This window comes from Aquimarina litoralis (genome assembly GCF_039523995.1).
In the GTDB taxonomy this organism is placed as follows: domain Bacteria; phylum Bacteroidota; class Bacteroidia; order Flavobacteriales; family Flavobacteriaceae; genus Aquimarina; species Aquimarina litoralis.
This window is the reverse complement of the sequence record NZ_BAAAGE010000007.1, coordinates 1-115343: the sequence shown is the minus strand read 5'-3', so window position 1 is coordinate 115343 and position 115343 is coordinate 1. Positions and strand designations below refer to the sequence as shown.

Annotated in this window: 126 protein-coding genes (1 of these 126 running past the window's edge); 22 read left to right on the top strand and 104 right to left on the bottom strand. The window is 31.7% G+C overall.

Annotated elements, in window-relative coordinates:
* Nucleotides 1-169, bottom strand: partial view of a thioredoxin family protein gene (locus ABD077_RS23710; protein ID WP_343914690.1) — the 5' end (the start) only. Its footprint begins 389 nt before the window's first position; 169 of the gene's 558 nt are visible here — the first part of the coding sequence; its start codon is at nt 167-169; the stop codon falls past the left edge of the window.
* 91 nt (nt 170-260) lie between these two features.
* On the opposite strand from ABD077_RS23710, the gene ABD077_RS23705 reads away from it, so the two are divergent.
* Together ABD077_RS23705 and ABD077_RS23700 are read left to right on the top strand one after the other, a co-directional pair.
* Nucleotides 261-725, top strand: coding sequence for an Mpo1 family 2-hydroxy fatty acid dioxygenase (locus tag ABD077_RS23705; protein WP_343914689.1), 465 nt, complete (start codon nt 261-263; stop codon nt 723-725).
* A gap of 1 nt (nt 726) precedes the next feature.
* Complete coding sequence (locus tag ABD077_RS23700; RefSeq protein ID WP_343914688.1) at nt 727-1590, top strand: alpha/beta fold hydrolase; 864 nt, start codon at nt 727-729, stop codon at nt 1588-1590.
* On the opposite strand, the gene ABD077_RS23695 is transcribed toward ABD077_RS23700, so the two are convergent.
* The 4 genes from ABD077_RS23695 to ABD077_RS23680 all read right to left on the bottom strand — a co-directional run bounded on the left by ABD077_RS23695 (nt 1591) and on the right by ABD077_RS23680 (nt 6846).
* Nucleotides 1591-1965, bottom strand: coding sequence for a hypothetical protein (locus tag ABD077_RS23695; protein WP_343914687.1), 375 nt, complete (start codon nt 1963-1965; stop codon nt 1591-1593). It lies immediately after the preceding gene.
* A gap of 36 nt (nt 1966-2001) precedes the next feature.
* A complete protein-coding gene (locus ABD077_RS23690) occupies nt 2002-4515 on the bottom strand; it encodes a M14 family metallopeptidase (RefSeq protein ID WP_343914686.1) in 2514 nt (837 codons plus the stop codon).
* A 102-nt stretch (nt 4516-4617) separates the two neighbouring features.
* Nucleotides 4618-5010 carry a PUR family DNA/RNA-binding protein gene (locus ABD077_RS23685; RefSeq protein ID WP_343914685.1) on the bottom strand — a complete coding sequence of 131 codons (393 nt, stop codon included), beginning with the start codon at nt 5008-5010 and terminating at the stop codon, nt 4618-4620.
* 78 nt (nt 5011-5088) lie between these two features.
* Nucleotides 5089-6846, bottom strand: coding sequence for an ABC transporter ATP-binding protein (locus tag ABD077_RS23680; RefSeq protein ID WP_343914684.1), 1758 nt, complete (start codon nt 6844-6846; stop codon nt 5089-5091).
* Nucleotides 6847-6986: 140 nt separating this feature from the next.
* Between ABD077_RS23680 and ABD077_RS23675 the strand changes: the two genes are divergently transcribed.
* The 4 genes from ABD077_RS23675 to yajC all read left to right on the top strand — a co-directional run bounded on the left by ABD077_RS23675 (nt 6987) and on the right by yajC (nt 9993).
* A complete protein-coding gene (locus tag ABD077_RS23675) occupies nt 6987-8084 on the top strand; it encodes a Glu/Leu/Phe/Val family dehydrogenase (RefSeq protein WP_343914683.1) in 1098 nt (365 codons plus the stop codon).
* A 163-nt stretch (nt 8085-8247) separates the two neighbouring features.
* Complete coding sequence (gene nusB, locus ABD077_RS23670; RefSeq protein ID WP_343914682.1) at nt 8248-9159, top strand: transcription antitermination factor NusB; 912 nt, start codon at nt 8248-8250, stop codon at nt 9157-9159.
* A gap of 49 nt (nt 9160-9208) precedes the next feature.
* On the top strand, nt 9209-9688 hold the full coding sequence (locus ABD077_RS23665) for a DUF1573 domain-containing protein (RefSeq protein ID WP_219009918.1): 480 nt from the start codon (nt 9209-9211) through the stop codon (nt 9686-9688).
* Between the two features lie 5 nt (nt 9689-9693).
* Entirely contained in the window at nt 9694-9993 is a 300-nt protein-coding gene (yajC, locus tag ABD077_RS23660; RefSeq protein ID WP_299609368.1) for a preprotein translocase subunit YajC, read from the top strand.
* A 76-nt stretch (nt 9994-10069) separates the two neighbouring features.
* Here the strand turns inward: yajC and ABD077_RS23655 are convergent, their stop codons facing one another.
* A complete protein-coding gene (locus ABD077_RS23655; RefSeq protein WP_343914681.1) occupies nt 10070-10948 on the bottom strand; it encodes a mechanosensitive ion channel family protein in 879 nt (292 codons plus the stop codon).
* 126 nt (nt 10949-11074) lie between these two features.
* Nucleotides 11075-12313, bottom strand: coding sequence for a peptidase T (gene pepT, locus ABD077_RS23650; RefSeq protein WP_343914680.1), 1239 nt, complete (start codon nt 12311-12313; stop codon nt 11075-11077).
* Between the two features lie 99 nt (nt 12314-12412).
* On the opposite strand from pepT, the gene ABD077_RS23645 reads away from it, so the two are divergent.
* A complete protein-coding gene (locus tag ABD077_RS23645) occupies nt 12413-13450 on the top strand; it encodes a quinone-dependent dihydroorotate dehydrogenase (protein WP_343914679.1) in 1038 nt (345 codons plus the stop codon).
* 9 nt (nt 13451-13459) lie between these two features.
* Here ABD077_RS23645 and ABD077_RS23640 read toward each other — a convergent pair whose 3' ends face one another.
* On the bottom strand, nt 13460-14371 hold the full coding sequence (locus tag ABD077_RS23640; RefSeq protein ID WP_343914678.1) for a T9SS type A sorting domain-containing protein: 912 nt from the start codon (nt 14369-14371) through the stop codon (nt 13460-13462).
* Between the two features lie 131 nt (nt 14372-14502).
* Between ABD077_RS23640 and ABD077_RS23635 the strand changes: the two genes are divergently transcribed.
* Nucleotides 14503-15129, top strand: a complete 627-nt coding sequence (locus ABD077_RS23635) for a LysE family translocator (RefSeq protein ID WP_343914677.1) — start codon at nt 14503-14505, stop codon at nt 15127-15129.
* Between the two features lie 40 nt (nt 15130-15169).
* Here the strand turns inward: ABD077_RS23635 and ABD077_RS23630 are convergent, their stop codons facing one another.
* On the bottom strand, nt 15170-15355 hold the full coding sequence (locus tag ABD077_RS23630) for a hypothetical protein (protein ID WP_343914676.1): 186 nt from the start codon (nt 15353-15355) through the stop codon (nt 15170-15172).
* A gap of 208 nt (nt 15356-15563) precedes the next feature.
* On the opposite strand from ABD077_RS23630, the gene ABD077_RS23625 reads away from it, so the two are divergent.
* From ABD077_RS23625 to ABD077_RS23595, 7 genes are all read left to right on the top strand, one after another.
* Complete coding sequence (locus ABD077_RS23625) at nt 15564-16430, top strand: hydroxymethylglutaryl-CoA lyase (protein ID WP_343914675.1); 867 nt, start codon at nt 15564-15566, stop codon at nt 16428-16430.
* Between the two features lie 13 nt (nt 16431-16443).
* Entirely contained in the window at nt 16444-16902 is a 459-nt protein-coding gene (locus ABD077_RS23620; RefSeq protein WP_343914674.1) for a heme-binding domain-containing protein, read from the top strand.
* Nucleotides 16903-17062: 160 nt separating this feature from the next.
* On the top strand, nt 17063-18295 hold the full coding sequence (locus tag ABD077_RS23615) for a DUF4856 domain-containing protein (RefSeq protein WP_343914673.1): 1233 nt from the start codon (nt 17063-17065) through the stop codon (nt 18293-18295).
* Between the two features lie 99 nt (nt 18296-18394).
* Nucleotides 18395-19510, top strand: a complete 1116-nt coding sequence (locus ABD077_RS23610; RefSeq protein WP_343914672.1) for an imelysin family protein — start codon at nt 18395-18397, stop codon at nt 19508-19510.
* 18 nt (nt 19511-19528) lie between these two features.
* On the top strand, nt 19529-20890 hold the full coding sequence (locus ABD077_RS23605) for an HTTM domain-containing protein (protein ID WP_343914671.1): 1362 nt from the start codon (nt 19529-19531) through the stop codon (nt 20888-20890).
* Nucleotides 20871-23342, top strand: coding sequence for a TonB-dependent receptor domain-containing protein (locus tag ABD077_RS23600; RefSeq protein ID WP_343914670.1), 2472 nt, complete (start codon nt 20871-20873; stop codon nt 23340-23342). The genes ABD077_RS23605 and ABD077_RS23600 overlap by 20 nt, the downstream gene beginning before the upstream one ends.
* A 96-nt stretch (nt 23343-23438) precedes the next feature.
* A complete protein-coding gene (locus ABD077_RS23595) occupies nt 23439-23951 on the top strand; it encodes a PAS domain-containing protein (protein ID WP_343914669.1) in 513 nt (170 codons plus the stop codon).
* 149 nt (nt 23952-24100) lie between these two features.
* On the opposite strand, the gene ABD077_RS23590 is transcribed toward ABD077_RS23595, so the two are convergent.
* A complete protein-coding gene (locus tag ABD077_RS23590) occupies nt 24101-27349 on the bottom strand; it encodes a S41 family peptidase (protein ID WP_343914668.1) in 3249 nt (1082 codons plus the stop codon).
* Nucleotides 27350-27669: 320 nt separating this feature from the next.
* Between ABD077_RS23590 and ABD077_RS23585 the strand changes: the two genes are divergently transcribed.
* Nucleotides 27670-28002 carry a hypothetical protein gene (locus tag ABD077_RS23585; RefSeq protein WP_343914667.1) on the top strand — a complete coding sequence of 111 codons (333 nt, stop codon included), beginning with the start codon at nt 27670-27672 and terminating at the stop codon, nt 28000-28002.
* A gap of 49 nt (nt 28003-28051) precedes the next feature.
* Here the strand turns inward: ABD077_RS23585 and ABD077_RS23580 are convergent, their stop codons facing one another.
* Together ABD077_RS23580 and ABD077_RS23575 are read right to left on the bottom strand one after the other, a co-directional pair.
* Nucleotides 28052-29659 (bottom strand): class I SAM-dependent methyltransferase, encoded by a 1608-nt coding sequence (locus ABD077_RS23580; RefSeq protein WP_343914666.1) that lies wholly within the window; start codon nt 29657-29659, stop codon nt 28052-28054.
* Nucleotides 29660-29748: 89 nt separating this feature from the next.
* Nucleotides 29749-30006, bottom strand: a complete 258-nt coding sequence (locus ABD077_RS23575; RefSeq protein WP_299609428.1) for a DUF1456 family protein — start codon at nt 30004-30006, stop codon at nt 29749-29751.
* 104 nt (nt 30007-30110) lie between these two features.
* Here ABD077_RS23575 and ABD077_RS23570 point away from each other — a divergent pair, with 104 nt between their 5' ends.
* Both ABD077_RS23570 and ABD077_RS23565 read left to right on the top strand, forming a co-directional pair.
* Nucleotides 30111-30512 carry a TerB family tellurite resistance protein gene (locus ABD077_RS23570; RefSeq protein WP_299899878.1) on the top strand — a complete coding sequence of 134 codons (402 nt, stop codon included), beginning with the start codon at nt 30111-30113 and terminating at the stop codon, nt 30510-30512.
* A 208-nt stretch (nt 30513-30720) separates the two neighbouring features.
* Nucleotides 30721-31152 carry an Hsp20/alpha crystallin family protein gene (locus ABD077_RS23565; protein WP_343914665.1) on the top strand — a complete coding sequence of 144 codons (432 nt, stop codon included), beginning with the start codon at nt 30721-30723 and terminating at the stop codon, nt 31150-31152.
* 70 nt (nt 31153-31222) lie between these two features.
* Here ABD077_RS23565 and ABD077_RS23560 read toward each other — a convergent pair whose 3' ends face one another.
* From ABD077_RS23560 to ABD077_RS23540, 5 genes are all read right to left on the bottom strand, one after another.
* The gene (locus ABD077_RS23560; RefSeq protein WP_343914664.1) at nt 31223-31693 is read right to left on the bottom strand and encodes a hypothetical protein; all 471 of its coding nucleotides are present in this window, start codon (nt 31691-31693) and stop codon (nt 31223-31225) included.
* A 235-nt stretch (nt 31694-31928) separates the two neighbouring features.
* Nucleotides 31929-32561, bottom strand: a complete 633-nt coding sequence (locus ABD077_RS23555; RefSeq protein WP_343914663.1) for a DUF2306 domain-containing protein — start codon at nt 32559-32561, stop codon at nt 31929-31931.
* A gap of 1 nt (nt 32562) precedes the next feature.
* Nucleotides 32563-33588 (bottom strand): SDR family oxidoreductase, encoded by a 1026-nt coding sequence (locus ABD077_RS23550; protein ID WP_343914662.1) that lies wholly within the window; start codon nt 33586-33588, stop codon nt 32563-32565.
* A gap of 22 nt (nt 33589-33610) precedes the next feature.
* On the bottom strand, nt 33611-34369 hold the full coding sequence (locus ABD077_RS23545; RefSeq protein ID WP_343914661.1) for a LytR/AlgR family response regulator transcription factor: 759 nt from the start codon (nt 34367-34369) through the stop codon (nt 33611-33613).
* Between the two features lies 1 nt (nt 34370).
* Nucleotides 34371-35447 carry a sensor histidine kinase gene (locus ABD077_RS23540; RefSeq protein WP_343914660.1) on the bottom strand — a complete coding sequence of 359 codons (1077 nt, stop codon included), beginning with the start codon at nt 35445-35447 and terminating at the stop codon, nt 34371-34373.
* A gap of 326 nt (nt 35448-35773) precedes the next feature.
* On the opposite strand from ABD077_RS23540, the gene ABD077_RS23535 reads away from it, so the two are divergent.
* Together ABD077_RS23535 and ABD077_RS23530 are read left to right on the top strand one after the other, a co-directional pair.
* On the top strand, nt 35774-38158 hold the full coding sequence (locus ABD077_RS23535; protein ID WP_343914659.1) for a TonB-dependent receptor: 2385 nt from the start codon (nt 35774-35776) through the stop codon (nt 38156-38158).
* A 115-nt stretch (nt 38159-38273) separates the two neighbouring features.
* Nucleotides 38274-38729 (top strand): DUF1569 domain-containing protein, encoded by a 456-nt coding sequence (locus ABD077_RS23530; protein ID WP_343914658.1) that lies wholly within the window; start codon nt 38274-38276, stop codon nt 38727-38729.
* Nucleotides 38730-38817: 88 nt separating this feature from the next.
* Here ABD077_RS23530 and ABD077_RS23525 read toward each other — a convergent pair whose 3' ends face one another.
* Genes ABD077_RS23525 through ABD077_RS23515 form a run of 3 tightly spaced genes read right to left on the bottom strand, consistent with a single transcriptional unit; the run spans nt 38818 to nt 42161 of the window.
* Nucleotides 38818-39417, bottom strand: a complete 600-nt coding sequence (locus ABD077_RS23525; RefSeq protein WP_343914657.1) for a hypothetical protein — start codon at nt 39415-39417, stop codon at nt 38818-38820.
* Nucleotides 39418-39426: 9 nt separating this feature from the next.
* Nucleotides 39427-40869: an alginate export family protein gene (locus ABD077_RS23520; RefSeq protein WP_343914656.1), complete on the bottom strand. Its 1443-nt coding sequence runs from the start codon at nt 40867-40869 to the stop codon at nt 39427-39429.
* Nucleotides 40866-42161, bottom strand: coding sequence for a serine hydrolase domain-containing protein (locus ABD077_RS23515; RefSeq protein WP_343914654.1), 1296 nt, complete (start codon nt 42159-42161; stop codon nt 40866-40868). The genes ABD077_RS23520 and ABD077_RS23515 overlap by 4 nt, the downstream gene beginning before the upstream one ends.
* Nucleotides 42162-42389: 228 nt before the next feature.
* Between ABD077_RS23515 and ABD077_RS23510 the strand changes: the two genes are divergently transcribed.
* Nucleotides 42390-44357: a hypothetical protein gene (locus tag ABD077_RS23510; protein WP_343914653.1), complete on the top strand. Its 1968-nt coding sequence runs from the start codon at nt 42390-42392 to the stop codon at nt 44355-44357.
* Nucleotides 44358-44426: 69 nt separating this feature from the next.
* Here ABD077_RS23510 and ABD077_RS23505 read toward each other — a convergent pair whose 3' ends face one another.
* The 52 genes from ABD077_RS23505 to ABD077_RS23250 all read right to left on the bottom strand — a co-directional run bounded on the left by ABD077_RS23505 (nt 44427) and on the right by ABD077_RS23250 (nt 89231).
* Nucleotides 44427-45269: an NmrA family NAD(P)-binding protein gene (locus ABD077_RS23505; protein WP_343914652.1), complete on the bottom strand. Its 843-nt coding sequence runs from the start codon at nt 45267-45269 to the stop codon at nt 44427-44429.
* A 37-nt stretch (nt 45270-45306) separates the two neighbouring features.
* A complete protein-coding gene (locus ABD077_RS23500; RefSeq protein WP_343914651.1) occupies nt 45307-45807 on the bottom strand; it encodes an anthrone oxygenase family protein in 501 nt (166 codons plus the stop codon).
* Between the two features lie 5 nt (nt 45808-45812).
* Nucleotides 45813-46214: a DUF5367 family protein gene (locus ABD077_RS23495; protein WP_343914650.1), complete on the bottom strand. Its 402-nt coding sequence runs from the start codon at nt 46212-46214 to the stop codon at nt 45813-45815.
* Between the two features lie 91 nt (nt 46215-46305).
* The gene (locus ABD077_RS23490; protein ID WP_343914649.1) at nt 46306-47160 is read right to left on the bottom strand and encodes an AraC family transcriptional regulator; all 855 of its coding nucleotides are present in this window, start codon (nt 47158-47160) and stop codon (nt 46306-46308) included.
* A 78-nt stretch (nt 47161-47238) separates the two neighbouring features.
* Entirely contained in the window at nt 47239-47751 is a 513-nt protein-coding gene (locus ABD077_RS23485; protein WP_343914648.1) for a GNAT family N-acetyltransferase, read from the bottom strand.
* Between the two features lie 51 nt (nt 47752-47802).
* Nucleotides 47803-48189, bottom strand: coding sequence for a VOC family protein (locus ABD077_RS23480; RefSeq protein ID WP_343914647.1), 387 nt, complete (start codon nt 48187-48189; stop codon nt 47803-47805).
* Nucleotides 48190-48246: 57 nt separating this feature from the next.
* Entirely contained in the window at nt 48247-48642 is a 396-nt protein-coding gene (locus ABD077_RS23475; protein WP_343914646.1) for a VOC family protein, read from the bottom strand.
* Nucleotides 48643-48673: 31 nt separating this feature from the next.
* Complete coding sequence (locus tag ABD077_RS23470) at nt 48674-49078, bottom strand: helix-turn-helix domain-containing protein (protein WP_343914645.1); 405 nt, start codon at nt 49076-49078, stop codon at nt 48674-48676.
* 194 nt (nt 49079-49272) lie between these two features.
* On the bottom strand, nt 49273-49830 hold the full coding sequence (locus ABD077_RS23465; protein WP_343914644.1) for a hypothetical protein: 558 nt from the start codon (nt 49828-49830) through the stop codon (nt 49273-49275).
* A 181-nt stretch (nt 49831-50011) separates the two neighbouring features.
* Nucleotides 50012-50575 carry an isochorismatase family protein gene (locus ABD077_RS23460; protein ID WP_343914643.1) on the bottom strand — a complete coding sequence of 188 codons (564 nt, stop codon included), beginning with the start codon at nt 50573-50575 and terminating at the stop codon, nt 50012-50014.
* 59 nt (nt 50576-50634) lie between these two features.
* Nucleotides 50635-51351, bottom strand: a complete 717-nt coding sequence (locus ABD077_RS23455; protein WP_343914642.1) for a YqjF family protein — start codon at nt 51349-51351, stop codon at nt 50635-50637.
* An 11-nt stretch (nt 51352-51362) separates the two neighbouring features.
* Complete coding sequence (locus ABD077_RS23450) at nt 51363-54554, bottom strand: AsmA family protein (RefSeq protein ID WP_343914641.1); 3192 nt, start codon at nt 54552-54554, stop codon at nt 51363-51365.
* A 150-nt stretch (nt 54555-54704) separates the two neighbouring features.
* Nucleotides 54705-55091: a hypothetical protein gene (locus ABD077_RS23445; protein WP_343914640.1), complete on the bottom strand. Its 387-nt coding sequence runs from the start codon at nt 55089-55091 to the stop codon at nt 54705-54707.
* Between the two features lie 62 nt (nt 55092-55153).
* Nucleotides 55154-55717, bottom strand: coding sequence for a Crp/Fnr family transcriptional regulator (locus tag ABD077_RS23440; protein ID WP_343914638.1), 564 nt, complete (start codon nt 55715-55717; stop codon nt 55154-55156).
* 139 nt (nt 55718-55856) lie between these two features.
* Nucleotides 55857-56747 (bottom strand): TolB family protein, encoded by an 891-nt coding sequence (locus ABD077_RS23435; protein WP_343914637.1) that lies wholly within the window; start codon nt 56745-56747, stop codon nt 55857-55859.
* A gap of 105 nt (nt 56748-56852) precedes the next feature.
* A complete protein-coding gene (locus ABD077_RS23430; protein WP_343914636.1) occupies nt 56853-57563 on the bottom strand; it encodes a M23 family metallopeptidase in 711 nt (236 codons plus the stop codon).
* A gap of 7 nt (nt 57564-57570) precedes the next feature.
* Entirely contained in the window at nt 57571-58284 is a 714-nt protein-coding gene (locus ABD077_RS23425; RefSeq protein ID WP_343914635.1) for a hypothetical protein, read from the bottom strand.
* A 108-nt stretch (nt 58285-58392) separates the two neighbouring features.
* Nucleotides 58393-58728, bottom strand: a complete 336-nt coding sequence (locus ABD077_RS23420; protein WP_343914633.1) for an avidin-fold protein — start codon at nt 58726-58728, stop codon at nt 58393-58395.
* 11 nt (nt 58729-58739) lie between these two features.
* Complete coding sequence (locus ABD077_RS23415) at nt 58740-59453, bottom strand: DUF6090 family protein (protein WP_343914632.1); 714 nt, start codon at nt 59451-59453, stop codon at nt 58740-58742.
* Between the two features lie 159 nt (nt 59454-59612).
* A complete protein-coding gene (locus ABD077_RS23410; RefSeq protein WP_343914631.1) occupies nt 59613-60128 on the bottom strand; it encodes a hypothetical protein in 516 nt (171 codons plus the stop codon).
* 210 nt (nt 60129-60338) lie between these two features.
* On the bottom strand, nt 60339-61415 hold the full coding sequence (locus ABD077_RS23405) for a 3-keto-alpha-glucoside-1,2-lyase-like domain-containing protein (protein WP_343914630.1): 1077 nt from the start codon (nt 61413-61415) through the stop codon (nt 60339-60341).
* A 50-nt stretch (nt 61416-61465) separates the two neighbouring features.
* Nucleotides 61466-62341 (bottom strand): AraC family transcriptional regulator, encoded by an 876-nt coding sequence (locus tag ABD077_RS23400; protein WP_343914629.1) that lies wholly within the window; start codon nt 62339-62341, stop codon nt 61466-61468.
* Nucleotides 62342-62471: 130 nt separating this feature from the next.
* A complete protein-coding gene (locus ABD077_RS23395) occupies nt 62472-64127 on the bottom strand; it encodes a DUF4874 domain-containing protein (RefSeq protein ID WP_343914628.1) in 1656 nt (551 codons plus the stop codon).
* Between the two features lie 153 nt (nt 64128-64280).
* The gene (locus ABD077_RS23390; RefSeq protein ID WP_343914627.1) at nt 64281-64754 is read right to left on the bottom strand and encodes a YdeI/OmpD-associated family protein; all 474 of its coding nucleotides are present in this window, start codon (nt 64752-64754) and stop codon (nt 64281-64283) included.
* 63 nt (nt 64755-64817) lie between these two features.
* Complete coding sequence (locus ABD077_RS23385) at nt 64818-65279, bottom strand: DUF1801 domain-containing protein (protein WP_343914626.1); 462 nt, start codon at nt 65277-65279, stop codon at nt 64818-64820.
* Nucleotides 65280-65451: 172 nt separating this feature from the next.
* Nucleotides 65452-65790 carry a hypothetical protein gene (locus ABD077_RS23380; RefSeq protein WP_343914625.1) on the bottom strand — a complete coding sequence of 113 codons (339 nt, stop codon included), beginning with the start codon at nt 65788-65790 and terminating at the stop codon, nt 65452-65454.
* A gap of 197 nt (nt 65791-65987) precedes the next feature.
* Entirely contained in the window at nt 65988-67655 is a 1668-nt protein-coding gene (locus tag ABD077_RS23375) for a DUF7151 family protein (protein WP_343914623.1), read from the bottom strand.
* A 310-nt stretch (nt 67656-67965) separates the two neighbouring features.
* Nucleotides 67966-68418, bottom strand: a complete 453-nt coding sequence (locus ABD077_RS23370; protein ID WP_343914622.1) for a carboxymuconolactone decarboxylase family protein — start codon at nt 68416-68418, stop codon at nt 67966-67968.
* A gap of 64 nt (nt 68419-68482) precedes the next feature.
* Entirely contained in the window at nt 68483-69076 is a 594-nt protein-coding gene (locus ABD077_RS23365; protein ID WP_343914621.1) for a Crp/Fnr family transcriptional regulator, read from the bottom strand.
* The gene (locus ABD077_RS23360; RefSeq protein ID WP_343914620.1) at nt 69063-69659 is read right to left on the bottom strand and encodes a Crp/Fnr family transcriptional regulator; all 597 of its coding nucleotides are present in this window, start codon (nt 69657-69659) and stop codon (nt 69063-69065) included. The genes ABD077_RS23365 and ABD077_RS23360 overlap by 14 nt, the downstream gene beginning before the upstream one ends.
* On the bottom strand, nt 69660-70322 hold the full coding sequence (gene ribB, locus ABD077_RS23355; RefSeq protein ID WP_343914619.1) for a 3,4-dihydroxy-2-butanone-4-phosphate synthase: 663 nt from the start codon (nt 70320-70322) through the stop codon (nt 69660-69662).
* A gap of 298 nt (nt 70323-70620) precedes the next feature.
* On the bottom strand, nt 70621-71652 hold the full coding sequence (locus ABD077_RS23350; RefSeq protein WP_343914618.1) for a carboxylesterase family protein: 1032 nt from the start codon (nt 71650-71652) through the stop codon (nt 70621-70623).
* 264 nt (nt 71653-71916) lie between these two features.
* Nucleotides 71917-72459 carry a hypothetical protein gene (locus ABD077_RS23345; RefSeq protein ID WP_343914617.1) on the bottom strand — a complete coding sequence of 181 codons (543 nt, stop codon included), beginning with the start codon at nt 72457-72459 and terminating at the stop codon, nt 71917-71919.
* A 171-nt stretch (nt 72460-72630) separates the two neighbouring features.
* Nucleotides 72631-73164: a DUF4442 domain-containing protein gene (locus ABD077_RS23340; protein WP_343914616.1), complete on the bottom strand. Its 534-nt coding sequence runs from the start codon at nt 73162-73164 to the stop codon at nt 72631-72633.
* Between the two features lie 74 nt (nt 73165-73238).
* Nucleotides 73239-74297, bottom strand: a complete 1059-nt coding sequence (locus tag ABD077_RS23335) for a bifunctional transcriptional activator/DNA repair enzyme AdaA (protein ID WP_343914615.1) — start codon at nt 74295-74297, stop codon at nt 73239-73241.
* A complete protein-coding gene (locus tag ABD077_RS23330; protein ID WP_343914614.1) occupies nt 74297-75052 on the bottom strand; it encodes an isocitrate lyase/PEP mutase family protein in 756 nt (251 codons plus the stop codon). The genes ABD077_RS23335 and ABD077_RS23330 overlap by 1 nt, the downstream gene beginning before the upstream one ends.
* 153 nt (nt 75053-75205) lie before the next feature.
* Nucleotides 75206-76096, bottom strand: a complete 891-nt coding sequence (locus ABD077_RS23325) for a sugar phosphate isomerase/epimerase family protein (protein ID WP_343914613.1) — start codon at nt 76094-76096, stop codon at nt 75206-75208.
* A gap of 273 nt (nt 76097-76369) precedes the next feature.
* Complete coding sequence (locus ABD077_RS23320) at nt 76370-77095, bottom strand: hypothetical protein (RefSeq protein ID WP_343914612.1); 726 nt, start codon at nt 77093-77095, stop codon at nt 76370-76372.
* A gap of 86 nt (nt 77096-77181) precedes the next feature.
* Nucleotides 77182-77562: a DUF2750 domain-containing protein gene (locus ABD077_RS23315; RefSeq protein WP_343914611.1), complete on the bottom strand. Its 381-nt coding sequence runs from the start codon at nt 77560-77562 to the stop codon at nt 77182-77184.
* 42 nt (nt 77563-77604) lie between these two features.
* A complete protein-coding gene (locus ABD077_RS23310; RefSeq protein WP_343914610.1) occupies nt 77605-78075 on the bottom strand; it encodes a hypothetical protein in 471 nt (156 codons plus the stop codon).
* A gap of 71 nt (nt 78076-78146) precedes the next feature.
* Nucleotides 78147-78914, bottom strand: a complete 768-nt coding sequence (locus ABD077_RS23305) for a YwqG family protein (RefSeq protein ID WP_343914609.1) — start codon at nt 78912-78914, stop codon at nt 78147-78149.
* Nucleotides 78915-79140: 226 nt separating this feature from the next.
* A complete protein-coding gene (locus ABD077_RS23300) occupies nt 79141-80652 on the bottom strand; it encodes a serine hydrolase domain-containing protein (protein ID WP_343914608.1) in 1512 nt (503 codons plus the stop codon).
* A 106-nt stretch (nt 80653-80758) separates the two neighbouring features.
* The gene (locus ABD077_RS23295) at nt 80759-81295 is read right to left on the bottom strand and encodes a helix-turn-helix domain-containing protein (protein WP_343914607.1); all 537 of its coding nucleotides are present in this window, start codon (nt 81293-81295) and stop codon (nt 80759-80761) included.
* Nucleotides 81296-81465: 170 nt separating this feature from the next.
* A complete protein-coding gene (locus ABD077_RS23290) occupies nt 81466-81909 on the bottom strand; it encodes a serine hydrolase (protein ID WP_343914606.1) in 444 nt (147 codons plus the stop codon).
* Between the two features lie 36 nt (nt 81910-81945).
* The gene (locus ABD077_RS23285) at nt 81946-82620 is read right to left on the bottom strand and encodes a ZIP family metal transporter (protein WP_343914605.1); all 675 of its coding nucleotides are present in this window, start codon (nt 82618-82620) and stop codon (nt 81946-81948) included.
* A gap of 36 nt (nt 82621-82656) precedes the next feature.
* Entirely contained in the window at nt 82657-83040 is a 384-nt protein-coding gene (locus ABD077_RS23280; RefSeq protein WP_343914604.1) for a nuclear transport factor 2 family protein, read from the bottom strand.
* Nucleotides 83041-83115: 75 nt separating this feature from the next.
* Nucleotides 83116-84195 carry a zinc-dependent alcohol dehydrogenase gene (locus ABD077_RS23275; RefSeq protein WP_343914603.1) on the bottom strand — a complete coding sequence of 360 codons (1080 nt, stop codon included), beginning with the start codon at nt 84193-84195 and terminating at the stop codon, nt 83116-83118.
* Between the two features lie 199 nt (nt 84196-84394).
* Nucleotides 84395-84970, bottom strand: coding sequence for a Crp/Fnr family transcriptional regulator (locus tag ABD077_RS23270; RefSeq protein ID WP_343914602.1), 576 nt, complete (start codon nt 84968-84970; stop codon nt 84395-84397).
* 241 nt (nt 84971-85211) lie between these two features.
* Nucleotides 85212-86339, bottom strand: coding sequence for a serine hydrolase domain-containing protein (locus tag ABD077_RS23265; RefSeq protein ID WP_343914600.1), 1128 nt, complete (start codon nt 86337-86339; stop codon nt 85212-85214).
* Between the two features lie 313 nt (nt 86340-86652).
* On the bottom strand, nt 86653-87447 hold the full coding sequence (locus tag ABD077_RS23260) for an RNA polymerase sigma factor (protein ID WP_343914599.1): 795 nt from the start codon (nt 87445-87447) through the stop codon (nt 86653-86655).
* Between the two features lie 64 nt (nt 87448-87511).
* The gene (locus ABD077_RS23255; protein WP_343914597.1) at nt 87512-87916 is read right to left on the bottom strand and encodes a YybH family protein; all 405 of its coding nucleotides are present in this window, start codon (nt 87914-87916) and stop codon (nt 87512-87514) included.
* 412 nt (nt 87917-88328) lie between these two features.
* Entirely contained in the window at nt 88329-89231 is a 903-nt protein-coding gene (locus ABD077_RS23250; RefSeq protein ID WP_343914596.1) for a LysR family transcriptional regulator, read from the bottom strand.
* An 84-nt stretch (nt 89232-89315) separates the two neighbouring features.
* Between ABD077_RS23250 and ABD077_RS23245 the strand changes: the two genes are divergently transcribed.
* Nucleotides 89316-89933: an NAD(P)H-dependent oxidoreductase gene (locus ABD077_RS23245; protein WP_343914595.1), complete on the top strand. Its 618-nt coding sequence runs from the start codon at nt 89316-89318 to the stop codon at nt 89931-89933.
* 313 nt (nt 89934-90246) lie between these two features.
* On the opposite strand, the gene ABD077_RS23240 is transcribed toward ABD077_RS23245, so the two are convergent.
* The 32 genes from ABD077_RS23240 to ABD077_RS23085 all read right to left on the bottom strand — a co-directional run bounded on the left by ABD077_RS23240 (nt 90247) and on the right by ABD077_RS23085 (nt 115171).
* Complete coding sequence (locus ABD077_RS23240) at nt 90247-90948, bottom strand: cyclase family protein (protein ID WP_343914594.1); 702 nt, start codon at nt 90946-90948, stop codon at nt 90247-90249.
* A 138-nt stretch (nt 90949-91086) separates the two neighbouring features.
* Entirely contained in the window at nt 91087-91560 is a 474-nt protein-coding gene (locus ABD077_RS23235) for a GNAT family N-acetyltransferase (RefSeq protein WP_343914593.1), read from the bottom strand.
* Nucleotides 91561-91723: 163 nt separating this feature from the next.
* Entirely contained in the window at nt 91724-93250 is a 1527-nt protein-coding gene (locus ABD077_RS23230; RefSeq protein ID WP_343914592.1) for an amidohydrolase family protein, read from the bottom strand.
* Nucleotides 93251-93358: 108 nt separating this feature from the next.
* On the bottom strand, nt 93359-94255 hold the full coding sequence (locus tag ABD077_RS23225; protein ID WP_343914591.1) for a helix-turn-helix domain-containing protein: 897 nt from the start codon (nt 94253-94255) through the stop codon (nt 93359-93361).
* Between the two features lie 323 nt (nt 94256-94578).
* Complete coding sequence (locus tag ABD077_RS23220; protein ID WP_343914590.1) at nt 94579-95685, bottom strand: hypothetical protein; 1107 nt, start codon at nt 95683-95685, stop codon at nt 94579-94581.
* On the bottom strand, nt 95682-96191 hold the full coding sequence (locus ABD077_RS23215; protein ID WP_343914589.1) for an endonuclease V: 510 nt from the start codon (nt 96189-96191) through the stop codon (nt 95682-95684). The genes ABD077_RS23220 and ABD077_RS23215 overlap by 4 nt, the downstream gene beginning before the upstream one ends.
* A gap of 404 nt (nt 96192-96595) precedes the next feature.
* Nucleotides 96596-97177: an NAD(P)H-dependent oxidoreductase gene (locus tag ABD077_RS23210; RefSeq protein WP_343914587.1), complete on the bottom strand. Its 582-nt coding sequence runs from the start codon at nt 97175-97177 to the stop codon at nt 96596-96598.
* Between the two features lie 413 nt (nt 97178-97590).
* Complete coding sequence (locus tag ABD077_RS23205; protein ID WP_343914586.1) at nt 97591-97986, bottom strand: hypothetical protein; 396 nt, start codon at nt 97984-97986, stop codon at nt 97591-97593.
* Nucleotides 97987-98001: 15 nt separating this feature from the next.
* Complete coding sequence (locus ABD077_RS23200) at nt 98002-98325, bottom strand: hypothetical protein (protein ID WP_343914584.1); 324 nt, start codon at nt 98323-98325, stop codon at nt 98002-98004.
* Between the two features lie 55 nt (nt 98326-98380).
* Nucleotides 98381-98962 (bottom strand): Crp/Fnr family transcriptional regulator, encoded by a 582-nt coding sequence (locus ABD077_RS23195; protein ID WP_343914583.1) that lies wholly within the window; start codon nt 98960-98962, stop codon nt 98381-98383.
* A gap of 129 nt (nt 98963-99091) precedes the next feature.
* Nucleotides 99092-99601, bottom strand: a complete 510-nt coding sequence (locus ABD077_RS23190) for a DUF4274 domain-containing protein (RefSeq protein WP_343914582.1) — start codon at nt 99599-99601, stop codon at nt 99092-99094.
* A 165-nt stretch (nt 99602-99766) separates the two neighbouring features.
* Complete coding sequence (locus ABD077_RS23185) at nt 99767-100345, bottom strand: hypothetical protein (protein ID WP_343914581.1); 579 nt, start codon at nt 100343-100345, stop codon at nt 99767-99769.
* A gap of 241 nt (nt 100346-100586) precedes the next feature.
* Nucleotides 100587-101093, bottom strand: coding sequence for an SRPBCC family protein (locus ABD077_RS23180; protein ID WP_343914580.1), 507 nt, complete (start codon nt 101091-101093; stop codon nt 100587-100589).
* Between the two features lie 57 nt (nt 101094-101150).
* Complete coding sequence (locus ABD077_RS23175) at nt 101151-101654, bottom strand: SRPBCC family protein (protein WP_343914579.1); 504 nt, start codon at nt 101652-101654, stop codon at nt 101151-101153.
* A gap of 117 nt (nt 101655-101771) precedes the next feature.
* A complete protein-coding gene (locus ABD077_RS23170; RefSeq protein ID WP_343914578.1) occupies nt 101772-102644 on the bottom strand; it encodes an RNA polymerase sigma factor in 873 nt (290 codons plus the stop codon).
* 203 nt (nt 102645-102847) lie between these two features.
* Nucleotides 102848-103222 (bottom strand): hypothetical protein, encoded by a 375-nt coding sequence (locus tag ABD077_RS23165; RefSeq protein WP_343914577.1) that lies wholly within the window; start codon nt 103220-103222, stop codon nt 102848-102850.
* Between the two features lie 105 nt (nt 103223-103327).
* Nucleotides 103328-104068 (bottom strand): lipocalin family protein, encoded by a 741-nt coding sequence (locus ABD077_RS23160; RefSeq protein ID WP_343914575.1) that lies wholly within the window; start codon nt 104066-104068, stop codon nt 103328-103330.
* Nucleotides 104069-104122: 54 nt separating this feature from the next.
* On the bottom strand, nt 104123-104644 hold the full coding sequence (locus tag ABD077_RS23155; RefSeq protein WP_343914573.1) for a hypothetical protein: 522 nt from the start codon (nt 104642-104644) through the stop codon (nt 104123-104125).
* A 75-nt stretch (nt 104645-104719) separates the two neighbouring features.
* Nucleotides 104720-105460: a hypothetical protein gene (locus ABD077_RS23150; protein ID WP_343914572.1), complete on the bottom strand. Its 741-nt coding sequence runs from the start codon at nt 105458-105460 to the stop codon at nt 104720-104722.
* 70 nt (nt 105461-105530) lie between these two features.
* Nucleotides 105531-106091, bottom strand: a complete 561-nt coding sequence (locus ABD077_RS23145; protein WP_343914571.1) for a hypothetical protein — start codon at nt 106089-106091, stop codon at nt 105531-105533.
* A 94-nt stretch (nt 106092-106185) separates the two neighbouring features.
* Nucleotides 106186-106635 (bottom strand): hypothetical protein, encoded by a 450-nt coding sequence (locus ABD077_RS23140; protein WP_343914570.1) that lies wholly within the window; start codon nt 106633-106635, stop codon nt 106186-106188.
* Between the two features lie 184 nt (nt 106636-106819).
* Nucleotides 106820-107296, bottom strand: a complete 477-nt coding sequence (locus ABD077_RS23135) for a hypothetical protein (RefSeq protein WP_343914569.1) — start codon at nt 107294-107296, stop codon at nt 106820-106822.
* Nucleotides 107297-107343: 47 nt separating this feature from the next.
* Nucleotides 107344-107700: a hypothetical protein gene (locus ABD077_RS23130; protein ID WP_343914568.1), complete on the bottom strand. Its 357-nt coding sequence runs from the start codon at nt 107698-107700 to the stop codon at nt 107344-107346.
* A gap of 275 nt (nt 107701-107975) precedes the next feature.
* Nucleotides 107976-108323 (bottom strand): hypothetical protein, encoded by a 348-nt coding sequence (locus tag ABD077_RS23125; RefSeq protein WP_343914567.1) that lies wholly within the window; start codon nt 108321-108323, stop codon nt 107976-107978.
* Between the two features lie 84 nt (nt 108324-108407).
* Nucleotides 108408-109358 (bottom strand): hypothetical protein, encoded by a 951-nt coding sequence (locus ABD077_RS23120; protein WP_343914566.1) that lies wholly within the window; start codon nt 109356-109358, stop codon nt 108408-108410.
* A 185-nt stretch (nt 109359-109543) separates the two neighbouring features.
* On the bottom strand, nt 109544-110035 hold the full coding sequence (locus ABD077_RS23115; RefSeq protein ID WP_343914565.1) for a GNAT family N-acetyltransferase: 492 nt from the start codon (nt 110033-110035) through the stop codon (nt 109544-109546).
* Nucleotides 110036-110231: 196 nt separating this feature from the next.
* Nucleotides 110232-110837: a hypothetical protein gene (locus tag ABD077_RS23110; RefSeq protein ID WP_343914564.1), complete on the bottom strand. Its 606-nt coding sequence runs from the start codon at nt 110835-110837 to the stop codon at nt 110232-110234.
* A 215-nt stretch (nt 110838-111052) separates the two neighbouring features.
* The gene (locus tag ABD077_RS23105; protein ID WP_343914563.1) at nt 111053-111823 is read right to left on the bottom strand and encodes a hypothetical protein; all 771 of its coding nucleotides are present in this window, start codon (nt 111821-111823) and stop codon (nt 111053-111055) included.
* A 102-nt stretch (nt 111824-111925) separates the two neighbouring features.
* On the bottom strand, nt 111926-112672 hold the full coding sequence (locus ABD077_RS23100; protein ID WP_343914562.1) for a DUF4919 domain-containing protein: 747 nt from the start codon (nt 112670-112672) through the stop codon (nt 111926-111928).
* 55 nt (nt 112673-112727) lie between these two features.
* Nucleotides 112728-113630 carry an ATP-grasp domain-containing protein gene (locus tag ABD077_RS23095; RefSeq protein ID WP_343914561.1) on the bottom strand — a complete coding sequence of 301 codons (903 nt, stop codon included), beginning with the start codon at nt 113628-113630 and terminating at the stop codon, nt 112728-112730.
* An 87-nt stretch (nt 113631-113717) separates the two neighbouring features.
* Entirely contained in the window at nt 113718-114479 is a 762-nt protein-coding gene (locus tag ABD077_RS23090; protein WP_343914560.1) for a hypothetical protein, read from the bottom strand.
* A gap of 197 nt (nt 114480-114676) precedes the next feature.
* Nucleotides 114677-115171, bottom strand: coding sequence for a hypothetical protein (locus tag ABD077_RS23085; protein ID WP_343914754.1), 495 nt, complete (start codon nt 115169-115171; stop codon nt 114677-114679).
* Between the last annotated feature and the right edge of the window lie 172 nt (nt 115172-115343).

Here is a 115343-nt window from a genome sequence, read left to right as displayed (position 1 = left end):
CGTTTACGTGTATCACAAAAGGACAATGATTGCAAATAAACATGATTACAGTACCTTTTTCACCTTTAATATCATCAAGTGAGGTTGCATTATTTGTAACAGCATCGACAAGCGTAAAATCGGGAGCTATAGTGCCTAATGGAAGCATATTAGAAGGTGTACGTGCCATAATCTTTGTTTTTATGAGGTTTCGAAATTACAATATTATACTTTATAAGTCTAAAAATTGTTATCTTAGTTACATTTCAAAATATAAAATTATGAGAACTTTAGAAACTTGGTTTGCGGAGTATGCAGTAAGCCATCAAAATAAAACAAATATCCTTATACATTTTATCTGTGTTCCTGCTATTTACTTTTCGATTGTAGGACTTCTCATGAGTATTCCTAACGGATTTTTAGCTTCTATAATTCCGGGGAACAACCAGTTTATAGAAAACTGGGCATTTGTGGTACTGCTATTTGTATTGTTCTTTTATGTAAGGCTATCTGTAAAAATGGCATTACAGATTTTGATTTTTTCTGCACTCTGTATTATCGCTAATTATTACATAGGTCAATATGCTCCCTTATGGATGGTTTCTTTAGGGATATTTATGGCTGCATGGTTAGGTCAGTTTTACGGACATAAATTAGAAGGAAAAAAGCCTTCTTTTCTTAAGGATCTTCAATTTTTATTGATCGGGCCAGGATGGGTTATCCAAAAAATGTTCGGAAAAAAATAATATGAATTTACAGGATTGGAAGAATTCAGGATTATATTTCAATTATAAGAATCATGAAATTTTCTATAAAAAAGAAGGTAAAGGAGATCCTTTAATCCTAGTACATGGTTTTCCAACTTCTTCTTGGGATTGGCATAAAATCTGGCATCGTTTAGTTGATCACTATCAGGTTTATACAATAGATATGTTAGGCTTTGGTTTTTCATCTAAACCCGAAGATTTTGTTTACACGATAGGTGTTCAGGTAGATATTTGGGAAGCATTTTTGCTTTCTCAAGGGATTTCTTCAATCCATATTTTAGCTCATGACTATGGAGATACGGTGGTTCAGGAAATGTTGGCCAGAACAAAAGAGAAGGATATGTATCCTTTGCATATCAACTCTGTTTGTTTTTTAAACGGGGGTATGTTTCCCGAAACTAATTTCCCTACACTTACGCAAAAATTATTACTAACACCACTAGGAGGTTTGTTAAAGCATTTTATGGGACGCCATACTTTGGCTAAAAATTTTAAAAAAATATTTGGAAAGGATACCCAGGCTAGTAAACAAGAAATTGATGACTTTTGGGAAACGATAGCCTATAATTCTGGTAAAAATGTAATTCCAAAACTTATTAAGTATTTAAAAGAACGAAAGGTTTATAAAATCCGTTGGCGAGAAGCTTTACAATATACAGATATTCCGAAAAGATTAATAAATGGGGGTGTGGATCCAATTTCCGGGAAGCATATGGCAACTTTCTACAAGGAAAACATTCCTGATGCTGATGTGGTAATTTTAGAGACTATTGGTCACTATCCTCAAACAGAAGCTCCAAATGAAGTTTTACATCATTATTTCAAGTTTAGAAATAATGAATAGTTACTTTTTTAGTTCGTTAAATATAACTTCACTATTCGTTTCCACTTTGGAGATGTGTTTAGAACTATTGTCCCAATCAAGAGGAGTCCAGTGTTTTGGGTATTTAAAGATTACTTCTTTGCCAATTAACTTTTTCTTTAATAATGAAATTTTGAGTCCTCTTTCTAATCCACGATTGATATAAAAGACATCGCTATTATTCTCTAGTTTAAAAACAATATCTTTTGTGCCTCCTTCGTAAACATTGGATACGATACCCTTTTGAATCAGTGCTTCATCTTCAGATACTATAGGAACAGGTCCAATAATTATCACAACTATAACGCATAAAGCAATAAAGGAAAATGAAAATCCAATGAAAAATCTACTCTTCATGTGTTTTATTTTAATCCATTGAAGATAAGTAAATTATTACATTTCGTCGCTAAAGAATATAGCATTCATTAGTAATTTATTGGTGCCATACCAAAATGCTCTGAAATTGGTATTGTCAGTAAATAAAATAGTATTTCCTCTGCCTAAACTTTGATGTCTAAAGGGAATTGTACTTGCTAATGAGTCTAAATTCTTTTTACTAATATATCCGCTTAATAAAGGAGATTTGGTGTACTGAATAGGATTATTGTAGCTTTGTTTATCAGATTTGATGAATAAAGTAGTATTTCTAAATAGGGAAATTTTATCATTTTTATAGCCAAAATTGATAGGATGAGACCTGTCTGTTTTTGCTTCAAAAATGGCACCACCAATTACTTGAGCTCCGAAGAAATCTCTTCGTTGTTCGAAAGATATGTTGTTAGCATTATTTTCTGGTTTAGAAAACTCAATTTTCATAAGCTCATTGTTCTTAAAAAACTGTGCAGCATTTCTATATCCAATTAGAGTTCCTCCATTTCTGATCCAAGTTTTTATTTTGTCGATCACATTCTTACTCATGCTTTGATTCCAGCTATTTGGTAGAATGATATGCGTGTATCTAGATAAACTTCTTCTTTCTAAAGATTCTGTATTTAGTTTTGTTATTGGGATGTTATAACGTTGATCCATTACATGCCATATTTCTCCTGCGTCATATGGTGTAATTCCGTTTCCTGTTAACAATGCAATTTTTGGTAAACTTAATGCTCTAAACTGGCTACTTCCTAGGTCTATTCCTGAAGTTAAACCGGTTGAAACTCCAGTGATATCTACATGATTTTCTACAGCTAGCTGTTGCAAAAATGTATGGAGTTCGTCTGCATTTAGTCTTTGATTCTGAATCGGAATCATAATAGTTCCATAGTCGTAGCTTTTGTTTTCAACAGAAAAAGGTGTCATTCCTACTTTAGCTCTTAATCCCTTCCTAAGAATCTTATATAAAACCGCTGGAGTATAATACTCATGCCACTCCATAAGATATGCATAGTTACTTTTTGTAATTGTAATAGGTTTTCTGAACTCTAAATTAGTGACTTCATTACCTAATTCTGAATTAGAGGATCTTTCGCTATAATCCAAATTAAAAGCTAGTGGGAATGTCCAAGCTGATACATCATAAAATAAACTATCTTTAAACGTAGTCCTTTTCTCGAACATAGCTTTAATCAAGCGACTTTGCTTTTGATTTTTTGGGACGATATAACTGTATCCTTTTTTGAATCTTTTGCCGTTTGAAGAAATATCATTTTTTAATTCATAAAACGAAACCTGATGTCTTTTTAGGATTTCTGCGAGGTGATATGCCGAGGCAGCATCTTTTTCGTTTCCAAAAAGATAAGCGCCGTTTTCAGCTTCTCTGCGCGCGTCGGAATAGAAATTCTTTTGATATTGTAATAACTCAGTACGCATAGATTTGGCAGCATCTAGGGTAGATAGTATTGCGGTAAACTGATTTCTAATCGTAAATGGAAAAGTTAGTATTCCGTTGTCACTTTCCTGAGCATGACCGCGAGAACTTCCTTGTTCGAATAAAATACCAATTCCCCCATTAATGTCTGGAAATGTAGAGCCTTTTCCATAGTAGAAATCATCAAAATTTTCTTCTGTATAATACAAAGATCCGATTTTATTAAAGGCGTCGGCATGATAGTTACCAATTTTTTTTGTGAGTTCCTGATTTAACTTTGGTGTTAATGGATGGGTTCTTGATTGTATTCCTGGTTGAAAGAAAAACGTGCTATTAGTTCCCATCTCATGATGATCGGTTAAAACGTTAGGATACCATTTATGAAAAGTAGCTATTCTAGCTCTTGATTCTGGTAATTGTACAGGTAACCAATCACGATTCATGTCAAACCAGTAGTGATTTGTTCTTCCTCCTGGCCAAACCTCGCTATATTCTCTATCCTGAGGATCAGGGTTGATGTTTTTACTTTTATTAGTATTTGCCCAGTAAGAAAATCGCTGCAAGCCATCAGGGTTAAGAGATGGATCGAATAAAATAACAACGTTTTCTAATAGCTCGTCAATTTTGGGTCCTTGTGCAGCAGCGAGATAATACGCTGCTACTAAACCTGCATTAGATCCACTGGGTTCGTTACCATGAATAGAAAGTCCTTGATATACGATAGCAGGCATCGATGAGATATCTTTTGTATTAGAAGTACTTGTTGTGAGTTCTAGATGTTCCTTTCTAATTTTTTCAAGATTCTGATGGTTTTTCTCTGAAGTAATGGTTAGAAGAATCAGAGGTCTATCTTCAAAAGTTTTTCCGCGATCTTCAATAGTAATTCTAGATGAAGCTTTTGCTAAACTTTTCATGTACTCCACCAACTTATCATGTGTAACATGCCATTTACCGGGAACGAAACCTAAAACACTCTGTGGAGTAGGAATGTTAGGATTGTAAGATACATCTTTTGGTAAATAATAATCTAAAGAAAGATTTTTTTGAGCAAAAGAAGAAAGGGATAAAATTGAAAAAATAATAGATAAGAAGTACTTCATAGGAATAGAATCTGCGATTGTTGAGTTTAATGCTGTCGAAAATAAAAAAAACCGCTTCAGAGATTGAAGCGGTTTGCATAAGTTTAACATAACTTATTATTCTTATATATCGTCAAAGCTTACATCTGTAAAACTTTCAGTAGAAGCAGTTACTTCTTCATTAACTGAAGCCGATACCGTACTGTGGTCATAAGACTTCTGATAATCTCTTTGATGTCTCTCACTGATTACCTCTTCACCTTTTTCATTAACGATAAAATCGGTCATTTCATTTAATATCTCAGTGAATCCAGCAAAATCTTCTTTGTATAAATAGATCTTGTGCTTTTTGTAATGAAAAGATCCGTCATCGTTAGTGAATTTTTTACTTTCTGTAATAGTTAGATAATAATCCCCTGCTTTTGTCGATCTTACATCAAAGAAATAGGTTCTTCTACCTGCTCTTAAAACTTTTGAGAAAATTTCCTCTTTGTCCAACATTTCATTATCGCTCATAATCCTTATTTCTTAATTAATTAGTCTGTTACGATGGAATCAAAAATCCAAAAAAATTGTTAATCGTACAACAAAATATCAAATTTCTTTTTCGCTAAGCTGTTTTAGATACAGTTCTTTGTAGTATCCATCGACCTCTAATAGTTGATTATGAGTGCCTTTTTGGATAATTTTTCCTTCGTCTAATACGATTATTTTATCTGCATTTCTCGCTGTAGAAACACGATGACTTACGATAAAAGTAGTCTTGTTTTCAGAAATTTTATGAAGATTATTCAGAATTTCTTCTTCTGTTTCCGTGTCCACGGCAGACAAACAATCATCAAAAAGTAATATCGATGGATCTTTAATAATGGCTCTGGCAATGGATACACGTTGTTTTTGTCCACCGGATAAAGTAATTCCGCGTTCACCTAAAACTGTATCATATCCTTTACTGAATTCTACAATGTTTTTATGAACCGCAGAGTTTTTTGCGGCTTGGATTACATCATCATCTGAGGCGTCTGTTTTTCCAAACTTAATATTGTTTCTAATAGAGTCGCTGAATAAAAATGCATCTTGCGGCACATATCCAATTGAGGATCTTAAGTCGATGAGGTTTAATTTTTGAATAGAAGTATTGTCTACTTTTATTTCTCCATGACTTACATCATATAATCTTCCTAATAAATCCAAAATAGTGGATTTTCCAGATCCTGTTTTTCCGATTATGGCGATAGTCTGGCCAGAATTGATGGAAAAGCTAATATTTTTTAAAGCTGTAATATTTGTATCATCATAAGTAAATGAAACGTCATCAAATACGATATTACCCGTAATTGGTGTCTGTGTAGTTACCGTATTTGTAATTTCCGGTTCTTGGCGTAAGAACTCATTAATTCTTACCTGAGATGCTTCTGCTTGTTGAATAATTGAGGTAACCCAACCAACAGTGGCAACCGGCCAAGTGAGCATGTTTACAAAAATGATAAACTCCACAATGATTCCAAGATCTTTTATGGTGCCATTAATATACTGTTGCCCTCCTATATAGATGACCAAAAGATTACTTACTCCAATAAGAAGGACCATTAATGGGAAAAATAGCGCCTGAACTTTAACCAGATCGATATTTTTTTCTTTACTGGTGTTAGATAGCTCAGTAAAGTTGGTGAGTGTTTGATTTTCTATTCCATACGCTTTAATGACCGAAATACCGCTAAAAGATTCTTGTGTAAATGTGGTGAGTTTTGATAAATACTGCTGTACGATTGTACTTCTTTTATGAATAGCAACACTAAGTTTATAGATTGAAATAGATAAAATAGGTAATGGTGCGACGGTGTAAAGGGTTAATTGTGGAGCAATTGTAATCATATAACCAATAACAACTACAAACAATGTTATTGTGTTTACGCTATACATAATCGCGGGGCCTACATACATTCGTACTTTGGAAACATCTTCGCTAATACGATTCATTAAATCCCCAGTTCTATTTTTTTTATAAAAATTAAGAGATAATATTTGATAATGTTCGAATACCTCATTTTTTAAATCGAATTCTATAAATCGAGAGACAACGATAAAAGTCTGCCTCATTAAAAAGGTAAAGAAAGCTGCAATAAGAACCGAACCAAGAATTAATAAAATGTTAGTAATTAATCCTGATTTTACCTCGTTGATATCCGTAATACTATGATTGATATATTGCTCTACGATCTCTACAGAGTCTCCTACAAATTTAGGAACAGCAACAGCAAAGATTCTAGCAATAATGGTAATGAATAAACCAATTAAGAGGCGATATTTGTATTTTAGAAAGTACTTGTTTAAATGCCGTAATGCACGCATAAAGTATTGATTTTTAGAAACCCGATTATTAACAAATTCTTAAAATTTAATAACAAAAAATTTTAAATTCGTAAAAATACATTATTTTAGCACTCCAATTTTGACTATTATTTAATAATAACATTTTAAAATTTCTGAAAATGATAACTGAAGTGCTTACTGCAAATCAATTAAAAAAAGAAGCTCCGGTATTTGGACAATTGTCTTTTAATGATCACGAACAAGTTGTTTTTTGTCAAGACAAAGATACAGGATTAAAGGCAATAATTGGTGTGCATAACACAATTTTAGGACCTGCTTTGGGAGGTACTAGAATGTATAATTATCATACAGAATGGGATGCATTAAATGATGTTTTACGTTTGTCTAGAGGTATGACGTACAAAGCTGCGATCACTGGTTTAAATCTTGGTGGAGGTAAAGCGGTAATCATTGGAGATCCAAAGACGATCAAAACACCAGCATTGATGAGACGTTTTGGAGAGTTTGTGCATACCTTGGGAGGAAAATACTACACTGCAGAAGATGTTGGAATGGAGACTTCTGATATGGATACTGTTAGAGAGGTTACTCCTTATGTAACAGGTATCTCTGAAGAAAAAGGAGGAGCGGGTAATCCATCACCAGTAACTGCTTATGGAGTGTATATGGGAATGAAAGCATCTGCTAAGTTCGCTTATGGAACAGATAATCTAGAAGGCAAAAAGATATTGGTGCAAGGAATAGGTCATGTAGGAGAGGAGTTAGTTCGTTTGACTGCAGAAGAAGGTGCCAATGTAGTTATAGCAGATATCAATCAAGAGCGTTTAGAGCAAGTAAGTGCCGCATACGGAGTTGATATATACAGAGGACAAGATTTATATGCAGAAGAAGCAGATATCTATGCGCCTTGTGCTTTAGGAGCTACTATAAATAACGATACTATAGATAAATTGAAAGTAAAAGTGATCGCTGGAGCGGCAAATAATCAATTGGCTACCGAGAATATCCATGGACCTTTATTACAAGAAAGAGGTATTGTTTATGCTCCTGATTTCTTAATTAATGCAGGAGGTATTATTAATGTATATGCAGAAATTGAAGGGTACGGAAGAGAACAGATTAAATCTAAAACCGAAAATATTTACAATACAACATTAGATATTTTGAATAAAGCAAAAGCTACAGGGATGACTACTAATGCTGCGGCAATGAGCATTGCTGAAGAAAGAATTGCTTCTAAAAAAAATAGCAAATAATAGGAATCTAAAATTTACAATATAATAATGTAGGTTTTAGAACTTGTAGAATAAAAATAATAGTATTTTTGCAGGGCGAAAGTGAGAACCACTTTCGCCCCCTTTTTATTAATGTTCTTTGTAATTTCTTATGTTAACCAGAAGACATATTCGAGTTAAAGTAATGCAGTCACTCTACGCAATGGAGCAGACGCAAAGTGATAATTTAGATAAAGAAGAAAAGTTTTTACTCTTTAGTATCGATCAGATGTATGATTTATTTCTTATTAACCTGCAGCTTTTGGTAGAAATAAGAAAACATGCGGCTGATTTTGTAGAAAAAAGTCAGAAAAAATATTTAGCTACTTCAGAAGAGAAAAATCCAAATTTAAAGTTTATCAATAATGAAGTTCTTTTATTGCTAGAAAAGAATCTAGAATTAAAAGAAGCTATGGATCGCAAGAAATTAAATTGTTGGGATCTAGATGACGAGTATGTAAAAATACTTTGGAAAGAAATTAAAAAGAGTGAACTATACTCAGATTACATGAGTACAAAGATGAGCTCTTTTAAAGAGGATAAAGATTTTATTCTTGATGTATTTAAAGAGATTATAGCTCCTAATGAAAAGCTCTATGAATATATAGAGGATCAAAAACTTACCTGGATTGATGATCTACCGCTTGTAAACACTGGAATTATCAAAATGCTCAGAAAAATCAAAAAAACACATGATGAGCATATGTCATTACCCAGTCTTTATAAAGATATCGACGACAAAAAGTTTGCAAAAGATATTTTTAGAAAAACTGCCTTAAAAGGAGTAGAGTTTGCAAAAGAGATAGAAGGTAAGACACCAAATTGGGATAAAGACCGAATTGCAGAATTGGATAAAGCAGTGATTAAAATGGCAATTTGTGAGTTCCAAAAGTTTCCGTCAATACCTGTAAAAGTAACAATTAACGAATATTTAGAGATTGCAAAGGAATATAGTACTCCAAAGAGTAGTATATTTATCAATGGAATTCTTGATAAAATATCAAAAGAGTATCAAGAAAACGGTAAATTAAATAAAGTTGGCCGTGGACTTATGTAGTTCAAAAAAAATAGTATTTTTAACCCTCAATTAATTAAAAACCCAAGTAATGAAAAAAGGAATCTTAATTTTGGCTGGTGTTTTTGCTTTGACATTTATGTCTTGTAAAGATAATGCAGCAGAAAAAGTTAAAGAAGAAAATGTAGCAGATGCTGCAGATCGTGATGCAAAAAACACAGATTTTCCTGTAATGACTTTCTCTGAAACAGAGCACGATTTTGGAACTATCAACGAAGGTGATGTTGTAGAGCATACATTTACATTTACAAACACAGGTAAAGCTCCTTTAGTAATTGTAAACGCAAAAGGTAGTTGTGGTTGTACAGTTCCTGAGTGGACTAAAGAACCAGTAGCACCAGGAGCAACAGGATCTATGTTAGTAAAGTTTAACTCTAACGGAAAGCCTAATGCTCAGAACAAACAAGTTACTATTACTGCAAACACTGAAGCAGGAAAAGAAATCCTTAAGATTAAGGCAATGGTAACTCCTAAAGCTAAGCCAGTTAGCGGAACTCCTGTAAGTGAGTAATATTTATGGAAGGATTTGGAGGACAGTTACCTTTTATACTTCTGATATTTGTAGTGATGTATTTTTTTATGATACGTCCACAAATGCAAAAGGCTAAAAAGGAGAAGAAATTTGCTGAAGAACTTAAGAAAGGAGATCGTGTCGTAACAAAAAGCGGTCTTCATGGAAAAGTTTTTGACTTCAGTGAAAAAAATAATGCCGTTATTATCGAAACTGGATCAGGAAAGCTAACATTTGATAAATCTGCCATTTCACTAGAAATGAGTCAGAAATTAAATGCTCCACCTGCAGAAAAGAAAAAGTAATAAAGGCTATAGCTAAAAAAAAGCGTCGTATTTTATATACGACGCTTTTTTTATGAATAATATTTTAGTTGTGTACTTATGATTTCATAGTCACAATACGTTGTGGTAATGGTGCTGCATAGTTAGCATTGCCTAATGCCTCAACAATTTTTTGACGTGTATCCCAATATACATCCCAATAATCATCGCAAGTAGAATAAGGTAGTGCTAATAGCTCAACTCCATTCGCTCCCAAATTATTAACGGCCACTCTTGGTGCAGGGTCATTCATTACTTTTGAGTCATTTTTCATTACCTCTAGTACGATTTGTTTTGCCTTTTCGATATCGGTTCCATACTGGATGCCAAAAGGCATATCTACTCTTAAATTACCAATGGTGGTAAGGTTGGTGATTGTTCCTGAAGTAATAGAACCATTAGGAATGATTTCTGTTTTGTTTTGGAACGTTTCTAAGATGGTAACGAAAACCGAAATTTCCTTAACAAAACCTAATTTTCCTCCAGTTTCGATAAGATCTCCTACCTTAAAGGGTCGGAAAACTAATAACATTACTCCTGCAGCCATATGTCCTAATGAACCATTAAAAGCGCCACCAATAGCTAAACCAACAGCTGCTAGTAGGGCTGCAAAAGTCGCTGTTGGAATCCCAACGATTCCTGCAATAGAAATAAATAAAAGTACCTTTAGTAAGAAATTAACTAAAGTGACAAGGAAAGGTTTTAGTGTGTGATCTACATTACTTTTGTCAAACGCTTTTTTGATGGCCTTCATGATCATCTTTACAATCCAGAGACCAATAATTAGGGCTACAATTCCTCCAACAATTTTTAATCCATATTGACCTACACCTTCTTGTATAGAGTTAAAAAAACCTCCTAAAGAATCCATTATGGCACCTCCGGTCTCAGTTGTAGCAGATACTGCTGTATCCACTACTTTTTCTGTAGTTTGCATGATTTATGTTTTAAAGTGATTAAATAGTTATCACATAAATCTACTACTATACGAGGTATTTGCTTTTTATTTCGAAATTAGAAAAAAGAGTAAAATCGTCCAAATAATTAAAATATCGACGAAGTACTATTTACGTTCTGCAGTAAGTTGTGCAATCTTTACGATTACTTCTACAGCTTTGATCATACTTTCTACGGGAACATATTCATATCTTCCATGGAAATTATGACCACCAGCAAATATGTTAGGACAAGGTAATCCCATATAACTCAATTGCGATCCATCGGTTCCACCGCGGATTGGTTTTATAAGTGGTTTAATTCCCAATGCTTTCATAGCTTCTTCGGCAATATCTACAATATGCATTACAGGTTCCACCTTTTCCTTCATATTATAGTATTGATCTTTAATTTCCACATTGATAACATCTTTTCCATATTGCTTATTAAGCTCATCACCTAGTTTGGACATCATTTCTTTACGAGCTTCAAAATGCTCCTTATCATGATCTCTAATAATGTAATGTAATTTGGTTTCTTCTACTTCACCATTCATGGTATGAAGATGAAAGAATCCCTCACGACCACTGGTATGTTCTGGAGTTTCCAATCGAGGTAAAGAGTTAATAAAATCCTGAGCGATATACATACTATTAATCATTTTACCTTTAGCATACCCAGGATGTACTATTTTTCCTTTTATCGTAACTACGGCACCAGCTGCATTAAAATTCTCGTATTCTAATTCTCCAATTTGGCTACCATCCATTGTATATGCCCATTCTGCTCCAAATTTTTGTACATCAAATTTATGAGCTCCTCTTCCTATTTCTTCATCTGGCGTAAATCCAACACGAATCTTACCATGCTTGATTTCAGGATGTTGAATTAGGTATTCCATCGCAGATACTATTTCTGCAATACCAGCTTTATCATCAGCACCTAAAAGCGTAGTACCATCAGTGGTAATTAACGTTTGTCCTTTGTATAGTTTTAAATCTTCAAAATAATCTGGCGATAAAATAATTTCTTCATCCTTATTCAGTATAATATCTTTACCATCATAACTTTCAATAATCTGTGGATTTACATTCGCTCCAGTAAAATCAGGAGTAGTATCAAAATGTGAAATAAAACCAATAGTAGGTACTTCATGGTCTATATTAGAAGGTACTGTAGCCATGATATATGCATTTTCATCGATAGTTACATCCTCCAAACCAATAGATTTTAATTCTTCTACTAACTTATTGGCAAGATCCCATTGTTTCTCAGAGCTTGGAGTAGTATCACTGTTAGGATCACTTTCCGTATCTATAGTAACGTAACTTATAAATCTATCGATAATATGTTTTTTTGGAATCATAGCGAGGTGTGTTTTTACTTGAAGATTTCAAAAATACATATTCATATACTTTTATAAGAAGCTTTATAAAGTTATTTTTGCAGCCAAAACCATATTGGAATGTATAAAACACTAATTCGTCCAATTCTATTTCAATTCGATCCAGAAAAAGTACACTACTTTACTTTTAGTTTGATAAAATTCATTTCTCGACTTCCTTTCGTTTCTTCCTTAATTCGTTTTAGATATTTTGTAAAGGGCATTGGGTTACATAGAGAGGTTTTTGGATTAACATTTAAGAATCCAGTAGGATTAGCGGCTGGGTTCGATAAAAATGCTGTGTTGTATAATGAATTGGCTAATTTTGGTTTTGGTTTTATCGAGATAGGCACAGTTACTCCAAGAGGACAAGTTGGAAATCCTAAAAAGAGATTGTTTAGATTAAAGGAAGATAAAGGTATCATCAATCGAATGGGATTTAATAATGAAGGACTTGAAGCTGCTATCACTCAATTAAAGAAAAATCAAGGGAAGCTTATCATTGGAGGAAATATTGGTAAGAATACTGATACCGCTCCAGAAGATTATACGAAAGACTATTTGCAATGTTTTGAAGCTTTACATCCTTACGTAGATTATTTTGTTCTCAATGTAAGTTGCCCTAATGTAAGCAGTCATGCAAAATTAAACGATAAAGACTATTTAGTAGAATTGATTGAAGCGGTACAGGATAAAAATAAAACTTTTGATATTGAAAAGCCTATTGTATTAAAGATTGCTCCGGATTTAAACACAAATCAGTTAGATGAAATTGTAGAACTGGTCCAAGAAACAAAACTAGATGGTGTTATTGCAAGCAATACTTCTGTTTCTAGAGAAGGACTAAAAGCTTCTCAAACAAGACTAGAGGAAATAGGAAACGGAGGCCTTAGTGGACTTCCTATTAAAGATAAAAGTACTGCTGTAATCAAATATTTATCTGATAAAAGCAATAGATCATTTCCAATTATTGGAGTAGGAGGAATCCACACCGCTAACGATGCTATAGAAAAATTGGAGGCAGGCGCAAGCTTGGTGCAGATCTATACCGGTTTTATTTATGAAGGACCTAAATTGATAAGCGATATCAATAAAGCAGTAATAGCAAAAGGTTTATAGGTTAATTAATTATTTAAGAATAATTTTCTGAGTTTCTACTCTTCCAGCTTCAGTAAACAGGCGTACCAGATATATTCCGGAGTTTAGATTTGTTAAATCAAGGTTGATAGTATTGTTGCTATTTTTGAATTTGTAACTTCTAACTTGTCTACCGAGTACATTGAAGACTTCTATTTCTTTAATGTTTGATACTTTTCCAGCTAGTATAGAAATATTACCGTTACTTGGATTAGGAGAGATCTTTATTTCTTCTTTTTGGCTATTAAATTCCTCAACATTCAGTTGTTTTTGAGTGAAAACAATGGTTCCAATCCTTTCATTAATTAAAGGAGTACTAGAATGATCAACCAAAGAAATAGGTTCATGCGGATTAGTAGGACTATTATTTAAACTGTAACCATTTCCTTCTTCCGTGCCAGCATCATAAGTGAATAAGTCCATAGTAATTTCAGGAATCCATTGCCCACCGTTGTCTATTAATGATACACTATTTACAGCAATCATCCAATCAGGACTTGGAGCTAACATAGAAGCTAAACTTACTAATGGGTAATCGGAACTTACTGTAAGATCACTAATTGCAATTGTTCTCCCTGGTCCATTGAAAAACAAATCCGGACCTTCTATAAACTGATCAGCATTATTTGCATTGATAGCAGCATTTACTTCAGATTCGAAAATACTGAAACCTCCTGTTTCCGCGACTTGTTCAATTCCCGGAGTAGCCAAACCTCCCATTTCTAGAAAAGTAATGTTGGTGTTATGGGTTGCTACTACCAATTCTGTAAAGTGAGCACTACCAGGAAGTGTTCCGTGTGCTTCCCAGTTGCTAGTGAAAATAATATCGTAGGTAGCTGTAGTTTGTCCGAAAGTATGTAAACAAAATAATAGAAAAATAGTTTTGAGTATAAGCTTTTTCATTTGTGTGGTTATTGATTAGAGTAATTTGTGTTATATATTTTAAACAGTCGAATAGATAATTACCCTAATTGTTTGGAAGAATATATATTTTTGAACGGTCGTTTATTTTGTAAAAACCTTACACAGAGTTTATGAATTTTGAAATTCTTTACGCTTTTATCATCGCAACAGCAGCGTTATCTATATCTCCTGGGCCGGATAATATCTATGTTTTAATGCAAAGTATTGTGAATGGAAAAAAGTATGGACTTGCAACTGTAATAGGCTTAATGACAGGATGTTTGGTGCATACTACCTTAGTTGCTTTCGGAGTTTCTGTAATTATTAAACAAAGCGAAGTCTTATTTTTTACGATTAAACTGGCTGGAGCGATATACTTGTTTTTTTTAGCATATAAAGTTTGGAGAAGTAATGCAGCTATACAGTTTTCTGAAAAGAATGTAGAAAAGAAAAGTATAGGTCAATTGTTTAGACAAGGGTTTATCATGAATGTACTAAATCCTAAAGTTTCTATTTTCTTTTTGGCTTTTTTTCCTGGATTCTTGTTCAGTAATGAATTAAGTAATGTAATACAGTTTTATGTATTAGGGTTTCTGTTTATTCTGGTATCTTTTATTGTTTTCGGCGGAATTGCAGTTATGGCAGGTTATATTTCTACTTATATAAAAAAGAGTTCTAAAATTGGAGTGTTTTTAAAATGGATGCAGATTGTAGTTTTTATTGGAATTGGAATTTTTATATTGTTTTCAAAAAAGTAAAAAAAGGCTACTTTGATTTAAGTAACCTCTTAAAAAAAGCTTATTGAAGATCTTGATCAGAATCATCAACTTCAAGACAAACAAAGCTTCCTTGGTGGTAAGCCCATCTACCTGCATGCCCATTAGCTGTAATACATTCTGGTTGAATTATACCTCCTTTTAGTGTTGTTAATTTTTCTTTACTTAATTTTTGTACTCCCTCTACGTTTAAAATGTTTTTTAACATAATGTCTAATTTTTAAATTATTGATGGATCCCGATTTGGATCTTTACTAGTACATTCCAAAAAAACTAAAATGTTACTATCGCTTTTGCAATTTTTTTTAAAATTGAAATAATTCAGTTTGACGGAGAAGAGAATTTTATGCTGTTTTCTGAAAAATAATCATATTTTTATACTCTTAATTGAATTTCTTTTAGATAGAAGCTCTTAAATGACTGAAAAAGTAAAAATTATTGAATGTCCGCGAGACGCCATGCAAGGTATTAAGGACTTTATTCCCACAGATAAAAAAGTACAATACATACAATCTTTATTGCGATGTGGATTTGATACCATAGATTTTGGAAGTTTTGTTTCTCCAAAGGCAATTCCTCAAATGGTTGATACTGCAGAAGTGCTTTCTAAATTAGATCTTTCAACAACTGAAAGTAAATTGCTGGCTATTATAGCTAATGTACGAGGCGCAAAAGATGCGGTGCAGCATAAAGAAATTAATTATCTAGGATATCCTTTTTCTATATCAGAAAATTTTCAAATGCGTAACACGCATAAAACAATAGCGCAGTCAGTAGAAACATTACAAGAAATTCTTAATCTTGCGGATCAGGCTAACAAAAAAGTAGTAGCGTATTTGTCTATGGGTTTTGGAAATCCTTATGGAGATCCTTGGAGTGTCGAAATAGTAGGAGAGTGGACAGAGAAGTTAAATCATATGGGTGTAAAAATTTTATCGCTTTCTGATACTGTAGGAACCTCTAATCCAGAGACTATTGAGTATCTATATGCTAACTTAATTCCTAAGTATCCCGATATCGAGTTTGGAGCACATCTGCATACAACTCCTACAACTTGGTTCGAAAAAGTGGATGCTGCTTATAAATCTGGTTGTCGAAGATTTGACGGAGCAATTCAAGGATTTGGAGGATGTCCAATGGCAAAAGATGAGTTAACAGGAAATATGCCAACCGAAAGAATGTTGTCTTATTTTACAACAGCCAAAGCCGATACGAATATAAAAACAATGAGTTTTGAAGCTTCTCATAATGAAGCAACCAAGATATTTACTAAATACCATTAACTAACACACAGAAATGAAAAACATCTTAAAAAAACTAGGGCTAGCTTTAATTGTTATATTAGTAATTATTCAATTTATTCGTCCTGATAGAAATGAGTCTGGCTATGAATCTGTTGCTTATTTTGAAATTGAAACGAAACCCAGTTCAGAGATACAAGAGATTTTAAAGAGTAATTGCTACGATTGTCATAGTAACCAAACTATTTATCCTTGGTATGCTAACATTGCTCCTGTATCATATTGGTTAGCGAATCATGTAGATGAAGGAAAGGAACATTTCAATGTTTCAGAGTGGGAAACGTATTCAGCTAAAAAGAAGGATCATAAATTAGAAGAGTTGATAGAAGAAGTAGAGGAAGGTGAAATGCCTTTACCATCTTATACTTGGACTCATGGAAATTTAGAAGATCAAGAAAAAGAGTTGCTAATCAGTTGGGTTACAGCACTGCGAAAAAAATATAGTATAGATTAGTATTAGCTTTCAAAATACTATTAAAATTCCTGCCTAGTTTTACGAAATTGTTAAAACTTTAAATTTATTTAGATTTATTACAAATAAAGTTTGTAGAATATTTCTGTATGGATATATTTGCACCTCATTAACTATTTAAATTAAGTCTAAATAAAAAGCAATGAAAATAAAAAATATAGCTAAAGTAATAGGTATAACAGGAGCAGTCTTTTTAGTCTCTTGTTCTTCAGATGATGATAATACTCCGGTTGTTCAGGTAGAAGCACCAGCAACCTATGTTTTTGAACGTGATGGAGAGAGCACGGTAAGCTTTAGCGGACAAACTACTAGAATAGCAATGGCAGAAGCTATTATTGGTCAGTTTAAAAATACAGCTACTACTGAAGCAATCGTGGATGCAATGTTTGATCATCAAGAAAATGCGGATGATTTTGAAGATGCTACGCTAAATGCTTCTGATAAAAGTGTAAGAAATAAAACTGCGGCTTCTAGAGACTATTTTTCTTCCAATGCCACGGATGCAGCAGAAATAAAAGCTGATTTTGATTCATGGATTAAAGGACAAATTGATGAAGTTTTTCCGAATTGGGCAGTTATGGCAACTGAAGGAAATGCAGGTTTTTTACAAGAAGCTGGTGGAGGATCTGAGCGTTATGTAAATGCTAAAGGTTTAGAATATGATCAAGCTTTTACAAAAAGTTTGATAGGAGCATTAATGACAGATCAGGCATTAAATAATTATTTAGGTACTGCAGTTTTGGATGAGGCAGATAATATTGCTAATAATGATAATGGAGTAGTAGCTGATGGTCAAGTATATACTACTATGGAACATAAATGGGATGAAGCATATGGATATTTATACGGTGCTTCGGCAGATCCTGCAAATCCAAACCCAACTATTGGGGATGCGGATAGTTTTCTTAATAAGTATATAGGTAGAGTAGAAGGTGACCCTGATTTTGCAGGAATCGCAGCAGAGATTTATGATGCATTTAAATTAGGTAGAGCAGCTATTGTAGCTAAGAATTATACAGTTAGAGATGCGCAAGCAGCTATCGTAAAAGAAAAAGTTTCTGAGATTATAGGAATTAGAGCAGTATACTATTTACAGCAAGGTAAAAATGGTCTAGAAGCTGGAACAGTTGATTATGCAAGTGTTTTTCACGATTTATCTGAAGGGTTTGGTTTTATCTATAGCCTTCAGTTTACCCAAAATCCTGCTACTAATCAACCTTATTTTAGTAAAACAGAGGTTGAAGTATTGTTGAACCAATTAATGGGAGCAACTAATGGTTTATGGGATGTAACTCCAGCTACATTGGATACATTATCAGATACTATCGCTGCTAAATTTAGTTTTACAGTTGCTCAAGCAGGTAGTACGAACTAAACAATTCATAAATTATGAAAAAAAGAGGCGAAAGGTGAATAACATTTCGACCTCTTTTTTTACATTTGCACAGATTTATTAAGAATAAATAAAAATAAGATGAGGAAGTATTTGTTTTTGTCAGCGTTCGTGTTAACTCTTTTTGTAGTTGCCTGTTCGTCTAGTGATGATGAAGGAGGAACTGTTGATAATTTTGATAGAGAAGCGATGTTAGAAAATATAGCAGATAATATTATAGTTCCTGCATATCAAAATTTTTCCTCTGATATGACAGCACTAAAAACCGCTACATCAGATTTTGTAACTACTACAAACGAAGCTAATCTGGTATCTTTAAGAGAAGCTTGGTTAACAGCATACACTTCATGGCAATCGGTAAGCATGTATGAAATTGGAATGGCTGAAGCTATATCTTTCAGAAATTTTATGAATGTGTACCCAGTAAATACAGCTAATATCGAAAGTAATATCTCCTCTGGTTCTTATGATCTTTCTTCTATTAGTCAGCAGGATGAACAAGGATTTGGTGCTCTAGATTATTTAATAAATGGTGTTTCTGATTCGGATACTAATATCGTTGGAGTTTTTACCGATGCTACTGCAGGTGCTGATTATAAAGAATACCTTACCAATTTGGTAAATAGAATGGATGCATTAACATCTCAGGTGGTTACTGATTGGACTGCAAATTATAGAGATACTTTTGTGAATAATAGCGGATCTTCTGCTACTAGTTCGGTTGATAGAATTGTAAACGATTTTATTTTTCATTATGAAAAGCATTTAAGGGCTGGGAAAGTAGGTATTCCTGCAGGAGTATTTTCTGGATCTCCGCTAGAAGATCGAGTAGAAGGGTTTTATAAAGGAGATATTTCGAAAATGTTATTCAATGCTAATCTGGATGCGCTTCAGGACTTTTTTAATGGAGAGCATTTTACAAGTAGTACAACAGGACAAAGTCTTAAGACGTATTTAGATTTTCTTAATACCATTAAAGATGGAGAAGATTTAAGTACTTTGATCAATAATCAGTTTAACGTAGCAAGAACGACTGCTGCTAATTTAAATGATGATTTCTCTGAACAAGTAAGAACAAATAATAGTTTGATGCTTAATACCTACGATGAATTACAAAAGAATGTTGTACTGATCAAAGTAGATATGCTTCAGGCAATATCAGTGAATGTTGATTTTGTAGATGCCGATGGAGATTAAATATATCTTCAGTATTGTATGATACATCAACGAAACGAATATTTAAAAAAATATACGGAGGCTGCACCACTTGCAGTCTTTCGTATTTTTTTTGGGTTGATGATGTTGATCAGTATTATTCGTTTTTGGAGTTATGGATGGATAGATAAATTGTATATTAAGCCTAGTTTTTTCTTTTCATACTATGGATTGGATTTTATAAAGCCAATCGGTAATTATACATATCTTATTTTTGGTGTTTGTGCTATGGCTAGTATTTGTGTAATGCTAGGATATCAATATAGAGTAGCAATTATCACCTTTTTTCTAAGTTTTACTTATATAGAGTTGATGGATAAGACCACTTATCTAAATCACTATTATTTTATAAGCATTCTTAGTTTCTTACTTATTTTTTTGCCGGCAAATGCATACTATTCACTTGATGCTAAAATAAAAGGGAAGTCTTTTCAGAAAGTACCCGTTTGGACTATAGATGCCTTAAAATTACTGATAGGAATTGTGTATTTCTATGCAGGTTTGGCAAAACTCAATTCGGATTGGTTAGTACGTGCGATGCCTCTTAAAATTTGGCTTCCTTCTAAGTATGACATTCCTTTAATTGGAGATTTAATGCAGCAAGAATGGATGCATTATGTATTTAGTTATTCTGGTGCGATCTATGATCTTACTATTCCATTTCTTTTATTATTTAGAAAAACAAGGGTTGTAGCATTTGGTCTGGTTGTTATTTTTCATGTTTTAACCAGAGTACTTTTTCCGATAGGTATGTTCCCCTATATTATGATTGTTGGAGCTACCATTTTTTTTGGAGCACAAGTACACCATAGAATATTAGGTTGGATATCTAAAATAATAAGGATAAATAAAGACTATTTTGATAGTAATAGATCTCTAGTTTTTACTCAAAATAAGACCAAAATAATTACTAACGTACTAGGGTTGTTTTTTGTGATTCAATTACTTTTGCCGTTTCGATTTTTACTATATCCTGGAGAACTGTTTTGGACTGAAGAGGGGTATCGTTTTTCTTGGAGAGTAATGCTTATGGAAAAGGCAGGGTATGCTAATTTTAAAATTGTGAATGCTGAAACAGGCAAACGATTTTATGTGGATAATGATGATTTTTTAACCGCATTTCAGCAAAAACAAATGGCAACGCAGCCAGATTTTATTTTAGAGTATGCGCATTATCTAAAAACACATTTCGAAAAACAAGGGCACCAAAATGTGCAAATATTTGTAGAAAGTTACGTAGCGCTTAACGGTCGGTTAAGTACTCAATATATTGATCCTAATGTGGATCTGGGAAAACAAAAAGAGTCATTTAAACATAAAACATGGATTATTCCATTTAAGGATGAAATTAAAGGATTGTAAAGTAGTTGTCTTTTTTTTACTTATAACAACTATTGTGTCGGGGCAGTATAGTATTAAAGGGGTTGTAAAAAATCAAAATAACCAACCTGTTCAAGGTGCTGAGGTTTATAATAGATCCAATGGTGATCAAACAGTTACTAGAATAGATGGTAGTTTTGAACTTAATGATGTAGAACAAGGGGTTTGCTATCTATCTGTTTTTAGTTTTGATTATGAAATTTTAGAAAGACAGATTACCGTTTCTGATAATGTAGAAATTAGTCTCGTTTTACAGCCGTTAGGAGAAGAATTATCGGAAGTGGTAATTACACAACGTAGAGAAAAAGTTTTTGGACTTAAACAATTAAAACCAGTAGAAGGTACGGCTATTTATGCAGGTAAAAAAAGTGAGGTGGTTTTATTAAGTAATGTACAAGGTAATTTAGCCTCCAATAATACCAGACAGATTTATGCACAAGTAGCAGGGTTGAATATCTATGAAAATAGTGTTGGTGGATTACAGCTAAATATTGGTGGTAGAGGATTGGATCCTAATCGGACCTCTAATTTTAATACACGACAAAATGGATATGATATTAGTGCAGATGTATTAGGGTATCCAGAAAGTTACTACACACCTCCTGCTGAAGCTATTGAGGAAATACAGGTAGTGCGTGGAGCTGCTTCGCTTCAATATGGTACGCAGTTTGGCGGATTGTTAAATTTTAAAATGAAGAGACCAAATCCCAATAAAAAGATCGAATTGGTTTCTAGACAAACATTAGGTTCTTATAATTTATTTACTAGTTTCAATAGTTTAGGTGGTACCGTTGGAAAGTTTAGTTACTACACTTATTTTAATTACAAAAGAGGAGATGGTTTTAGACCTAATTCCGAATTTGATTCTAAAAATATTTATGCGCATTTGGGTTATCAATTTTCTGATAGAACCAAATTAATTGGTGAGTTTACATATTTAGATTATTTAGCGCAGCAACCTGGTGGTTTAACAGACACACAATTCAATATAGATCCTACGTTTAGTAATAGAACTAGAAATTGGTTTGATGTTAATTGGAAGTTATTTTCCTTAAAGTTAGAGCATCAATTTTCGGATAAGACGGATTTTAGTATTAATCTATTTGGATTAGATGCGTCTAGATCTGCTGTTGGTTTTAGAGGAATCCCAGGTAGTTTAAATACAAATCCTATAACAGACGTAGATGAAGTAGATGGAGCGGGTAATTTTGTAAACTCCAGAGATCTTATCGTAGATAATTTTCAGAATTGGGGAGCAGAAGCTAGATTGCTAACCAGATATATTTTATTGGATACAGAGTCCGTATTCTTGATAGGATCAAAGTATTATCAAGCTTTAAATGATTCTAGACAGGGATCGGGAGGACTTGGGTCAGGATCAGATTTTAATTTCCAAGATGAAACTTTTCCAGATTATCCAAATCAATCTTCTTTTGACTTTCCAAATTTAAATGCATCGGTTTTTGGAGAGAATATATTCAAATTGTCTGATAAATTTTCTGTTACGCCTGGATTTAGATTTGAATATATTAAAACAGAAAGTGAGGGAAGTTTTAACAATGTAATATTTGATAATGCTGGAAATCCAATTTCTAATACAGAAGAAACCGATAATAGAGATTTAGAAAGATCTTTTTTTCTTTTTGGAATAGGATCAAGTTATAAATTAAATAACTCTTTAGAAATATACGCCAATGTATCACAGAATTATAGGTCTATTACATTTAGTGATATTAGAGTGGTGAGTCCTACTTTTAGAGTAGACCCTAATATTGGAGATGAAGAAGGATTTACTGCTGATATTGGGTTTAGAGGTAGATTAAATAATATGTTATCCTATGATATAAGTGCTTTTGGGTTAGTGTATGATGATAGAATTGGTATTGTGTTTAATGATAGAGCAGAGCGTGTAAGAGGAAATATTGGAGATGCTTTTATTTATGGACTGGAGAGTTTTGTAGATTGGAATATTTGGAATACGTTCTCCGCAGATAATGAAAATTACAGATTGAGTTTGTTTGCTAATACTTCATTAACCACATCCAAGTATACAGCATCGGATCTTGCTGGAGTAGAAGGTAATAAAGTTGAGTTTATACCAGAAGTGAATCTTAAAACCGGATTGAAATTTGGTTACAAGAATTTTCTTTCTAGCCTTCAGTATACATACGTCTCCGAACAGTTTACAGATGTTTCTAACGCTTCTGCTGCCTTAGATGGAGATAGTAGAAATGGTATTATAGGAACAATACCAGCATATTCAATTTTAGACCTTTCGTTGTCATATACCTATAAAATGTTTAAACTAGAAACAGGTATTAATAATCTATTAGATGAAAGTTATTTTACACAAAGAGCTACTGGATATCCAGGACCAGGAATTATTCCTTCAGAGCCTTTAACTTGGTACACTACTTTGCAGTTTAAGTGGTAATTTATATAGTATTTAACTTTTGTTTACTTGTATAATTAACTTTTGTTCAATTAATTAATCCTAATTAAATCAATACATTTGCCCAAAACCAACAATATGAAGGAGTTCGAAGGATATGACAACATGATGGCAGAATATTACACTTCTGTGCCATCTCTTATTTTGCCACTTACGAGTTGGGAGTTTTATAGTGAGCACAATTGGTTTTTACAAAATTTTAAAAATGATCTTGACAATCTAAGCAAGATTACCAAGAAATGGGATTTCGAAAATGTATATCATAATGAATTAGTTCACAAAAAATCTGTGATTGTCATTACAAACCCAGAACTTAAAATAGTGTATGCTACTCGTAATATTGAGAAAATGAGTGGTTATACTCCGGAAGAAGTGATTGGAAATTCGCCTAAAATGTTTCAAGGGGAGCAAACTGATCATACCATTTCTAGAACTATTCGACAAGCAATAGACAACGAAGAATCCTTTGAGGTGTCTATTGTAAATTACAAAAAAGATAAATCTACTTATTTATGTCATATCAAAGGATATCCAGTACGAGATAAGAAAGGTAGGTTGATTAATTATATTGCTTTTGAGCAGGCTGCTTAATATTTCATTTTATTCGGCTTATGCAACCCTCACATTCTTACGGAAATTAAGTTTTATAGAAAAAATGCGAGTTTAAAACAGTCTTTATTTGTTTTAAACTCACATCAGTAAATTATTATGTTGTCTCTAATTATTGAATTTTATTAATTTTAATTGCTAGCTCTTTTAGGATAAGGAGGTCTTTTATATTCTTTTGGTGGATTGTTTTTCAACTCTTTTAAAACCACCTCTATCGCTTTCTCTAATTGAGGATCTTTTCCTTTAATTACTTCAGAAGGTAATTGATCCACTTCGATATCTGGAGCTACTCCTACGTTTTCTACAATAAACCCATCTTCTGTCCAGATGGCAACATTTGGAGCGGTGACACTAGCGCCATCGATGAATTCTGGAAATCCTAAAACACCAACTAAACCTCCCCAAGTTCGCTTACCAACCATTTGCCCAACTTTAAACTTTCTGAACATCCATGGTAACATATCTCCACCAGATCCAGCAGTTTCATCGATGATCATTACTTTTGGTCCTTGAATAGAAGCACTAGGAGTTTTTAGATCCTTACCATATCTAAAATTCCAATGCGATTGGTAAGGGTTTAGTAATAGATTTATATAATAATCTGCTATTTGTCCACCACCATTAAAACGTTCGTCAATGATAATAGCTTTTTTATTTGCCTGCGGAAAGAAATATCTCTTAAAGTATTCATGACCAGCTCCTGCTGTATTAGGAACATAAACATAAGCTACTTGTCCATTAGTAGCCTCATGAACCTTTTTGAGGTTGCCTTCCACCCAATCTCTGTTTCGTAATCTGTATTCATTTTCTATAGGAGTTACTTTTACTACTCTAGAGTCTTTATAACTAGAATTTGGCCCAACAGTAATTTCAGTGATTTTATTGGCTGTATTTTCAAAGGCGCTAAATAGATTTGTAGTACTTTCTACATTTTTTCCGTTTACAGCTAATAAATAATCGCCTTCATTAACTAATACGCCAGGTTCTGTTAGTGGAGATCTTAAATTAGGATTCCAATTTAAACCACCATAAATTTTCTTGAACCGATATCTGTTGTTTTTTATTTCATAATCTGCTCCCAGAAGACCACCAGGAATTCTTTTTGGGGTGTTTAACCTTTCTCCACCTCCTTGCAGTCTGTGATGTCCTACAGATAGTTCGCTACACATCCATTGTATGACTCTATTAAGGTCATTTCTGCATGATAAATGTGGTAAAAATTGTTCATACTTTTTCTTCATACCTTTCCAATCAGAACCATGCATTCCAGGATCATAAAAATAATCTCTATTTATCCTCCAGGCTTCTTCAAATATATTTCTCCATTCCTTTGTTGGATTCATTTTTACTTCGATACCATCAACTTTTAGGATTCCTTTTCCCGCTTTTGGTTTTTTTCCTATGTCTGTAATTCCCCAAGTATTTCTTTTTTGATAAAGCATTTTTTTGCCGTTTGCAGAAATAACATAATCATCCAGATCCATAACTTTAGCATCTTTACGTTCTTTTAAGTCATACTGATGAAGGGAAGAAGGTGCTGAACGATCTAATGGGTTCCAAGAAACATATAAAATTTTGTGAGCTTCACCAGAATCTAATCCGTAATAATTACCAGCCCGTATCGGAAGATCGATTATTCTATTTTGAATACCATCTAGATCAATTTTTAATAATTTTTCTGCCTCTTCGTTTTCTGATGATTTTTCTTCTTCTTTGGATTCTTCTTCATCACTTTCTTTGGCAAAGGGAGAGATAATATCTTTTCTAAGTGTAGTTAGATAAATGGAGTTTGTAGAATTCATATCCTGATTAGACTGATCAAACCAGTTTACAACTGGTCCAGCATCTGTAGAAGCAAAGAAATAAATATAATCTCCACTAGGATCAAAAACAGGATTAGAAGCATTGCTCAATCCATCACTTATAGGATAGGATTTTGAATCTTGTAGATGATATAAAAATACTTGCTCAAAATTAGAATCTATGATTTTTGTATACAAAATCCAGTTAGAATCATTCGACCAATCTCCAAATAGGTTTCTAAAAGGACCAGGAACATAATATTCATCGTTGGCAATTTTAGAAACTTTTTTGGAAGCAATATCTAGTATGTATAAATTTCTACCATTATCTGAAAAGCTTATTTTCTTGCTATCTGGAGACCAATTGGTGAAAGCATAAAATCCAGTACCAGGTATTGTGAACTTTTTTAAATCACCTTTACCATCTTGTGATTTAATGTGTAATTCATATTCTCCAGAACTATCCGAGAAATAGGCGATGTGTTTTCCATTTGGAGACCACGCAGGATATTTCTCATGACTTCCAGGGCTTTGAGTTAAATTTCTTGGATCACCCTTACTTTCGGGAACTGTTATGATTTCTCCTCTATAATCAAAAACAGCTCGCTTTCCAGAAGGAGATATTTCTGCAGAACGAACATATCTGGAACCATTTACATATCGTTCTCGTAATTCTAAAAGATCTGTTGAGATTCCTATTCTTAATCTTGAAACTGCTTTACTATTGATGTCATAGGTATGTAGATAGCCAGCCTGTTCAAAAATTATTTTGTTATCCCCTAAATCTGCATTAATGATAGGGAATTGGTTAAATTGAGTTAATTGTTCTATGTTTTTGGAATCTGTAGCATATGAGAATAAATTGAATTCACCATTTCGGTCACTTAAGAAGTATACAGTATTATTAACCCACATAGGTTGTACATCGTTACTTCCTCCCTTTGGTTGAGGAATTTTAACAATAGATTTGTCTTTAAACGAAAACAACCAAATATTAGCAGTTGTACCTCCTCTGTAGTTTTTCCATTGCTGAAAACGTTCTCTTATCGGAGTGTATGCCATATACTGACCATCTGGGGAATACGTAGCATGCCACGCATTTGGTATTTCTAATTCGGTAGGAAAACCTCCGTTAATTGGAATAGTGTAAAGTTTTGAATATCTATTTGTATGAATAGCTCTTTGAGAATTGAATAATATCGAGGAGCCATCAGGAGTAAAACCTAAAACCATATCCCTTGTTGGATGCCAAGTGATTCTTTTCGGAATTCCTCCTTCTACAGGAATGGTAAATACATCAGTATTACCATCATATTCTGCATTAAAAGCAATGACCTTACCATCAGGTGAAAAGACAGGATTGGATTCAATTCCTTTGTCTATCGTTAATCTTCGAGGCTGAGAACCGTCAGATTTAGCAATCCAAAGATCTTCTGCATATATAAATGCAATGTGGGATTGACTAATTGCTGGTGTATGCAGCATCCTGGTGTCATTAGGATCCGTGGCATAAGATTTAAAAGAACATAAGATTGCTACAAAGAGTACTTTGTGAAAAGCTGAATTTAATTTTTTCATGAGTGGTGATTGATGATAATTTATGTGATTTGTGAATAACGGTTGATGAAATTAAGTTTTTATCAATTGGTTTTTGTTAATCAAAATTTAAAATAATCAGGTTTTTAAATATTTTATGATGTAATTACTACAAAATAATAGTTTCATAAGGTTATAGTGCAGGCCCTTTAAGATCGATAAAAGATGCATTTTTGTTAGGTTGAAAATTCCGCAAACTGTTATTTGTTAGTTTGTTAATCTGCTGTTAAAGATGTTTTTAGGGTGTAACATTCTTTGATTTCTGGTCGTCTTATAGGCATAAATCAATAAAAACGAATAGAATGAAAAAATTAAATGTTATGCTGTTAGCAGTGGCTTTCGCAATCAGTAGTGTTGCAAGCGCGAGTACAAAACCAACAAAATCAGAGACTAATTTTACAAGTGAGATTAAAGAATTGCTAGAGAATCCATCTTTCAAGGTGGAGGATGAAATCGAAGCGAGTGTTACTTTTACTTTAAATGATAAAGGTGAAATTGTAGTACTCTCTGTGGATTCGGACAGTAATATGGTTGAAGGTTTTATTAAGAGCAGATTAAACTATCAGAAGTTAGAAGCTAAACCCACTACAGGTGTTAAGTTTTATACAATGCCAGTAAGAGTGGTCGCTTCTTAAATAGTAAACAGTACAAAGTTAAAATCCCGGATTCATCACCCGGGATTTTTTATTTTCCAGTGATATAGTTAATACTAACTGTGGCAAGGTCTGAATCAGGGAATTTAGAAAAATAATCCTGATGACTATGTAAACCAACCTCATCTATGATTTTTAGAAAAGAATTTATTTCTAAAATATATTGATCAGAAAAACCATGAGTTGCATCATAAGCTGTAGCTGCAGTTCTTCCTATGTTTTTTGATGTAATTTCTGGCGGAATTGTATGAAGCTCTATAACAATAAGCCCAAATTTTGCGATATGAGGTTCCCATTTTTTGAAATGATCCTTTAAATTTCTTTCTACATCATTGTTAGATAATAATTTCCCTCTATAAGCAAATGCTCCAGTGGAAAGGCTTGGGTTATCTAAATGAGTATTTGGTTCACTCCAAATTCGATTATGATCTAAAAAGGTTCTTACAGATAATAAGTCTTTGAGAGCAATCTTATAATTTTCATTTAGATTTTTTTCTAATAGATCAGGATCACTAATATCACCCCAGATTACCTTAGCCCATATATCTGCCTGGATAAGGTTAGCTCTTGTCACTTTCAACGCAGCTTTGTTATAGTCTGCGCCTACTAAAAATAAAGGATGATCATCCAGATGTTTTCCTCTTAAGGTTTTGGTAGCAATAATGTCGAAAAGATGAATTAAAAAAGCTCCATTACCACATCCCATATCTAGAATTCCTTTTGGTTGTTCATCTAATGGTTTGTTAAATAAACGGATGATGATTTCGTCGATTTTTTTAAAATAAGTGGAATGTGCTCCTCCGCTTCCCCAAACGTTCATTTCTCGATCTACATGAGTTTCATCGGTATCTTTTTCGGTATTCCATAAAATAGTTGGATCTCCCAATAGCAGCTGATCCATTTGTCGAAACATTGGAATATAAGAAACAGTTACTCCATAAGCTGTTGCTCTTTTAGCAAAAAATAAACCTTTATTAGTAAAAGTGTAATGGTCGTTATTTTTACTAAACCATCCCAGATTTGCTAGAAACGTAAGGATTGTATCAAAGCTTTCAGGAAATTTATGATACTCATCTGCACTAAAGGAAGCTTCCATAAAGTACTTATGAAACATACCTCCCATACCTAAATGAACAATAGTAGGGCCAACTAGAATTCCTTCGATGTGTTTTAGAATTTGTTTTTGTATAGTTTTGGTGGTCTCATTTTCGGAAAGTTGAATGTTAAAGGAGTTCTCAAATTCAAGAAATAGATTCTCGAGTTTGCGGAAAGGTTCTAATTCGAATTTTCGATGATGAAACTTTCCTGAATATGCTAAAAGATCAACAACACCTTCATACAATTTAAAATATTCAAAAGCTATTTTGGTGTTTTCGTTTACAGAAATATAAGGGATAGTATCTACGATAGTATAGTCTAACCATCCTTGTGAAGATAACATCCTAAGGGCTACATTAATATATCCCGAATTGCCTTTAAAACGTTCTGAGATTTCTACTACTGATAATTTCGAATGATCAATAATATGGTTCGTAATCCCATTTTTTAGAAGAGAATAAGCTACCGGAGCGATAGTTATTCCGTCTAAATGTCTAAATAACTCTTCTCGGAATGTCTGCTTTTCTTCTTTTGTTAGCATAGATACTTAATTGGTGTATGTTTGAGTTTATTGATAGCACTGAGATACCCAAATTAAGCATTTATTTCATAAGTTGCTACAACCTTGGCTTATTTAGAAGAAGGTGGCTTTGGTTTTTTTTCGGGCATAGGACCTCGTAAATGAATAATAAGTCCATTGAGAAAATTACGCAAAATTTGATCACCACATTCCATATATTTAGGGTGATTCTCATTTCTAAAAATGGCACCCAATTCGCTTTTGGAAACTTTAAAATCAACCAAAGCACAAATTTTTACGATTTCGTCATCACGTAGTTTGTGAGCTACTCGTAATTTCTTAAAAATATCATTGTTTGTTAAACCCATGGGACAAAGGTACTTTTTTAATTGACTTCAAAAAAGATATCCTTCTATGTTTCATAACAAATATGTTTATAAGATATTTGTACTCTTAAAATTTTAGAAGACATATGTATACCAAGGAGGAGAAATTGAGTTTATTGTCAGAAATGATTGAGTTTGCAAAAGCAGATAAAGAGATTAAAGATGAAGAGTATAATTTTATATTGGCCGTAGCTTCGCAGTTGGATGTTACTGAAGAGGAAATTGGATATTTGGTAAGAAACAATGCAGAGAAAAAGAACTTACAGCCAGAATCCCAAAGAATACTTCAGTTTCATAGATTGGTGTTGCTGATGAATGTTGATCAGGAAACCAATCCGGCGGAAATAGATAAGATAAGGGAAATGGGATTGCATATGGGATTAAGGGCAGAAGCTATTGATACTGTTTTAAAGGAAATGCACAAATATCCAAATAAGGTGATTCCTCCGAATGAACTGATTGCTATTTTTTCTAGATTCTATAACTAGGGAAGAAAAATAAACTTCTTTGAACTAACCTTCAGGATCATCTGAAGGTTTTTTTATGCGGTTTTGTCACGGAAAATAGTATGTTTTTGACAAAAAGTCAGTTTTATGTATAGGCAAAATGACAAAATGACACAAAAAATGTAATGGAATCCATTTTGCTATATACATATCGAATTTAAATCTAGAATAACTTAAAAAATAAAATACAATGAGTTTAATAAAAAGAACAGACAGATTACCATTTATTTTCGATGATATTTTTAATACTGATTGGTTTGGAGGGAGTGTTAACGAACACAAAATAGGATTCAATACACCAGCTGTTAATGTAAAGGAAAATGATAATGAATTTGTTATCGAGTTGGCAGCGCCAGGATTAGTAAAAGGAGATTTTAATATCGAATTAGACAACGAAGTGTTAACGATTTCTTCTGAAAAGAAAAATGAAGTAAAAGAAGAAAAAGACTCTTACACGAGAAAAGAATTTAATTACAGCACATTTAAGAGATCATTTAATTTGCCTGATACTGTTAATGTTACAGAGATTATAGCTTCTTATGATAGTGGAGTATTATTGGTAAAACTTCCTAAAAAAGAAGAAGCAAAGGTACAGCCAAAGCGCTTTATAGAAATTTCATAAGTTGTGAGACTTAAGTTAGTTAGTTAATGTTACGTAAAACGCCCTCTAAACTAGAGGGCGTTTTTGGTATTTATAAGCTGTTTCCGTAGTAACAGTCCTGGGATAATGCTTTCGAGTAACTTATCTTATCTTGTAAATCCATGATAAGATAAATTTCTTTTTTCAACTTGATTTCAACTCTATTTTGCTTCCAATAGATTTTGATATCCTTTGATTTTAAATTTTTAATATAACTATATTTATTAGCGTAGTCTGTAGTTAATGGTGGAGCATTTCCATTTTTGGTAGCCTCTTGCGGACTTATAGTTATAGATTCGGGATCTACTACAGAACAAAGAAAACCATCAAAATCAATTCCTTGCTTGTCTTTGTTTAATAAATATACCCAAACAGAATATTCATCTTCTTCTATCATTAGGGTTCTTCCAGAAATGGGATCCGTAGAGGTAATAAATATTCCTTCTACATTGGCAACTAATTTGGTTTTAGGTTCACCAATGGCAAAAACACTGGTAAATAGGGATAGTAAAATTAGTTTCATAGGGGATGTTTTATATTAATACTAATTTATATTCAGCAATTTATTATGCTAAGCCCTAAAAAAATGTTCTATAAATGTTTGAGTGAGAGATGAATGAACAAGAATTGCTCATTCGAATTTGTGAAATACTAAATTACTAAATTAATTATAAAGTTGTATGCTTTGTCTGTGTATAATTTTGTGAGATTTTCCCGTAATAATTTGAAGGAAAAATCTTATAAATATTTAAAAATCATTAGGATATAGACTTAGGAATTTTACTATTTCTAAGATTATTATTACGTATTATCAAGTGGGAAATTACTAAGTTAGGAACCCAACATAACCAGGCAACAATTTTATACGCAATTATAAAATCACCAAATGATAGCGTAAGTAGAGGTAACCATATTCTTAAAGTAACTGCAGCAAAACAACATGCAAAGCTATAAAACATATACTTTTTATGGGTATTAATTAACCCTTTTCGAATATGGTTAAATCCAATAAAAGTGAATAAGATCCATAGTACTCCAAGACTAATAAAACCTAACGAAGCTACTATCCCACCAGTTGCAAAAAAGCCGATATAGATTCCTGCTAAACCACTAAACAATGCGGATATGATATAGATTCTTCCAAAAAAGCGATGTAATTTGATTTTACTCCTACGAATTTTTTCACTGAACTGTATCCAACCCGTTAATAGAGCAATTCCGCCAAGTACAATATGAAAATAAAAAGAAATATTCCAAGCGAGATCTAAAAGCACTTTTGGTTTTTTAGTGCTAAGTAGACCAAACTCTCGATGTATTATAAAATAAGAAAAAGGATATAAACCAATGAGAATACAGCATAGTATAATTAGAATTCTTATACTTTTTTTCATATTACGCTAAACTGAGTTTTATAGCACTTTCTGCACATGCCAAAATAGCTTCTCTTACAGGGATTGGTTTCCAATCTAACAGTTTAATAGCTTTGTTGTTGCTCACCTTTCGTTCAGTACCCAAGTCTATTAGAATAGGTTTGATGGTTTTATCGATATTAGAAAATAGACGAACAGCAAAATCCGGTAAAGTAAATTTAGGGACTTTTTTGTTAGGGTAGTTTTCTCTTAGAATATTAGCCACTTCTTTAAAAGTCATATATCCTGCTGAGCATACAAATCGTTCTCCCGCAGCTTCTGGAGCTTCCAAAGCTTTGATGTGTAAATCTGCTACAGATCGAACATCTACCATATCAAAACCAATTCTTGGAATCGCTGGAGAGCTGCCATCTAAAGCTTTAATCACAATATTCGCAGAAGTCCCAAAATCTTTCTCTAATATCGGTCCCAAAATTGCGCCTGGACATACAGTGGTTAATTCTAATCCACTAGTATCTTGTTTAATAAAATCCCAAGCAGCTTTTTCTGCAATTGTTTTACTTCTAAAATATGGTGTGGAATCTAACCGGTTATGAATATCTGTCCAGTTGTTTTCATCGAATGTACTTTTTCTATTGTTTTTATCTTTCCCATAGATAATAGCTCCAGACGATGAGGTAAGAACAACTCTTCTTAATCCATGTTTTGAAGCTGCTTTTAAAATATGTATTGTTCCATTTTTTGCAGGTATAATAAGATCATCCTCGTTTTTGGGTAGTTCTCTAGGAAAAGGAGAAGCGATATGAATAATATCCTGAACTTCGCTAACGAGATCATACCATACTTCTTCATCTAATAAATCCGCCTCAGCGAATTCTAAATTATCAACATATTCGGTGTTTTGGGCTATTACCTTTTTAATTTCTGAAACGCGATCTAAATTCCTGAGTGTACCAATTACTTTATAGCCTTTATTTAATAATTGGATTGCAGTGTGTGATCCTAAAAAACCAGTTACTCCTGTTAATAATACTTTTTTGGTGTCCATGTTTTGATAATTGTTAATGATATCAGAGATCTAACCACTTTTTAAAATTTGAGGTTCTTTCTCTAGAAACGATAATTTGTTCGTCTTCCTGAGGTTTTAATCTTAGTAATAATCTGCTATTGAAGTAACTATGGATTTCAATAACAGATTTTACAGAAATCATAAATTTTCTGTTGATTCTAAAAAAATGAACAGGATCGAGAATTTCTTCTAGTTGATCAATAGAATACTCGATAGGGTATTGCTGTCCTGTGTGAGAGTGCAGGAAAATTAATCCTTCGTTTGATTTAAAATAGGCAATATCATCCACACTAAACGTATTGAACTGATTACCAACCTTTATCATAAATCGTTTTTTATATTCTTTATTGAATAGTTTTTTGATGTTAGCTAATTTTTGTTCATCAAAAATCCCATTGTTGTTAGATTTCGATTTTCGATATTTATTTAAGGCGTTGTTTAGGTCATTTTTGTCAATAGGTTTAAGTAAATAATCGAGTCCATTATACTTAAAACCTCTTATAGCATATTCGTTATACGCAGTTGTGAAGATAACAGGAGGATGATCTTCTAGCATATCTAAAATGTCAAAACCATATCCATCATTTAACTGAATGTCCAGAAATATCAAATCAGGTTTTGGGTTATCTTCAAACCATTGCCTCCCATTTTCTACAGAGGTGATTTGTCCTATGATGTTAATTTCAGGAGCCAATTCTTCTATTAAAGAAGCTAATCTTTTAGAGGCAAAGTTTTCGTCTTCTACAATTACTGCTTTCATCTTAGGATACTTTTACAATAGAAACATCTTTCATATTTTTTGGTAGCAAAGGAATGGTTACTTTAAAATATCCATTCTCCGTTTCTATTTTTATGTTTTCGTTTGTATAAAAAGAATATCTCTTTTCAATGTTTTTTAATCCTAACTTAGTGGATTCTTCTTTTCTTTTTCTAACATGCAAATTGTTTTGTACTACTAAGCTGGTGTTTTCAACAGAAATAATAGTGATCTCAAGAGGTTTTTCTTTAGAATAATAATTATGTTTTAGAGCATTTTCTACGAGCATTTGAAGAGAAAGCGTCGGAATAACAAAATCTTTGGGATTTACTGATATATGCGTAGTAATGCTAAGAGCGCCTTCGTGTCTTACATTCATCATGAAGATGAAAGAATCTAAAAAATTAAGTTCTTTTTCTAAACTTACAAGATCTTCCTCCCGATTGTCCAAAATATATCTGTAACAGGTCGCGAGTCTGGAAACAAAATCAGAAGCTAGATCTCTATCTTCATACATTAAGGATGTTAAGGTATTGAGGCTATTGAATAAAAAATGAGGACTGATCTGATTTTTTAAGGATTTATATTTAGAGGTCATTATTTCCTTTTGCATATCATTCATCTTATTCTCCATTTCCTTTTTCTGTTGTAAAGAATGATAAAACAAATTGAAAATAATAAGAGCAAACCCTAGAATAGCAGCTCTGAAAAAATCAATTCTAAATCGTAACCACGGATCATCAGCATCTATTTGACAGATCTGATCAAATTGAAAAATAGCCAAATAATATACCAATGCGGAAATTGGAAGACATATGGCTAGATTAATTAGTAATATTTGTATTCCTTGTTTAATATCAAGACCACCACCATTTTTGGATTTTTGTCTTCTTACCAGCCAATCATTGCTTTCCCAAGCGAGCATAAATAGGAAAAAAGCACTACTATAATAAAATACACCAGGTGCATCAAAAATGGAATCTTTCTCATCATGCACTATGGTAAGCTTTATTAAAAAGTATACCACATTAATGATGATAAATCGTATCCCTAATTTTTTTAAAGTAGTCTTTTTGAACATATAGTATGTAATAGTACAGTTAAAGATACGTAAGAATGGATCAAATTGAATATTCGTTTTCAGCGAATTGTCAAAAAACGATCTGAACTGTAGTAAAAGTCATTTTATCTGAAAATTGGCTGAGGTTAAACCGTTAAAACAGCTTCAAAGAAGGTTTTATACACTTCAAAAGTAAAAACGACGACTCTACTAATTTAATTTTGTTCATCCTGAAGTAGTTAGCAGATTTGAGTAAAATCAAAAAGATAAGAAATAAACAATAATCATTTTATAAGTATTTATAAAGATGATTAATGAGAAACTCTATCTGACTAAAAATAAAAGAGATGAAAAAATTAATGCTATTATGTACATTACTATGTATTTCCTTCCTGAATGCGCAAACTGGTACTATAAAAGGATTGGTTATTGATAAACAATCAGAAACCCCTTTAGTAGGTGCTACCGTAGAATTGTTAAATACAGATGAAACCAATGGCGTGATTACAGATTTGGATGGATACTTTACCCTGGAAAACGTGCCACTAGGTAGACAAATAATTAGAGTAAGTTATATTGGTTTTGAATCGATAACCTTACCAAATATAGTGGTAACTTCTGGGAAAGATGCTGTGGTGAATGTTTCGCTAATAGAGGCTTTTGATCGATTAGATGAGGTGATTATTACCTCAGATACTAATAAATCCAGAGCAATCAATAAGCTTACTTCTGTATCCGCTCGGCAATTTAGTTTGGAAGAGGTAACACGTTTTTCTGGTGGTAGGAGTGATGTAGGTAGACTAGCAGCCAATTTTGCAGGTGTATCTGCTCCTGATGATAGTAGAAATGATGTAGTTATCAGAGGAAATTCACCTACAGGATTGCTTTGGAGATTAGAAGGAGTACCCATTCCTAGTCCTAATCACTATAGTACATTAGGCACTACTGGTGGCCCTGTTTCAGCATTAAACCCTAATATGCTAAAGAATTCTGATTTTATAACCTCTGCTTTTCCTTCTGAATACGGAAATGCTATTGGAGGTGTATTTGATCTTGGTTTTAGAAAAGGAAATAAAGATGATTATGAATACACCGCTCAAGTTGGAATTTTTACAGGAATCGAGGCAATGGCAGAAGGACCATTAGGTAAAAATAACGGTTCGTTTTTGGTAGCAGGAAGATATTCCTTAGTAGGATTATTAGGAGTAGGAGCAGGAGGAACCTCTGCAGCACCTAATTATAGTGATGTGTCTTTTAATCTTGATTTTGGAAAAAGTAAGTTGGGTAATTTCTCTCTATTTGGAATAATAGGTTTTTCTAATATTGACTTTTTGGGTGATGACATTGATGAAGATGATTTGTTTGCAGCAGAAGATGAAAATACCTTTGTAGAATCTGGTTTCGGAGTTTTAGGAGTAAAACATCAAATTAATATTACTGATAAATCGTACCTAAAAACAATTCTTTCCGGATCTTTTACAGGAAATGATTTCGTAGCTGATCGTTTTATTGATAAAAATACTCCACAAGAAAGAACAATTCTTTTTACAGAAGCGGATAATACCGAAAATAGATTTACATTTTCTACATTGTTTAATTCAAAGCTTAGTAGTAGAAGCACGATACGAACAGGAGTTTTGGTAGAGAATATAGGAGTAACATCCTTACTTAGAGATAGAACAGAGCAACCAGATCTCAATAATGATGGTGATCCTGATATATTCACATTTCGTGATATCGATGAAAACCTAACCATATTTCAACCTTTTATCCAAGGACAGTTTCGACTTACCGAAAAGCTTACGTTAAATACCGGATTGCATGGGCAATATAGTTCTCTTAATGAGCAATTTGTCTTAGAACCAAGAGCAGGACTTAATTATAAAGTATCACAAAACCATCGTTTGAGTTTTGGTTATGGATTACATCATCAACCCGTATCATTACCGCTATTATTCTTAAACGAAGAAATAAACGGAACCATAGTGCAGTCTAATAAAGATTTGGATTTTGTGAGAAGTAATCACTATGTACTAGGATATGACGTGAAATTAGGAAGCAGTTGGCGTGCTAAATTAGAAGTGTATTATCAAGATATTAATAATGCAGCAGTAGAACCATTTTCGTCTAGTTATTCTTCATTAACCGAAGGAGCAGATTTTGGATTTGATAATGATAGAGTTTCTCTTGTAAATGAGGGAACCGGATTTAATCAGGGAATTGAACTGACGGTAGAACGATTTTTTAAGAATGGATACTACGGCTTATTAACTACCTCCTTATTTGAAAGTAAATATAAAGGAAGTGATGGTATCGAACGTAATACGCCATTCAATAATGGATATGTAGTGAATTTACTGGCAGGAAAAGAATTTACAATGGGTAATACAAAAAAAGATGTATTGTTTTTTGATACAAGAGTAACTTTTTCTGGCGGGCGTTATTTTACACCTGTCGATTTAACTGCTTCTCAAGCTGCAGGTTTTGAAGTGCTACAAGAAGATCTGGCATTTAGCGAACAGAATGATGGATATTTTCGTTGGGATGTAAAGTTTGGCTACAAAATAAACAGTAAGAAAAAGAAAACTTCACATCAGTTTTATGTAGATCTTCAGAATGTAACTGCCAATGAGAATTTGTTTGCCAGACGATATAATCGATTAACCAATAATGTAGATGAGGTAAATCAGATAGGATTTTTCCCTGATTTTGGATATCGATTTGAATTTTAACATAAATAATTGATATGAAACACAATGAGATAACCATTATTTACGTTTGGGGATATCTGTAACTTGGTTTTTTGGGGATATGACGAGTTAGCAGTTTGGACGTTAAATAGGTTATATGGAAAACCAGTTACAAGATATTGCTTATTTGATTCAATTTAGAGATCGATGTAATAGTCAGGTTTCTAATGTCACTGTGGCTTGGCATTTGGATCATATCCTCAAAGTAATAAATAAGATTCATACGATTCTTCAAAATTCGGATCCCACGGTATATGAGAAGCGTTTTAATGTATGGCGCAGTATTTCTTTTTTATTTAGGTTTATACCTAGAGGAAAAGGAAAATCTCCGGCATCAGTTTTGCCTCCAAGTGATATTAAGACAGAGAACATTTTATCACAACTAGAAGAGGCAAGAATACACTTTTCTAAATTCGAAGAATTAGATGAAAATGCGAATTTTATCCATCCTGTTTTTGGTCAATTAAATAAAGATCAGGCGAAATATTTTTTAAAAATCCATACCAAACATCATCTAAAGATCATTCGAGATATTTTGGGTAAGAGTAGATAATGAGTTTATTTTGCAGGTATATGCAATGAAAATTAATGTAAATTGGGACTCAGAAGATTAAGAATTTATATTATTAAAAGAGAAATAATCATAATGTATTATTTCTCTTTTCTATTTCAAGAGCTTTTTTATAAAATTCTCTAAACTTTTCTTTAGTATATAAAGCGTTCATAGCAGATAGAACATCTGGCAATGATAGGCTACACCATTCCCATAACATGGTACTGAAGTTATACCGATACATCTGTTTTCCGACTTCTTTTCTGATCATTTGTACTTCATTGAGACTAAAACCATTTTCTAAAAGTAAGACTTGTACTTGTTGTTGATACTCTTCGGTTAGTTCGGTATCTAAATAAGGTTCTAGAATCCAATCCCAGTTCCAACTATATGCTGATAAAGGGATGTTGTTTTTGTGAGCAAATGTTTTTAAATCATCTTTCTTTTCTGCAGCAATAAAAATGATATCTTCTTTTAGAATAACTCTAGCGGTACCAAAAGCAATACAGATAGAGACAATATCTTTAGCGCTAATTCTTTTTTCGGGGTATGCAAAGGAAGGTTCAAAAGGATAATTGTAAACCCAAATATCTTTCTCATTAATTTCAGACACTCCAATTCCAGAAAACAGAAGAGTAGGAATGATTTTTTTAGTTCGCTTTTTAAATATGTTTCTAAAAAAAATCACTTAGTCGAATTAATAGTTTATTACAAAATTAAGAAATCCTCCTGTCCAATTAGAGGTTGAATTCGTTATATTTCGAATTCCTTTACCAGGAAAAGAAATGCTAAATCCTGCATTGAAGAATAAATGTTTGCCAATAATTTTATTATACTCTATAAATACATCATCTGCTAAATGAGAATTGGTTACTCCAGCAATCACGGTAGGGATTTCATTAGAAAACTCCACTCGCGCAGCTTGTCCAAACTGTATAGGACTTCGTAATTGTTGAGCGGCAATATGAGCATATCTTAATGTAATAATATCACTAGACGAAGGTCTTACCTGAAATGTTATGCCTTGTGACTGTACATTAGAATTAATGAATACCATTGAGGATTTGGATCCTGTGGACCATGAACTTGGAGAGCCTTCAAAGTATAGTGGATCAAATCGTTCTTGATTATTGGTGTCTGGATTATCCCCAGAAAAGAATTGATAAGAATACATTAATGTTGGTTTCCAGGATACCTTTGGAAATAGATAGGCCAGTTGCAATCGCCCTCCTAATGAAGAAAGATCTATCGTAGGATTGAATTGATACGCAACATCCATTCCTAAGGATAATTTGTGTAAACTTTTACCTAAGAGATTTATTTTAGAATATAGATTTAGAGCATTTAGATTTTTTCTATCTCCTGCAGTAATAGTTGGAGGTCCTTCTCCATTTGGTGCAGCCTGAGGATAAGGAGCTTTAGAATTTATTACTCGTATGTATGATAAACCTATATCTCTCTCTTTGGAGACAAAATAATTGACGTCTAAACCAGCTAATTCATTATCAGTATCATTAGAAGGTAACTCATTTGGTGCTAAATAAAAGAATGTACTATTGAATTTATTTTCACTTACTTTTCCTAATATGGTTTTTTGCCAGGCTTTTCTAGGTCCAAATTTCAATGCACCGCGCTCAAACCCACTAGAAGCTCCGTTAGAGATTAACATTCCTGTGCCTAATTTGAGCGGTTGAGATCCTATAGATACATCTACTAAAACACTATCCGTTATCCTAAAACGATATCCCATATAAGCATCTTCTAAGGTTATCCGCCCAGTATTTTTTGCATCAAAAGCATCTACACCCCAAGTGTAAGATCCGACACCCGATATTTTAGCATAGATATGGGAATTGGATTTAAAATTATGATAAAAAGTTAGTCCTGGTTTTGCATAAAGTTCTAACCATTCGGTATCCGAATCAAAGTCTAATTCAGGGACATCTGCTAAATTCCAAAATAAATTGGTTTCTCCTACTGCATTTACTCCAGCTTGTAACTGACCTTCAATTGTAATGCTATTTTTACGGTAGAATAGGAGATCGGATTTTTCTTGTGATGTTATCGATGTTGTTATAAATAGAATAAAGCTATAGACTAAATTAGAAATATGTTTATATCTACCTATGGAGTTTTTCATTTCCCTAATAAATATTTAGCTACAGCATGATAAGCAGGTAGTGAAGTAGGGTCTATTTTTGCATTTTTGGCTTCAGGATGAGATGCGAATCTAACCAATACCATTTCTGCTTTAGGATCTATATATATTGTTTGTCCATGAACGCCTCTTGCTGCAAAAGCGTTATGCTCATTATGAGTAATCCACCACATATCTCGATAACTCCAATTGGTTAACGTTTTGTAAGGAGATTTTTTGAAAGCTTCTTGATTTCCTCCCTTCATAATATTTTCAACAGTTTTAGAAGGTATTATTTGGGTATTGTTGAAATACCCTTTGTTACGTATCATTTCTCCAAACATGGCCATGTCTCTAAGATTTGCGCTAAACCCACCACCAGCAAAAGCAATTCCGGCACCATCGATCTGAAAATATCCATCGAAATGAGTACCCAGAGGTTTCCATATTTTTTCAGATAGTAGATGGGGAATACTTTTATTCGTTACTCTAGAAATAATCCAGCCCAGAGCATCGGTATTGATTGTTTTATAACCAAACTCGTCTCCATGTACTCCATTTTTTTGAACAGTTTGAAGATATTCATAATAGTTGTTAGGACCATTATAAGATTTTGGTTTAGGCAAAGGGTTTCCAGCAGCAGAAAAGGACCAGATTTCAGCATTAGGATCCGAATAATCTTCACTATACTTTAGGGTTGTGGTCATGTCTAATATTTGCCGTATGGTAGCATCTCCAAATGCAGAATTTTCCAGTTCTGGAATATATTGAACGGCTTTCGCCTCTTGATCCAAGATTCCATCAGTTACTAGTATAGCACCCAATGTGCCCGTAAATGTTTTACTAACAGACATAGCTGCATGTACACCATCTTTCGTTAATTCACCGAAATACCTTTCATATACAATAACTCCTTTGTGCAAGATGATAATTCCATCGGTATAATTCTTATCTAGAGATGTCTTCCAACTTATTTTTTCATTACTATCTAATGGAATAAATTCAATTTCATCTATTGCAGGGTCTATTTTGGTGGTAAATTGATATCGATCCGAAGAAGCAGATTTCACCTCGGTAGTAGGTAAAAATTCTCTCATATGACATACACTATATCTCAATGCAGGAAATCTGAAAAAACTACCGTCAGATGCCGATATTGTCTTTTCTTTAGTAGGAGGGTATCCTTGCATCCATTTTAATATTTTAGGATCCGAGTCTTTTGCATTAAGGAATTTTTGAGCGTTAACTGTATAGTTTATGAGTATAAACAGCGTTAGAAGAAAAGCCTTTTTCATAAGATGATAGTTGATTAATCTTGAAAATATATTCCAAGGAGTGAACGAGAACTTTTTTACTCTTAAAGATACTTAATTTACAGTGCTTTACGAAGTTGAATTAAATAAAACCTTTCTGGGAAATAAAGTTTAGAGTACTATTGGGAATAAACTGGGAAAAATGCAACACTGAGGTAAAATCGTAGTTACTATAGTTGATTTTTAAATTCATCACATCAATCAAAAAACATGAAAAAACTCATTACACTATCTACACTGCTTTTTATTTGTTTATTTACTCATGGTCAGGAAATAAAAGAAGTTTCTCGTAATTGGAGTGCTTTTAGTCAATCAGTGGAAGTCTCCACTAATTCCGAGCGAAAATTTAAAGTAGTTGCACACGTTAAAGTAGAAACAGAAGATCCTAAAGCTAAAGCGGGAATCTGGGCTAGAGTGGATAATAAACCAGATCAAGGAAGAGGATTCTTTGATAATATGGGAAATAGACCTATAAAATCAAATAGCTGGAATTCATATACTGTTCAAGGGATTTTAAATGATAAATCCGAAAAACTTGTTTTTGGTGGATTGTTTTATAATAACGGAACATTTTTCTATGATAAATTCGAGCTTTATATAGAAGATGACCAAGGAGAATTTCAGCAAGTAGATATTAAAAATGCTGGATTTGAAACTGAAATAACAGATCGTATCATTCCTATGTGGATTCGCAGTAATGATAAAGGAGTGATAACTTTGGCTAAAGAGTTCACTTTTACATCCAGTACAGATAGTGTGGATGGCTCATACTCTTTAGCTATTAAAGGAGAAGGTATTTCCAAAAGTACGGGAAGTATGGAAAGTTTTTTTCCAAACATCGGGATTATCATAACTATTGTTCTGATACTACTTTTCATCTTACCTTTGATTACGTATGTATCCTCTACAGATAATGAAAAATGGTCGATATGGTCACGTATTGGTTTTAGGTTTTCATTTATCTATTTTTTATTATTTATTTTTTTCCAAAATAATGGTGCATATCCTTTCTTTTATTATTTGGAACAAAAGCCAATTGAACTCATGCAAAAATTTGTTCCTTGGATAGGAGAGCACATCCTTGGAATACCATTTAAGCTTAGCACTGGTCCAAATGGGAGTGGAGATACAAGTTATGACTATTTGTTAGTATTTCTTTTCTTTTTAGCAGCTTTTGTAGGGACGTTAGTTTGGTCAGCTATAGATAAAAAACGTTCTAACTATAAATTCTTGTACTATTGGTTAACGACGGCACTGCGCTATTATGTGGGACTAATGCTAATTAGTTATGGATTGATAAAGGTTATTCAATTACAATTTTCAGCGCCGAGTTTTTATAGATTATTACAACCATATGGGGAATCATCCCCAATGGGATTAGCCTGGACATTTTTAGGTTTTTCTGAAGGTTATAACTTGTTCATGGGAATTGCAGAAGTTCTTGCTGGACTATTACTTTTTAGACGCACAACTACTTTTGGTGCTTTGATCACATTGATGACTGCCATGAATGTAATGGCAGTGAATTACTTCTATGATATCCCTGTAAAAATAATTTCTACGCATTTAGTGATTATAACGTTATTTCTACTTTTTAGGGATTTGAGAAAAGTAATGGAGTTTTTGGTAACTAACAAACAAGTAGAAAAATTAACTATTATAACGCAACCAAAACTAAAAAAAAGCATTCGTATAAGCTTACAAGTTTTTAAAGGTTTGGTAATTGCATATGCTTTTGGGTATGGTTTTTATGATGCATTAGAGTCTAGAGAATTATATGGTAGAGATCTTCCTAAACCACCGTTACATGGAGTGTATGAGGTGACAAACTTTGTAGTGAATGGCGATACGTTAACCGATTATAGAAGTGATAAACGTTGGAAAAATATTAGAATAGAAAGAGAAGGAAGCGTTCAGATAGAAAAAATGAGTAAGAAAAGGGAAAATTTTTCAATCAAAATTGATTCCTTAGTTGATGGAAAGATTAAATTCATTCCTTCTTCTGGAGATGTAGATTCTTTTGATTTTTATTATACAAAAACAAAGAACACTTTAGATTTTAATTTTATCCATAAAAATGATACCATTCATGGACAGACCACAAAAATGGGAGAGGATAAATTTTTGTTGGTCAATAGAGGTTTTAATTGGATAAATGAGCGACCTTATAATCGCTAATCTAATTTTGTTTAAAATTAATATAAAACAAAAGGGACTGCCTACATAAATTTAGACAGCCCCTTTTGATTAAATAGATGGTTCTATAACTGAGTTCCAAATTCCTAACGCATTTGTTTTCTCTGCATATTCTCGAAATGTAATAGGTTTTCTACCTAGTACTTTTTCGATGTCATTTGATATTTCAGAATTATCAGGGTTCCCAAGAACCTCGGTAAATAAGTACTCAATTAGCCAAATAAAATCTGCAGGAAGCTCTTCTTGTTGTAATGCAGATACATAAGCTTCTATGCTAAGAGGAGTAAATTGAATCTCTTTTCCGGTAATATCAGAGATGATCTGAACAGCTTCCTGAAAAGTAATAGCTTCAGATCCTGTAAGTTCATATATTTTTCCGTGATGTTGATCTTCGGTTAATGCTTTTACAGCCACTTGAGCAATATCATTTGCATCTACAAATGGAATTTTCATTTCCGAAAATGGTAAAGCTACATGACCTGCTAATATCCCTTCAACTAAAAAGTTCTCACTAAAATTTTGATTAAACCAATTAGCTCTAACAATAGTATAATTAATACCGGAATGTATGACAACTTGCTCACATAATTGGGCTTCTTTTTCACCTTTACCAGAAAGTAAAACTAATTTTTTTACATGCTGGTTTTTAGAAATTTCTACCAATTTTTCAATTGCTTGTAAGGCTCCAGGAACTGCTAAATCTGGTTGATAGGTAATGTAGATGGTATCCATTCCTTCGATGGCTGCAGACCATCCTTCTGGGCGATGCCAGTCGAATGATGGATTTTCTTGTCTAGATCCAACTCTTACATTGTGATCCTGATCTTTTAATAATTTAACAATTCTCTTTCCTGTTTTACCGGTTCCTCCAAGGACTAAAATGTTTTTTTTCATGATGTATAAAATTTATGTATTTAATTATGTTTGATATTTAAGATTGATGATAGTATAATGACCCAACTAGTAGCAAAACAAAGGATATTGTGGAGCTTATCGTTCGTATAAAATGCCACTGCTTCCAAGGGTTTTCAAATCTTTTACGGAGCATCTTAAGTTCTTCCAAAGAAACATCTGCCAAATTTGTTTTATCTAGGACTTCGTTTAAAGGAACATTTTTGAATATGGTTATGAAAACCACTCCAATAGTAAAGGTTAGACTAGCTGCTAAAAAGATCCAAAACGAAGCATCCTGGTGTTGATATTTCAAAAAGGCTACATAGCTATTGCTTATAAACGGTCCGAAAAATATGATCAGAAATATTGGATTAATGATCGCTCTATTCATTTGTTGAAAAGACAGTAAAAATCCTAAATCATCTAACTGACCTATTCCTGGAGTTATGGCATTGGTCCATGTAAAACATAGTCCTGCTGTTAATCCTGTTAACACAATACTTATGATCATGGTTGTTGTTTCGAAATTGATATCCATAATCGTTAGGCTTTGATTGTTTTTACTTTAGGATAAACCTTTATGTAGTAGAATAGCATGGCTACTCCCACAAGCTCTATCGCAATAATCCAAAAGCTGAAGTCTGTAAAAAACGTGTAGTAATTACCTCCATTTGGCATAATAAAGAGCGGAACAGTGATGAGCGTGTCTAAAAATGCTGCGATTAAAAAGAATACCACTCCTACTATATATCCATTAGTTGTAACGCCGTTTTTATAATATATAGAAGATCCTAACCAGACTAATGGAAGTATTGATAAAGATAAAACCATATTGGCTTGCTGTTCAGGGTTATGCAGAATTTGGAATTCATATGAAAATGTGAAAGCACAGACTGCTAAAATCCAAATTCCAATACCGATAGTTACTAATCTAAAAATTTTCATGTCTTATATTTTTTTGATTACAAGACAAAATTAGAATAGAACTTCTTGGATTATTTATTCCAAAAGAAGTATGATTTGTTCGAAAAGACGTTTATTTGATTTGACTAGGTCTATAGCCAAATTTTTTAGCGAATGCATTGGAAAAAGAGCTTAAGCTATCATACCCCACATGCCAAGCAGCTTCTTGTACGGTAGCTTTCTTTTTACTGATCATGCTATGAGCAGTAGTTAATCTTTGATTTTGTAAGTATTTAAATACGGGAAGTCCAAAAACTTCTTTAAACTCTTTTTTAAGTTTGGTAGTATTTAATCCCAATTCTTTAGAAAGCTCAGAAAGAGAAGGAGGGTTGTTGAGATTACTAGAAAGAATATCTTTTGCTTTTTGGAGTCTGTTTTTATCAATTGATTTTAGATGCTGTGCATGATTAGCCGCTAATTGACCAAAAAAATGTGATAATAATGTGGTTATTTGACTTCTGAAAAACATCATTTTAGTTTTCCCTTCATATTTTATATTAAAGAGACTATCGATAATTTGATGCATTTCTGGAGTCATGTAAAAGCTAGGACCTTCTACATAATGGTCTTTTGGGTGTACAAGGTTCTTTAGCAGTTCAGAGAACAGTTCTCCTTCTTGATTAGGTAGGTTTTTTAAATTTCGAGTAGCTGTTGCTATCACAATACATTCTAAGGGATTGTCTTTGGAAACTGTATGAATACAGTCTACCTGTTCATCTGCGAAAAAGGAAAGTGCCAGACCTTTGGTATAATTAAAATGATGAGAGCCCGTAGGAGCGGACATTTCTAAATCAACATTGCCAGATCCATAGAATGCCACTGCAATCACAGGTTCGTCGAATCTACAGGAGTCTTTGACAACTTCTTTAGAAAATGCGGTTTCCACCAAAATAGTGAAATCATTGATATCGATAATATCTCTGGTCATTTTAATAATTTAAAAGTACTTTCACTGACACCTCTAAGTTAGTAAAACCTAAAGAGTTTTTGATGACTGTTATATACTTTATAACATTTTATGAGTAATCTCTTTTCGTTCTAACCAATCTAAAGGTTTGGTGAGCTCATTTTTGTGGTTTTTTTTTTTACAAAGAAGTAATACTTTCTTTCCATAATTGCTTTCAGAATTACACCATTCCAGCTTTCTAATTATTTTTTCAGGAACTTTTATATTGCTATAAATTTTAAATCCAAATTTTGAGTAAAAATTCAACAAATTTTCAAATGGTAGGCACCAAATATTAGATTCCCCAAATGGTTTCTTCTCACATAAATTCTGAACTATATTTTCAGCAACTCCTAAACCCCTAAAATTTGGAAAGGTATAAATTCCTCCAAGTTCCGCATTGTTTTTATCAATTTTCACCAATCTACCAAGTCCTGCATTTTCGTTTTCAACTTTAGCAATAACAATGTATTCATTTTCATAATTGGATTGAACAAAATCAATTTCATTGTATTTAGCGTTTATCCAATCTATCTCATCTTTTTCAGCATGTTTTATAGTTACCGTTTTCATATTAACATCTCGTTTGATCAGCTTGCTTACAACTCAGGAGTTTATACAACGTTATACAGTATCATCGTTTACTTCTATCCAATATTTATTCGGATCCTGAAAATATACTTGTCTGATACCGTCTTTTCTTATGTAATCCTTGTTAGGAGTATCTTTCCAATCCGAGTATTCCACTTTTAGCTCATTTAGACGTTCTATAAACTCATCAAAACTAGCTGTAGATAAAGCAAAATGAACTGCTTTATTTGTTTTGATTTCGGCATTTGGACGTGGAATCAAGTGAAGTTGTTTCCCTTCGGCAAAGGACAACCATCTTGTTTTGGAATTAGAGGCAGTATTTTCAATTTCTTCAAGGCCAAGTAATTCTTGATAAAATTTAACCGATTCGTCAACATCTTTTACGGACAGTGCTATATGGTTAAATAAAAAGTTTTGCATGTATAATGAGATTAATGATGGATTACTAGAATGACTTCTTATGAATAAGATTCCTATTTATAGCGTTTCCACAATTTGAATATTGTTACCGCAAGTATCATTGAAAACTGCAAATTTTACCGTTCCCATTTCTGTTGGTTGTACGCTAAAGTCAACATCAAGTTTTAGGAGGCGATCATATTCTTCATCTACACTATCCACATCAAATTGAGTGTAGGGAATACCAGCTTCCATTAATGCATCTTGAAAAACTTTGCAAGGTTCGAAGTGATTCGGAGCAGGTTCTAATAATAATTCTGGTCCATCTTGCCATTCTGGAGAAACGAGTGTGATCCATCTGTTTCCGCCACCTAATGGAGCATCTTTTTTTATGATAAAACCTAGTTTTTCGGTATAAAATTTCAACGCTTTTTCTTGATCTCTAACAGGAATACTAATCAGGGTTACTTTCATTGTTTGTATGATTTGATTTATTTGTCAAAGGTTAAAAGTTTGTGTCTAATTCGCTTCTCGAAACTTGCTCTTTTTGAAATTGGCTTGGTGATTTTCCTGTTTTAGTCTTGAATAATTTACTGAATGAGCCTAAACTTTCGAAACCAACCGCAAAACAAGTTTCAGTTACTGACATTCCTTTTTTTAAATTTTTCTTTGATTGCTCAATACGTTTATCAATTAGATATTGTCTGGGAGTAAGTCCGTAATATCGTTTAAAAAGTCTATGTAAATGATATTTAGAAGTAGAGTTTACATCTGACAATACATTTAAGTTTAGATCTTTTTCAAAATTAGTGTCAATGAATTGTCGAGTTTCTATAATTGTTTGAATCTGCTGATCATTAGAATAGCAGCTAGCTTTGATATGGTTTATTTTTTCCTGGTAGAATGTCATTTCTAAAAGGTGTGGCAAACAAATTCTTTAGAGTCTGCGGGTTGTTTTAATTTTTCTTGATCCATTCGGTAGCTTCACCTTGCGTTAAAATGCATTTATTGATGAATCCTTTAGCATTAGTCACAAATTCAATTGTAGCTTTTGGTTTTACAATATCGACAATAAATTTTGAACTTCCTATAGATGTTAATTCCCTATTTATAGTTCTTTATTATTTGATCATCCCAAACTTGACATTCAATATATTTATCATATTTAAATCGTTCGTCATTTTTAGATTTTTCTTCAGATGGTAAACCATATTCGTCTATAAGACTTGGTATTTCATCTAATAAGAATACTTGTCCGTTGCTATCTTTTCGATAGGTTTTTAGTTTAGGTTCGTCATGAAACTGAAACGATACCATACTATCTGGATATGTGAAGCTTATATGTTCAGCCCTAAAGTCTGTTAGTAGAATTTTTATAACTCCTGGATTTGTATACCAAGATTTTGCAAACTCGCACGCTCCTAACGTAAAGTAAAAAGGATCTTTTCTATTTGGTTTCCCACCTTTTTGGATGAATTGTTCTCTAATTCTATTTTCTAACGAAAACCTTAAATCTATATAGTTTTTAGGTCTTTTACTATTCACTCCGTGTGTTATCTCGTTTTGAATATCTTTTGCTTTTTCATAACCAAACTCAGTGATATTTCGAAAAGGACCATTATCGAGTTCATAGTAATGAAATAAGAATTTAGGGATCTCCACTGTAGCATGTTTTATAAGGTAAACTGAAGTATAAGTATCTTAATGATCCAAAATGTTACTTAGTATATGAATTTTCTATTTTCAGGAAATGAGAATAACTTTGAGAAATAGTGTTTTTATGTAAAATGGTTGGTTTTTTTGAAGATAGAATTATCCTTTGCTAAAGGGTAAGATCATACTTCTAATATGATACCAATTCTAAATCTTGTATTATATTTTCGAAACTATTTACCGTAATACTACCGTTGGTAGGGATCATATTTTGCCATACCCAATTATAATGTGTAATTACTTTTTCCGCCGTTAAATGTGGTCTTTCATCAGTAGTGTGACCATCGGAAACAACAGTGATATGGTAATCCTTTGTTAATGCAGATTGAATCGTGGATTCTACACAAAAATCGGTAGCACATCCTGTAACTAATAGTTCAGTCACGCTTAAGGATTGTAGTTTTGATTGAAGCTTAGAATTGTAAAAAACATCATTCGCATACTTATTAATGAATATGTCAGTTGTGGTTACTTCTAATGATTCTAATAATTCCCATTCCCAAGTGTTTTTTTCAAAAGCTCCGGTTCCTGTTCCATCATGTTGAATATAAATCACGGGTAACTCTGTTTTGCGAAATACATCAGCTAATTGATTTATTCGTTTTACAACACCGTCTGTATCAAATCGAGGTGTTTCTTCAGTAAAAGAACCTTTTTGCATATCAATTATTAAAAGTGCTTTTTTATTTTTCATTAATGTTGAGTATTTGGTGATTTATTTATTTAGACTAAACTTAGTACGGAGATATGTATCTAGTTTTTTCGAATCGTTCTTTTACTTTCTACAGTAATTTCAGATCCTTCTGCAAGCATTACCGAATTTGGAGTTAAAGAATTTAAAAACTCAAATTCTTTGCCATATACAGCGCCAAAATCAACGTCGATATCGTAGTCATTTACTTTGTAAACTTGCCATTTAGGATGAGTCACTTCATATTCATTAGATTTCTGATGATTTACCTTTGCATAACCCCAATAATGCTCAGTGATGAATTCTGTTTCGCTATCAGCTTCGATAGGATAAGAATCGATACTTGCTTTTATCTCAATAGAATTCCATTTAGTATTTCTTTTCCATTTGTACTGAACTGTTCTTTCATCATTTTCAGTGCTCCAAACATGTTCCATAGGGAGCGTTTCATAGTTTTCGTTATAAACAGTATTGGCAACAAAGGTTAATGCACGTTTAGGAACAATTTCTTTAATAAATACAACACCTCTTTTCCATTCACCATTTTCAAATCTTTTTACATAAAACCTCAAATTTACTTCTTCAAAATTTACATGATAAGGGATTTTTATACCTAATAGCTTCGTTTTTACAAACATGAAACCAACCAGACTCACATAGCAGTTTCCATTCCATATGTCTAATTCTGTGCCGGCAGGTAAGTATTTAACAAGTACATTTTTATCAATTACATAATTGGCGAGTGCAAGTTTTCTCCATTCTGCCTTTAGAAAGCTCATTATCTATGGTTTTATTCCTTTTTCTTTCCCAAGGATATCTTGTAGTCATCTACACTACCTTTAATCTTTAGGTTGAGGTATTTTGTTTTTTTGTTGGGATCTACTTCTACAATTTCATCTTCTTGTTCTGGACTGATTATAGTATCTTTTTTGTTTCCAAACAGTTTTTGCCAAGAAGCTTTTCTTACAGTTTTCCAAGGTATTCGTAAGAAGTAATCAATATTTTGATTGCTATCATGTGTTCCAGATAACTCCATATGGCCTAATGTAGATTCAATAGTCATAGAAGGGATGTTGATTCTTCCCTTATTAATATCCAAGTTGTTTTGCAAAGTGTCAAATCGAATATTTTGAAGGTTTTTATCTCCCATATAATCCGAAAGGGCTAGCATAGGATCATAATTTTTTAACCTTCCATTTAATACTTTTACATCCATTTCTACCGTAGATTGATCAAGATCGGGTACCATATCAGGATATACTCTGATCTTTCCTTTAATTCTGGAGGTAAGTTTTCCTTGTAAATTTTCTGAAACAAGATGATCTTGCCCAAAGTTCTCAAACTTGAACAACAGTTTATCCAGATCTACATTCTTCATCACCAAATCTGGACGCATATAAATATGTTTAGGATCACTACCATTAAAATATCCACTTAATCGAATATTTCCTCCGGCAGCATTCATATGCAAAGTATCCACATAAATATAGTGATTAGGTGTTGTCCTTATATCCGCTTTGATGTTTTGAAGATCTATTCTATGATAAATAAAGTGTGCTATATCTACTTTGAATTGCATATCTGTAAAAGGCAATTCGTATAAGTTAAAAGCTTCTGCATGTTCTTTTACATCTGCCGTTTTAGAAGCGGCTACTTCCGTCGGTTTTGATGATGAAACATCGAATTTAAAGAGGGCATCAAAGTCGATATAATTAGCTTTTACGGCAAGATAATTATCCCTTTTCTTTATTTTCTGATCTTCTCCGATGTAATAGTTAAGATCAAAATTAAAATTAGTTGTTCCTATTTCTCCATGAAAATCTTTTATCACGATGTGTTCATCTTCGTAATGAATATTTCCTCTAAAATTGTCAAAGCGAAGAGGATGCAGTTTCATTTTTGTATCCAATTTGTCTAACGTAAGATCAATAGAGTGTAAAGCAGAGTCTTTGTAATGCATACTGGATGCAAAATGCAAAGCCAAATCATCAAATTCTTCATGTCGATATTCTTCTGGCACATAATTTTCTCCTTTATAAGAAAAAATGTCTTCGAGTTTTAACTTTTTAGAAGTTAGATTAATATCTAAATCAACATCGCCATTCAGTTCGGGTTGCATCCAAAAAGCATATTCGTGTACCAGCCCATCAAGATGAAAATCGCTATCATCTATATATCCAGTAAAATCTACAATTTTTAGATCTTTATCATCGATAAGTACATCCGCATGGAAATCATGTAGTTTATGTGGATAATGCTTTAAATCGGCATACAAACTATCGATAAAAAACTCTCCTTTAGGTAAATATTTAGACTCCGTAAAGTCTTTAGCAGAAGCTTTAAAAGAAAACCCCATACTTAGCTTTTTTATTTGTTCATCGAAACCAGTTTTGATAGAATCTTGATTAGAAAAACGTGTTAGCTGGGCGATATCGAAGTTTTTAGAACTAATATCTAAATGGACATCTACAGGAATATCTGTATGATGTACAATAGCGGGTAAGTCTGAAAGAAATCCACTAATAGACAAATCAGATTCTCCGATTAATAATTCAAACTGGTTTAGGTTTGCTTCTTTACCGTTCATCACTAATTGAACGTTGAGGTCATGTAATGTAGCAGGAAGTTCTTTAGCTTTTAAACTAAGATCTTTTATATTTAATTCTGCAAAATACGCTTGATTTAATTTTTGTAGTGCCTTTTCAGGATTATCAATATCAATAATATCATGAAAGTTCATTTTTAAGGACACTTCGCCAGAAGTATTTTGTACTTGCTCCAGCTCAAAAAACTCTGTAATAAAATTAAGATTGAAATTGGAGTTTACTTGCATATCAACTTCTGGAGATTCAAAATTTTTCACAAAAAGCGATCCTTTAAATTCTCCTTTTTCTAAAGAAGCAGTCATATCTGTTAGCGAAAATTCCATGGTGCTGGCATCTCTATTACTACCATTAGTAAAATAGCCATTGAATCCCATATTATCTATCTTTTTCGCCTTTTTAGTATTTTCTAAATATGCTTTGCCAGCACCAAAATTGGCTTTTATAAAGGGTCTATTTCCTTTGTTAGCAGGACCTTCAATTTTAGCATTAAAATAAATTTCACCTGCATTTCTATATTTCTCTAAAACAGGAATAACATCTGTAGGAGCAAAAGCAATCAGCATGTCGAAATTAGGCTTTGTTCCGTTGATAGAAAGATCTAGATCTACATCATTCTTTGTATCTATAGATCCTTCTAATTCGAAATCTCCATTTTCCATTACAATTCCAGAAGGAGCGATATCAAGAATTCCTGTCCTTTCATTAAATACTAGATCTGTATGTACTTCGAAATGTTTATTATGAATAAAGGTGGTATCTCCATCTTTAATGACATTTAACTCGAAATGAGTATCTACATGCCCAGAGATCATGCTGTCTTTCTGACTAAATCCACCATTACCAGCATATATGAATTTTTCTACATCCGAATTTGTAGCTTCGTCTAAGGTGTGAACATCCAAATTTTTAAATCGAATCTTTTTAAGATGAATATTAGTAGAGGAGGACTCCGATTCTGATGTGCTTGCTAATGAATTTTGAATATTCGTGGTATTGTTTTCATGAATGACAATATTAAAAACACCTTCTTCTACGACTAGTGATTGTATGTCATAGTTTCCCTTTACGATATCCCATAGATTGAAACCTACATAGGTATCTTTTACATCCATAATAACGGGAGCATTATCTTCTTTGGTTTCAAAAATTTTGACATCATACACTTTTATAGAAACGTACGGAAAATTACTAAAAAGAGAGAGTTCACTTTCTCCAATGCTGACTAAACCCTTATGTTCTTTATTTAGTTTTTCAATTTCTCCTTGAATGATTTCGGATTGGTTACTTTGGATATATAGCATCAGGCCTCCGACTACTAAAATTGGGGCTAAGATTACTATTAATAAAATTCGTTTCCAGAATTTTTTACGCTTCAAGGTGGTGGTATTTAAGGTTATAAAAGATGTTCGACTTTAAAAGTAACGAATTCATCGGAAAAACCACTTTGAAGTTTTAGATATTTGATTGGAGTTTCTGTTTTTAACAAATTTGGATAGTGTATTACTAACTATACGTACAATAGCTTCTTACACATGAGGTATTGATTTATAAGTTTTGCGTAAACCAAGGATTTGATTTATTCCCATACATAAAACAAAAAATGCTATAATTCCGATAATGATATTTCCAGTTTCGGTAATCCCAAAAGGTTTAAAGATTATAAGTAAGATGCTTCCTATTACCCAGATGAAATCTTGAATAATAATCCAAACAACGGCTGGTGTTCGTTGTTTTTTTATTTCGAACCATATTGTCATAGCGAAGTATAGTAGTGATAGTCCAATGACCCAAAAGGGAGTATTATTATTAATTCCAAAAAGCGTTGCTATTTGTTGATTTAGAAATACCATTAGAATACCTGATGTGCTGGAAAATAAGGCGTTTAATTGAAGTGATTTTTGTAAAGGATTCATTTGTTTAGATTTTTAAAACAAATTTCTACAAACCACACATAATCTCTCTTGACAAATGTTAATTAATGCATTTTCCTTAATCTACTTAATGATTCGGGAGCAATTCCCAACATAGAAGCTATATACTGCAAAGGAACATACTTAAAAAGTTCGGGTTCTTCGTTCATTAATTTATCATACCGTTGCTTTGCCGTAGTATGCAATTGAAAAAACATCTTATTTTCTAATAAGGCAAAAGAATTTGCCAATAAAATATTATCAAACTCTAACCACTCTGGATAGGTTTTGTTTAATCTAAAATGGTTCTCTCTCGTAATTGTGTAAAGGTTACAGTCTGTAATGGCTTGTATATTCCAACTGTTATTAGTCTCAAAAATAAAACTACTAAGAGAGGTTATAAATCTTCCTTCACTGCCTATCCATAAGGTTATTTCTTTTCCATCCACGATATTGTACAACCTCATGTATCCAGATACTATAAAAGCCATTTTTCTACAAATTTTTCCAGCTTGAAGGAAGAATTCTCCTTTATTGATTTCCAAGGGCTCAAAAAAAGAAAGAATATGATCTAGGGATTCGTTTTTTATAGATACTTGGCTTGCAATACAGTTTTTTAGTTTTTCCATAGCGTTTACTTAGAGCTAAAGGTTTTCTTTATAGATAAACAGGTCGAAAATGTACTGGATGTTCAAAATACATTTGTAAAAATTTTCTTGGATACCATAGTAGTAGAGAGGATCTATTTATGATGCCTGTGGTTTTGGTTTAAGGGGTTTTTAATAACTCTGTAGATACCCATCTTAATTTTCCATTATTTGAGAAAAATATAAATTTTCCGTCTGGAGAAAGAGAAGGTGCAAAATCTTGATTAGTAATATTAATTTTATCTCCTAAATTTTGCGGTGTCGTCCAGTTATTGGATTGATTTTTAAAACTTACATATAAACTACTATTACCGTTTTGGTTGATAGAAAAAATTATAAAATGTTCATCGGGCGAAATATAAGGATCAAATTCATATTTCTCCGTGCTTAGTGGTTTTCCTATGTTTTTTGGTTCTGAGAACTGATTATTAGCTAGTACTTTAGTGGTGTAGATATCAAAAGATCCTTGACCACCATTTCTGTTCGAAGAGAAGAATGCATTTCCTTTATTAGAAATAGAAAAGAAATATTCATCAAACTCATCAGTATTAATTGGTTTTGGTAATGGTTTAGGTTTCATCCATTCTCCATTTTTATGATCAGCATACCAAATATTGAAATCTAAATTTTTATCAGTAGCGCTGGTTGGCCTTTTAGAAATAAAATAGATTCTATTACCATCTTTCGTTAGGAAAGGGTCCGCATCATTATAGTTAGGATCAGAAAAGGAAGCGATCTTGGGTGTACTCCACGTATCACCTTTCTTTTTTGAAAAAAAAATGTTCTCACTAGATGTAATAGTCGTGAAGTAGATTTCATCACACTTTTTAATCTCAACATTAAATTTAAAACTTCCCTTTAGGTCTAATATTTCCGGGTCGAAATCTCTAGGAGTTGTAGTTGGTTTTTCAAGTCCGTAATAATCACATAGATTTTCTTGAGCTCTTATTTCTTGAGTAACAAGTACACATGAATAAATAAAAATTAGTTTTTTTAGGATAAGCCGAGTCATGATTGAATATAATTTTAATTGATGAATGGTTACTAAATTAAACAAAAAACGGTTTGAGAATAAACCCAAACCGTTTTTATACTTTATTGTTTTCTAACATGGGATTTAATTTTTTCTAATAAATTGACTTTTTACAGGTTCTCCGCGATCCACTAATGTATCATCTTCATAATAATTTCGGAATTGAGCTGGCAACCCAATTCCGTTCAGATAATTTGGACTGTTTTGTAAGTGGTAGTGTAAGTGTGGACCAGTAGAGTTTCCGCTATTTCCTGCTTGGCCTATTTCTTGTCCTTTTGTAACGATGTCTCCTAAATTTACCAAAACAGACCCTTTTTTTAAATGTGCTAATAAGGAGTATTCGCCATTAAAATGATCTATTAATATATAATTACCTGCAAGATTACTATCATTGATATTATCATTTACGGTCCCCGATAAGTAATTATCATCAATATTATTTTCCATTGCAATGATTTTACCATTTGCAGGAGCATTTAAACGTTTTCCAAAACAATAATGGTTTTCGTTTTTACTACTATCACCAGAAAAACTACTGCCATCAATCACAATGGCTAGGTCATACGCATATCTCTGACCCGTTCCTCTAGTGATAAAGTGATGTCCTCCATCTTGGTGGGTTCTACCACCAACGAAAACGTACCATTCTTCATTAAAAGGTAATTCTAAATCTGTTTTGGTTTGATAGTTTAGATAAATGTCTTCATCTTGTTTCCCTTCATCCCCGATGAGAGTTTTGGTACAGGAGAATAACATCAAAATGAACAGAAAAGAAATAACACATATTCGTTTCATAGTGTAATTAGAATTTATAATTAATACCCAAGTTTACCTGATATTGAAGTTCCCTAAAAGCATTGGAGATTTGTAATCTATCATAATTAAAGTCATAGCTTAGTTGTCCACTTAGTTGTTCAGAAAAAGAGTAGGAGTATCCTATTTTCCATAAGATACTTTGAAAACGATTTAATGAATATACATTAGCGTTTGAATTCGTAATTCTAAGTAATAGAGTAGGGAGCGTTAGTTTAGAAAATAGATGTTGTTTTTGATTAATTTGATAGGAAAATCTACTTGATAGCCCTAGTGTTTGATCAAATACAAATTGATTATTAGGATTGATGTCATATAAAGAAAGATCACTGTATGATTCCAACCCTACATGAATTAGGAGTCTATTTTTATTATAGATTTTTTTTAATGAAGCAACGCTTATACCTATTTTGGTGTATTCAAAATTTAAAAGAGAGCTTACATTGTTCTCCACTTCGGATTGTAGATAATCTAATTGAACTTCAAATATTTTTTCTTTTTTGGTGATTCGTTGATACTTAAATTTATAGATAGCGCTGTTATAATCATATCTGGAAACAGGTGCTATTTCCAAGTTTTTTAATGCACCAACATTATAACCAATAGAGAAGTCGAATGAATTGTTTTTAGAAAGAGTTTGCCCGTTAAAATTTGTAAATGATAATACGCATATTACAACAATTAAGAGTTGGTTTTGTTTCATTTAAGGTATAGGTTGTTAAATACTTAAATGAAAGACTATTGGTGTTTTATGACGTTGCAATAATTGATTGTGTTGTACAAATAAAGCTAATTGGCAAATTGGAAAGTTTTATTCAATTTCTATATATTCGGATTTACCACCAGACAAATCTCCGTTTAACCAATTCCAATCAAAATTTAATTTGAGTTTTCCATTTTGTGTTTCAGAAATAATACCTTTTGATTCTCCAGCTTTTAGTTCTCCATCAATGGTGAGACATTGATATAAAAGTTCAATTTTAGAATCATCAATCCGCTTGCCGATGATAACCCCTTCTTTTATGGCTCCACCCGAATAGGTTCCTGTTATTGTAGTTCCCTTTTGAGAATAACGAAAAACGGTTTCTCCGGATGATAATCCATTTTTGTTTTCAGCTGTTATAAATTTCTTATTGTTTAAGTTCAATTTGAGTTCTTTTACTGTTTAATTACTTCAATTTCATTGATGAGTTCTAATCCTCTCTGTTTAAATTTTTCTAACTCAGGCAGATATACTTTATAGGCAAAAAAATCTGCTGTAGCGACACGGTTTTTATAGTCTTTACTGTTTATAGCATACTCAATAAATTCATTGTTTATTTTTAATTGTACGTAATCCAACCACCATTCTGTGTTATTTTTCCAATAATTAAAATTGTCTTTGTAATCTTTAGAGCGTAATTCATCATCTACTTGTATTTCCCATAGTTGTTCTTTGTAAAACAGAATTAATTTTTGCACAAGTTCTTCTTTTTCCTGACTTATCTCACCTCTAAAATTTTCTAGTTGCGAAATACCTCTTTGGTTAATGGCTAGTTCTGGATAACCAAAAATTAGAAATGCTATGTTGGGATTTTTAATATAATCTTCTTGTGTATATTCTGATTTTAGAACTTTTTCGAAAACAGGTTTAATATTTTCATAATGGTTAAAGATGTTGTCGATTTTACCTACATCATTTTTGAGATCTTCTTTTACTTTTAGCAGTAATTGATTCAACTCATTATTTTGTTTGCGATTTTCATTCCAGTTATTAATGGAAACAGCGATCAATATTCCTAGAACCACCAGGATAATTTCTCGTATTGCATAGATAAAGAAATTAGACTCTTTCTTTTCTTTTGTCTGTTGTTTATTGAAAACGTTTCTCATTCTTATTTTTCAAGGTTATCTAAATCTTCCAATATGGATTTGGAGATTACATCAATATACGTTAGAGTGGCAGCATAATTGTCTTTACTATACATCGAGTATAGTCTAATATGGTTTTGTGTAATAGTTTTAAAGCTGTGATAGACTCATTGCAACTTGCTACTTATTGAGAGCACTTTCAAATTCACGAAGTGATACTTCTTTTTGTTTTGTTGAATACTTTCCGAAAGCAATTCCTTTATAAAAGTCAACACTTAAATAATCTGTAGTACAAGCAAAAAAGTCATAATCACCTTTATTGCCTTCATCTGAGTCACTCAATATTTTTCTTGGTGCAATTAAGTAATATTTTCCAACCTCAAAATTTGAAATATAAGGTCTGCATAGCATTCCATTGTCACCCCATATTTTGATTCGCTTTTTTGATTCCACACCTTTGTATTTTTTGATGATCTCAACGGTCATCGAAAAAGGCATGTCTTTATCATATCCAAGAATTTTATGATCTAAAAAATCAGTGTATTCGATCACTTTTACTAAGGCCACAAACCCGTTTTGATTTGATATTGCGCTAAAAGAACAGTCTCCTTGGCAGTCGCAGTCGCAAGCAAATGAATTGAAGGAGGATAGTACAAAGAGTAAAATTAGTGTTTTTTGTATCAAAGAGGTTTTCATAGGTCTCAATAATATTTCTTATCAGTTGTAGTTATATTCCAGGACTGACATGCAATATACAAATTGTGAGTTAGATAGCGATTCCTAGCTGATAAGATTTACCTATGCTAATATCATATCTTTAGCATTGCGGCTTCAAACTATGTTTTTATTGGTTTTAGAAAGATATATAATTTATACTACGTTATTATAAAATAAGTACTTGTTGTATTAATCTAACTTAGCCATTAAACCCCAACCGTTTGCTTTATCAATAACTACACAATGTATAGTGTTTAGACCTTTTTTGAAGGGTAAGTGTAGTGTGTTTGAATTAAAATTCATATGTCCCATATATTGTACTCCTTTGGCTCTAAAAGAATTATTACCTGTGAAATACTTTTTGTCATTTAAATAGATTATTATTTTGTCGCTATAATCAAATGAGAAAAGTTTTGTTTCATCCTTAATAGCCGTAATGGTTTTCAAGGCAACGATATAGTCTTCTTTATTCTGTTCAAAATTACCAGAAGAAGATTTTTTTATGTATTTGGAAATGGGTAAAAGCCCCGAAGTTTCAGTTTGTACTGTAGTATATTCTGCATTTAAGATTTTTTCAAAATTCAACCCTTTTACTGTGTAAGGTTTTGCCTTTGTGATTTTCCATTGTGTAATAACAGAAGATTCGGATATTATTGAATCCTTGATTTCTGATTTTGCTTTGACTTTAATATCTCTATGAGTAACCCTAAAGTTCGAAAATCTATTGGAGAATAATGCAAAAAGCCCAATTTCGCCGATGTGTTGTTCTGTTCTAAGTTGATCTATTATAAGTACACTTTGGTTATTTACAAAAACCTCTGCAGCAGTATTTGTAACTTCAATTCGTAAATGATTCCATCCTTTATTTTTAAAAGTTACTTGTGCTTGATATTCTGGGTATAATTGCCAATTGGATTCATTATTAAAAATTGGAGTGTATTGAACCGCGTCTACCTGACTAGATTTATGCATTCTCATATAGACTTCTTCCATATGATCATTTTGTTTTCTAAAAGTAATGCCAGCAAAACTTCTTTTTGAATTTGCGTACACGTCTACTTCTATCGTTCCGTTTCTGAATTGGAGATTTTTAACTGTTGCTCTATTACCTTTTAAAAGGAGTGTTTTTCGATTATCAAAATTTTCAAATATGGCATCCTTCGGTAGGATCCAGTTAGCATCTTGCATATCAATGTTAATTGGCGAATTTTGGCAAAAACCAATTTGGAGACTTACTATTGCAGTGATTGTATAAAGAATTCTCATCGTATTTTTTTTCAAAGATCTAAAGTCTTGGGTTTATTTAGTATATCACTTTAGCAAGGAATACTATCATTTTGAGCTTTTTTTCTAAAAGTATTAGGACTGATGTTTTCCATATTTCTAAAAAACCTAGTTAAATTATTAGGTTCACTGAAATTTAATTCATCAGATATTTCGGTTATTGTTTTGTTCGTATAGCGCAATTCTGATTTAATCTCTTGTAAAAGTCTGTTATTGATTACTTGTTTTGGACTTTGGCCAGTATGTGCTTTTACCAACGTATTGAGTTTATGCCGATCTATTTGAAGTAAATTACAATAATCATTGACAGAATGAGTTTTGCGAATATTTAATTCTAGTAATTCTTTAAACTTATGAATTTTAGAATTAGATCGGGTGTCTGATGAGATATCATAGTATTCAGAATACCATCTATTAAGTTTGGATAAGGAGAAATACAAAAGTGATCGAATGATATGTGAACTATCGTTTTGGTAATTATTTATTTCGGATATAATCTCATTGAGTGCAAACTTAATGATACTATAATATTCGTTTGTTAACTGTAAATATTGAGGCTGTTGAGAGTTGTAAAAATATTGTAATCGATAGGCGAATAGTTTATCATCAAAAAAATCGGAAAGAAAGTCATTTTGAAACACTAAGTGGAATCCTTGTAATCCTTTGGTAGAAATTTTGCAAGATTTTTTCTGAAACGGGCAGATAAAGAAGAAACTATTTTTTGAAACTTCTAAAAGCTCACCATTTAAGTCGATAGTTCCCGAAGCATTTTGGAAAATCATAATTTCAAAGAAATCACAGGTATGCGGATTAGGATCAAAAAATACATTTGGGTTATTTTCAAACGTATGTAGATCCATTAGCAGCTCAAAGCCATATTTTCTTTTTTCAAAAATAAATTTTCTCAAAATCCTTGTTTTTTGATCTTTATAAAAATGTTTATTACTAACATTTTCTATACAAGAATAATGAACTTTTTGTTCCTTTTATGTTATGATTTTACCAAAAAATCAATTGATTACTGGTAGTGTGGAGAAGCTATTTTTTGATCAACTTGCATTGCGCTATTTTAGAATTCCCAATTTTAAAAAAGTAGATTCCGCCATCTAAATGAGAGACATCAATTTTTTGAATTTTTAGAGGGTGTATTTTCATGATTAGTTGCCCCAAGCTATTGTAGATTTGGATGTCTTCTTTTATAGATTCATGAACTTTAATAGTTAAATCACTAGAAGTAGGGTTTGGGTAAATAGAAAGTTTATTGTTTTCTAATACAATATCATCCACAGAAAGACTTGGTTCTAAGGTTATCGTTTGTAATAAGTCATTATATCCTGTTGGCGAATTCCAAGTACCTGTATTTGCGAGTTGAATACTATAATCAGGATTTGTCTGCAGTGTTACATCATTATCTGGAATCCAAAGATATAATTTAAACGTTCCAGAAATGCCAATATCGAAGTTTTGATTTATGGTTGTTGTATTTTCCCAAGTTCTTATATCCGTATCAATCAGTGAGGTAATAATGTCATTTGTTTCGGTATTTTGGATCATAAGATATACATCACGTTCTTTAAAAATTCTTGCAAAACCAACATTCTGAATCTCTAGTGCCAAGTCGAAGTCAAGATTATTTACGGTTACGCTAGATGATGTCAGGGTATATCTATATCCCAATCTTCGTACAATTTCTTCGTAAGTATTAGAAGCAATAACTCCATCCCAAAAAGGAGTATAGAAATCTCTATTAATGGTCGTCCAATTTGTTAAATTCATTTCATCAATGGCATTCGCTCCTGAGGTTCTAAATCCGCTATCACATCCATTAAGACCATTAGTTTCACCTGTCATTGGAAGATATTTTGTTTCGTTGGCAATAAAATTGTAATCAGATGTTCCCACAGGTGTTGCACATTGATTGGAAACGGAATATGTTCCCTGATCCCCATAATCATTTAGGAAAGCATCATTAAAAAAACCAATTCTGGCATTAGCGGTATTTTTGTACGCAGTTTGCTCTGTTAATGGTGTATTCCCATACATAGTTTTTTTAATATTGGCATATCGCACTTGCAAAGGAATATTTGTAGGTGTTGCAGAAAGCATTGCATCTACAATCTCTTTTCTATTGTTCCATTGTTCTGTGGATATAGAACCCTCTGTGCCAAACTCAGCAGAGTTGGTGTAGTACCATTCGCCCCAAGTACCAATAAATCCAGCTTGATGAGACAAGATAATGTCTTTGTTCTCATCTAATATTTGAGCAATTTGACTGATATGCGTTAGAATTTGCGTTTTAGTTGGTTGTTGAGGTTCGGTTCCTTGACTATTAGAGTAAGAAAACCGAACAATTGTTTTTAAACCAGCCAATCTAATATTATCAAAGTCATTTCTAATGTTATCCAGATAGGTGTTATTAATATTTGAATCTAGAAACGCATCTAATAGGAAATACCTAAAAACCACCGTTACTTTATCAGAGCCATTCTTCCAATCCTCCAGCGTTGATACGGATAAATTATTTGCTCCGACAGCAGTAGCATAATTATTAGATGTTATAGAATATTTTTGTAATCCTCTTTCAGGATTAGCAATGATATTTTGAGAACTCGTATAATTTACTGTTTGTGCTATTAAGATGGTATTATAAAAAAGAAAAGCTAAAACTCGAATAACATTACCTGGCGTACTCATAAGTTGGTTTTATCTTTAAAACGATTATGTATAGGATTTGTTGTTTTATGAGTAAAACCAATTTAGTTAGAGTTCGGAATAAAAACAGGCTGGAGGGTTTCTAAAAATGTCTTCAAATATAGGATGTATTGCGTATATTTTCCAGATAGTAGTTTATTTATACAGCTTAGTCTTTTCCTTTGCTAAGAATTCCGTAATTATTTTTATCTGCCTATCCATATTTTTGATTTTTACTATACTATAAATCAAGCTTCTTTTTTTTCCGTCTGTTATTTTATCAAATATTTCTTTGGCTTCAGAATCTTGTTCTAGCAAAACAGAAAGCACTTCAGGAATTTCAACACCCAGTTGATCAGGATCTTCTTCGATTTCATATACTACTTTATCATTCGGTTCTTTATCTAGTTTTTCCAAATACTTTCCTGCAACTATGATATAAAAGTTTCCATCTCCTAGGTGGTTTAAACCACAGCGATAAGAAACTATATTATCTATGGTACAAATCATTCTAGTCGCCCTTTTTCGACTAAATTGGTTAATGATTTCAGAATCAATTTTTAAGTAGAAATATCCACCTTTTCTTTTTTCTAGTTGTTTTATTGTCTGTTCACCAGAATAAGATTTCATAGAATTTTCAATATAAATATTCTTGTAACCAAGTTAAGCTTTTATGGTGTAGTTTTTAATTGTTTATATTTTCTTTGGTCTTATTTTCTTTTCAGAAATAGACATTACAATGCTTTTGGGATTATTGTTTTCAAATATTAGTTCACTATTCATTTTTTCTGATATACCCAATGCTTCCCAGATCAGTTCTTTTATTTCCTCTTTAGGAAAAGATTGAAAATCTTTTACCGAGATATGTCGTATCAATTTTCCTTTTCCATCTAGTTTAATAGTTGTTTTGGATAATTCTGCTCCACGATTAAACCCAAAATTCACATGTTTAGAATACACAGCTATATGACAGAATGCGTCTTTTAATTTTTCGGATTTAGAGTAGGCAAGAGCTACGGCATTATAATTATCCCAAATCAACTCATTAGCCTGAGGAACTAATTCCGTTATAAAGTTTCGTAAATCTAATGTCAACTTTTGAATTTTAGGATCGTAAGGTTTTATAAAACTTTTAAGTTGAGGATTAGGTTGCATACCTTTCTTTTTGATTGAGAATTATCTTATTAAAATATGAATTTTTTATCTTATCCAAAATGATAAGCTACAAGAATATTTTTACATTGAGCAGAATAGTAGAAACTTTGTGTTTTTTTAGGGGAACCTCAATTTCTCATAAGAAATTACTATTTTACTTGATCTTATTACTTTATTTACGACGAATCTTATAGGAATTAAATCCTTTAATTGCGTCCATTTGTTGATACCAAAAAATAATTGGTATTGTAACACTAATAGTTCCAACTGCGCCAAACATACTCCATAAAATTACCGCAGATAAAATCCCAATTCCAATACCAATAAAAATTATTTGGTTATTTATTTCAGCTCTGATGTCATTCACGTGTTTCTTTTCCAATTTTCCACAGTTTTGGCAATTTACGGTGAATTCATTTCCCTTTTCCATCTGTAATTCTGGACGGGTAGAAGCGCTTGATTTTATGCGAACATCTTTTTTACAGGAACTACATCGTGTTGTTAATTTCATACTATCTAAAGATTAATTATAAGTTTTACTTGTTTAACTTATGGTTAAAGTTTGATAGTAAGTGTCATAATGGAGTAAAATGTTACTTTGTTTCTAATAAATACTTTTTCTGGTTTTCAAAAAAGAAGACAAAATCTTGGAATTCAAAAAGGTGATTGTTAGGAATAAATATTTCATTTAGATCTATATACTTATAACTAATTTTTTCCTAAAACAGTTACAATTCTTTGTCCTAGGTCACTAACAATGATATTGTCATTAGAATCTACTGCAATTCCAGTGACTCCCGAAAAGTCACCATCACCAATATACAATATGTTATCAAAATCTATGGTAGTTTTGACAACAACGTTTCCACAAGCAATAAATATATTTTCATCTTTTGTAGCAATATCATAATATATATTGACATTAGGAATCATTACTTTTTTAATAAAATCACCGGATTTATTAAATATTTGTATCCCATTGTTGTCTGACGTAATGATGTTCTCTCCTAAAACAGCAATTCCCCAAGGAAAATCGAAATCCCCATCACCTGAACCATTTTGTCCCCATTTTGTAATAAAATTCCCTTGTGTGTCAAATTTTTGTATTCTATGATTATTATGATCTACAACATATATAAATTCATCTGTATCCACTGCAATTTGTCTAAAAAATCCAAACTGGCTATTTCCATTTCCAGATGATCCCCATTCGTTTAGTATAGCACCGTTTTGATCGCTGACAGAAATTATATTTTCGGCGGATTTGGTCAAGATAAACCTTCCGTCATTAAAGAAGTGGATATTTCTTGGAGAGTTTATTGTTTGAAATCTGTTCAAAAATGTACCATCATTGTTGAATCTTTCAATCTTGCCGCCATTTGTGTCAACTACATAAATGTTGTCGGATGAATCGATCGATATGTGTTCATTGGACAAGAATTCACCATCTTGAGTACCTTCCGAGCCGAATGAGTATAAAATTTGATACGATTCTGTTGGATTGGTATTACAATCGAAAGTGGTGGAGGTGATTTCTTCAGAATCTAGGATATTATTATTATTTAAATCGATACCAAACTCTATCTTAATCCCACCATTTTCACAATTAGTTCCAGCTGGTTCATCTGTTATTCTTGTAATACTATTGTTCCCATTATTTCCGTTGCAAATAAAATTTGTTGCATTTATTTCTGCTTCATCAAGAATTCCATTTGCATTTGTATCTAATCCAGATTCAATTTTTAATCCTCCATTTTCGCAATTACTTCCAACGGGTTCATTTGAAATTTTGGTTAAAGAATTGCTTCCATCTAATCCGTTACATATATAAGCTGTCGTAGAAACTTCAACTTCATCAAGAATCCCATTGTTGTTGATATCTATTCCCGAATCAACTTTTAGACCACCACTTGTACAATTTATCCCAGCAGGTTCACTAGTAATTTTGGTCAAGGAATTGTTTCCATTTATTCCATTACATATATATGCCGTTGCAGAGATTTCTGTTTCATCAAGTGTTCCATTCGCGTTAGTATCTAATCCAGAGTCAATTTTTAACCCTCCATTCTCACAATTAGTACCGGCTGGCTCATTAGTAATTTTGGTCAGAGAATTACTCCCATTTATTCCATTACATATATATTGAGTTGCAGAAACCTCTGTTTCATCAAGAATTCCATTTTCATTACTATCTAAACCAACTTCAAACTTTATACCTCCATTTTCACAATTATCACCGCTTTGTTCGGTAGAAATATTAGTTAAGCTATTTAGTCCAATACCTTGAGGACCTTCTTCGCCTTCACAAGCCGTGAACATAGTTACAGATAAAGCGAAAACTAAAAGATGCAGGCCAGTAAATTTGTTATTCTTCATATGATTATTTGATATTTAGATGTAATGTCATATATAAGTATCTTTACTAGGCAAAATGTTACTATGTTTTTTTGCTTTTTCTTGCTGTTTTTTGGCAGTTTTTAGTTTAGAAAAACCTTACTTTAATTAAATGTATAAGCTATTTTGCTGATTAGTTGATTGTTATTGTGTTGTTAGCAGCTGTTTCTTTGTTTGATAGTCTAAATAGCAAAACGAATTTTCGCCTAACCAAAATACCTTATTTAAACAAAATAGCAGTAATGGTAATTACCATTACCGCTATTCTAATATTTTCCGTTGTAAAAAGTTACTATCGGTTTACCCGGTAATTACCAGCTTCAATCTGAAAAGTTTTCATCAAGCGTGTCCAAGTATTTATTTGTGAAATAGCTAGTGTTAGGATGATAATTTCTTCTTTTTTAAATTGGTTTTTAATGACTTGGTAATCTTTTTCTTTTATTGGTTTTGGAGCAAGCTTGGTGAGTATCTCCGTAAAGTATAAGGCGGCTCTTTCTTTATTTGTGAAATAACTGGTTTCTTCCCAAACGACAAGCGAAGATAACCGTAGATCAGTTTCTTTAAGGTGTTTTAATTCTTTATGATGCATATCTACGCAATATGCGCATCCATTGATTTGGGCTACTCTAAGTCGCATCAATTCTAATAGTTTTAAATCGATTCCAGAGTTATTGATATAATTTTCTAGATCCATGAGTTTTCCCAACATTTCTTTCGGGATTTCGGTAAATGATATTCGTTCCATTTTTGTTCTATTTAAAGTTTAGCACAAAAGTAGTTTTGCGAAAAATGGATGAGGTTAAGATATCTTAAGAAATGTATTTGGCTCTTATGGTACTTAGATGTTGAGGAGTAATTTCTAAATAAGAAGCAATCATGTATTGTGGTACTCGCTGACTGAAATTGGGTAAAGTAGCAATGAACTTCTCATATCTACTCTTACTATCTAAATTGAGATAGAATTCACTACGTCTTTGGATTGCGATAAGCCAATTTTCGGTTATTTCTCGAAATATTCGTTCGAGTGCTGGAATTTTTGAGAGTGCTTTTTCCAGTTCAGATTTTTCAATTTGTAAGATGATACTATCTTCTAAAGCTTGTATGTAACTGGTAGAAGGTGCCTCATTTTTGTAACTATCCCAATTGGTAAGCCACCAATTTTCTATAGCAAATTGAGTTATTTTTTCAGTTCCATTATGATCTATATAAAATGTTCTGGTCAAACCTTTGGAAATGAAATATTGATGCTTACAAGTCTTACCAGCTTCTAATATATATTCAGATTTAGAGAACTCTTTTAATTGCATTAGGGTAAAAAAGTAGTCAATGTCAGAAATTGATATTTTTCCATATCGTCTAAAATATGCTGCTAATTGTTCTTTTTCTGTCTTAGCTGATTTCATTTTTTAAAAGAAATTTAGACTTAATTCTGCTTAATGTTTCATGCGATATATTTATGTAAGAGGCGACTACTTTATTTGGTAAACGTTTTACAATATCTGGATTTACATCAAATAATTGCTCATAACGCTCTAATGCATTTAAGGTAGTAAAAGAAATTAATCTCTTGGAATTATTTACATAGGCTTTTTCTAAATAAATATTATAAAAGTCTTTCCACTTGGGAATCGTTTTCATCAGTTGTCGGAAATCTCTGTGAGTAATATATAAAAGTTCACTGTTTTCAATGACTTGAATAGATTCCTGAGCTGGTTGATTCGTAATAAAACTTACTAATTCTGTAGCGAATTGATTTTCGAAGGCAATATATCGTGTGATATCCTTGCCTTCTTCATCTATATAAAATAAACGTAAACAACCTTTTACGACGAAATAACTAACCTGACTATTTTTACCCTTTGGTAATAAAATATCATTCTTGTTTTTATTTATAGATTTAAAATATGACAAAACAATTTTTAAATCATCATCATTAATGTCGATATTCTTTTTTATGAAATAGGAGAGTTCTTTATGATCAATCATTTACTTATAGTCTCTTACAAATTTACGATATTGAACAATATCCTGAATTGACAATACACTCAAATTATGCTCTTTAGCAAACTGTAGTATTGAATCATCTTTGGCCATTGTTCCATCATCATTCATGATTTCGCATAAGACAGCTTCAGGTTTTAGTCCCGCTAGTTTCATTAGATCTATACTTCCTTCTGTATGTCCTTTTCTTGCTAATACTCCATTATCATTAGCTCTTAATGGAAAGATATGACCAGGTTTTACTAAATCACTATTTTTAGCGTTTTCATTGCTAGCTACTTGAATTGTTGTTAATCTATCTTTAGCAGAAACTCCAGTGGTTACTCCTTCTTTTGCTTCAATACTGATCGTAAAGGGTGTTTGAAAACTACTAGTATTTTCTTCTACCATATAGGGTAAATCAAGTTGGTCAGCTTTTTTATTTGTCATACATAAACATACGATACCACTACATTTTCTAATCATTAAAGCCATTTGATTGATAGTCATGGTATGTGCAGAAAATATTAAATCACCTTCATTCTCTCTATTTTCATCATCTACTAAGATAACTCCATTTCCGTTTTGAAGATGTGTTATTGCATTTTCCAACCGTTCTTCACTGTTGATACCAAATGTTTCTAGTTTGTTTAACTGCGCAATTATCATTTTGTATTTTTTAATTTATAGTTACAAAACTAATGCTGTTTTTAACCATACTATTTGACCTAAGTCAATAAATTGAATAGAGAGCTTTGGAATACCTATCACATTCAGCTTACAGCGACTTATCGATGTAGACTTTAATGACAATAAAATAAAAGGCACCTCTGAAAATAACAAGACTTTTGAAATTAGATATCAACGATTAAGTGAAAAGGAAGGTTATCTGAATGGGGTTTTAAGAGAAAGGTATATCAATCATAATTACCAAATTACTATCATTTAAATATCTTTTTGTTAGCAATTATTCATTGATTTTCCTCTTTAAAAACTCCACAAAATTTTCATTACTAGTATCGCTAAATAAAATAGGGTTTCCATAGGTAGTGACGTTGGGAACACCAACTGCATCAGCAAATTGTTTAATCTCTCTAGCATGAAAGGGATGATGGTAAAAACTACTTGTTGTTAATGGTTCATCATTATGGCCTCCAGTGTTTGTAACCCAAATTTCTGGATCATCTGAAGATAATAGCGAGAGCATGTCAACTTGTTTACGGTATGCTTCTATTTCAGGAGTTTCATATGCTTCTTGGCTATCGACACCATAGAAATTGTATATGTTTTCTTCTCCGACTTCTTGCATAATATTTTCTAATGATGTTCCGAATTCAGAAAAGACATTTCCTAACCATCTTGTTTCGATATCCAGGCTAGATTGGGTAGCATTTAACGCAATTCCTTTTACTCTGGTACTCTCATGTTCTACTAAATCAAAACTGTTTGGTTCTCGTAAATCATCGTTAGTGGCTAACCATAAAGCTGTAGAAGCTCCCGCTGAAGTACCAAACAATACAATGTTGTCTTTATCTATGTTTAATTCATTATGTATATACCTTATATACTGTAACGCCCTTTTCGAATCATGTAAACTTTTTAGTACGCCTTCGTCATCTCCTGGTAGTAAAAGCCTATAATTAATAGTTGCAACTGCAATACCATTAGTTAATAGTTCAATAATTTCATTTTTGTAACTATCTGTATAAATAAATGCTTTATCACCACCTGTAAAACCACCTCCATGAATAAATATTACTAGACCTGTGGTTGTTGAGCTAGTGGGTAAAAATATATCAAATTTTGTATCCTCGTATTCATTATATGCAACATCCGATGCAAATAAAGCTTCTACATTTTGAAGATCTATTGGTGAATCCGAAAACTGTAATTCTACCTTAGGTTCCTGAGCATCTATGATCATTGTTGTTGACTCATCATTACTACAGGATATTACTATAACTGAGGCTAAAAAGGAAAGTAGTAGTTTTGTTTTCATATCTAAATATTTTCTTCTTAGACTGTTATCAATTAAAATGGTTTAAAAACTTTCCTATTTAGCGTATAAAAGCTCAAAATGTTATGATGATTTGAATACATTACACTGGATATTCATAATGATAATATTTACTATTGAATATTCTTCTATTCCAAGTGAGTATTATATTAATTGAATTCTAATGTTTTGAGATGATAGTAGGAGTTCTTTAGGATAAAGCATGCCAACTAAAACATTTTGAGCTGTTCCTTATTATTATAGTATTTATCGTATATGTTCAACAGAAAACCGAATTCTTACATCTACTCCAGTAAATTCTGTAAGTCTAAATTCGAATTCTACAGGATTGTTTTCATTTGACACTGTGCGAAAAACTTCTACAAATTGAGATCGAAGTTCATTTCCTAAATAATCATCGATATTCCCATCAGGATCTCTATCATACATTTGTGTATAAAATCTAAATTCTGCTCCATTTAGTATTTCATCTTGGGTAATCGTAAAAGTATGTTCAGACCCTTCAGAATTGATCAAGAATTCTTGAGTACCTATTGATTCAAAAAAGTCGCGATTTCGTTCCCATAAAATATGTTCTTCAGTAGTATCGCCAACTGCTATAGTAGTACTGATTCGTCCATAAAGTTCTAGAGCTTCTCCTTCTGTATCCGGAAATTGTCGTGAGACAATGGAGACTGCTTTTACTTTAAAAGATTCTGTTTGTGGCTCTAGAGTACCATCATCAGTACTACAAGCAGTAGTAAATGCTAACAGTACTGAAATAAAGATTGTGAACTTTAATGTTTTCATAATATTTTGTTTTTTTGGATTCAACAAGGCAAACCTATTTCAAAATACTACCTGCACCTAGTTTTTGCTATGGACAAAGTATGGACAGGTAAGAAAAACTAGTGTTCACAAGAGGAAATGATAAAACACAATGTAACTTTTAATGAGGTTTAGTGATTGCAATTAGGCGGTTTATTTTAGTGTAGTTCTAGCTTGCTTTCGCTTTTGTTTGTAGTAGCTCTTATTAGCAACATAGATTGTTTTTTTTACTTCACAAAAGATGGTTGTTTCATTTTTATTAGTGAGTACTGTGTTTTTCAAAATTTCGATTTCATTTTTTTCTGAGACTTGCTGTTTAATGGAGTCTAGTTCTTCTGTTGTATAAGTAAAACGTGCATATAAATCTTCTTTTGCAGGTTTTTTGAAGAAGACTTCAGCAGATTTATCCCAGACCACATAATCGTCATCCAGAAGATTAATTAGTTGAACCATTGGTATCGGATCTACCGCAGAAAACATACTACCGCCAAAAATGGAATTTACATAATTTCTGTTCTTATAGCTTATAGGAAGTTTTATTTTGACTTCTAGTAAGTCTTCTGAAACTTCAATTACTTTTGCAGTACTTCTTCTATACATTGGCGAATAATTGAAACCGTACTTAAAGAGCGTTTTCAACTTAAAAAATCGCCCACCTATAGTAGCTACTTTTTTGTATAATGACATTATATATTGCTATTTAAACTGATTTAATTTTTTTTATTTTTTCAGTAGGCTTTAAAAATGTTTTTCATTTGTTGTTATCTACTGACATTTTTATGTTCGTGTTCGATTAACCATTTTTTTCGTTCAATTCCTCCTCCGTAGCCAGTCATATTTCCATTTTTTCCGATTACTCTATGACAAGGTACGATAATTGCAATACGATTATAACCATTTGCTGAGGCAACTGCTCTAATTGCTTTTGGATTATTGATCTTTTTAGCTTGTTTTTCATACGTTGTCGTTGTTCCATATGCGATTTGCTGCAAACATTTCCAAACTAAGTTCTGAAAATCAGTTCCTGGGGTTTCGAGTTTTACATCAAAAGTTTTTCTAGAACCATCAAAGTATTCTTTGATCTCTTTTTTGACTTGCTTAATATGTTCATTTTCCCCAGAAATGATATTTGCTTTCAATAACTTTTGTAAGTCTTTGAATTCTGTTTCCAGCATTCTTCTGTCAACAAACTCTAGTAAACAAATTCCATTATTAGTTGCACAAACAAACATTGGCCCTAAAGGTGTTGTGAGACGGTTGATGAGTATTAAATTTTCTGCGGTACTCTTTTTGGGTGATTTTCCTACTAATTTTTTAAAAGTATATCCAAAGCCACTCAGTGATTCATAACCAGTATCGAAAGCGGTGGCTGTAGTTTTCTTTCCTTGTTTAAGTTCTTGAAAAGCATTGTTAATTCTGTACATTCTTTGATATGCATGAAAAGTCATACCGTAGTTTTTTTTAAACCACCTTCTAACAACTTCAGGACTAATTCCTTTTTGTCTTAATTGATAATCGGTTATTTTCTCTTTAGGATTTTCTTTTGCTAATATAATTGCACTTTCTACTTGTTCTGGTGCTTGATTTGCATTTTGTGTTGGCTTACAAACTTTACAAGGTCTGTAACCATTATTTAAAGCTTCTTTAAAGGTAGTGTAAAACTCTACATTTTCCTTTTTTGGTTTTCGTGCTCTACAAGTAGCGATACAAAAAACAGAGGTTGTTTTTACACCAACAAAAAAGATGCCTACAAAGCTTTGATTCCTTTCTAATAAAGCTTGGTAGTATAATTCTATTTTTTTGTTGTCAGTAATAAGCATTAAAAAATGGGATTAAATGATTTTTCGTTTAAAACTGTTCCTGTTATTTGCTCAAATAGACGATACATTTTATCAAAAAGGAAATTACCACTACTTATTCGTTTTACACCTAATTTGGATAGTGTATCAAAGTTTGGGAGATTAGGCATGGACATCACATTAAGCGGTAAATTAGTTGAATCAACGATTGTTTTGATATCAACTTCTTTTTCGATACAAGGTATGAAAATTCCATCAGCGCCAGCATCTTCGTATAGCTGAATTCTTTTTTTTGTTTCTTCAATGATGTTTTCCTGAAGTAGGATAAATGTATCTGTTCTCACATTTAGAAAAATATCAATCTTATCTTTTTCTAAAAGTTCTTTTATTTCGGCTAATGTGTTTGCATATCTATCAGCTTCTAATAGAATTCTTTTTTGGGTAACTACGCTATCTTCAATATTAATTCCAACCACTCCTAACGCAACTAACCTTTTAATTCGATCAACAATTTCTTTTGGTTTATCACCATATCCTGATTCTAAATCTACTGACAATGGAAGTTTTGTGTTTAGAGCTATTCTCTTCACCATATATTCCATTTCGGAAAATACCATTTCCTCTCCATCTCTGTATCCTAAAACTTGAGCAATTGCAGAACTAGAAGTACCAATGGCTTGGAAATTCAATTTTTCGGCAGTTTTGGTACTGGTAACATCCCATACATTTCCGATGAGTAATGGTTTTTCTTGATTGTGTAAGTCTTTAAATTTCATTTGTTTGTAATTTTATACAAAGAACTCACGATAAAACGTATTCAGCAACCGAAAATTTGACGAGTATTTTTTTACTAATAAGGTAAGAACAATCATTTTGTCATGGAATCATCTAAAGCCTTATTTACTGCAGTAACTAAATGATACTTCTTCCTATAATTTGGCTTTTAAGTTTTTATTAAAATAATTAGCACTATCGATGGCGCTTTGCATAGAGTTTACGGTAAAATTTCCACCTTGTTCTATATAAAAAAAATCTAGTCCTGACTGTTTAGGATCTGGTAATTCCTCTTTGTAATTGATAGAGCCATTTCCTAATTCGGTATAATCCCTAGTTTGTTTATCCATATCTTTTATGTGCCACATAACGATTCTACCCGGTTGACTAGCAACAATTTCTTTTGGCGTTTGATCAGATGAATGCATAACCCAATACATGTCTAATTGAAGTTTTACAAATGCAGGATCAGTTTCATTTAATATAATTTGATATCCGCTAGTTCCATTATGTTTTTCAAATTCGAAACCATGATTATGATATGCAAAACCTAATCCTGATTTATATACTTGTTCGCCAATTTTGTTTAATTTGGATGACAGTAGTTTAAAATTTTCTATTGTTCTCTGTTTCGGATCTAACCAAGGCCATGTAATATATTTACTGTTTAGTTCTATGGCTGCTACTATACATTTGTCAACATATTTTTCTAGGACTACATCTGATTTGTCTAAGTAATCTGAAAAACCATAATGTCCGCTGGAAACGGTTAACCCTAAATCATTTAATATTGTGTAAAACTCTTTAGGACTAAATCCATAAATTTTGTTTTTAGTTGCATCATATCCATAAATTTCAAAATCTTGATATCCTGCTAATTTTAATTTCTTTAGTGTATCTAGGGGATCTGTTTTCATTCTATCCCTTATGGAGAATAACTGATATCCCAATTTATAATTAGTAGTATTGTGGAAATTCATAGAAGGATAGGTAAGTATGGATGCACTACTAATCGCTCCTGTTTTTATAAATTTTCTTCTATTCATGATGTGTATTTCCTTTATCGTTAGATTCTGATTAAAAAGGATTTAGGTTATTATAGATACTAATTTAATAAAAGGGTAGGAGAGTGAGGGATATTTAGAGAAATTTCCGATCTATGATAACTAGCTGAAAGAGTAGTTGTAGTTTCTTTGTTTACTACCTATGAACCTTACCTGTTGTTAGGTAGTGTTTTTAATTCGTTATATATCATTTCATATAGTTCATTTTCCCAATTAATTTTTTCAATTTATGATGTTATTTTTATTGAGATATCGCTATTCATTATAAACTAGAATCTCAATTAATTCATGAGTGAGTTTTGGAATTCGTTTTCTATTTTCTCTAGAAATACCCTTCATTTTTTGCAGGGACTTTTTCAATTCAAAATAGATCGGATGATTAAATTTCGTAATCTTGTTCCCATCTTTTTTCTGTTGTAATTCAATTTCTGCTTTTAGTTTTGAATTGTCATAATCAATTGCCTTAAAATTCTGTAACCCTTCTATTATTAAGGGATTAGTTTTAAGGTTGTGATATTGATGATTAATAAATCTCAACCCATATTTTTTTAAATCAGATATAATTTCATGAATTATTCTAGTAGTTGTTTGAATCTTGCTATTGTGATAATAAAATGCTTCTTCCAGTGGTATAATTCCTGTACCTTTTTTTAATACCATTAAATCGTAATGGGGATTAATCCAGCCGTTGTTATATCCGCTAGATCCAACAAAAAAAGGATTTAATCTTGATGCTACGGAACAAATACAGTATTTATCTTTTAGTGTAAATCCGATATCGATACTCTCATAAACTGTCATTTGATGAACCTCTCTTGTTCTTTGAAACGAATAATATCGATTTTTGTAGTAAGCATACTGAAAGTCTGGAAAATTTTTCTCCATAAGTGGTAACAAGATTTTCTTAAACTCTCCTTTTTTTAATTTAGGTGAATTATCCAGTATTGTTTTCTTTTTTTTAAACTTATCTAAAAGCTTCATCAGTTTCAGTTTTTAAAGAATTATTTCGCCTGGTTATATAATACGAAGTGTAATTCTGTAAAGAAATGAGCTAATAATTAATGGTTTTATTCATACTGCTCACATTCTTTTAGTAGATCATTCTTAAATTCGGATGCGTTTACAATTTTAACTTCGTTTTGTCGATTTGGAAAAACTGCTAAATTCAATTTGTTAGATTTATCTTTTTCTAACCAATGAATGAATTTATTTAAACCTTTCTTCTTTACACTTTTAGATTCTTCCAACTTTATATGCTGTTCAGCAAAGTCTTTTTCAGGAAAAACCAATATACATTCAGTACCATTGATATTAAATGTACTTATTTGCCAAAACCTTCCATAAATTAGATATATGGTTTCAAAGTCGGCAACTTTACGAACTAGATATTCATAACGTTCGGTATTACTTGATTGTATTATATTTTGATATTTTTTTTGGTTCATCATCTACCTAATGAGAGCTAATATTTATCGTTCTACATTTTATTTTTAATTGATTTTCGATTTGATGTCTGATTTTTCTTTTAACAGTTCGAGGAATTGAGCAAGAGGTAGTTTTTTGTCTAAAGTCTTTGAAAATATCATTTTAAATAATCCTAGATATCCTATTTTTTGACCAAAACCTAACTGTGTAAAATGATATTTATTAAAAATGTTATCTGAATCGGTTATAAAAAGATAAAAAGTATCCTTATTGAAATCAAATACTTTTAGATCTTTTATTTGATTATAATTAAAAGCTTTACCATTAAAATAAACAAGTTCTGAAGTAAACTCCACCTTTTTAAGGCAAATACATAAAATAGAAAACAATATTGCCAAAGTCCATATCGCATAAATCAAAAATCCAGAGCTAGCATTTGCGAGTTTGGTAATAATGAATAACCCCAGAATAGTAAACCAAGACAAAAAGTATTTTTTAAATAAAATTCCAGTAGATATTTCTTTTCGTTTTTCCATTTTTGATCCCATTTTTAGATTGTGTGTGTTTTATAATGGTGTTATTTTTTATCAATCAGTAGATATAATTTTTAACAACAATCCCAATAAAAATAAGCTTTGGAAAAGTCTTTTTCAAGTAAACTTTCTTTATCAATAAAAATATGTCCAAGGCCACTATCTCCAAACATTATGTGGTCATCAACATCTATTTGTAAAACTTGTATGTCATTGCCTTGCCCTTCATGACAGTCTCTAGGATCGGATTGTGTGAATTCTGCATACCCACCAATTTTATGTCCAGTCGCATCAAAGTATTCTCCAAACTGGTTCTCTTGTTCTTCGGTGAGATTTTCTGTAAAATCCCAGTAATCCATGTCGTCAAAAAGATAATCAAATTGAGAATCTTCAGAACCTCCTTTATCAATTCCTTTTTCGAACGACAGTTGATGAAGTTTAAAAACAGGCATTTCATCGTAATCTTTTTCTGTAATAAACGAAAAATCGCTCAAAGGTTTTTTAGTTAACTCCTCTACTGAATGGTATACAATAGCCGAGCCGTCTAGATACCAATCTGAAGATGATAAAAAAAGTTGAAGAATTCCATTTTTAGGAAACAATTCTAATTCTGGAATTTGCTCAAAGTTTAGCTGAGCAACCATTATCATTGGTTTTCCATTCTGATCTTTGGGATATTCTCTATCAATTGGAAAGAATGGTTTCCCGAGAAATTTGCTGTCTTTTAGATTCAAATTATCCTCTAGAAGCTTTTCTTTTTGTGGTTTTGCTATTATGCGAACAAATTCACGTTCGTATTTTTTTAAGTCAGATTCGAATTTCTTTAAAAAGTCGGGAATCATTGATTTATGGTTTTATTTTAAATACAGGTTGCCCTAAAGGACATTGAGCATTTTATACTTAATAAGTATCATAGCAGCGTGAAATGTTACCCTAATTTTGGACATAAATTGTACTTTGGTTACTAGCTAGTTATTTTGCTCATTACTTTTACCATTTCTAGAATAGGCACATGATCTATGTAATTGTTCAAGTTACTATAACCATAATGTGTTATTGTATATAGAACTATTTCATATTTCTACTCATAATGTCACTTCCATAATCTGGTAAATATTCATTTAATAGTTTTTGCCATAGGACCATGCCATTTTCGGAATTGGTAAATAGCACTAATCCTTTTTTCGATTTCAATGTTATAATAGCAATTGTTTTGGTTCCGTAATCTCCTCCTGTGTGCATTAAAACTGTTTCATTTTTATCCAGATTAGGTAGTATCTGCATGCCTAATCCCCAAAAGATTCCATCTTTCTCTTTAGTTTGTGGCTTTATAAACTCTTTGTATAACTCTTGCGATAATCCAGCTCCATTGAGTACATGCGCTAAAAATTTAGAATAATCTTCTGCCGTAGTTAATAAGTTTGCAGCAGCATTAGCCTTAGTATATTTTTCAAAAGCGATCTCTTTTCCATTTTCATCATGTTCAACTGCATATAAGCTATCGTCAAGGTTCTTTGTCCAATAAAAAGAGGTGTTTTTCATTTCCAAAGGATCAAACAATACCTCTTGTGCAATATCTTCTAAAGATTTTTTAAGTTTATTTTCAATAACTTTTCTTAGATATTCAAAACCTTCTCCAGAGTATTCCCATTGAGTTCCAGGTTCTCTTTTAAAATGTAGTTTTTTTGTTTCAGTAAGGTATCTCCAGTTGGGAAAGCCAGATTGATGAGATAATATATTTCTAATGGTCAACTTGTTTAGATACGGATGGTGTTTTAAGTCCTTGTCCACATAGTATTTAGACAGTGGTTCGTCTAAATCCAATATTTTCTTATCTACTAGCTTTAACACTATGTTTGCAACTATTGGTTTGGTTAAAGAGGCTACTTTGTAAAAGGTGTTCATCCCAGTTTTGATTGTATCCTTTTGTACACCAAAGTTTCTAATTTGAGATACTTTACCTTGTTGTATTAGTCCAATAGAAATTGATGGGATTTTATGTTTTTTTAGTAAAGACTCTATTTTGGTATCATTGTCAAATAACGGCATTGGATAGTTAGCATTAAATCCTTTTCCATGATCAGCTTTTGGTTCTTTGTGGTCATAACTTAACACTCTTGTAAGCTTCCATTGTCCTTGATCAAGACGCCAAACCGAAGTGAATTTCGCAATATTGGTAAGTAATAATTTCTTACGAGGTTCTTTGATGTAAAATAAATGTACTCCTTTTTGAATAGCTCCATAGGTTTCACCGTTGTTCTTTAGTCTATATACTTGGAGACTTTCTTCAACAACCTTTCGTATTGGTTTTCTATCTGGATTGGAACAAATACTTTCTTTAAATCCTCTAAGAAATTCTTCTCTGTTTTGTACTCCATTTTCATCATGATAAAACTCAAAGTTTTTGGGTATGTACTGTTCTAAAATCTGAAAATTACAATTATTGAAGCCTTGTGTAAAAAATAAACTGTCGACTTTTTTTAATTCTTGGAATAGTTTTGATTCTTTAGAAACTTGCCCACTAGTAGATAAAGATAATATGCTTAATAGCGTGAAAAGTATACTTTTAAAATGTTTCATTGCTGTTTTCTGTGTTTAAATTTAACTATAGAGCAATAGTCCAAATTTTAAACACATAGAAAGGCGAAAGTAGCACGAAAATAAGCCGCCAATTTTACGACATGAATTATATAATGCTGAAATTCAGTTTTATACGAAGATCTTTGTTTTTGGATAACGCAAAGGCGTTTATTAAGATCATAAGTATGTTCACCAATACTGAAATGATCAAGACGGGTAATGTTATGCGAATTTCAGTTTCAAAAAACCTATGAAAAAATGGACTGAGAAAAAATAGTACAGTAGAGATAATCGTCCATAAAATTTGAAGGGATACAATTTGTTTGGTCAATGTATTATATTCCTTTTTTTTATAAATGATAATGATAGGAACTAAAATATTTAAACAAGGGATGATTAAAACGGGTAAGGAAGATAGGTTAATCCATTTGACCCATTGCAGATTGATATTTTCTTGTGATTTCTTGTTTACTAATAATTCTTTTTCTATTCCCAAAGCATCTGCCAAAACATTTAAGGTATGGCCTTTTAATGTTGCACCAGCTTCAATTCTTTGGATTGTTCTAATAGATACTCCAGATTTTTCGGCTAATTCCTGTTGCGTAAGATTAAGTTTTTCTCTGTATTCTTGGACTTTCGGCATGTGTTTTTGTCAATGAATTTGATAATTCAGTATTGTAAACAATTTTGTATACAGCTTGTTGGTGAATTTTCTTATGGAACATTAATGTGAATCACTAAAATAGTAAATCTGAAATGAATTCTGTTTGGAAATTATGTTGTAATAAGCGATACAGTATATAATTTATCGTTTTATTCTTTTATCAATTCTTTAAGGATCCTTTGAGCCGTTTTATTTAGTAACTTAGGTGTTTTAGGACCACTCTGATTCGTTATAATCGATATGCCTAGATTATATTTTGGATAAATGAATAACCAATTCTGAGTACCACTTGTTCCGCCGTGATGATTGTATGAAGTTCCATACTTATCTTTCCAAATTCTCCAGTAGTACCCTATTTGTAATGGACTGCGTATTTCATAAAGTGCTTTATGAGATTCAGAAACTACGAGGTTGTTCTCATCTAGTTGTAATTCGATATAGCCCATCATATCGGTAATTGTCATTTTAATTCCGCCTGCAGTTCCCCAAAGAGGATTCAAATTATTGGGAGCAAGTGTTTCACTGTCCATCCAATATCCACGAACAAGGTTTTTAGATTGCAGAGAGTCTAATTTGATTGTTGTCGTATGCATATTGTATATACCAGAGAAGTTTTCTTTTTATAACTTTTAGATCAAATTAGCAATAAAAACACCAAAACATATCATTACTAACTTGGATAGATTAAATGAATGTCCTTCCTCTGTTTCGAACAAAATAATTGTAGCAATATTTAAAAAAACACCAATTACAATTGCATTAATAAAATTTATATATTCAGCAGTTAGGCTCATATTATTTGATATATAGGTACCCAAAGGTGTCATAGTCATAAATACAATCAAAAAACCAATAATTTGTATTTTACTATAACTAGATTTCAATAAAAAAGTGGTTACCAATGTCGCAATTGGGATTTTATGAATTAGTACACCATATACTATATCATTGTGATGATGAATTGGGAAACCTTCTAAAAAGCTATGGACACAGAGGCTTATGAATAATACCCAGGGAATTTTTTTATCTTCTTTATATTTCTGTATATGTCCATGTTCTACGCCTTTTGATAAAAACTCTAAAACAACTTGCAATAATATACCACATATTATAAAAAGTCCAGTTTGCTTGGCACCTAAATGGTGATATACTTCTGGTAATAAATCAAAAAGTGTTAGTGCTAATAGAAATGCACCACTAAATGATAATAAGAGTTTAGTGCCTATTGATTTTTGGTTTTTAGTTATAAAAGCAATAATAGCACCGATAACAATGGCAAAAACTGGAAGTAAATACGTATTCATAATTATAAATGTAAAAATTACACCTGGGTTTATTTTTTATTCTTTATCACTCTTCGTTCTTGTAGAATACGTCTTACTAACAATTTTCCACTTTCCATCAACTTTTAGTAGGTGCATAAAATCAATGTAAGAAAAGGTGTCATACTCCAGTTCTAATTGAGCATTCGCGGCATTTCCTGCAATATTTATAGCCATAATACTAGTTTTTGTTTTTACAGGATTATTTGTGTTAACATATTCGCTTAGCGATTTAATAGCATTCACATCCTCATATTTTTTGTCCACCCATTTCATGGTAGCATTTGGATGAAATGCTTTTTCAAAAGACTGCGCATTGTGCGTAGTCATTCCGTCGAAGTAATAATTAATTGTTTTTTCTATTAATTGTAGGTCATTGTTTTGGGCTTGTATTTGTGTCATAATAATTGTATTTAATATGAATATTAGATATATTTTTTTCATGGTGTATTATTTTAAAATTCTGATTCGAAAATTTTAGGGACGTAATGCTACTTTAAGTGTTCCTGAAGAGCGATCACGCATCAAATCATATCCTTTTTCTGCCTCTGATAGGGGTAAAACATCAGTAAAAATTTTACTTGGATCAATAACTCCTCTTTCTACTATTGGAAGTAGTTTATTCATATATGCGGCTACATTTACAACACCAGTATGAATAGTAATATTTCTAAATAATGCTGACGAATAGGGTTGCTCAACGGGTTCATAGAGATGTCCAAATCCTAAAACACTTATCGATGCACCAGCCTGAGTTATTTCCATACCTTGTGTTATTGCTATTTTATTACCTACAGAATCGATCACAGAATTTGCACCACGCCCTGCTGTAAGTGATTTTACAAATGCCACAGGATCTTCATTTTTTGAATTCACTACATGTGTTGCACCTATGGTTTTTGCTAATTCTAAACGACTATCATGACGTCCTATTAAAATAATGGTTGATGGTCCGAATAAGGTTGCTGCCATTACCGCGCTCAAACCTACAGCACCATCACCAATAACCACTACGGTTTCTCCTGTCTTGATATTAGCATTTAACGCACCATGATAACCAGTAGCAAAATTATCTCCTAAAGGAAGAACCTTGGTATCATGCTCATCTCCGGTTAGACCTTCCGGAAGTTTAAATAATGAAGAGTTACCATAAGGTACACGTATAAATTCGGCTTGACCTCCCTGAATATCATCACCTCCATGTTGAGCAAATAGGGGAGTTCCGAATAAACCTCCATGATCACATGCTGAAGGTAAATCACGCTTGCAGTAGTAGCAATCTCCATCAACAAACATAGCAGAAGCTATGACACGGTCTCCAACCTCTAAAGAATGTATACCTTTACCTACTTGGTCTACTATGCCCACAAATTCGTGACCAATTCGCATACCCTCATATAAACCCATTTCAGGTCCGTTTTGGGTAAATTCTAAATCTGCTCCGCAAACACCAGCAAGTGTAATACGTACAATAACATCATCATCTTTTAACAACTGAGGCTTCGGTATGTCTACAACCTCAATTTTTGCTCTTTCTTTATAAACAACTGCTTTCATAATAAAAATTTTACTTTTTTCTTTTTTATAAGAATATGGTCTGGTTTTGCTGAACTTATGGTAGCATAAAACAGAAACCATTATCTGTCAATTATTGACATGACAAAGTTGAATCATATTTGAAGAGATAAATATGACGTGTGTTAAGAAAAAAGCTTGACTTTTATCAAGGAACAAAATTGATTTAAATCAATTTTATTTACGAGCGTGAACGAATTCTACTTAATGACTCTGGTGAAATTCCTAAATATGAAGCTAAAACATACTGCGGTACTCTATTAGCGATTTGAGGATATTTATTTACGTATTCCCAATATCGCTCTTCGGATGTTTTACTAATATTAGAAATGGTTCTCTTGTAGGAATAGGCCATGGATCTTTCTGTAAATAATCTAAAATATTGACATAATGGATGTATTCTATTACAAAGTTCTTCAACATCTTCATATTTCATTTGTAAGATAAGAGAGTCCTCAAGAGCTTCAGCGTAATATTCTGCCGGGGTTCTATGTATATAACTATAAAAGTCTGTGAAAAACCAATCTTCTACTGCAATAATTACAGTATGTTCTTTCCCTTGATCATCTAAATAGTAAACTCTAACAGCTCCTTCAACAATATAGTTTCGATATTCGGAGACAAAGCCTGGTTGGACAATGAATTGTCTTTTCTTTACTCTAGTAGTTTTCAATATAGAAACAAAATCCTCTTTTTCGCTGTCTGATAATTCAACATATCTGGCTATGTGATCCAATATCCCCTTGTATTTGCTCATCAATCTAGTTTTTTTGCGCTTTCTTAAGTAATGTTTTTGTGTTTCTGCAACTAATTTAATAATTACCAACTGAATATGAAGTCTACAATTTTTTTAAGTTTTTATGGCTGGGAATTAATTTTGTACGTTAGCTCAGCCCAATTTTTAATTTTTGCAAGCATTCTATATTCATAAAATACAATAACTAATCGATTGATCACTTAGTTGTCATGATCAGAATTACAAGGTGTTATCAAACGTTTTATTCTTTTATCAATTCTTTAAGCATTTTTTGAGCCGTTTTATTTAGTAGCTTTGGTGTTTTAGGACCACTCTGATTCGTTATAATCGAAATACCCAGATTGTATTTTGGATAAATAAATAACCAATTCTGAGTACCACTTGTTCCGCCATGATGATTGTATGAAGTTCCATACTTATCTTTCCAAATTCTCCAGTAATACCCTATTTGTAATGGACTGCGTATCTCATAAAGTGCTTTATGAGATTCAGAAACTATAGGGTTGTTATCATCTAGTTGTAATTCGATATAGCGCATCATATCGGTAATTGTCATTTTAATTCCGCCCGCAGTTCCCCAAAGAGGATTTAAATTATTGGGAGCAGGTGTTTCACTGTCCATCCAATATCCACGAACAAGGTTTTTAGACTGTAGAGAGTCTAATTTAATTGTTGTCGCAGACATATTAAAGGTATCGGAGAAATTTTCTTTTAATAACTCGTCAATACTTTTGTGATAGACTTTTTCTAATATACATCCAATTAATTCTGCTCCTGAGTTAGAATACAAATAATGGATACCTGGTTCTGTGGTTATGGATACAGTTGTTAATTCATTCAGGAATTTTTCTTTATCATATGATTTTTCTAATGCTAAATATTCATTGGGTACTTCTTTAGTGAGTTTTTCATATAATCCGTTCATCCTAGAAGGAAGGAAAGTGGGCAAACCACTTGTATGCGTTATTAGGTGCTTTATTGTTATGGGTACGCCCTTATATTCTAAGTTTGGATAATTTCCATCTAGATAAATTCTAATATCATCTTCTAGTTTAATTTTTTTATTTAGAACTGCTTTAGCAACAAGATAACCTGTGATGGTTTTTGAAATAGAACCGATTTCATAAATAGTGTTGTCGTTAGGAGGATTGTTCTTGCCTTTCACGATTTCTCCAAAGTGCTCAGTATAAACTCGACCGTCTTTATAAATCCCTATAGAGACAGAACTTATGTTTTTACTTTTTACAAACTTCTCACCATTTTTTTTGATAATTTCTGGAATAATACCATCTAAATTATTCTCCTGAGAAAATGATTTTTGGAATGAAACAATAAAGAAAAGAGATGCAAGGAGTAAAGAATATTTCATGATATTTTTTTTGCTATTTAGAGCAATAATTAAGCCATATCTTGTTTAGAACTTAAACCTTTTATTAACCGATAGATAATTTTTTAAGGATAGTTAGCTAACATGGATTTTTAGTATTAAGACTGCAAAATATCCTTCAAATTCAAAACTATTACTCAATACAAAGTCAATTTTTTTAGAACTTTTTAAATTGAGTGATAGATTCAATTCTTTTGGAATCTTTTCATTTACTTATATGGTATTTATTATAAGTGGGATCAAACTTGTATTTTATCGAAAGTTGACTTTAGAGTTTACATTAAACTAAAACTTTTTATTTCATTATTTTTTTGGAAGCTATGAGTTGATTGAGTTGTGTATTAAAACTTGACTTACTTTCAAAAGAGCCGTGATTTTGATATATCCCTGATAGTGAATGCAGTTCTTCCATTTCTTCATTATAAGTTTTTAGATCGTTTGAGAACTGTAAGTTCCCTTTTTTAATTCTACCACATTTTATTCCAGTATTAACTCTTGTATTACATCTACAAGGGTTTTTCGGATTGTAAACTCCGCAATTATTATTCATAAAATTGCCAAGAAGTTTTCTGGATTTTTCTACTCGCTTTCTAAAATTCGATGGACTTGTATTCGTGATTTCAGCACTGATATTACTTTTTATCTTTAAAATACTCCCTAGAATAAATGCTATTCTGTGTTCTCTATTTAAACATTGTAACATCGCTAGTGTACAACTTGTTTTCATTTCCTTTTCTAATAGATCTTTATCTGGCAAATTATAGTCTTTGGGAGCACTGAATGTTTTGAGGTCATTGGCATAAAAATCAAAGGATATATTTTTCTGCTCGAATTTTGTTTTTTTAAGATTAGTAAGATAATTAGTTGCAATTCGATATGTCCAAGTTTTGAATTTACTTTCAGCTTTAAATTTACTAAGATTGGTTACTATTTTTATTAGGATTTCTTGAGTAGCATCTTCGGCATCTTCTCGCGAATAGAGAAATCTTAGAGCTATATTGAAAATAGAATCTCTCACCGAATTTATTAGTTGTTCTAGACTTTTTCTATCTCCATTTAAGGATTTGTTTATCAATTCTTCTTCACTCATATTCTTAAAGGTATAAAAAGGAACAACACAAGTTATTGCAATAACCTGTGTTGTAGTAGTAAATTTAATTGTTTAAATGAAATTGCCCATGTGGATTATCCTGAATCATTAACCAGTTCCCATTAGACTGTTTTCTGAGAATGGCTACCGATAACCCGTTTTGTTCAATTTTATTACCATCAGGTAATGTGCCTACCATTTTCCAAGGTGCAATATGAGTTGCAATATCTCCAGAAATATACACTTCATGGCTAGAAAAAGTATAGTTTGGGTTAAAACTTACGAATTCAGTAAATGCTTGTCTTAATGCATTATGCCCTGTTATTGGATTACCTGGCTCGAACATCACTATTGCGTCTTCTTCATAAGTAGATAAAACACCATCGATGTCTTTGCTCTCGAATGCGGTAACCATTTTCTCAATAGTACGGTATACTTCCTTTTGTTGCTCATTAAAATTTGTTTCCATTTTTTTCATAGTTTGTGCATTGCTCACCCAAATGAGGTTAAAGATTAATGCCATTAGTAAATTAATTCTTGTATTAAACATTGTTTTTAAAATTATGTATCCAATTATTTTTGGTTACATAAGTTTAGACAAGTAAAAATGGAAACTGTGAATTTTTTATGTGATTTTTTTCTTAAGCTAATGCATAAATGATGTTAATTATCAGTTTTTGATTAGGTTGATGCTTCATGTTCAAAGCGGGTTCTAAACTGAAAATTTACACAGCTTTTCAAAAGTTGGAGTGTGAGAGTAATTATTTTTTGTTATAGCAAGTTACTTATGCATAAAATCGGATACTATCTTATTTAGTGATTCAATATCGTTGTTTTTATTTAAATATGCATTAATATTTTCATCTCCCATAGTTTGAATCTTATGTTCTGGCAATTTTCGCTGTTATTGATTTTTCCATTTGTTCTCTAAATATATTGATTTCTTTCAGCTTACTGTTTTTTAGTTTATTAGAATAAAATCGTTTTTGATGTATTGGCGTAGCTACTTTCAGTGGTATTTTGATGGTATTATTTTCTAATGCTTCTGAGCATAAATGTTTAGGCACAATACCAAAACCTTGATTATGTTTTATAGATTCTATAATGTCTATATAAGACGGCAAAATATACCTTGGAACAATTTTAGGAGCAGTATTAAATTTTGTTTTCCAAAACTTTTTTATATCATCTTGCTCATTATCAAAAGAGAACCAAGTTTGTTTTTGTAGCCATTTTATAAGTTGTTTTTCATCTTTTTTTAGGTCTAATGGAATTTCAATGTTATTTGAACAGATTATCACCAATTCTTCATTTTTTAGAAAAGTGAATTCATGGTCATATTTGAAGTGTTTTTTTATCCCCACAAGTAATTGCACTTTTTCGGTTTCAAGAGCTTCAGCCAGTTCTTCTTCATTACCAAAACTAGTAACGATATACATATCAAAAGAATATATTTTCTGTCTTAGCTCTTTTCTAAAGAAGTCTGTGGTACAACCAATACTTATTGCACTACGTTGTTTTTTTACTCTTTGGCTCGAATAATATTCTACTTTCTCTAGTGCTTGTAATGGGTTCTTGATTTGAGAGTAGTAAAACTTACCATATTCAGTAGGTGTTAATTTACGTGTAGTTCTTTCAAACAGTTTTTTACCAATATGATTTTCTAGTGCCGCTAAATGTTTACTAACTCCTGGTTGAGTCATATTTAATTTTTTAGATGCTTCGGTAATGTTCTTACACTCATATATAGCACTAAAAGTTCTCAACCATTCTAAATTAATCATAACTGTAGTTATTAATTGATAAACTAAAATAATTAAAATTATTAATAGACTCTGATTACTTTTGAAGAAAAAGAAATCAAAATCATGACCAAGACATTAGTAATTAATTACACGCCTAGAAATGGCTCTTATACAAAAATCTTGTTTGATGAATTCGTGAAATTAGCGAAAGGAAAAACAGAATTAGTTCATTTAGATTTATCTGAAACACCTCCAGATTTATTATTGGTAGAAAACCTTAACTTAATCATGGAATGGAATCAAGGAAAAAGAAATTTTTCGGAATCGGAACTTGCTCTTTTATCAAATCATCAAGGTTACATAAATCAATTACTAGAAGCGGATAATATTATCGTAGCTTTTCCTATTTATAACTTTACCTTACCCGCTACCGTGAAAGCTTGGATTGATGCTATTATAGTAAGTGATAAAACATTTTCTTTTAATCCAGAAGTTGGATTTAAAGGTCTTTGTACTGATAAGAAGGCCTTATCTATAATTGTTAGTGGTTTTGATTATAGTAACTCTGATGAGGTAAAGGAATATGCATCATCGACAATAAAACAAAATTTTGACTTCATCGGAATACAATCAGAACAAATTCTAGCTTTTGGTGTAGACCAAAATAGAGATAGACTAGATTCAATTTTATATACAGCTAAATTAGAAATTAAGGATTTGGTAAATAGTTGGTTTTGCTAATAATTCTAAGATTCCCAAAATATTGTATTAGGTTATTACTAAGGGATGGCATCTGCTGTAGGCAAATTGTTTCAGTTAGTTATTTATAACCAGAGAATGTTTCGTATTCTTTTATTTTTAGCTGCAACCTATTGTTTAAATATTTATTCTTGTCTTTTAGTAATTCACTAATCAATTTTGCTTTGTTAAGATAATTTTGGATTTTATCTTTTGTCCAGTGTTTTGGTGGTTTTTGAAGGTAGGTAATCCTATCAACTAATTTTACAATTCCGACTTCTTTTTAGAGTTAATTCATTCAGAACTTTTATTTTCTTCAATTTTCATTTTCGAATATTGCAACTGCACGTACGGGAGATCCAGTTCCTCCTCTAATTTTTAATGGTAACCCGATAAATCTAAACCTGCCTTTTCCGATTAACAAATGAAGATTTATCATATTCTCATAATGTGTGAAATTTAATTCTCCACAGATATGATGCACTTCTTTATTTGATATACCAGGAACACCTGGCGACATCGTTTCAACACCAAAAGCGGATATTTTCTTTTCTCCTAGAAACCTAGTAGAATCAGCAGTAATTCCAGGTCCATTACCCCAATTTTCTCCATTGAAGTTTTTTCTATAATGATCCGTATAGAACAATACGGTATCTCCCTTTTTTATTTCTAAATTGGCTTTTTTACAAGCTATTTCTATTTCATCAGGTCTTATTAATTCTCTTAACCCTTTATGTGAAAAATCCAAGCAAATCCCTTCAGTATAGAACATTGATAAAGGCATTTTGTCGATTGACTTTCCTTTATGTTGAATTTCCATATGATTAATAGCATCAACATGAGTTCCTGTATGTTCTCCTAATTCTAATTTATGAACAGCTGGTGTTTTAGTCTCTGGATTTTTTATACCATTCCATTCTTCGTGAGAATTATGGATTGTCATTTTAACCTGTGGAAGGTCCTTATAAACAGGCATTCCCGGATAAATTTCCTGACTTAAATCAATAATATTTGCCATGCTATTTTCTAATTTTCTGATTGTTGTCAACGTTTTGCATAAAAAGAGTTACGGGTTTTAGAGCAGGGATTTTCTATGAAAAACCAAACCTGATAAATACGTACTTATGTTTAGGTTATCCCAAATCAGGATAATTTTTTATACCATGTCGGTTTTAGTTTTATCTTTTCCTTTATATACATTGGGGTTATGTTTCTCCATGTAAAATTCCGGGTTAGGTATTTCGGTAAACCCAAACTTTTTATAAAGCCATTCGGCTGTGTTGGTTAATAATATCCAGCGTCTTAATCCCTGAAGGTTAGGGTGCTCCATTATTTCATTCATTAGCCATTTACTCAACCCTTTTCCTCTGTATTCATCTAAAATATAAACATCTCCTAAATATGCAATAGTGGAATAGTCTGAAATTATTCTTGCAAAGCCAATTTGCTTATCTTCATGATAAAGTCCAAAATTCAAGGAGTTTTCAATGGATGTTTTCATTGTTTCTATTGGAATTTCGTTAGCCCAATCAGTTTCGTTTGCAAGGAATTTGTGAATGCTTAATATATCTAATTTATCCTTATCCGTTGAAATGATATACTTGTCTCTATGTGCTTCTCTAATTTTCAATTCAATTTTCTTAGTTAAGGTTAATGGTTTTATACAGGTATCATAACAGAGTAAAATGTTACTTTGTTTTTCAGTTATAAACAAAAATAGCAGAAAAGCAGAAACTTTATAGTTTATACTTCACTGCTATTATTTATATATGCAGAAATCTGTTGTCTACATATTAGTTAATGAACTTATCAATACTAACTTTTCGACTTCTATTGTTTGCATTTTTTATGGAAAGCAACATTTTATTTAATTCGGTTCTATCTATTAATTTTCCATTAGCAATTACAGCATTGATGGTTCTTGTATTTTTTATTTCTTCTAGCGGGTTTTTTTCTAATAGTACTAAATCGGCTCTATATCCAACGTTAATTTTCCCTCCATTACTTTGCATCCATTGAGCAGGAGTTACCGTAGCAGCATGTAGTATTTGCGAATTAGTCATTCCAATTTTTTTAAGTGACTCTAACTCGTCATGTAGAGAAAATCCAGCTACAACTCCTGCAGTATTAGAATCTGTTCCAGCGATTATGCTTACATCATTCCTAACCAATGCTTGCCCCATAATATATATAGCTTCTACATAAGCTTTCCAGTATAGTTGATGTTTTTTGGTTAATTCAGGATCATTTTTAATATCCATATTCTCGTAACTGTTATTACCGGGCAACCAGCCTTTTGCGAATTTGGAGCCTTCTATTTGTCCAGGATTTTGATATTCAAGCTTTATATTTTTAAGAAAATTTTCTATGTCAAAGTTTTGTTTAGGAATACTTTCAATGATCCAAACTGTAGAAGAAACTACAATATTATTTTGTTTGAGTTTTATAGCAATATCATCTGCATTTTTTTTAAGGTAAGCTAGATATTCATTAGCATTACGAGAGCTTAGACCACCAAAATCCAGCATCGTGCTTTTGGTTATTTCTTCTATATGTGCTAATTGGGATTGTCCGGAATTATATAATTTTTTTAAACCAACATCATAAGGTAGATGCCCGATTGTAGGTGTTTTTTGTTTTTTTGCTTCATCAATCAATACTTTGTAAATATCAGCATCTAAGAAACTACTAATTTTAATGGCATCATAGCCTTGCTTTTTATATTTGCTTACTGCATTTCTAGCCGATCTAGTCGTAGTATAATTATGTTGACTCCCAAACCAGCTTCGTATTTTACGCATGATACCTTTTTGACTACCTACTTTTCTTGAGGCGACATATATTTTTGGACTAAGTGCACCATTTTCTGCTTCTTTACGCCATTTTAGATGATCCTCGCGTCCAAACATTTCACTAATATGTGTAACACCATTAGCTAGGTATAATAATAAATCATTTTTGCTTCCTTGTAAATGTGCGTGAGTGTCAGTGAGTCCTGGAATAAGGTATTGTCCAGTTGCATCTATTATTTTGTATTCATCAGTGATGTTAAGATCCTTACCGATTTCAGTAATTTTATTATCCTTTATTAAGATTGTTAAACTATCTAACATTTTTGTGCAATCAGTAGACAATACACTAGCACCTTTTATTGCTATAGGACCTGAATATGTTTTAAAAATTGTGGGATTTACAAGTTCTGTTTTTTCTCCAATATGATGCTTAATTTGTGATTTCACTCCAAAGCAGGATACAATAGAAAGCATAATAAAAATTAGGAATGTACAGATAACGATTTTTTTGATTGATGTTTTTTTCATGTTATTTATTTTGTTTACACAAAGGACATCAAACCAATAGAATTTGTTACCATCTATTTCTCTAATAAACTCTTATAACATGTTTTGATAGTAATAAAAACGGATACTTTATTTTTCCTTCTTCTGAATATATTCTTTTGGAGTTAGGTTCGTACTTTTCTTGAAGATACGATAAAAGCTCGCTTCAGAATTGAAACCGCATTCTAAAGCTATTCCTAAAATGGACATATTTTTATAGTTGGAATCGTCTAACTTAGCCTTGACTTCTTCTATACGATACTTATTTACATATTCTCTAAAACTCATTTTAAAGTGTTGATTAATTAGAGACGATACCCTTTTTTGAGACATACCTAACATATTTGATAATTCGTACATGCTCAATTTTGGATTTAAATATACTTTGTCTTCAGTCATTACTTTCTGAATCTGATCTATAAGTTCAGCAGAATTATTATCTGTATCGTAAGATTGATCACGCTCTAGGTTAATTTCAATTTTATCGAAGGCGTAATCCGGTTGTAGATATCCTTTTAATCCCAAATAATAAATTGTAAAAGCAATAAATAGTGTAAGTAAATGATAATGAAGAATCGTTGAATCACTTAGATTAAAGAATATATCTAAAGAATGATTTATAAGCAAGAAAGTGCCGATTCCTATTGATAATTTGAATATACTGTTAAGCCAATTAAAGTCTGGAAATGTACTATCAGATGTAGTGTTATTAAGCCATTTTTTATAATTGGTAAGCTCTTTATAACTGTAAAATAGATAAAACGGCAATAAAAATAATAGTATGTATTCTTCTAACGGTTTTATAAAATTGAATCCAAAGCTTTCTGCAATCTGATCTTTCTCATTGAAATCATTTGTTGCTATTGCTGAAAAGTAAACTATAAAAGCATAAGTCTGGGCTATAATAAATGGTATAAAATGTACTCCATTTTTGAGTTTAAAACGAAACTCTGGATTAATAAGGGATTTTATGTAAAAATAAATCAAGGGAGTAATTGCTAGTTCGACTCCATTTGGAAAAAATCTAAATAGGTGAGTGTCCCATAAATGTAGTGTATGTAAAAGGGGTTTAGTATTTAAAAAGCAAAATGAAAATAGTGCGAGAGCAAGAAATTTATTACACCTTCTATTTTTCTTAGAATGCCATAGTAGTACTCCAGTAATTATGCCTTGGAGTATTCCAAGTAAAATTAATAAATCAAATAATGAGAATTTAGAGTCCAAATTTTCTTGTATAATTTTTTAATGTTTTGGGTGGATTTATTGTGGTCGAAAGTTGCTATGATCTATAACCATTTTCAGTGAATGTTTCACATCCTTAACTTTTGAATGATAAGGTCTTTGTATTTGATTAAATGATGACTTTCCATATTTTCATTGAAGTTACTACTGTATTCATAAAAGTTTCCTCTAACCTTTACTTCCAAGAAATGTCCGTGCATTCCACCTCCATCATAAGATATATTTTTGCCGTTTACAATAATTCCTCCCCAACCTCCACAATGTGCCCAAGTAGGTAAAATTAGTTTTATATGTTGAAGATCACATTTTAAATTTTTATAGGAACCTTGAATTAGTGACAGTTTGAAAGAATTGGAGATATTGTCGAATAAGTTAATTCCATCCAATAATAGATATTCTATGTCAGAAGATGCGGATTTTCGATTTTGGTCATCAATTGCTCGAATCTCATAAGAGAGAGATTTTTTAGAATTCTCATCTAGGGAGTGATAGTTATTGATTATTTGTTTAGCAAAATCAGAACTAATCTGTACAATAAGCTTCTCCATGAAAGAATCATTTATAATTCTATCTAAAATATTTAAAAATTCATTATTTGGTTCTGCAAAATTTTGATAAAAGTACTTTAAGTCATCAGGTATCTTTATTCCAATTTTATTCCTAATCTTTTCAAATAAATCTGTGGTTAGAGTATGTGTATTATTTTCAAGTCTTATTTTAACAGAATCGTTTAAAAGTTTCGTGATTTCTTTTGCTTCTTTTTTCGTTTTATATTCATGCCCAAGTTTTGAAAGTATTCTAGTCAATAAATAATCATTAGATTTAAAAGATGTGATGATAGTTTCAATGTTATCATTAGGTGTTCCCAGACAATTATATGTTGTACTACCATCTATAATTAGATTTATGATAGGAGTATTTCGGTCTAATGCATCATATAGTAATGATAAGGGGGTGGATTGGTACTCATTGATGAGCATTATGCTGTTTGCGTTACTTAGGTCTATTTCATCTATAAATTGTTTTAAATAAATAGAATTATCCCAGCCATCTTTTTTGTAAGACCTTATATAACTACTTTGAATATTTTCATCAGACCAACTTGTTATTTTTATACAAGATATGATTACATCAGGATAAGCAGGGGCGTTGATTATTTGAAGAATGTATCTCATAAAATGTCCCTACTTTTTTGGTCTACGATCTTTAGTATTGTTGGGAAACGAAACGCTCCATGCATAGAAAGGATTTTTTCTGCGGCTAAATCTAAATCTATACCGATGGCTGTAATATAAAGTGCTTTTTTACTGTTACCTCTGAATAATTTTCTTTTCATTTTATCTATTTTAGGATAGTCATTTTTGGCAACTCCTACAATTGGGATTTGTTGATTAAGATGCTCAAATAAATACCCACCTAACCCCATTTTTCCTGAATCATCCAACACGACATAGCCATCAATAACTATAAAATCTGTTTCACTATTTAATTTCAAATTATCCAAAATACTAAGAATACAAGGTAATTCTCGTTTATAGAAGGATCCACTTTCATATTCCTGAATCCCTGAGATTATTTCAACTTTTTCGAATGAGACAGTTTCATCATTCCAATCAGAAATACCTATGCAAGCGGTATTTGCTTTTTCTCCAAAATAATATGTGTCAAAACAATATATCATTAATATTTGCTAGCGTTTTGTATGTTAATAAAAGCAAGTTTTACTGGCTTTCTAAGGTATATCGAAGGTTTTAAATATACAAAAAAGCATAGATGAAGTATTTATTCCGATTCGGCTTATTTACAATGTGATATATAGTATTGTTATCTACAACAATCTTTATAACTAGTAATTGGATACAATATTTGCTTTACGAATTCATTTTTTTGCGATAATTCATTTTATAATTTTCGATAATTCCAACTTCTTTTACACTACCTTGTTTATGAGTACTATCGAATGTTAACTGCAGAATTTTTATATTTCTATGGATGTTTAATTTATAAAACGCTATTTATAGTAAGCAATCAAACCGCTATTTTTATTTACGTAATTGACAAATTTATTTTTAAACACTACTTTTTTTATTTTGTCAATTGACCTAATTTTTCCACTTTTTTTAGCCACTTGGCTCTAAATTTATCATTAGAAAGTCTGATGGGGCCAATAGTTGTAATATTTACTTTTTTTACTCCAATGAAATTAAGGGTTAATTTTTTCATTGCCTTATGACTAGGGCCTGAATAAAACCATTTATAGTACCAACTAGGTTGATCTAATGTGCAGATGATCCTTGAAGATTTACCTGTGAAATATTTATCCCACCAGATGGAATCTTTTCTTTTTCTAAATGCAAATCCTGGAAGTAATACTCTATCTAAAAAACCTTTCATTATTGCAGGAACAGAACCCCACCAAACAGGGTAAACCCAAACCCAATGGTTTGCCCACTTTAATATTTCTTGGCTTTTTAATAAATCGGGTTCAAGTATAGTTCTTTTTCTGTAGCCAAATTGGAGGTTTGGATTAAAATCTAAATCGTTAATAATGATTTCTCGAATTTCAGAACCTGATGATTCAACCCCTTTTTTATAGGCTTGTGCTAGGGCAAAATTGTAGCTTTCTTTATCCGGATGGCCAATTATTAGTGCTATTCGTTTATTCATTTATGTATTAGTTTAAAGTATCTAATAGAGTTAAGACCCCAATGAGTAATAAAATTACCCACCCAAGATGTTTTCCTTTTGTCGCTATAAAAACAAGTAGAGAAGAGGAGAACATTGTTATGCTAATAGATGTGCATATGAATTGTACCAGCTCATGATTTTGTAGGTTAGCTTTGGTCGCCACCTTAATAAGTATAACCCCTATACACCATCCAAAAAATGATGTCAAGTGCCAAGTGGCCCAAATAATTCTTAGGTGCCTTTGCTTTAGTCCAGAGTTTTTAATTCCGAGTTTCTTTTTGCTTACCTTTTTTACATTTCTAAATATTAAAATTTCGCCAAGTAGGGAGTGTACTAATCCTAGTATGAAACATAAAAGACCCGCAAGCCATAGATATTGATTCATAACATAATTACGGATTTTGTTTTTGAATAGATGATTTTGGTAACCCCATTACAAGTAGAACCCCAATAGGCATTAATAATATCCATTGAAATGCATTAGCATTATAAATATAACTGGTAATTATGAATGGAATTCCTGATAAAATGTAAAGAATGGCTATTGGTTTAAGCAGTTTCTCTTCTTGATTTCTAATTTTTTTAAATCCGACTTTTAAGACAATGTAAGAAGTTAAAAATAAGAGTATAGTTACAATATGCCACGCTCCAGTTAATTCACTTTTTTGCTGAATACTGATGTTACTATCTAAAAGAGGATTCACCAATTCTATTTGTCCACCTATTGTATGAAGAATGGCACCAAAAAGATTTATGATACCTGCTATTTTTATATAAGTTTTTTTCATTTATTAAACTTTGAATTAGAAATATTTTTTGATTTTATATAAAAAAGGGTTGATAAGTTTATCTTCTTTAAAAAACTTGTAAAGGATAATGCAGGTTGGAACAGTTAAATAAAAAGTGCAGATTAAGAATGTTGCCAATCCACAAGTGATTGCCAAAATTTGCGCAACGTATTCGCCAATGCTTTCTTGCTGTTTTATAATATAGAGGCTTATATCAAACGCATACTCATAGAACCGAATAGTGGTTTCATAGAGTAACCAAACTGGGTAAAACCATTTTCTAATAGGTTCCCACCAAGTGCCAAAAACTGATCTTTGTTGATTGTTGAATTCTTCCATTTTTAAATCTTTTTACAAAAGTCATTCTAATGGAAGTCATTTCATTTGATATAAATCAAATTCGAACTTTAGGATTACGAATCCGACTTAATGTTTCCAGGGTAATACCTAAATAAGAGGCAATATGAGTAAGAGGTATTCGCTGTGTAATATTAGGGTAAATACTTATTAAGTTCTTATATCTTTCTTCTGCCTTTGAAAATTGAATTGTGTGCAATCTTTCACATAGTCCTAACATAGTTTCTGTGACAACTTTACTTATAAATCGTTCAAAATCGTGGAATTTTTTTGAAAGTAAGTCTACTATTTCTTTTGAAAATTCTAGAATAGTTGATTCTTCTACAAATTCAACATAATGTGGGCTAGGTTGGTTGCTAAAAAAACTTATAATAGGTGCCATAAACTGATTTTCGAAGGTAAACCAATCAGAAATGTCTTTCCCGTCTTTCAAATAATAAGCCCTTGCACAACCTTTAATAATTAAATATGCTTTTTTAGAATATTGCCCTTCTCTAACAACAATATCACCTTTTTGGTAGGTGATTAATTTTGAATTAGAAATTACCTCTTGTTTACATTCATTAGATAATGGTGCGTAAATCTCTCCAATTTCATGCAGTATTTTTTCAAAATTCATTTTCAGTTATTGTAGTTTGTTGTTCGGTTTTGATGTGTATTCAGGTGGTCTTTACTAAAGGTCTTTTGTGTAAGTAGTAATGGATATCAATGTGCTATTTTTCAGTTTTATACTGCTCTTTGTTTATATTCAATGATTTTTTTCATAAAGTTCCTCAAGTAAAGTATCTAATTCGGGTGGACAACCTTCTGTAAAATTAGACGGATGCTCAACTATTTTTCCATGTATCTTTTTAAACATAATTTCAGGAATCGGTTTAACTAATTTAATTTCAGCATATTCATCTGCCCAAAAACTTGGTTCAAATTCAAAAATACTTGAATTGTAAAAGTCATTAAGGTAGTTCTTTTCTACTTTTTCAACAAAATCAAAGTCGTTAATGGAATAGGCCTGTTTTTTCAATACTTCATTTCTGTTCTGGAATTGTTTAAAATATCTCGGAGCAGACTTCCAGTAAATCATCAAAATCGTTGATTTGTCGGTGAGAGGATTATCCACCAACCAATTTAGAAAACTATCTGAGGAATCCCAATTCCATTCCATTATCATCTGATAAAGAACTTCTTGTGATTGTTTGGCTGCAAATTCCAAAATAATTTCACTTTCTAAAGCATCATATTCCTCTTGACTTATTTTCATATGGTTTTCTTGATTGAGGTAATGTTTAATATGTCGTAGTAACGCAAAATGTTACCTTGCTTTTGGTTTTTTCCGCGTATTGACTGCTAATCGTAATTTTCCTCAAGCATTGTGTCTTACCAAAAATACACTAATCTTTTGATTGATAACTTAGTTGCTATGACATCATATATTTTGTTGTAACGCTTTATTCTTTACATTTTGTATTTCATCTCTGTATAGAAGTATCCCTAATCCAGATGAGAAAATAATACAACTGACTAACATTAAAATTCCATTATTCCAAATAAAATAGGAGAGTCCAACAAATGGTCCACCAATTATAACCATAAGAGAAGCAATCGTATTTATTTTGATAAAATTCAAAGCGTGTGTTGCTAGCCCAACAAAAAGTAAAGATGGTCCGATAATCACAAATGGATATAGAATTAGTGGTGTATTGTTAATTTGTTCTCTTAATTCATTCCTTCCGACATGATCATTTCCGAAGCTCCACATAATGAAATCAATTGTACAAAGTCCAATGTGAGCAATAACTCCTATTGATGTCAAAACTGATGCTATGGAATTTAATCTATTCTTTGGAAATACGTTATTAAAATTGATTAATAGTATAGCTCCAATTAAATTAAACCAGTGAGCTAGATCAATATGTTTTTGTTCACTCAACGAACCTTGAGAAAAAAATACGTAACTAGTAACGAAAAAAAGTAATCCAACTAGACACAGAGTTTTTGGTTTCATAATTTGTTTTATATAATTAGACAGTTGCAAATTCCAATAACTTATTGAGTCTAATTATGTTTTTCTTCCGAATCGTCGTATATTACTACTGGATTGTTATTTAATGAGTTACAACGTTACTTGCAATAGTGGGTTTCACGCCACTAAGTTGTCGGATAACAAGATACTTATAAAAACGCAAAAACGGTTCGAGTTCTCACTCAAACCGTTATTACTTATGCACATTGTTAGGCACTGCCTTTTATGAGTCTTTAGCCATTTTTTTTGTCATTTCTTCTAGCGAACTGGTCATGAATGCATGGAATTGCTCCTGTTTCATTTGTGGGTTTTCAATAAACTGTTCATAATCAGACCAAAATACAAATACACATTTGCCGTTACCTAGATCAACTACTTTTATAGTGTTGACCATTCCTTTTACAGGTGCTCCTTCTAATAAAGAATATGAAAAACTTTTTGCCGATTCGTTATAAGCTAGAATCTTTTCTTTAAAGTAACCTTTACCATCGGGTGTATAACATACTCTTTGACCTCCTTTTCCCATATTTCCTGTCCATTCAACTCTTGCAATATTTGAAGAGTATTTGTCAATTTTATCCATTTGCCTAACTGTCTTCCAAAACTTATCTGCAGACTTGTTTATTATTTTACTGAATTGAACTTTTGGCTCTCCCATACTTTGAGCAGAAGCCAAATTTGCACTTAATAGAAGAACTAATGTGCTTAATAATAGATTTTTAATTTTCATTGTTAATGATTTTTATAATTTACCTTTTGATACAGTATTAATTAATGTGTTACAGAATTAAGCTACGTTCTTTCTGTTTTTTGCCAATTCCTTTTGTTTATAATCGCTTGGTTTACCTGTTTCGACAAATACTTTTAGGTCTTCAATAACTCCTGCTACCGTTTTGTTGAGTTGCATTTTCATCATTGGCCCCATAATGGCACCTTTAAAACCTTTGGTTTGCATTTTCATGTGCATGTGTACAAGTGTATTGCTTCCCTTTCTTTCTAAAGTCCATGTATTAACAGCAGAAGTGATAAAACCTGGGAATCCTTTCACAACTTCATACGTCAACACATAATTTTTTGAGTCGAATTTCTTGATGTCTTCCTGGATTGTTCCAAAGCCAGGAACTTCACAGGTTCTGTTGCTGCATTCTGCTCCATCAAATTTTGGTTTTCCAAAACCTTCTGAATGAGTCAATCCTCTTGCCCATTTGTAGGCAGTTGTAAACTGATTCCCCAGCACTTCCCATACCTCTTGGACAGGACGATTGATTACGATTTCTTTTTTTATTTCCATTTTGTTTAAATTTTTAATTCATCCTTTTGATACAGAATGTGCTAAGGTGTTACAAAACGGAAAATATAAAGCCCGTGATTATCAAAATCACGGACTTTATATACGTATGGATCAGTACTAGTTTAGCTCAAAAAAATCTAATAATCCATTATTTCCAATAATTTCTTCAACAATAGTTTCTTTTGAAAAATCATCTTTCGCAGGAATATCTCTAAGTAACTCTAAATGCTTTTTATCTACAATATCAGCAACCAATTCACTGTTCTGAAAAGCATAGTCCGCTACTTTGGTTTTGTAACCTACATTGAAAAATTGTTGGTCTTCAGTGAGATAACCATTTTTGTGCATAGTTTTTGCCTTTTTTCCACATCTGCAAGGGTTTTTGGGGTTCATCAGTCCGCATTTTTGTTGCATAAAGTTAATTAACTCCTTTCTTGCTCTGTGAAGCTTTACTCTATAGTTAGCTTTTGTCATTCCGAATATTTCAGAGCCTAAATTGTGGTCGACTCCGAACGTTTCTCCTACAATAAATAAAAGTCTTTGCTCCCTGGTAAGACACATTATCATACCTGATAGACAACGATATCTGAGTTCCTTTGCCAATTCCTCGTATTCCTTTTCTTCACTTTCGTCCACGGTCGCATTTTCAATAGAGTCAAGTCGTTTTCCTTGATTTTCAAAATCCGTGAATTGTTTCTCTCCTTTTCGTCTTTTGGATAACAAAAATTCGTTAAATACAATGCGATAGAGCCAAGTTCTAAATTGGCTTTCGAATTTAAATTGTGATAGTTTGGTGATTACCTTAATAAGTGCTTCTTGAGTTAAATCTTCTGCGTCTTGTGGGTCAAAAGTAAATTTCCAAGCCACATTGAAAATATATGGTCTATGGATTTTTATGAGCTGATTCAATGCATCTTTGTTACCATCCAAAGAGGATTTCAATAGTTCTATATTTTTTTTCTCTGAATATGTATCTCCCAGTTGATTCATACGATTCTTTTTCTTGTTAGATACAAGAATTGAATAGGTGTTACAAAGTTCGTTTAAAGGTTGTGCTTAAAGGTAATGTATAATGTACGCTTTGTATACATTCATAGTGTTAGGCTAAGTTTTTATTTCCATCACCGTTTTCTGTATTTTTTGGTTTTTAGTCTGATGTATATTCAGTTTTCATATTGTAATTCTGTTCAATTTCACGAGTTAATTGCTCCTAAGAATAATTTCGGTTTTCTGATATATGATGCGAATACGGTTGCTATTAGAATTAAAATTACAATTTCTGCTGGTTTTCCCTTATATATATGAATTAGGACGATAAAAGTCATATATAGAACTAACATTGATGTTCCAATCAGTATCGTTTTATTGTATAAGAAAAGAGCTATTCCGATTAAAATAAAAACTCCAGCAGTAATCATAACAGCACTACTTTCTACTACTTTTCCAGTTTGGTTGTGATGAATCAATTTGTCTAAAGCATTTTGAATATAAAAAAGTGTTATTACCAATGAAGGTAACCAAATCAATATTCGGCTTAATGTTTTTTCAATTTTTTTTTGTTCATCCATAATTTTATTAATGTTCGGGAGCTTTATTCTAAATGTTTGGCAACGTTTCTTGTTTATTGTATTTGCTTCCTTTAGGAAGCAAATACAATAAACATACAGTTACACCTACTTTTCATTTTTTTTGAATTTCAAAATAGATTCATTTTTAGGATTGTAAAGATGAAGTTCTTGACCATCAAGTTTTACAATTTTTATGAATTCAGTTTTGTTTTCACTTTCAATGACAAGAGTCTTTCTATCTTTTTCAATTCTCCAAATACCAATTAATTCTATATCAAGTGGGGCATTGTTTATGAACATTCCATCTTTTTTGAATTCATAATTAACTACCTCTTCTTTATTGTGTTTAAGTATTAATCCACTCTCTTTCCCATCTTTTATTCGTCCATTATAAAACCATTTTCCAAATAGATCTTCCGCGATTATTTCTAGGCCTTCAATTTTGTCTAGTGAATTTTGTTGAATCTTGATAGTCGCCTTTTGGTCAGATTTTATTAATTGCCATTCTCTATTTTTCTGTTTGAATATGATTTGATTTTCACTAATTTTTTTGATTATAACTTCATATTTATAACCTTTTGACGAATTAAATTCATATGTGCTTTCGTTAATTAAAGACCAGGTTCCACTTTCGGATTTGCCCATTGCAAATTGGGTATAATTATTTTGGTCAAATGAAAGAGTCATGTCCTTAAAAAAATCATTAGCCATTTTAAGTCCCTGTTCATCTATTTTTATATGGTCGGAGATTTTTTCATATTTCCATTTTCCAGCTAAAAAGTCCTTTTGTGCAAAGGAAAATGAAGTAATTAGTAGTAGCGTTAAAATTAATAATCCTTTTTTCATTTTGTTTATCAAGATTTGGTGTAAAATTTTATATAATGTTAGCAGGTGTTTGTTTTATTTCCAAAGTTTCCATTTCGACTTTTTCTTTTTAGGATTTTCTTTTTCACTATTCTCATTTGATTCTTCATCTTTTAATTTTGTTGCGAAATAAGAATAGTCAAATAATACCCCTCCATCACCAATTACTATTGCATCTAATTTCTTAGCTATGGATAACATTTTGAATATAATTTCATCATTGGGATTTTTAACAGTTATGTGTCCATTTCCATAAGTAAAAGTTACTTCACCAGATTTATAAAGATAATATGTTACATTATCTGCGTGATAGGTAAATTTCTTTCCTGTTTGGGGATTAGTAACTTCAATATCTCCGTTTACTATTTTTATCTGAGGATCATTTTTTGCATAACTTAGCCATTCTTCTTTCTGAATAGGTTCTTTTTCTTCCGATCTTGTTATGTAAACTGAATATCCCATACTTTTAAAATCTGATAGACTTTTTTGAGCCTCATTTTTCTGATATGGCGCAAGGTTTATAAAACTCAAAAACACTACAAATAATAAATACTTCATTTTTTTAAATACATACTAACGTTTAATGTATGTTGCGTTTTTGATGCATTTTTACATGTTTTCGCATTAGTTTATTCAATTATCGTTATAGTTATTGAAATTAAATCCAGAATTGATTTGGATGCGGAATTTAAAATCGGTTAGCAGCTTATAGGTATCTCTTTCTTTAAGATCATAAAGTTTACATTTTTCCACTATACCTTCTATTTCAATGAAATTATTATCAGAATCTTCTGTAATATTAGTTATTTGCGCTAAAAATTCGCTATTATCGTTAAATCTTGTTGAATAATAAGTGTCGTTAGTACCAGAAGGGAAAAAGTCAAAAGCAAAATCACCATTTTGTAAAGGATTTCCAAAGTCTCTTCGGAATTTCAGGTCTTTATTCATTAAAAACTCTCTTAGAGCTTCTAATTCTGAACTAAATTCTCTTTTCTCAACATTGATTCTTCCGAAGTAGGCTTTTGCTGTATTGTGTTTTCCAATTTCACTAGGGTGAATTGATTCATAAATAATTATACCACTTCCATATATAGTATAACAATTAGATGGCACTCCATTATCAGTCGTTTCACTGCAATTAATAAGAGTTCCTCCATAATCAATATTAAAGGGTTTGTTGTCAGAATGAAATTTATCGTATATTTTTTTTTCTATCAAGAAAGGTTCATTATCAAGTTTACCTTCAAAATAATAATGTTTTAATAAAATAGGCTCACTTTGATTTTCTTCAGTATCAGAAAGGTCATTGCTATCACAAGAAAGGAAAGCAAATGTTAATAAAGCAACAGCAATGTTTTTTAAGTTTAGGTTCATATTTTAAATTTCTATGTTTTGCTAATTATTAATGGTAACGTTGTATACATGGATAATAGTGGTGAAGCCACTACGATTTATGCATCTTGTTAGCATACGTTTTTAATTCCGTTATTCTTATTACAAAGTCATCCCAATTTGGTCGAACTAATTCATTTTGGTTAATTTGAAGGATTTCATATTCATTAAACCGAAATTCAACGTTATTTGGATAAATTTCAAGTGATGTAATTTCGTTCATTTCTCTGTGTTTATCTTTTCCAAATTCGTCAATTCCATTTTTGTCAATAAATATTATTCTTCGCTTAGATACGGTATATTCGAAAAACAAATAAATCAATGATAATATTAGTAATATGGCGGTATAAGTATTCAAGTCAGATATACAAAAGATCACTATTAAAGCAACAAAACCGAAATTCCAGTAGTCAAAATTACTTTTGGATAACATAATATGGTTTTCGTTATCAATACTTTTTTCAAATTTTTGATAAGATAAAATAGAAGAAATTAGGTATGGTAGGAATATCAAAATTAAAGCCAATTCAAAGTTTTTAAATTGAAATAATATTACATAACCAACTAATACATATATAATTTTGAATATAACAGATTTACCAAATTTTATCATTCCTCTAAGTTTTATTTACAACGTATACTAACATTTTATATATGATTCTAAGTAAGGCAAACCAGCTTGAGCCTATCTATTTATCTGTGGATTTTTATTTTTTGTGTTCAATTATTCTTACTATATAATCGAGTAATTCTTGTTTTTCAGTAGATGATATTTCATTTTGAGGAATTAAAAATAATTCAACTATTTTGTCGGGGTTTAGTTTTCCTTCAAAATGAAGAAATTCTACTTGTTTTATAAGATCATCCGCTTTTTTTTCAGAGACAAGGCCTTTAATTAATGCCTGTTTATCATTGTTAATTAGTTTTTTCCTTTCCTGTTTACTTAGATCTGTTGTTAAATAGGTCATATCAACAGGTATCTTGTTTTGAATTTTAGGATTTATTTTCCCTTTCCCGTTGCAATATGCACATTCTCCTGGTCCCCATTTAAGTTCTTTATTTAACCTTTTGATGTCATTTAAATCCACATGCCCTTTTCCCAGACATCTTGGACAATCAATTTTATTCAGATTAAATATATTACTTAGTATATTCATTTATTAATTGAAGTTAGTCTTTTATATATGTATCGTAGCAGCGCAAATTGTTACCCTGTTTTTTGATTTTTCTGCGCATTGGTTGCTAACTTTTATTTTCTGCAAGCATTGATCCCTTATAAAAATACACTAACTTTTGATTAATTACTTGGCTGCTATAAGATCTTATATTGTATTAGCTACGTTATATTTTTTCCATATAATATTCGTTCGCTTCCAGTCCAAGTAATTCCGTTTTTTTTAAATCAGGATAATTTTTAATCCGTTCTATTAATTGTTCAAAATTTTCCTCTTCCAATCTGATCTGATCTAAAGAGAAGAACCATTCTGAGAAATAGTATAGTTTTTGAATTCCGCGTTTATTGGCTATTTGAGAGAATACTTTTTTAACCTTATTTGTCAATTCCGTATTTTCTGTATCTACGAATTTATACCAGGCTGTAAAAATACTTGATGTCCCTGAAAACTCTATGAAATTTGGATTATCACAGTATATTTTTAACTGTTGATCAATGAAGGTAAATTCAAAGAACTCTAGATTTTTTCTCTTTTTTATACTCCAATTTAGATTTTCAGAATTTAAGATATTTGAGATCAGTTCTTTTTCTTTTTCAAGAGAATTAGATTCACGAAAACCTATTATTTGCATCCAAACTGCCATTAAGATTTTTTTGTTGCTAAACGAAGTGCCTTGTTAGTAGACGTTTTTTATTCGTCCATTTTTTCATAATCAACGCTCGCTTTTGCTATTCCTTTTGGGTTTGGATCTAAGTAAAGTTCATAACCTTTCAAAAGCTTTACTTTTTTTATATCACCCTTTAGAATAGGAATTTCTTCAATAATCTTTCCATTTTCTTGCACTCTGATAGAAAATTTTCTTTTTCCTATATTTTTAACTATTGCTATGAAGTCTTGTCCAATATAAGGATTGATTGTTCCATCCTGACCAGGCCCTTTACCAGTCATTATCATACTCTGAGACGGTTCTAATACGAATTCTGTTTGTGCTATCACCTCAAGCTGTACGGCAAAGACTAAGGAGATTACAAGAATTATTGTTTTCATTATTTTTTATTTTAATTGTTTTCTGTGTAAGATGTGTATTGACGTTCTGTATATGGTTTATTAAGGAATTTAAGCAACTACTTTTCAGATTACAAGATAACTTAATTAAATGAAAAAACGGTTTAGGATTATACCTAAACCGCTATTACTGATACACCTTGTTGGTAGTAAGCTTTGCTATTCTGCAAGCATTGCGCCTACATAGATATAAACCAACCAAAAGATTGATTACTTTGAGGCTATGATCATATATATTTTGTTGTGGTTATTTTTTATTACCATACAGAACCAATAAAGTAAACTAAAACACACCAGAAGGTATAGGTACAACTTAAAAATGTCCCGGTAATAAGAAAGGATAGTCTAAATTTTTTGATTCCAATTCTATTGTTCAAATAATACCAATCAAACAATTCCACTAAAGTCCCCAAAGAATAAAATATATTCGCTCCAATTCCCCAGATAATAACTCCTAATGTATCGTCTAAAGTCCAGTGATAAGGGCTTTCGGCTAGAGCATTGAAAATAGCTACTATTCCAAATAGTCCAACTAAAACATTATATATCCATCTTTTGGATTCCCACCATTTTATATTTGATCTTAATTCTTCTAAAGTCATCATTTAATTAACTATAACGTTCCTTGTATGTTGCGTCTGCCTGCCGAAGGGTGCAAATGCTCTATACAAATTGTTGGTATTTAGTTTTTATTTTTCTGTTTTATCGGTTAATATATAAAGTCCATCTTTTGCTTTTTTTCCATAAATCGCCATTGCAAATTCAGAATCGAAATACAAAAAGTCTTTATTTTTAAGACTGCAACTACTTTTTTCTCCCATTTGAGCTTTAACAAACTCCCGATATTTAATTTCAGCTCCATTACTTAATACAATCGGTTTTCTTTTTTCATGGTAGGCTCCAATCCCTCCAAGATATAAGACTTCAGGTTTGGCTTCTATTGAAAAGTTAGTTTTTAATTCCTTTTTGGATAATACGTAATCCATTGTTTCATATCCAAAAAACATTTTGTTTCCTCTGGTTTCCTTAACATCATAATATGAAACCCTTATTACATTATCATCATCAACTAAACCAATTGGTATTTCAATTGAAAACGTTCCGTCTATTGAAGTATATACATTCAATATTTTTTGTAAAGTTACAAGAGTAATTTTTGCATTTTCAACCGGTTTTTTTAAATCCTTAGAAATTATCTTTCCCTTAAATATAATTATATCATCGGATTTTGGTTCACTGGGTTTAGAAGGAGACTTTTTCTCTTTTGAATTCACTATTGAGTTTGAACTTTGAACAAATTCAGTTTTTATATTTTGATTTTTAGCGTGTAAAGTTTGTCCTATTGTTAATGAAGTTGTAAGTATTAAACTTGCGGCTAATTTAGATGTTGGAAAATTTAAATTTAAATTTAAATTATTATCCAAATTTAATAATGGTGAATTCAATTGAGAATATGTTAATCTTGCACAAATTCTATTTCCGGATTTTTTCATTATCTCCGAAATCTCAACTTGATTTAGTTTTGTAAAGTCAATAACATTCTTTGAACACAAATCACAATAACTGCCTCCTTCGTTAGGTTTCATATTTTCCCACTTTTCATCACAAGGATTGTCTAATTTTGAAATTTTGTTCTTCATTGGATTGTGTTTTAATGAATCATCAAGTTTAATATGTATGTCATAGCTAGGTAAAAATATCACCCTCTTTTATAATTTTTCTGAGCAGTGATTACTAGCTTTTTCTCTCATCAAGCATTGTGCCTTTATCAATATACAATAACCTCTCGATTGATTACTTAGTGGCTGTGGTATCGTATATGGTGTTACCGGCTGGCTTTTTTTCTTTTTAATTCATAAACTACACATGATGCCCCATCAAACTTCTTTTCTTCAATAAATTCAAATCCAAGCCTTTCATAAAATCGTTGAGCCTTGATATTTGATTTAAGCGGGTCAATCAAAATTCCATCTACGGATTCGTCCCTAAAACATCTTTGAATTGCAAGTTCCATCATTTTTGTTCCGTATCCTTTATTAAGATTCCGTTCTTCTCCAATCCAAATATCTATGGCTCTTTTATTTGGGTCAACATTCCCCCAGTATTGAGTTTCTTCTAGTAACGGATCGATTATTTGTATAAATCCAATTGGCTCTCCGTTCAGTTCTGCTATTAGTTGTTCCCTCCATTTTGGATTTCGGTTAAGTTCTTTTTTCCAATCCCAATCTTCATCAGGGTCACAGTCAATTACGTGCTGTTTGGTGTCCCAATATTTAACCAAATGAAGGTCTCGGATTGTTGCTGTTCTTAATTTCAATCTTCAGTTTTTTTGCTTACAGTTAACGTTTAATATATGCGTCGTAGCAGGGCAAAATGTTACCCTGTTTTTCGGTTTTTCTTGCGCATTGGTTGCCGACTTTAAAATTCTGCAAGCATTGAGCCTTCATAAATATACAATAACCATTCGATTGATCACTTTGCTGCTATGATCGTATATATTGTTGGGTAATGTTTTACTTTTTTATTTTTATACTTTTTATTGAGTTCAGGATTTCCTTTTCATCGATTCGGTTAAGATAATCAGCATCGATCACAAAGTCAGTATTATTAATTAAAGTACTATATCTTAAAGATTTGAGATTTGTATTCTTTTTATTTAAATCTAATAGTTGGACATTAGTTTCAAAGACATAAAATTTAGTTCCGTTAATTTTTTCTATTCTAGATATACTATCAAGCGTAGCACTTTCCATTGAATTCACCATTTTTTGCTTCAAGTCGAAAAGGATACCTTTCATTCTTGTCCATTGATTTTCATAATTATTAGTTACATATTGATTCAAACTATAAGTTTTTCCTTTAAGTAGAGTAAATTCATTATTTGTAAAAAAGAAAATTGACTTTTGATTGGAAAGAGCAGTATAGCCATATTCTTTAAAAATGTTTATTCCATCTTTATAAAATTCTTTTACATACTGAGAATCAGCTTCTTTAAAATTAGTAGGTATTTCGATTGTAAAATTCTGTTCTTCTATACTATATTCTAGAATAACATTTGAAGAATCAGACTTACAAGAAAAAGTTATTATAAATAAAAGTAATAAAATTGAGTGTTTCATTTTTTAAATATTGCCTAACGGTTCGACTATGGTTAGTGCGGGAATTAAAAGTAGTGAACTTTAGATTAAGCGATTAGCCAAAACTTTTTATTTTGTTTTATCCTTTCTGTTTTAAAGCTAAATCAAAAAGATTTGGTGGACTTTATAAAAATACACTAACTTTTGATTAAATGCTCAAACCCGTATTAATCATATCCTATGTTAGCGGCAGTTGTTTATAGTACGTAAATATTAATCTGTTCACAATCGTGCTCATTACCAAAAATATATACTTCCTCTCTCATAGGGATATTAATTTCTCTGATTTTTTTATTAATTCTATCAAAGCATAAGTGAGTTTCTAAATACCCATTTAATAAAAATAATTTTTTGATTTCTTCTAAATACATTCCGCCACTCAAAGCTTCATTAATTCTATCAACTTTTTCTTCTCCTAATTCTTCAATTAATTTCAAATATGGATTGAGAAAAGTCACATAATCAAACCTTCCTGCTCCATTAAATAACTCTTTTTTATAATCATACTTTAGGAATTCTCGACCAGATAGTAGCTTGTGTTTATAGTTTTTGTCATCAAAACCACAGAAATAAGGTTCCGGGGCATAATTATGCTCTAAAAAAAGCAAATTCAGTTTGAAATCATTTCTTTTTTCTGGAATATTTTGAGCAATATTATTGAGGTTTTCTATTAATTGATATTCTGTGTTTTCTTGAATTATTTTTTTGTTTAATCCTTCTAGTTCAGTAATAACACATTTAATTCTGGAATGTAAAAGTTTGTCATTCAACAAAGTTTTTAATTCATTTTTGCTACTTTTTTTTAAATTTTCAATATCAATTCCTGGACTTGGTAACCATTGAATATTGTTAAAATTTTTTAACTCTTCTTGAACAATATTTTTAAAAGAAAATTGATTTTTAAAAAGTTTAATTGAGTTATTTAAATGAAATTCTAAGTTTTCTTTTATTGATTTATTTTTGTTCATTTTTTTCTTATTGCTCCTAACGTTAGGTACATGTTTAGTTAAATGCTGTAGCGTAGGCTTTGTACGTAATTAAACATACACAATGTTATTAGCTTTTTTATTTTAATTTTTCTTTTTGAGGATTATTTTCCCATTTTCGTCAATCTCATATTTATCCTCAATTTCTTTTTCACTCGCTTCTTTTAATTGTTTTCTAAATAGTCCCATAGCGTGGTCGATTACAAAATTTAAACTTTTTGAATTTTCTTTATCAACCATTTCTAAAATATCCACAAAATTCCCGTGAGTATCTTCTCCCGAACCCATCATTCCGATTTCTTTTCCGTAATAAAGTCGGATTATTACTTGACCATCAATTGGTGAAATAACGAAAAATGGTTTTTCATTAGAACCATCTCCCGTTGTCAAAATTGATTCAACCAAAAGATTAAACCTTTGTTTAAATTTTTCTGCATTCTTTTTATCCTTGTCTTTTTCATAAGTTTTCCAAAGTCCGTAATTAAATGATAAACTTATTGGATTAACACCCATATAATATTTAGCATATTTATATGTCGTATCTGCAGGAAATCTAACTGCGTTTTGATAAGAACGTTCATTACTAATATGTCCGTAGGCATCATAATATTTAGAAGCAGTTTGTCCAGCCATTAAAGCAATAACTTTTTCCTTAGTGAAATTTTCTCCGTTTTTTATAAATTCCGTTTTTAGTTTTTCATAGTTATTTGGGCTTTCAATATCCTTTGATTGTTCAACCAATTTTTTAAAATCGGTTTGGTAATTGAAATTTTGCGCCGATACAATGTTTATAGAAATAAATATTATTAAAAGTAAAAATGTTTGTTTCATATGTTTGCTAACGTTCCTTGTATGGTGCCTTTGCTTCCCGAAGGTTGCAAATGCACTATACAAATTGTTGTAGTGCGTTTTCTTTTAGTTTGTTATAAAATTCATTTCTATCAGCATTGTCTGGTAATCCAGCTACTTGACCGTCTCCAAGTTCCATAATAATCCAATCTCCATTCTTCTTTTTAGCAACATCCATTGTGAAGAATTTGCTGTCAATGTTTTTAGCAATATCAATAAAATCATCAAGTTTTGGTTTCGCTTCTCCGTATTCTCCCTCGTCCCAATAGTCAAATATTTTAACTATTTTCTTATTTGCAAAGAAGATTCTAAACTCTTTAGTTAAAGGCATTCCACTTTTTGAATGTTTAGTTAAATACTCAAGTTCTTCGAATTGTCTAAATACTAATCCTTCACTTAAGGAATCTCCTCTCAATTCTATGAATTTGTCAACAACGGATTTTACTTTGTCAGAATTGGATGCGTTTGGAATGAAGCAAGCTTCTTCCCAATTATGTTTTTCAGATTTCACAAAGTCTTTCACTATTATTGGACTGTCTCCAAATTCTTGGGTCAATTTAAGTATAGAATCATCAGTCAATTCTGTTGTCCATTTAGATCTAGGAGTTTTAGATTCTATTCTATTGTATGAGTCTGGTAAGTAATGGCAGTGCTTATACTCAGTTGGAGAATTTACTAGTTCAATATTCTTTTTTAAAAGTCCGTTATAAAGATTTTGGTATTGGATAGGAGTAAGCATCCATCCTCTATATATTCCAAATTCTTTGCTTTCCACTTCTTTTACGAACCTTAAAGCTGTTGCAATATTTCCATCCGTCAATTCTTCGAAACTGATTAAGGAAAAATCAAATCCAGCATTAATAGCAGATTTCTTTTCTTCTTCATAATCAGGTTCGATTACTCTATTATCAAATACACTATCGCAATATATTATTCTCATTATCTATTTTTTCGGAATGCACGGATAACGTTTAGTGTAAAATGAGTTTTAATGCATTTTTACAAAGTGTTAGGCATTGGTTTTTATTTATTTTTCCCAAATCTTTCTTATCAATTTCAAGAGTTTTGGCTTTTCATTTTTATTCTCTTGAGTCATCTTTTTGACATCTTCCATTGTCATTTTAACTACATTGGCTTTTTCCCATTCTTCATATTTGGGCTGCTTTAATTCTGCACCACCTTTGTGAGGAGTTTGGACATAACCTTTAGGTGGCAATGGTAATCTGTCTTTACACTCTTTTGAACAAAGGTTTGTAAGTAAGGGAACAGTATCCGTTCCAATTCTTAGTGTTATCCATAGTTGATTTGTCTCATCATAGGACATACTTTTATCACAAACACTACATTTGACTTTTTCTCCTTCATACTTCACAGGATTATGGTCTAGCTTGGGAAACGGTTTTCTATTTTTAAAATTCCCAAAAAGTGCTCTTGTACTTATTCTACAGTCCTTTAAATTCTTGCATTTGGTAAGTTCATATGGAAACCACTTTAGGTCGTATGAAGTATACGGGTCAAAATATTCTAATGATTCCATTTGTCCAATTTCAGGAGGAATTCTTTTAAGACTACTTCCATAAAGCCAAACTTTCTTCACTTTTTTTAGTTTACCAATAGTTTCAGGTAGAGTATATATTTGTGCAAATAATTCATCTCCTAAATAGTCTCTTGGAGAAAATTCATCAGAGCCATCTTTAGCAACAATATCTACATATTCACATAGCTTTTTCCAAGCTTCAGAATTTCTGTCTTGTACGTCGTTTTTAATTTTCGAGATATTGTTACTCATTTTTTCTCCTTGTGCCTAAGGTTTAATATATGTGTCGTAGTAAGGCAAAATGTTACCTTGCTTTTCGGATTTTCTTGCGCATTGGTTGCTAACTTTTACTTTCTGCAAGCATTGCGCCTTATCAAAAATACAACAACCATTCGATTGATCACTTTGCTGCTATGGAACATATATCTTGTTATCGTGCATAGTTTTTATTATTCAATTCGCTTGTAATTCAGTCCAGTTTTAAATCCGCAATACGCTAATAAAATCAGTAGTAATATTTGAAAAACAAATATGATACTAAAAATGATTCCGAAATTGTTTTCACTATTCTTTGGTTTAGGTTCTACTTCACCAGCTAAAGTTGGATAAATAGTCCATCCATTAGTTAGTTGAGCGAATGTGTCTACGATTGTGCTAACTCCATCCATAACAATTGAAAACAATATTGTAGCAATAATTAAAATCAGATTTGCAGATAGGTTTTTGAAATTCCGTTTTAAGACACGAATTAGATAAATTCCAAAAAATATTAAAACAGAAATCAATATAATAAAGTGAAAATCCGCAATCACAAAATAAGTGTCGTGAACATTTATGTCAGTAACTGATTCAGATTTAAATCCGTCAACACCAAATAGACAAAAGTTTAAAATCAGTGCAAAAATAGCTGTCCCAATTAACCAAAATATTTCTTTACGTTTCAATTCAGTCGTTTGTTTTTCAGTTTTCACGTTAGTTGCTCACATTATGTACAACGTTTAATATATGTGTCGTAGCAGAGCAAAATGTTACCTTGCTTTTCAACTTTTCTGCGCATTGGTTGCTAACTTTTCCATTCTGCAAGCATTGCGCCTTCATAAATATACAAGAACCAAT

Excerpts from the sequence above, each read along its gene's own strand:
- ABD077_RS23705 (WP_343914689.1), top strand. The coding sequence starts at position 261 with ATGAGAACTTTAGAAACTTGGTTTGCGGAGTATGCAGTAAGCCATCAA.
- ABD077_RS23700 (WP_343914688.1), top strand. The coding sequence starts at position 727 with ATGAATTTACAGGATTGGAAGAATTCAGGATTATATTTCAATTATAAG.
- ABD077_RS23695 (WP_343914687.1), bottom strand. The coding sequence starts at position 1,965 with ATGAAGAGTAGATTTTTCATTGGATTTTCATTTTCCTTTATTGCTTTA.
- ABD077_RS23690 (WP_343914686.1), bottom strand. The coding sequence starts at position 4,515 with ATGAAGTACTTCTTATCTATTATTTTTTCAATTTTATCCCTTTCTTCT.
- ABD077_RS23685 (WP_343914685.1), bottom strand. The coding sequence starts at position 5,010 with ATGAGCGATAATGAAATGTTGGACAAAGAGGAAATTTTCTCAAAAGTT.
- ABD077_RS23680 (WP_343914684.1), bottom strand. The coding sequence starts at position 6,846 with ATGCGTGCATTACGGCATTTAAACAAGTACTTTCTAAAATACAAATAT.
- ABD077_RS23675 (WP_343914683.1), top strand. The coding sequence starts at position 6,987 with ATGATAACTGAAGTGCTTACTGCAAATCAATTAAAAAAAGAAGCTCCG.
- nusB (WP_343914682.1), top strand. The coding sequence starts at position 8,248 with ATGCAGTCACTCTACGCAATGGAGCAGACGCAAAGTGATAATTTAGAT.
- ABD077_RS23665 (WP_219009918.1), top strand. The coding sequence starts at position 9,209 with ATGAAAAAAGGAATCTTAATTTTGGCTGGTGTTTTTGCTTTGACATTT.
- yajC (WP_299609368.1), top strand. The coding sequence starts at position 9,694 with ATGGAAGGATTTGGAGGACAGTTACCTTTTATACTTCTGATATTTGTA.
- ABD077_RS23655 (WP_343914681.1), bottom strand. The coding sequence starts at position 10,948 with ATGCAAACTACAGAAAAAGTAGTGGATACAGCAGTATCTGCTACAACT.
- pepT (WP_343914680.1), bottom strand. The coding sequence starts at position 12,313 with ATGATTCCAAAAAAACATATTATCGATAGATTTATAAGTTACGTTACT.
- ABD077_RS23645 (WP_343914679.1), top strand. The coding sequence starts at position 12,413 with ATGTATAAAACACTAATTCGTCCAATTCTATTTCAATTCGATCCAGAA.
- ABD077_RS23640 (WP_343914678.1), bottom strand. The coding sequence starts at position 14,371 with ATGAAAAAGCTTATACTCAAAACTATTTTTCTATTATTTTGTTTACAT.
- ABD077_RS23635 (WP_343914677.1), top strand. The coding sequence starts at position 14,503 with ATGAATTTTGAAATTCTTTACGCTTTTATCATCGCAACAGCAGCGTTA.
- ABD077_RS23630 (WP_343914676.1), bottom strand. The coding sequence starts at position 15,355 with ATGTTAAAAAACATTTTAAACGTAGAGGGAGTACAAAAATTAAGTAAA.
- ABD077_RS23625 (WP_343914675.1), top strand. The coding sequence starts at position 15,564 with ATGACTGAAAAAGTAAAAATTATTGAATGTCCGCGAGACGCCATGCAA.
- ABD077_RS23620 (WP_343914674.1), top strand. The coding sequence starts at position 16,444 with ATGAAAAACATCTTAAAAAAACTAGGGCTAGCTTTAATTGTTATATTA.
- ABD077_RS23615 (WP_343914673.1), top strand. The coding sequence starts at position 17,063 with ATGAAAATAAAAAATATAGCTAAAGTAATAGGTATAACAGGAGCAGTC.
- ABD077_RS23610 (WP_343914672.1), top strand. The coding sequence starts at position 18,395 with ATGAGGAAGTATTTGTTTTTGTCAGCGTTCGTGTTAACTCTTTTTGTA.
- ABD077_RS23605 (WP_343914671.1), top strand. The coding sequence starts at position 19,529 with ATGATACATCAACGAAACGAATATTTAAAAAAATATACGGAGGCTGCA.
- ABD077_RS23600 (WP_343914670.1), top strand. The coding sequence starts at position 20,871 with ATGAAATTAAAGGATTGTAAAGTAGTTGTCTTTTTTTTACTTATAACA.
- ABD077_RS23595 (WP_343914669.1), top strand. The coding sequence starts at position 23,439 with ATGAAGGAGTTCGAAGGATATGACAACATGATGGCAGAATATTACACT.
- ABD077_RS23590 (WP_343914668.1), bottom strand. The coding sequence starts at position 27,349 with ATGAAAAAATTAAATTCAGCTTTTCACAAAGTACTCTTTGTAGCAATC.
- ABD077_RS23585 (WP_343914667.1), top strand. The coding sequence starts at position 27,670 with ATGAAAAAATTAAATGTTATGCTGTTAGCAGTGGCTTTCGCAATCAGT.
- ABD077_RS23580 (WP_343914666.1), bottom strand. The coding sequence starts at position 29,659 with ATGCTAACAAAAGAAGAAAAGCAGACATTCCGAGAAGAGTTATTTAGA.
- ABD077_RS23575 (WP_299609428.1), bottom strand. The coding sequence starts at position 30,006 with ATGGGTTTAACAAACAATGATATTTTTAAGAAATTACGAGTAGCTCAC.
- ABD077_RS23570 (WP_299899878.1), top strand. The coding sequence starts at position 30,111 with ATGTATACCAAGGAGGAGAAATTGAGTTTATTGTCAGAAATGATTGAG.
- ABD077_RS23565 (WP_343914665.1), top strand. The coding sequence starts at position 30,721 with ATGAGTTTAATAAAAAGAACAGACAGATTACCATTTATTTTCGATGAT.
- ABD077_RS23560 (WP_343914664.1), bottom strand. The coding sequence starts at position 31,693 with ATGAAACTAATTTTACTATCCCTATTTACCAGTGTTTTTGCCATTGGT.
- ABD077_RS23555 (WP_343914663.1), bottom strand. The coding sequence starts at position 32,561 with ATGAAAAAAAGTATAAGAATTCTAATTATACTATGCTGTATTCTCATT.
- ABD077_RS23550 (WP_343914662.1), bottom strand. The coding sequence starts at position 33,588 with ATGGACACCAAAAAAGTATTATTAACAGGAGTAACTGGTTTTTTAGGA.
- ABD077_RS23545 (WP_343914661.1), bottom strand. The coding sequence starts at position 34,369 with ATGAAAGCAGTAATTGTAGAAGACGAAAACTTTGCCTCTAAAAGATTA.
- ABD077_RS23540 (WP_343914660.1), bottom strand. The coding sequence starts at position 35,447 with ATGTTCAAAAAGACTACTTTAAAAAAATTAGGGATACGATTTATCATC.
- ABD077_RS23535 (WP_343914659.1), top strand. The coding sequence starts at position 35,774 with ATGAAAAAATTAATGCTATTATGTACATTACTATGTATTTCCTTCCTG.
- ABD077_RS23530 (WP_343914658.1), top strand. The coding sequence starts at position 38,274 with ATGGAAAACCAGTTACAAGATATTGCTTATTTGATTCAATTTAGAGAT.
- ABD077_RS23520 (WP_343914656.1), bottom strand. The coding sequence starts at position 40,869 with ATGAAAAACTCCATAGGTAGATATAAACATATTTCTAATTTAGTCTAT.
- ABD077_RS23515 (WP_343914654.1), bottom strand. The coding sequence starts at position 42,161 with ATGAAAAAGGCTTTTCTTCTAACGCTGTTTATACTCATAAACTATACA.
- ABD077_RS23510 (WP_343914653.1), top strand. The coding sequence starts at position 42,390 with ATGAAAAAACTCATTACACTATCTACACTGCTTTTTATTTGTTTATTT.
- ABD077_RS23505 (WP_343914652.1), bottom strand. The coding sequence starts at position 45,269 with ATGAAAAAAAACATTTTAGTCCTTGGAGGAACCGGTAAAACAGGAAAG.
- ABD077_RS23500 (WP_343914651.1), bottom strand. The coding sequence starts at position 45,807 with ATGGATATCAATTTCGAAACAACAACCATGATCATAAGTATTGTGTTA.
- ABD077_RS23495 (WP_343914650.1), bottom strand. The coding sequence starts at position 46,214 with ATGAAAATTTTTAGATTAGTAACTATCGGTATTGGAATTTGGATTTTA.
- ABD077_RS23490 (WP_343914649.1), bottom strand. The coding sequence starts at position 47,160 with ATGACCAGAGATATTATCGATATCAATGATTTCACTATTTTGGTGGAA.
- ABD077_RS23485 (WP_343914648.1), bottom strand. The coding sequence starts at position 47,751 with ATGAAAACGGTAACTATAAAACATGCTGAAAAAGATGAGATAGATTGG.
- ABD077_RS23480 (WP_343914647.1), bottom strand. The coding sequence starts at position 48,189 with ATGCAAAACTTTTTATTTAACCATATAGCACTGTCCGTAAAAGATGTT.
- ABD077_RS23475 (WP_343914646.1), bottom strand. The coding sequence starts at position 48,642 with ATGAAAGTAACCCTGATTAGTATTCCTGTTAGAGATCAAGAAAAAGCG.
- ABD077_RS23470 (WP_343914645.1), bottom strand. The coding sequence starts at position 49,078 with ATGACATTCTACCAGGAAAAAATAAACCATATCAAAGCTAGCTGCTAT.
- ABD077_RS23460 (WP_343914643.1), bottom strand. The coding sequence starts at position 50,575 with ATGAAAAATAAAAAAGCACTTTTAATAATTGATATGCAAAAAGGTTCT.
- ABD077_RS23455 (WP_343914642.1), bottom strand. The coding sequence starts at position 51,351 with ATGAGCTTTCTAAAGGCAGAATGGAGAAAACTTGCACTCGCCAATTAT.
- ABD077_RS23445 (WP_343914640.1), bottom strand. The coding sequence starts at position 55,091 with ATGAATCCTTTACAAAAATCACTTCAATTAAACGCCTTATTTTCCAGC.
- ABD077_RS23440 (WP_343914638.1), bottom strand. The coding sequence starts at position 55,717 with ATGGAAAAACTAAAAAACTGTATTGCAAGCCAAGTATCTATAAAAAAC.
- ABD077_RS23435 (WP_343914637.1), bottom strand. The coding sequence starts at position 56,747 with ATGACTCGGCTTATCCTAAAAAAACTAATTTTTATTTATTCATGTGTA.
- ABD077_RS23430 (WP_343914636.1), bottom strand. The coding sequence starts at position 57,563 with ATGAAACGAATATGTGTTATTTCTTTTCTGTTCATTTTGATGTTATTC.
- ABD077_RS23425 (WP_343914635.1), bottom strand. The coding sequence starts at position 58,284 with ATGAAACAAAACCAACTCTTAATTGTTGTAATATGCGTATTATCATTT.
- ABD077_RS23415 (WP_343914632.1), bottom strand. The coding sequence starts at position 59,453 with ATGAGAAACGTTTTCAATAAACAACAGACAAAAGAAAAGAAAGAGTCT.
- ABD077_RS23410 (WP_343914631.1), bottom strand. The coding sequence starts at position 60,128 with ATGAAAACCTCTTTGATACAAAAAACACTAATTTTACTCTTTGTACTA.
- ABD077_RS23405 (WP_343914630.1), bottom strand. The coding sequence starts at position 61,415 with ATGAGAATTCTTTATACAATCACTGCAATAGTAAGTCTCCAAATTGGT.
- ABD077_RS23395 (WP_343914628.1), bottom strand. The coding sequence starts at position 64,127 with ATGAGTACGCCAGGTAATGTTATTCGAGTTTTAGCTTTTCTTTTTTAT.
- ABD077_RS23390 (WP_343914627.1), bottom strand. The coding sequence starts at position 64,754 with ATGAAATCTTATTCTGGTGAACAGACAATAAAACAACTAGAAAAAAGA.
- ABD077_RS23385 (WP_343914626.1), bottom strand. The coding sequence starts at position 65,279 with ATGCAACCTAATCCTCAACTTAAAAGTTTTATAAAACCTTACGATCCT.
- ABD077_RS23380 (WP_343914625.1), bottom strand. The coding sequence starts at position 65,790 with ATGAAATTAACAACACGATGTAGTTCCTGTAAAAAAGATGTTCGCATA.
- ABD077_RS23375 (WP_343914623.1), bottom strand. The coding sequence starts at position 67,655 with ATGAAGAATAACAAATTTACTGGCCTGCATCTTTTAGTTTTCGCTTTA.
- ABD077_RS23370 (WP_343914622.1), bottom strand. The coding sequence starts at position 68,418 with ATGGAACGAATATCATTTACCGAAATCCCGAAAGAAATGTTGGGAAAA.
- ABD077_RS23365 (WP_343914621.1), bottom strand. The coding sequence starts at position 69,076 with ATGAAATCAGCTAAGACAGAAAAAGAACAATTAGCAGCATATTTTAGA.
- ABD077_RS23360 (WP_343914620.1), bottom strand. The coding sequence starts at position 69,659 with ATGATTGATCATAAAGAACTCTCCTATTTCATAAAAAAGAATATCGAC.
- ribB (WP_343914619.1), bottom strand. The coding sequence starts at position 70,322 with ATGATAATTGCGCAGTTAAACAAACTAGAAACATTTGGTATCAACAGT.
- ABD077_RS23350 (WP_343914618.1), bottom strand. The coding sequence starts at position 71,652 with ATGAAAACAAAACTACTACTTTCCTTTTTAGCCTCAGTTATAGTAATA.
- ABD077_RS23345 (WP_343914617.1), bottom strand. The coding sequence starts at position 72,459 with ATGAAAACATTAAAGTTCACAATCTTTATTTCAGTACTGTTAGCATTT.
- ABD077_RS23340 (WP_343914616.1), bottom strand. The coding sequence starts at position 73,164 with ATGTCATTATACAAAAAAGTAGCTACTATAGGTGGGCGATTTTTTAAG.
- ABD077_RS23335 (WP_343914615.1), bottom strand. The coding sequence starts at position 74,297 with ATGCTTATTACTGACAACAAAAAAATAGAATTATACTACCAAGCTTTA.
- ABD077_RS23330 (WP_343914614.1), bottom strand. The coding sequence starts at position 75,052 with ATGAAATTTAAAGACTTACACAATCAAGAAAAACCATTACTCATCGGA.
- ABD077_RS23325 (WP_343914613.1), bottom strand. The coding sequence starts at position 76,096 with ATGAATAGAAGAAAATTTATAAAAACAGGAGCGATTAGTAGTGCATCC.
- ABD077_RS23320 (WP_343914612.1), bottom strand. The coding sequence starts at position 77,095 with ATGAAGCTTTTAGATAAGTTTAAAAAAAAGAAAACAATACTGGATAAT.
- ABD077_RS23315 (WP_343914611.1), bottom strand. The coding sequence starts at position 77,562 with ATGATGAACCAAAAAAAATATCAAAATATAATACAATCAAGTAATACC.
- ABD077_RS23310 (WP_343914610.1), bottom strand. The coding sequence starts at position 78,075 with ATGGAAAAACGAAAAGAAATATCTACTGGAATTTTATTTAAAAAATAC.
- ABD077_RS23305 (WP_343914609.1), bottom strand. The coding sequence starts at position 78,914 with ATGATTCCCGACTTTTTAAAGAAATTCGAATCTGACTTAAAAAAATAC.
- ABD077_RS23300 (WP_343914608.1), bottom strand. The coding sequence starts at position 80,652 with ATGAAACATTTTAAAAGTATACTTTTCACGCTATTAAGCATATTATCT.
- ABD077_RS23295 (WP_343914607.1), bottom strand. The coding sequence starts at position 81,295 with ATGCCGAAAGTCCAAGAATACAGAGAAAAACTTAATCTTACGCAACAG.
- ABD077_RS23290 (WP_343914606.1), bottom strand. The coding sequence starts at position 81,909 with ATGCATACGACAACAATCAAATTAGACTCTCTGCAATCTAAAAACCTT.
- ABD077_RS23285 (WP_343914605.1), bottom strand. The coding sequence starts at position 82,620 with ATGAATACGTATTTACTTCCAGTTTTTGCCATTGTTATCGGTGCTATT.
- ABD077_RS23280 (WP_343914604.1), bottom strand. The coding sequence starts at position 83,040 with ATGACACAAATACAAGCCCAAAACAATGACCTACAATTAATAGAAAAA.
- ABD077_RS23275 (WP_343914603.1), bottom strand. The coding sequence starts at position 84,195 with ATGAAAGCAGTTGTTTATAAAGAAAGAGCAAAAATTGAGGTTGTAGAC.
- ABD077_RS23270 (WP_343914602.1), bottom strand. The coding sequence starts at position 84,970 with ATGAGCAAATACAAGGGGATATTGGATCACATAGCCAGATATGTTGAA.
- ABD077_RS23265 (WP_343914600.1), bottom strand. The coding sequence starts at position 86,339 with ATGAAATATTCTTTACTCCTTGCATCTCTTTTCTTTATTGTTTCATTC.
- ABD077_RS23260 (WP_343914599.1), bottom strand. The coding sequence starts at position 87,447 with ATGAGTGAAGAAGAATTGATAAACAAATCCTTAAATGGAGATAGAAAA.
- ABD077_RS23255 (WP_343914597.1), bottom strand. The coding sequence starts at position 87,916 with ATGGAAACAAATTTTAATGAGCAACAAAAGGAAGTATACCGTACTATT.
- ABD077_RS23250 (WP_343914596.1), bottom strand. The coding sequence starts at position 89,231 with ATGATTAATTTAGAATGGTTGAGAACTTTTAGTGCTATATATGAGTGT.
- ABD077_RS23245 (WP_343914595.1), top strand. The coding sequence starts at position 89,316 with ATGACCAAGACATTAGTAATTAATTACACGCCTAGAAATGGCTCTTAT.
- ABD077_RS23240 (WP_343914594.1), bottom strand. The coding sequence starts at position 90,948 with ATGGCAAATATTATTGATTTAAGTCAGGAAATTTATCCGGGAATGCCT.
- ABD077_RS23230 (WP_343914592.1), bottom strand. The coding sequence starts at position 93,250 with ATGAAAAAAACATCAATCAAAAAAATCGTTATCTGTACATTCCTAATT.
- ABD077_RS23220 (WP_343914590.1), bottom strand. The coding sequence starts at position 95,685 with ATGAGATACATTCTTCAAATAATCAACGCCCCTGCTTATCCTGATGTA.
- ABD077_RS23215 (WP_343914589.1), bottom strand. The coding sequence starts at position 96,191 with ATGATATATTGTTTTGACACATATTATTTTGGAGAAAAAGCAAATACC.
- ABD077_RS23210 (WP_343914587.1), bottom strand. The coding sequence starts at position 97,177 with ATGAATAAACGAATAGCACTAATAATTGGCCATCCGGATAAAGAAAGC.
- ABD077_RS23205 (WP_343914586.1), bottom strand. The coding sequence starts at position 97,986 with ATGAAAAAAACTTATATAAAAATAGCAGGTATCATAAATCTTTTTGGT.
- ABD077_RS23200 (WP_343914584.1), bottom strand. The coding sequence starts at position 98,325 with ATGGAAGAATTCAACAATCAACAAAGATCAGTTTTTGGCACTTGGTGG.
- ABD077_RS23195 (WP_343914583.1), bottom strand. The coding sequence starts at position 98,962 with ATGAATTTTGAAAAAATACTGCATGAAATTGGAGAGATTTACGCACCA.
- ABD077_RS23190 (WP_343914582.1), bottom strand. The coding sequence starts at position 99,601 with ATGAAAATAAGTCAAGAGGAATATGATGCTTTAGAAAGTGAAATTATT.
- ABD077_RS23185 (WP_343914581.1), bottom strand. The coding sequence starts at position 100,345 with ATGAAACCAAAAACTCTGTGTCTAGTTGGATTACTTTTTTTCGTTACT.
- ABD077_RS23180 (WP_343914580.1), bottom strand. The coding sequence starts at position 101,093 with ATGAAAATTAAAAATCTATTATTAAGCACATTAGTTCTTCTATTAAGT.
- ABD077_RS23175 (WP_343914579.1), bottom strand. The coding sequence starts at position 101,654 with ATGGAAATAAAAAAAGAAATCGTAATCAATCGTCCTGTCCAAGAGGTA.
- ABD077_RS23170 (WP_343914578.1), bottom strand. The coding sequence starts at position 102,644 with ATGAATCAACTGGGAGATACATATTCAGAGAAAAAAAATATAGAACTA.
- ABD077_RS23165 (WP_343914577.1), bottom strand. The coding sequence starts at position 103,222 with ATGGATGAACAAAAAAAAATTGAAAAAACATTAAGCCGAATATTGATT.
- ABD077_RS23160 (WP_343914575.1), bottom strand. The coding sequence starts at position 104,068 with ATGAAAAAAGGATTATTAATTTTAACGCTACTACTAATTACTTCATTT.
- ABD077_RS23155 (WP_343914573.1), bottom strand. The coding sequence starts at position 104,644 with ATGAAGTATTTATTATTTGTAGTGTTTTTGAGTTTTATAAACCTTGCG.
- ABD077_RS23150 (WP_343914572.1), bottom strand. The coding sequence starts at position 105,460 with ATGAACCTAAACTTAAAAAACATTGCTGTTGCTTTATTAACATTTGCT.
- ABD077_RS23145 (WP_343914571.1), bottom strand. The coding sequence starts at position 106,091 with ATGATAAAATTTGGTAAATCTGTTATATTCAAAATTATATATGTATTA.
- ABD077_RS23140 (WP_343914570.1), bottom strand. The coding sequence starts at position 106,635 with ATGAATATACTAAGTAATATATTTAATCTGAATAAAATTGATTGTCCA.
- ABD077_RS23135 (WP_343914569.1), bottom strand. The coding sequence starts at position 107,296 with ATGGCAGTTTGGATGCAAATAATAGGTTTTCGTGAATCTAATTCTCTT.
- ABD077_RS23130 (WP_343914568.1), bottom strand. The coding sequence starts at position 107,700 with ATGAAAACAATAATTCTTGTAATCTCCTTAGTCTTTGCCGTACAGCTT.
- ABD077_RS23125 (WP_343914567.1), bottom strand. The coding sequence starts at position 108,323 with ATGATGACTTTAGAAGAATTAAGATCAAATATAAAATGGTGGGAATCC.
- ABD077_RS23120 (WP_343914566.1), bottom strand. The coding sequence starts at position 109,358 with ATGAAGAACAAAATTTCAAAATTAGACAATCCTTGTGATGAAAAGTGG.
- ABD077_RS23110 (WP_343914564.1), bottom strand. The coding sequence starts at position 110,837 with ATGAAACACTCAATTTTATTACTTTTATTTATAATAACTTTTTCTTGT.
- ABD077_RS23105 (WP_343914563.1), bottom strand. The coding sequence starts at position 111,823 with ATGAACAAAAATAAATCAATAAAAGAAAACTTAGAATTTCATTTAAAT.
- ABD077_RS23100 (WP_343914562.1), bottom strand. The coding sequence starts at position 112,672 with ATGAAACAAACATTTTTACTTTTAATAATATTTATTTCTATAAACATT.
- ABD077_RS23095 (WP_343914561.1), bottom strand. The coding sequence starts at position 113,630 with ATGAGAATAATATATTGCGATAGTGTATTTGATAATAGAGTAATCGAA.
- ABD077_RS23090 (WP_343914560.1), bottom strand. The coding sequence starts at position 114,479 with ATGAGTAACAATATCTCGAAAATTAAAAACGACGTACAAGACAGAAAT.